The organism is Acinetobacter sp. Brlt_5 (genome assembly GCF_051949055.1).
GTDB lineage: Bacteria > Pseudomonadota > Gammaproteobacteria > Pseudomonadales > Moraxellaceae > Acinetobacter > Acinetobacter indicus.
The window spans coordinates 112,547-227,889 of the sequence record NZ_JAYJLP010000001.1 but is presented as its reverse complement, the minus strand read 5'-3'; the positions used below and the strand labels follow the sequence as shown (position 1 = coordinate 227,889).

The window sequence follows — 115,343 nt, the reverse complement described above, 5'->3', positions numbered from 1 at the left end:
AAAATCCGCATTGTGTGCTGCTACTCGATGAAATTGAAAAAGCGCATCCTGATGTATTTAACCTATTGCTGCAAATTATGGATCATGGTTCATTGACCGATAATAATGGTCGTAAATCAGACTTCCGTAATGTGATTTTGGTTCTGACCACTAATATTGGTGCGGAAAGTATTTCCCGCGTGAGCATTGGTTTCATGGATCAAGACAACAGTAATGACAACCAAGAAGCGATGAAAAAAGCCTTCTCACCTGAGTTCCGTAACCGTTTGGATGGGGTCATTCAATTTAAAGCTTTACCTACTACAGTAATTGAAAATGTAGTGGATAAATTCTTGACTGAATTACAAGCGCAGTTGGATGATAAAAAAGTCATTCTGGAGGTTGATCAAGATGCGCGTGAATGGATGGCTGAACATGGCTATGACCGTTTAATGGGTGCACGTCCAATGCAGCGCTTAATTCAGGAACACCTGAAGAAACCACTGGCAGAGATGATCCTGTTTGGTGAGCTGGCGGAACATGGCGGCAATGTAGCTGTATCGGTCAAGAAAGAAAACGGTAAAGCCACCGGTTTGAAACTCGAAGTATTTGAAGATCAAACCGCTGAACCGGCTTAATCCTGTACTTGAATATAAAAGCCCGTGTACGCACGGGCTTTTGTTTGCTTAAGGCTTACCTTTTTTGCCTTTCTATTGGAAAGCTGCGCGTCACTTGTATTGTGAGTTTTTATGGATTTTTCTATCACTAAAATTCTGACCACGGTTTGCCTGTTCTTGGTGACGGCGGTGGCGGAAATTTTGGGCTGTTACTTTCCTTATTTAATTTTGAATCAGGGGAAATCACATTGGCTCTGGTTGCCTACGGTATTGGCTCTAGCGGTATTTGTCTGGCTGTTAACCTTGCATCCGGCAGCATCAGGGCGAATTTACGCCGCTTATGGTGGAATTTACATTTTTACCGCGCTGATGTGGCTGAAATTTGTCGATCAAGTCAGTTTAAGTCGTTGGGATCTGCTGGGTGGTCTGGTGGTGATGTGCGGCGCGCTGATTATTATTTTGCAGCCACAAGGACTGGTGCGTTAATTTTTCTATTGTTATTGTGGGCTGAAAATGGGAATTTACTGCGGCAGGATTTACTACCGCAGTTAGTGATTAATCGGGTTGGTTTAGAATTGACATTCCGAATTTTTTAGCTGTAACTGATACTGCTGCTGCGCCGAGCTTAACTGCAGCTCAATCCGGTAGGGATTGACGCGTTGGAACTGATGCTCAAAAATCATCTCGCAATTCTGCAGTAAATTCTTTTTCATGATTTTTTTCACTTCGCTATGGCCAACATCCTGAGCAAACTGCTCGAAATCCGGGCTGCTAATCAAACCTTTCACTTCAACTCGGTCTGCAAATAGCTGCATCTGTTCAATAATCGTATTCTGATCGACCTGATACGGCAGGGTGCGTGAATCTTCCACACTAATAATATTCAGAATTTCATTAAGTCCGGTCGTATTCTTGATTTTGTACTCGGCATCAATGATCTGTTTTTGTTGCAGATACTGGTCCAGTTCACTGGCATGGCTGGTGAATGAAAGGGCACTGAGTCCGAGGGCTAAAACTGTCGACAAATAGATTTTATTGTTCATTCGAGTCACACATTATGAGCTGTATTCTAGACATTTATATCAACATGAATAGGGCGGATAAGCAACCATCCGATCTGGCTTTATCTCTATAAATTTAAGAAATATATAATCTATTTATCTATAAATTATTGTGTTTAAAGACTTTTTAACTAAAAAATTGATCAAAAATTACATTTTATTTTTTGTGTGAAGTTTCCATTAAAAGTTATATTGGCAACGTGCTTATGCTGTATCTAAGCAAAAATATCTCCTTATGTGGCAAGAGCTTATCGCCTCTACATGAGAAATTTCAATAAATTAAAAATGAGGAAGATAAACCTTGAGCCAAGCTTAAACCAAACAGGAAAAAGCCAGTCGAATTAAGGGAATTATCGGGGCGGCCTCGGGCAACCTCGTCGAATGGTTCGATTTCTATATCTATGCTGTATTTGCGGTTTACTTTACCCAAGCGCTGACTGCACCGAACATGGATAGTTCTACCTAGGCCATTTATGTCTGGGGGGTATTTGCGGCAAGCTTCTTTATGCGTCCGATTGGCAGCTGGCTGTTTGGACGTATTGCCGATAAACATGGCCGTAAAAAGTCCATGGTGATTTCCATCTGCCTGATGGCCTTCAGTTCCTTTCTGTTCGCTGCATTGCCGACTTATGAGCAAGTCGGGATGGCGGCACCGTTCCTGCTGTTGCTGGTGCGTTTGTTACAAGGCTTGTCGGTTGGCGGGGAATATGGTGCGGTTGCCACCTATATGAGTGAGCTGGGTTTAAAAGGTCAGCGCGGCTTTTTTGCCTCGTTCTAATATGTGACTTTAACCGGCGGACAGTTACTGGCCAGCTTGCTGGGTGTAATTTTCCTGAGTTTTATGACCGAGCAGCAGTTACAGGATGGCGGCTGGCGTATTCCGTTTGTGATTGGTGGTCTGGCTGCCATTGCCTCACTGCTGGCACGAAGCCGTCTGGAAGAAACGTTGTCACATGAAGACAGCGATAAAGAAGAGTCGGGCAGCTTAAAAGAGCTGTTTAAAAATCACTGGAAAACTTTCTTGCTGGTGGTGGGCTATACCTCGGCGGGTTCACTTAGTTTCTATGTGATTACGGTTTATTCCAAAACCTATCTGACCAATATCGGCATTGATTCGCAGACGGTCGGGCTAATCATGACGGGCTGTATTTTTATTCTGATGGTGGCGCAGCCATTCTTCGGGATTTTATCAGACAGGATTGGTCGCAGAAATTCGATGCTGCTGTTTAGTGGTCTGATGGCGATTGCCATTTATCCTGTTATGGCAATCGGGATGCGTGCCTTTAGTGATTCACCCATGATGGTGGCCTTGCTGTTGATTTTCCTGATGATGCTGTTAAGTCTGTATACCTCGATCAGTGGAATTGTAAAAGCGGAAATGTTCCCGCCGCATGTGCGTGCACTCGGTGTTGGTTTCTCTTATGCGGTTGGTAATGCAGTATTTGGCGGCTCAGCCCCTTCATTGGCTTTACAGTTTAAATCAGCCGGTATTGAAAACAGTTTCTTTATCTATGTGATTGTGATGCTGGTGATCTGTTTCTTCTATAGTCTGCAAATTCCTCGTGAAGCGCGCTATTTAAAAGATGATCATTAATCCGGATTTCATGACTTGATCAAAACGAAAAAAGCACCGGGAATGAACGGTGCTTTTTTATCTTGATGCGGTTAGCAATTATTTTAAATGCTCGTTGATCAGGAATTCCATTAGGGCTTTTTGTGCGTGTAGACGGTTTTCCGCTTCATCCCAAACCACAGAATTTTTATGATCCAGCATATTTTCTGAAATTTCTTCACCGCGGTGTGCAGGCAGGCAGTGCATGAACAGACAATCTGGATGCGCTAGATCCATGAGGCGTTCATTAACCTGATAGTTGGCAAATGCCTGTTCACGGATTTTCTGTTCTTCTTCTTGACCCATGCTGGCCCACACGTCGGTCACGATTAAATCGGCATTGACTGCGGCATCTTCAGCAGAATCGACCAGTTCAACACAGTGAGCAAATTCAGACAGGAATTTTTCTTGTGGCTCATAACCTTTAGGTGCGGCCACTTTCAGCTTGAAGCCCCACATGTGTGCCGCTTCAATATACGAGTTACACATGTTGTTGCCATCACCAATCCAGGCCACGGTTTTGCCTTCGATTGGACCGCGATGCTCAAGGAAGGTTTGCATATCGGCCAGTAATTGACATGGATGATGATCGTCAGTTAAGGCATTAATCACCGGCACTTTGGAATAAGAAGCAAAACGCTCCACAATGTCATGTCCAAAGGTGCGAATCATGACAATATCCAGCATGCTTGAAATCACGCGTGCTGAATCTTCAATAGGCTCACCACGACCTAACTGGGTGTCGCGTGGAGATAAGAAAATTGCGCTACCACCAAACTGATTCATACCAGCTTCAAACGATACACGGGTACGGGTACTCGACTTCTCAAAAATCATGCCCAAAACTTTACCAATAAAAGGTTGGAAAACTTCATGCTGATGCTGCTTGCGTTTAAGTTCAATTGCGCGTTGCAAAATCTGGTTAAGTTCTAAAGTCGACAGGTCGCGTAAAGTGAGAAAGTGACGTAGAGCCATTCGTTACTCCACAATAATTGCTGAAATTGAAATCAAAACAACAATTAGTTGTTGGTTGGTTAAATAAAACAGGGAATCGGCTAATATACTATATTGAATCGAAATTGCAAAAAACTAGACGATTTGGTGACCTTGCAGAAAGTGATCGACACAGTAATGAATATAGTCATCTGTGGTTTGCGGGTCATCCTGAACAGGCAAGCCCATTAAAATCCGCCATTCCAGATTACGCAGAATGCCAAAGAACAGCTGCGCTGAATAAAGTGAATTCTCACAGCGAATCAGACCCTGGGCGGCGGCATGATCCAGCGCATGTGCAATGGAAGTTTGCAAATGCTTGGGGCCTTGTTCATAGATATAACGCGCCAGTTCCACATTGTGCTGGGTGCGCTCCAAAATTAACCTTAAAAAGGCAGAATTGGCCGGCACACTTAAATGGCTTTTAAAATTATCTAGTGTATGAATTAAATAAGCCCGTAAATCACCCTCAAAAGATTCAAAGGGTAAGCAAATGTCTTTAAAGAACTTTTCCGCACGATAATCACAAATGGCGGTAAACAGGCCTTCTTTATTGCCAAAATATTTATAGATAAAGGCCTTGGAACCACCGGCATGATGCACGATATCATCCAGCGAGACAGCATCGTAGCCATGTTCCAGAAACAGGTCATTGGCGCTCAATAATAAAGCCAGACAGCGTTCATGCCCACGCTTGGTCGGAGGGACATCTTTGCTAAAGGGTTCTAACTGAGCCAAATCATGCATAATCAGGGAGCAGGCCGCCAATTGGTAAGGAATAAATATAATTGTAGCAAATATATGACCGCTTGGCATGGAATAGCGTAGACGGAAATGTATTGACTTTTTTCTTACAGATTTACTTGAATATTTGACTAAAGTTTTAGGGACTTTATTCTAATTGGTCATGGTTTAGGCAAAGATTCTGAGTATACTCAAGCCTCAATAATTAGAAACTACTGTGGAAAGGACGATGACAGAACAAACATCTGCAGGCTTAAGATTCAGACAGGCGCTGGACACGGAAAAGCCCTTACAAATTATCGGTACAGTCAATGCCTATGCAGCCATGATGGCAAAACAGGTCGGCTATAAAGCCATTTATGTATCGGGTGCAGGTGTCGCCAATTATTCCTACGGTTTGCCGGATTTGGGCATGACCAGCCTCGATAATGTCCTGGAAGATGTACGCCGTATTACAGAACGTGTCGATACACCTGTGCTGGTGGATATTGATACCGGCTGGGGCGGTGCATTTAATATTGGCCGTACCATCAAGCAAATGATTGCAGCAGGTGCTGCTGCGGTGCATATTGAAGATCAGGTGGCGCAAAAACGCTGTGGCCATCGCCCGAACAAGGAAATTGTGACCCAGCAGGAAATGGTGGATCGTATTAAAGCGGCAGTCGATGCCAAAACTGATCCCAACTTTGTGGTGATGGCGCGTACCGATGCCTTGCAAAAAGAAGGTTTACAGGCGGTGATTGACCGGGCCTGTGCCTGTGTCGAGGCAGGTGCAGATGCCATTTTTGCAGAAGCCATGACCGACATTACCATGTACAAAACTGTTTGTGATGCAGTCGGTGTACCGGTACTGGCCAACATTACCGAATTTGGTGATACACCGTATTACACCACTGATGAACTGGCTGAGCAGGGCGTGCGTATGGTGTTATATCCATTGTCGGCAACACGTGCAATGCAAAAAGCAGCACTGGAAGTGATGCAGTCGATTCGTGAGCATGGCACACAAACCCATGTGCTGGATAAAATGCAGCAACGCAAAGAATTATATGAATTTTTAGATTACCACACCTTTGAAAACACATTAGATAAACTGTTCAAGCAGGAGAATTAAAACAATGGCTGAAGGAAAAGTACTGACTGGCGCTGGATTGCGCGGACAAGTCGCAGGGAAAACCGCATTATCGACAGTTGGAAAAAGCGGTGCGGGTCTGACCTATCGTGGTTATGACGTGCAGGATCTGGCAGAAAACTGCCAGTTTGAGGAAGTCGCTTATCTGATCTTCTTTGGTGAATTACCTACCACCGAACAGCTAACCAGCTATAAAGCCAAGCTGAAATCTTTACGTCAGTTACCAGATGCACTAAAAGAAGTACTGGAGCGTATTCCGGCCGATTCACATCCAATGGATGTGATGCGTACTGGCGTGTCGATGCTTGGCAATCTGGAAACCGAACAGTCGTTTGATGTGCAGCAAGATGTTGCCGACCGTATTCTGGCCGCTTTACCGGGCATTATCTGTTACTGGTACCGTTTTAGCCATGACGGCGTACGTGTTGATGAAAACACCGATGATGATTCAATTGGCGCGCAATTCCTGCATCTGTTACGTGGTGAAAAACCCAATGAGCTGCATGAGCAGGTGATGAACGTATCGTTAATTCTGTATGCAGAGCATGAGTTTAACGCATCCACCTTTACTGCACGCGTGTGTGCATCAACCTTGTCTGATATGCACTCATGTATTACCGGCGCGATTGGTTCACTGCGTGGTCCACTGCACGGTGGCGCCAATGAAGCGGCCATGGAAATGATTGAAAACTGGACCTCTCCAGAAGAAGCTGAGCGTGAAATGCTGGGCATGCTAGAGCGTAAAGAAAAGATCATGGGCTTTGGTCATGCTATTTACAAGGACAATGACCCGCGTAATGGCATTATTAAAGTCTGGTCAGAGCGTCTGGCCAAAGATGTAGGTGATACCGTACTTTATCCGGTATCGGTCCGCTGTGAAGAAGTGATGTGGCGCGAGAAAAAACTGTTCTGTAACGCAGACTTCTTCCATGCTTCGGCTTATCACTTTATGGGTATTCCGACCAAGCTGTTCACGCCAATCTTTGTGATGTCGCGTGTGACCGGCTGGGCGGCGCATGTGATGGAACAGCGTGCAGATAACCGTATTATTCGTCCAAGCGCGGATTATACCGGTCCAGAGCTGCGTAAAGTGGTGCCAATTGCAGAGCGTACCTCGGCGGCTTAATCTGCCGTGTCATTGAATAAAGCCTCATTTGAGGCTTTATTTTTTGTTGCTATATTTTTTCCGCTATATTTTTGCTGTTATTGAGAATTGCTGAGCAGAACCGGATCTTCAATCGGATAGCCCATTTCAAACGGAATGCCTAAATATTTCACAGTCACCAGCATTTTGGACTGCTGCGGGATGTTATAGGCCTGGTGAATGTTCAAGCCTTGCTTGTAACTGGTGGATTGCTGGACGGTACTGCGGAAGTTCCCTGCATCAACGCGATAGCAATATTGCCACTGTGGTACCGGTTCCGTACCATTAATCCAGTCGGCACTACGTTTGCTACTGTGCAAAACCTTAATTTGCGCCTGTTGCGTTCTAACCTTGGTCAAGGGTTTTAGGCGGTTTTTAATTTTGGCCAACTCGGCATTAAAACGGGTAGGCGGCTGGTCATAGTCAATCTTTTTGGTCTTGGGATTAATATACAGCGAATTGACCTGAACCAGCTGATTCGGCTGTTTCGATTTAAAGTTGTAATAATACAGCTGCGGTAAACGGCCACGACCATCTTCATAATGGCGCAGCAGATAGACTTTTTGATCTTTCTGGTCATAGCCCAGCACTTCAATCCTTTGCTGGCCGCCGACGGTGGCAAAACTGATGATGGGCAGACAGGCTAAAGCAGAAAATAATAATGGTTGAACCAGTTTCATACTTCGACTCCACATTACAGGATATGGTTTTACTTTAAGCCAAAATCATGGAGAAAAGATGAGAAACAGTGTATCTAGGCGGGTGAAGATAAAATAAGCGCCAATACTTCCTGTGCTACCAATTGGGTCAGCTGATCCAGCCGTTCAATCGGGCTGCCATCCAGCAGATAATGAAAATTATGCAATTGCTGCTGATAGTGAATGGCAATATAAAAAGTGCCTTCAGGTTTCTCTGCGCAGGCGCTGCCACCGGGTTTTAGCAAACCGGTACAGGCCACCACAATATTGGCCTGTTTAAACAGAGCCTGGCCATGCAAGGCCATCTGCGTGGTAATTTCCGCAGATTCCGCCGTGTAATGCGCAATCAGTGCCGGATCAATCTGTAACAGGTTGGCTTTAATGCTCGGGTCATAGCTGACCAGCGCCCCGAGTAAAATATCTGCGCCGCTATTCTTATAAATTGAAAACTGGCTGCATAAATAGCCTGAACTGGCACTTTCAATAAAGGCAATGGTCAGTTGCTGTTGTTCCAGCGCATCACAGCAGCGTTTCAGCATGATGAATCTCCATTTCTTCTTCTTTTCCAAACGATTTTAAGCAAGATCAGTCTCAATCTTGTTGCGGATTCAGGCATTTAGCGCTAAAGATCGCGCGTTCCGATTTCAATTGTATAGCAGTTAGGCGAAACTCGAAATTATCGGTTTATTCTGCTGCAAAAGAATGGTAAAACTAAAAATAAAGTGCTTAGTGAAAGTAGGTTAATACAATGAAAACGATTGTGAAATATATGGTCTTAAAAGACCTCGACTATCAGTTAGGAACCTTACTTTTCCAGGAGGAATTACAGGCCGATGCTTTATATTTTGACCAGATTCCTGCAGTAATTTCTTATCAGAACCATCAGTTTAAAGTGATTAGTAAAGAACTGAAACGCGTCCAGAACGCAGCAGAGCCAGAAAACCTGCAACGTATTATTGTCAAAGTCGTGACTGTAGCATAATACGGAAAGTCGCCTGCGGGCGGCTTTTTTATACGCCTTATTTTTAAAAACTGTTGCAATAACAAAGCCTGAATTAACAATAAAGCTGAAATATTGACCAAAGCCATACAGCGCGGCTGTCTTAAATCATGAACAATAAAAACAGTTCAACACAACAATAAAGACAGGAGTCGATGATGGCTAAACCAGAAAAAACCTCGAATGAAAAGACCCAGCAACAGCAACCTCAACCCAAGACCGATTCACAAGTGATTCCAAATAAAAAGAATCCGCATCCACAACATCCAAGAGATAAACAGGATACCGCCGTACAGCGCTAAGTCTGGGGGATGTTTATCCATCAGCTCCTTTTCTCATAGTTAAATCAAACGTGTTGCAGGGCAGGAAGCATCAGTATAGCGCAGAGCTCGCAGCAGTTTGATCAAGGAGATGCAAGATGAAGATCGGTTTATTATTTGGCATGTTTGCCAGTTGTACGCTGATGGCATGTCAAAGCGTACCTTCTATACCAGCACAACAGGTAGATGTAACCAAGTCCTTAGGTTTAAAGCAGTGTGAGGGGGATGATCCCAAAGTGCGTTTACAGCAGCTGAAAGAGCAACTGCAGCAGGCCGGGATAGAAGTTTATAATGAAGCACTCGGGCATGATGGTCTGGTACATATTACCGTATGTGGTGCCAGTACCGGCCAGACTGCCATCTTTACTATTTCGGCAACACAACTGGGTGCGGCGCAAGGCTTGGGTTATCAGCTAACGCCAGCACCTTAGTCAATAAAATGTGACAAGTAACGTTTTGAAATTACTTTGAAAAATATGACTTATCGTTTAAAAAAAATAAAAAATGGAAGCTTTTGCCAATGCTGGAAATCCAGGAAAATAGGACAATTTTAATCAAGAAATATGCGCTGTAAATTCTTATTTTCTCTTGACTTTTCTCTTTATGAGTTTGAGTCCATACATCCCTCGTATGGACTCTTTTTTTGCCTGGATTTTAATAGAAATGTAATTTATTAAAATATTTTAAACAATGGTAAAAATCGAGCAAAGCTAAATAACTGATATTTTTTATATTATATATCTATATATTATTTTTTCTATATTCTTAAAAATGAAACTTTTGCTACTTATATTTAAAACTAATGAATAAAGGTTAAAGTGAGGTTAAAGCAGATGAACGATGTCAGCTTGGAGTTTTTAAATCAGGCCATTGATAAGTGCCTAAAAGAGGGCAAGAAACCGAAAAAACTACGTTTGGGCTATAAATTGTATGCGCATTTTATGCATGATATGCGTTTTTCCAAGGAAGTCCGAGATTCTGCACTTGATCCGGACAAGCGCCGTTATCGTGGAATCAAGCTAAAAGTGACCCAAGATGAGTATGAATTAAGTTTTGTAGAAAAAGAATAATCTGTATTTTTAAATAGATAAAAAATAAATGTTATTTTTTGCTAATTTTGGTGATAAAAATTTAATATAAATTACCAAGTATTCTAGATTTATATACATGTGGGGGATGTATATTATAAATGGGTGAGCTTTTGTAATATAATGCAATTGGTCATATCACTATTTCTTGGTATAAGAACAGAACAATAATAAGAAAGGAGTATGGATATGAAAGTGAATACACGACGGTCTTTAGATATTACGGTTCTGGTGAGTGCTTCATGTATTATCACCTGTATGATTTACTTATTAGGGCAAACCAGAGTCGTACTCTTTTAAAAATAAAAACCACCTTCGGGTGGTTTTTATTTGCCAGTTGAGATTCGTTAAACCATATTAACCTTCAATCTGACAGGCTTCTGCGCAGGCACGACAGGCGCGGGCACAGTTTTGACAATGTTCATCTTCATGCTGGCCACATTCTTCGGCACACAGTTCACAGGCTTTGGCACACAGGTCCATGGCTAAATGATGTAGCTCCGAGTTGCGAACTTCAAAGGTAACACAGAGTTTGCAGGTTTCAACACAGTCCAGACAGCGCTGGATGCAGGTTCGCATCATCTGCACATGTTCTTCGTGTAAACAGGCATCTGCGCAGCGTTGACAAGCAACAATGCATTCCAGACAGGCCTGTATTGAAAGCGAAGATTGTTGAACGGATGAAAGATGCGGCAGCTGATTCATAAGCAGATCCTCGAATAAAGTCCGGTTGATATCAAAATTTATTGCGGTATTTCAATCCAGGTTTCTTGTACTTCTTGCAGGTTTTTAATCAGGATTATACGCTGCTCACAAATATCACCCACCCATGATAGCGGGATCAGATGTGCTTTGCCTTCGGCATCCTGACTTAGTTGGATTCGATCTAAATCCAGAAACTGTTCAATTTGGCCCAGATGAACGCCGTTAGCGGTAAAGACCTCCGCATGTTGTTGCACATGATGACGAAACTTGGCCATACTGCTGCCTCAAGAACAGGATTTTTTCACTCTAATGCAAGCTATCGTACAAAAGATGAAAAGCAATAAAAGCGATACAAATCAGCGGCAGATATTCACGTCGTATTAAACGGTTACATGCTTTTAAATAGAATAAAGAGAGGCGTGGGTTTTATTTATATACAAAAGTATTTTATTTATGACAGGATTATCCTATTTATATCAGACAGTTTAAGTGGATAAACTGCCTGATTTATTCTAATTTAAAACAGTTATTTATTTATCGCTCGAAATCATACTTTTGAGTACATGATCGTGGTCAATAAAATGATGTTTTAATGCAGCCAGTACATGACCTATCAATAATAGGCCTGCTGCCCAGGATAAATAGATATGTAAGGGTTTGACGATGGCTAACAGCTGCAGATTGGCCTGTACCATTCGTGGAATTTCAAACAGATAAAGTACCGGTGCCGGATGACCGGCGCTCCAGCTAAATAAACAGCCGGTAATCGGCAAGGCCAGTAGCATAAAGTACAGAGCTAAATGACCCAGATGAGCCAGTTTTTGCATAAGTGGCGACATGGTGTCGGGGAGTTTTGGTACCGGATGGGTATAGCGCCAGAAGATTCGGATTACAATTAGAAAGATGAGCGTGGTGGAATATTTTTATGCAGTTTAATGACATCGCCTTTAAAGCTGCCATCTGCTTCATAACTCAAAAAGTTACCGCTATAAAAACCCAATAATCCAGGCCGCTATAAAAATAATTGCCATAAGCCAGTGCAAGACTTGGGCGGTGCGGGTGTAGTAGAGTGATGTGTTATTCATATTCTAGAAGAGGATAAAAAGATCCGTTTTATCCTAATCTGTTCTTGTTTGCTCGGAAACCGGACAAATGCAACGTAGCGTTCTAGATTTGGGGGGATCACACATTCATTCGATTAGGGATGATAAAAAAATGAGAAAATTTGACTTGTATAAACAATCTTAATAGCGCCCATTGGTCAATTCTAGGCTTCGATAAGAAGCTTGTAATAGATTGCGCTACTAGACGATTTATTGAGTTAAATCGCCCAGATGATCAGTGATCACGAAAGATAAGGGGCTTCTGGCTGCATATTAAATGATCTGCATCTGATCTCATCTTAAGGATTTCTTTTTTCAATCTGTTGAGTTGCGTCACAAAGCAAGTGCTAAAATACTGAAATTCGGCAGAGTTTCTCAGCAGTATCCTCAACTGCAAGCAAAGGAAAATACATGCAACCCAATGCACTCATAAAGTTCCATCACAGATTTAACATGCAAGGATTGGGCGGCTAATGCGATCACTTGCAATCAGTACACGGCTCGGCGGTTTCTACTTTTTCTACTACGCCATTGTTGGAACCTTCATGCCGTTTTGGAGCCTGTATCTGGAAGATCAGGGCTTTAATTATCAGGAAATCGGGATTCTGTCTTCCATTGCAATTATCACCCGGTTTTTTGCCCCTTTTATTTGGGGCTGGATTGCCGATAAATCCGGGAAACGCATGTTGCTGGTGCGTATTGCCACCTGGATGGAAGCCTGTATCTGGTTCATGCTGTTTATCATTCCGAATAGTTTCCAGTCAGTGGCATTGTTGATGCTGATTTTCAGCTTTTTCCAGAATGCCATTTTGGCCCAGTTTGAAGGAGTGACCTTATTCTGGCTGGGCGATCAACGTGAACAGCTGTATGGCAAGGTGCGTAAATGGGGATCGGTCGGTTTTATTGTTGCGGTATTTGGTATCGGCGCGTTGCTGGAAATTATTCCAATCTCCATGCTGCCAGTATTGTTGCTATGTATCGCGTTTCTGGCATTTATCTGGTCTTTTAGCATTAAAGAACCCAGCGCTGCACCTAGTTCCCAAAAACAGCTGGAACCTTTGTGGCCGGTGTTAAAACGACCTGTGGTGGCCTGTTTTTTCCTCATTGAGTTTATTCTGCTGTTTTCGCATGCGCCGTTTTACAGTTTTTATAGCAATTATCTGAGTCAGGCTGGTTTTAGTACTTCAATAATTGGTTTGTTGTGGTCAGTAGGCGTGATTGCGGAAATTATCATGTTTGCTTATGCAACCTTTTTCCTGTCGCGCTGGTCATGGCGAACGCTGGTGATGGCCTGTTTGCTGCTGACCGGTTTACGCTGGATTATTGTGGGTATGTTACCTGACAGTTTTATCGCCCAGTTTTTTGCCCAGACCATTCATGCCTTTAGTTTTGGCTTATTCCATGTGATTGCGATGCGGGTGATTTTTCAGAATTTTAGTTTGGGTCAGCAAGGGCGAGGGCAAGCTATCTATAGCACTATGTGGGGTATGGGTGTGGCGTTGGGGAGTATTCTGGCCGGTTATTATTGGGATATTTTTTCAGGGCAAACGGTCTTTATCTGGGCTGGCTTATCTACATTGCTGGGCTTGTTACTGGTCTTTGGTTTGCCGAAACAGCTGCAAAAACAGGCGTAGAAAAAGCCGGTCATATCGACCGGCTGTTGAATCAGGCTATTCAAGTCTTTAAATTTTGATGTGTTGATATTGCGGGAACCACGGCTGAGCCTGTTCCAGTTGTGCAGCCAGTTGTAGTAATACATCTTCACGGGCGAAAGGTGCAGTAAACTGAGAACCTAAAGGCAAGTGCTGTTTATTCCAGTACAGTGGCACAGACATCGCCGGTAAGCCGGTAATATTGGCCAGCTGGGTAAAAGGTACCCATTTCAGGTTTTCCCGTACAATCTGATCGACCAGTTTGCCTTGGGTTAACAGATGCGCCTGTCCGACTTTCAGCAAGGCTTTTAACACCGGTTTTTGCCAGGCTGGGGTTTTAACTTCGCCATTCTGGGGTGCCACAGAGGCTGTGGCTGGGGTCAGATATAAATCATAACGGTCAAAGAACTGGTTCATTTGCGTGGTATAAACGCCCCAGTTATTCAGGTTATGAATATAATCCAGCGCAGAGGTTTTGGCGCCAAATGCGGCCAGCGCCAGTGAATCCAGCTCGAAATCATCATTGCGTGAAGGATACTGCGCGCGAATCTGACTCAGCATATAAGAGAACTGACTAAACCAGGTGGTAATAAAATCTTTGGCTAGTTGCATGCCATCAATAGCCGGCTGATCTTCAATTACTTCATGCCCAAGGCTGGTTAAGAGTTTTACAGTGTGCTCAATCGCCTGAATAGCATCTTTAGATACAGCGGTGCCAATTGGAGAGCGGGTGCTAAACGCAATTTTCAGTTTTTTTGGTGCTTGCTGCATCAGCTGCAGATATTGACCTTCCGGGCGCTGAATCTTAAATAAAGAGCTGTGTTCTTCGCCGTGGGTTGCATCAAGCATGGCAGCGCTATCCCGGACACTGCGCGTCAACACATGCTGAATGGCAGCGCCGTGCATGGCTTCACTCATGGACGGTCCCCATGGGGTACGGCCACGACTCGGCTTTAAACCGAACAAGCCGCAATAAGAGGCAGGAATACGAATCGACCCACCGCCATCGCCGGCACCGGCCAGTGGCACAATACCGGCGGCCACAGCAGCCGCAGAACCACCCGATGAGCCTCCACTATTATGTTTTAAATGCCACGGGTTTTTACAGCTGCCCCAAGCATCCGGTTCGGTAATGCCTTTGATTCCGAATTCAGGAGTGTTGGTACGGCCAAAAGTCACAATTCCGGCCTGTTCCCAACGATTGACAATTTCAGCGTTTGTTTCGGGAATATAGCCCATTCTTTTTAAGCCTTGACAGCCATAAGAAGTTGGGTAGCCCGCATATTCCTGAAACAGGTCTTTGACCAGAAAGGGTACCCCAGCAAATGGACCAGACAATGGTCCTTGTACGCGTTGCTGGGCATGTTCATGCATCGGAATAATTATTGCATTCAGGCTTTTGCTTTGTTCGGCGCGTTGTACGGCCAGTTCCAGCAGTTCCGATGCCTGAATTTCTTTTTTTGCCACTAATTCGGCCAGCCCCAGACCATCATATTTTAAATATTCTTGTAACTTCATTTTCAATCCTGAAAATATAAATTGTCAGAAACTGTTGTAAGAGATTTTACGCAAAGTTGCAAGGCGAGATTAAAATTTAAACAGTAAAAATTAGCGATTTTGGGGCTTAAAAAAATTGTTGAGTTATGTTTATGCACTAAGTTTATTGCAAAAAATATGCTAACGTTAGCGGGTACTTTATATCATTGAATCAATGTATGAAAAAACTTTATCTCACCAGTTTAATGTTAGTATGTTGCACTGCCGTGATGGCCAATGAAACAAAAACGACAACAACAAATAGTGCTGCCGCAACTGCTGCAAAAGCGCCTGTCAATGCCAATACCGTTCGTGTTATTACCCGTCCTGAAATTGTGGGATTGTGGGGCATGGAAATTCCAAATAACCGCAAATGTATTGAATATTATAATTTTCGGGGTGATAACGATGTCATTATCAAAAGCGGTCAGGAATGGTCGTCTGGCATCTATGACTATCAGCCGGCAGAAGATCCGGCCAGCAGTTTACCTGCCTTAATCATGCAAATTAAATATGACAATAATGAGGTCGATTGTTCCGGTTATCAGGAAGATCAGACCGGGGAAATTTCACAATATTTTGTGCAATGGAAAAATCCGCATACCATTCATTTCTGTAGTAATGAAAAAGCCGAACAGTGCTTTGCCACTTTGCGCCGTGTTTTGCCTTAAAGCTGAAATTCAGCCATAAAAAAACCGCTGAAATCAGCGGTTTTTTTATTTTCACAAGGAAACGCTTAGGCTTCCTTGTTGGCACCTTCAAGCTGCTTTAACAAATGCTTTTCCAGGTAGTGAATATCCATTGCCTGTTTGCAGAAGTTTTCATCTTGCAAGATCAGATCTTTATGTAATGGAATATTGGTTTTCACACCGGTCAAAATCATTTCATCCAGCGCCTGACGCATGCGCGCAATACTGGTGCTACGGTCTTTACCATGCGCAATCAGTTTAGCGATCATCGAGTCGTAATAAGGCGGAATGCTATAGCCCGGATAGATATGTGAATCTAAGCGGATACCGGCACCACCAGACGCGTAGAAGTTTTCAATCTTGCCTGGTGATGGCAGGAAGGTTGATGGATCTTCCGCATTGATACGGCATTCAATGGCATGACCTTTCACCTGAACATCTTCCTGCTGAATGTCGAGGCCTAAACCACCGGCAACGCGCAGTTGTTGTTCAATAATATCAATACCTGTGACCATTTCAGTTACCGGGTGTTCTACCTGAACACGGGTGTTCATCTCGATAAAGAAGAACTCGTCATCTTCAAACAGGAACTCGAAAGTACCGGCACCGCGATACTGCATCATCTTACAGGCGTTGACACAGGCTTCTAAAATATCTGCACGTGCTTGCTCTGGCAGGTTTGGTGCTGGTGCTTCTTCCAGAACTTTTTGATGGCGACGCTGTAAAGAGCAGTCACGGTCATACAGATGGATGGCATGGCCGTTACCATCGCCCAGTACTTGCACTTCAACGTGACGAGGCTTTTGCAGGAAACGTTCCATATAGACCGTATCATCACCAAACCACATTTCCGCATCACGCTGCGCCGCTTGTACCGATTCCAGCAGGGTATCGACACGTTCAACAATACGCATACCACGACCACCACCACCGGCAGCTGCTTTAACAATCAGTGGAAAGCCGATTTCTTTGGCTTCAGCCAGGGCATTTTGTGGTGTTACTGCATGGGCAGAACCTGGTACCGTCGGTACGCCGGCTTTACGCATGGCGGTAATGGCAGAAACCTTGTTCCCCATTAAGCGGATGTGTTCTGGACGCGGACCAATAAAGATAAAGCCTGAGCTTTCTACAATTTCGGCAAATTCCGCATTTTCAGACAGGAAACCATAACCCGGGTGAATGGCATCAGCACCGGTAATTTCTGCTGCGGTAATAATCGCAGGAATATTCAGATAACTGTCGCTGCTCGCGCCCGGACCGATACACACGGCTTCATCACAGAAACGTAAATGCATCAGGTCTTTATCGGCATCGGAATAGATACCGACAGTTTTGATTCCTAAAGTTTTGCAGGCCCGGGTGATGCGAAGCGCAATCTCACCACGGTTTGCAATTAAAACTTTTTGCAACATTGTGAGTCCCCGTGGTCTTAAGCGCGGTAGCGGAAGAGTGGTTGACCAAACTGAATCACTTCACCATTTTTAACTAGAATTTCTTCAATCACGCCGCTTTGAGTCGCTTCAATCGGGTTCATGATTTTCATGGCTTCGATAATACCTAAGGTTTCACCTGCAGAAACGGTTTGACCGATTTTCACAAAAGGTGCTTCACCTGGGCTTGGTGCTGCATAGAACACACCAACCATTGGAGAAGTTTCAACTGCGCCACGTGGAGAAGATTTCGGTGCTGATGGCAGATCTGCTGCTGGAGCAGGCATTGCTGGAACTGCTGCCGCTACTACTGGACTGCGACGAGTAAGCGCAATCGCCTGATCGCCTTCTTTAACTTCAATCGCTTGTAAGTCAGATTCAATCATCAGGTCGATGAGTTTCTTGATTTTACGGATATCCATGAGACAGTATTCCTAATTAAGATTGCGAAGTGAGTTGAATTTTTTCGATAACGTAGTCAAGTGCAGCAGCATAGCCTTTTGCACCCAATCCGCAGATCACGCCTACAGCTTTATCGGACAAATATGAATGATGTCTAAATGCTTCACGTGCATGCACGTTAGACAGATGGACTTCAATAAACGGGATGGCAACGCCAAGAAGTGCATCACGTACTGCGACTGAGGTATGGGTCAGGGCTGCAGGATTAATAATGATGAATTGAACGCCTTCTTGACCTGCCTGATGAATTCGGTCGACAATGGCACCTTCCCAGTTACTCTGGAAAGTTTCTAGCGAAAATGATGCATTTTGCGCTTGTGTCATGAGCTGCTGATTTATATCCTCAAGGGTAAGGTGTCCATAAACCTCAGGTTCTCGCTTTCCTAGCAAATTTAAATTCGGTCCATGAATAACCAAAATGGTTGAACTCATCCAGCCTGCTCCAATTAATAAGTTGCAAATAGTCTTTGCAAGATGTCTGCAAAGTTTGCTTATTATGGCATGAAATTCCACATTTTTTTTATAATTTCTTTAAATTTACGTGAAAAGCATGTCGCAAAATATGGCTATATCATGCAAACTTTGCATACAATTCGCAATGTTAAAAGATTCCAAATTTGCACGAAATTACGGTTTTTTACATTGTAATGAGAATTGACCAAAACCATTCACAGGTTTGCCGCAAAATAGTTTGATGAGTTTAAGCCCAAGTAGATGGCCTGCATGTGCATCCGGTTTTATCTCTGGATTTCCCCCGGAATGCTATCCCTGAATTTGGGGAGTTTTTATCCTCCTCCTGATTTCTATATTGAATTGGCCGCGTTTTAAAATTTATACCATTCAATATATCTGCTGAGAGGTTGCCGCTATAGATTCTGTTTTATCTGGCTTTAAACTACCGTGTTGCTATCTTTATTTATTCTTGAATTACAAATATTTATCTTTATTTTGTGCTTGGGATATAGTACTTAGATCAGTCATTAGCGTGCTGTTTAGATCAGTTTAGCATGTGCTTAATAGTTGGGCTGATCTTTCAGATAGAGGGTGTATGGGAATAGGTTAAGACGCTAACAAGAGATGAGCAATCCTGATTATGAACAGTCATTGTGAAGAGAATTAGAGTAGAGTGGATTCAAAAGTGTTGGATTTATTTTCAGGAAGTCATTGACCAATTCTTTCATTGAAAAAGACAGTTTCGTGTCTTTCTGTACGAAAGCCGTTCAGGCAAGGTTGGCAAAATTTGATAGTTCACGTATTGCCTAAACTGATTTGGCGAGTAGGGCCTTGATTTTAGAATTAAAAAATAACAGTATTGCTTTATTAAGGGGAAATCTTCTTAAAAGCGACAAATATCTTAATTTAGCCTAAGTAAGACAGATCTATCTAATTCAGCCTGTGACAACTCTGTATCGGCGAAGTGCTGTATAAATAGACAAATAGCCCTGATGTGCTAAGATAAAGACATATTACACACAGTGTGAACAGGAGTTGTCCAATGACAGCTTATACGATTATGAAAGCAGGCAAGGTGGAGGATGATATGATTCCAAAACTGGCGATTCACGCATTCCGTGATGCTTTTAAGCAGGCATGTGCGTCTTCAACTGTGGTGTATGTGAAAGATCAGCAACTGGTACAGCGCCAGCCGAATGGTCAGGAAAGCGTAATGAAGGATGTATCTGCGGCTTATCGTAGTGCGCAGCATCTTCCAAAAACCTTGACACGTAAAAAGAAATTACAGACCGTTCACTAATTTATGCCACAACCCCGCATCAGGATGTTTGCAGGTCCGAATGGTTCAGGAAAAAGTACCATTAAGGAATATTTGTTGCCCCATCATATTGGGGCATATTTAAATGCAGATGAACTCGAATATCAGCTTAAACACTCTGCAGTTTTGCATTTGGACCATTATCATCGGGCATTGAATGCAGCTGCTTTAATTTCCTTTCTAGAACAAAAACAACGACCGCAGGCAAATACATGGGTGCCTTTATTACGTCAGCCACCGGTACTGATTAGTGCAAGCTGCGTACAGTTTGATCCTGCGGAAATCGACTCCTATTTATGCGCGCGTATTATTGATTATATTCGCCTGGAGTTTTTACGTTTAAAGGTGAGTTTTACCTTTGAAACAGTGATGTCGCATATTTCCAAGGTAGAATTTTTACATGAGGCAAAACGCCACGGATTTAAAACCTATCTGTACTATGTTTCCACGGTTGATCCGCTGATTAATATTGCACGGGTGCAGTATCGCGTAGAGAAGGGCGGGCATGGCGTGCCTGAACAGAAGATTAAACAGCGTTACTACCGCAGTATGGATTTATTGATGCAGGCGGTGGATGCCACAGACCGAACCTACTTTTTTGATAACTCAACGGATGGTCAAGCTGCATCTTTCCTGGCCGAAATTGAAAATGCCGAACTGTTAAAAATAAATCCCGAGGCGCAGGTGTTGCCAGAGTGGTTTGTAGAGAAAGTTTTAAATGCTTTTGAGTAAGTCAGTTCACTTGGATGGGTACTCATCTCTATTTCTGATCAGCAGCTTTAAAACACCAGGAAATTAAAGCCAAACTACATAATATTCTGCCGAAGTACAAAATTCCCCGAGGATATATTCGGGGGATTTGCCCAACTATCAAGATCAGCTAATTAATTCACATGATTTTTCTAGCAAATTGTTTTCCATTTACGACCTGTAAGGCGGTTTATTAAACTAAAATAGTCTTTATCCAAGTCCTATTTTTAGAGATGTGCTGGCCGCGCTAAGCCTCTAGTCAGTGGAAGCTTTTTTATTTTCCTTATTTTTTAAACGCTTCATTCTCATTCCTTTATCCCTAAAATAGCCTAAGCAATACTCTCCTTAATCAGCAAATGACAATGCAAAAGCCAGAATAAAGGAAGGGGGGAGGATGGTTAGCTCTTTGTAAGAAAGGATAGCTATTTATTGATATTTTATATATTATAAAAAAATATAATGTTTTGGGTGTATGGCGATGCATGATTTCCTGATTGCGTTTTTAGGTGGTCTTTTATTAGGGGCCGCCGTGGTCGGCTATTTATATGTGAACGGACGAATCGCAGGGATTAGTGGTTTGCTGGCTCAGGTGATGCAGCCAAGCACCATCTTTAAAACACCGGCGCTGTGGTTTTTATTGGGACTGTTTGTTACGCCGTTTATTTATGGAATCTGGCAGCAGCCACAGATTGAACTTGACGCCAGACCACTCATGATGGTGGTGGCCGGTATTTTGGTTGGTTTTGGGACCCGTTTAGGTTCGGGTTGTACCAGTGGTCATGGTATTTGTGGAATCAGCCGTTTATCCAAACGTTCGATGGTAGCGACCTTGACCTTTATGCTGACGGGCGTATTGACAGTGTATGTCATCCGCCATATCACAGGAGCATTCTAAAATGAAAAATATCTGGGCGTTTCTATTTGGCGGATTATTTTCATTGGGCCTGATGATTTCGGGTATGTCCAATCCGGAAAAAGTACTAGGTTTTCTGGATATTTTTGGGGATTGGGATGCCAGTCTGGCTTTTGTGATGATGGGTGCCATCGCCGTGGCTTTTATTCCGTTTCAAAAGGCAGTACGTCAGGCCGAACCTAAGACGGTGTATCATGAGGCCATTGAGTTACCGCGGCAAAATCAGCTAGATTCTAAACTGATTATCGGCAGCGCTTTGTTTGGGATTGGCTGGGGAATTGCCGGCATTTGTCCTGCACCTAGCTTTACGTTAATTGGTTTGGGCTATTATCAGGCGCTGTACTTTATTGCTGCGATGATGTATGGCATGTATCTCCATCATCGACTTTTAGGGAAAAAATCATGACCGCTACGCCAGTTGTACAACATTTTTTTGACAAAGAGACCAATACATTCAGCTATGTAGTGACCGATCCAGCCACGCAGCAATGTGCAATTATTGATAGCGTCTTGAATTATGATGCGGCTTCAGCATCTACCTCGACTGAAGGTGCAGACGCAATCATTAGCTATATTCAGCAAAATAGCCTAAGCGTTGAGTGGATTTTAGAAACCCATGTGCATGCAGATCATCTGACCGCAGCCCAGTATTTAAAAGAAAAGCTCGGTGGAAAAATTGCCATCAGTAACAAGATTATTGTGGTGCAGGATACGTTTGGCCGTATTTATAATCTGGATTTGAAATATCTGAATGCGCATCAAGCCTTTGATTATCTGTTTGATGATCATGAGCAATTCAGTATTGGTGAATTAACGGCCTACAATATTCCAACACCAGGGCATACACCGGCCTGTTTAAGCTATGTGATTGGTGATGCAGTCTTTGTCGGCGATACCTTGTTTATGCCGGATTATGGTACTGCACGCTGCGATTTCCCGAAGGGTAGTGCAGAGCAACTGTTTGATTCTGTGCAAAAACTGTATAAGTTGCCAGCACAGACACGGGTATTTTTATGTCATGACTATCTGCCTGAAGGGCGTGAGGTCTTTATACACGAAACCAGTATCCAGCAGCAAAAAGCCGAGAATATCCATATTCACGATGGCACGCAAAAAGCTGAGTTTGTAGAAATGCGTAATCGCCGTGATGCCGGTTTGTCGATGCCAAAACTGATTCTGCCTGCCATTCAGATCAATATGGTGGCCGGACATTTCCCTGAACCGGAAGCCAATGGCACGCGCTATCTGAAACTGCCACTCAATTATTTCAACAAATAAACTGGATCGGCCAATGCCTTCATGCAACTGGCCGATATTTTTGGCCTGATACAAAATAGCCTAAGCAAAAATACAATTTTAATAAAACACTTATCCTATAATATCGAGAAAGCCAAAACCGATGCATTCAAGGAATCAAAAATGCTGCTCAATTTCCAGACTTCACAACAACATCTATCAAGCACCGACATTCCGGTTGTTCTTATTCATGGTTTATTTGGCAGCCTGAGTAATTTGGGTATGTTGGCACGTGCGTTACAGGAACGTTATCCGGTCATCCAGATTGATGTGCGTAACCACGGAAAATCAGAACATCGCCAGAGCATGAGCTATACCGAGATGGCGCAAGATGTACTGGAAACCCTGGATGCGATTCAGGTACAAAAATTTATCGTGATTGGCCATTCCATGGGTGGAAAAATTGCCATGCAACTGGCTGAACTTGCACCAGAGCGGGTAGAAAAACTGGTGGTGCTGGACATGACGCCATTTGCCTATCAGGAAAATCATCATGACCAAGTGTTTGAGGCGTTATTTGCCGTCAAAAAAGCACAAGTAGAATCGCGCCAGGATGCCACCCAGATTATGCAGCAGCATTTGCGTGAAGATGCGGTGATTCAGTTTCTGATGAAATCGTTTAGTAAAGGGCAGTGGTTATTTAATGTCGATGCGCTTTATGCATCTTATTCGAAAATTTTATCTTGGCAGCCAGTTCAGGTGGATGTGCCAAGTTTATTTATTCGTGGCGGTGCATCTCCGCATTTATCTAAACCGGAACACTATGCTGCCATTGAACAGCAGTTCAGTCAGGCCAGCATTGAAACTGTTGAAAATGCTGGCCATTGGCTGCATGCAGAGAAAACTGCTGAAGTGGTCGATAAAATCCAGCTGTTTTTATCTGCATAAGCCCGGTATTATTTTTAATCGAGTGCATTGGCCATCAGCTGACCTTCCGAGGTCAGCTTTTCTGCCATTTCCCGGGTTTTCTTTAAGCCTGGCATCCGGTATTCGGTATGGCCGTAATCTTTAATGGATTTCCAGCGGCCACCCCAAGTCAGGCCGACCGACTCCGCCACTTCACCATACAGTTCATAACCGCGCATTGCCCACGGGTCACGCTCGGAAATTACCACTTTGCCATTGCGTTTAAAGGCCACATCGGCGGCTAAACCAAATTGATGATAGCTTTGATAACCACGGGCACGGGTGGTGTTTTTATTTTTGGACAGCGAGTTTTGTCGCTCCGGACTACGATAACCTTCCAATAACACCAGCTCATAGCCATGGCGTTCTTTCATGATTTTAAACACCATCAGCAGGCGCTGTTTATAACGTGGATTCATCTTATGCCACTTCCGGTCAGCGCTCACAATTGATGGATTGACATGAGAATGAGCATGTAAATCTTCCACTGCCGGATCATAACTATGCTGATCTGCCGGCACAGCCGCCCACTGATTTTCCAGTTGCATGGCCTCAACCACGGCGGCTTCAACCAGTGCTTCTTCTACTTCAGGTGGTGGCGACAGCATTTCACCTTCAAGCAGGGCATAAACTTGAGGATCGACTTCTCTTAAATAGTCAGCTTCAATTTTGGTGGCGCTAATCGGGCGGGTAAAGGCAAACAGGATGATGCTGGAAAACAGAAAAAATCCGGCAATCAGAATCCACCATTGCTGAATATGCCAATGGGTTTGAGTCTGTTCTGCTGCAGCCGCATGATTAAACTGTTGAGCCAGACTTTTCACCGAGCTCAACTGTTTTTTACTGTTGGGAATAAGTGCCTGAAAACCGGATAACACCTTGGCGCGTAATTCATAAGACAACAATAGCGCCAGGCTACAGGCAACAAGCACAAAGGCAATAAAAATAACCGCAATCATGGATGAACAGCAGTGTCCTGCACGCTTACAGTTTCAACTTTTTCTACCGGTTTACGGGTGACCGAAATTTGGACACTGGCCTGTGGTGTTTCTTCTGGTTCTACGGCGGCCATTGGTACCACGACCGGTGCAGCCGGTTTAGCAGGAACAGCTTTGGCTGGTGCTGGAGCTGGTTTTGGTGCAGGCGGCTGTTTTGCTGTCGCCGCAGGAGCACTGGCCATGTCTTGCGGAAAGTTCGGAGCTACACGCGCTTGATTTGGCGCAGGCTGGGCAGCAACTTTTGCTGGTTGATGGGCAAAGATTTTACTTAAATCACCATCATTGGGTTGCTGAAACTCAACCGGATGTTCAGCCTGCACATCTTCGAGCTCGTCAAAACTGCCAGAGTGATCGGTCATCTGGTTTTTTAATTCTTCCAGTTCTGCCGGCAGTTCCGATGGAGTAGCCGCTGGCGCGGCCATTGCCTGAGTGGACTCTGCTAGTGTTGTCGATGGCTGGCCTGCATAAAAATAGGCATAACCGGCTAAACCGGTGACCACGACCCCCGCCACAAAACCGCCCAGACTATATAAAAGTGGCGACGGCGATTTTGGCTTGTTACTTTGTAAAATCCGTAATGAAGTTTGTTTTTCGTTTGCCATGTTTTATCTAAATTTTATGGTAAATGAATGGTGATATGCGCCTGTTCCGTGGGTGCAGTAATCACGTTTTGATATTGGCTCATTGCGCTACTGTTCTGGTTGGATAGCATGTAACGCAGGCCAGCAAAGGACAATAAGGCAAAAAGGGCTAAAAACAGCAAAATCCAGAAAAAAGGTAATTCACGGTGAATAATATGTTTGATTTGATCCGGTAAGGCAGCAAAAGGGGAAAACGCGGTTTTCTTGCCTTTCAGATAATCAATTTCATCGCCGACACGCGCCACTATATGGTTTAGTGCTTCCATCGACTCAATACGATATTTGCCCTGAAAGCCCAGCAGCATGCAGTAATGATAAACCTCTAAAGCCGCCAGACGTTCTTTGCCACGACTTCTGAGCTGTTCCAGCATTTCAAAAAAGCGATAGCCGGCCAGCTGCGAACCGAACAGATTGAGTTGTAGGGGATTAATCAGCCAGTGATTCTGCAAATCAAAAAATTGCGGGTCCTGCTGGGTCACAATGGTTTCATCCAGCAAGGCACAATACGCATATTTGGCATCGTGAATATCATCGGCTGAAAACTGCAGTTTTTTTGCCTGGGTTTCAAAGCGGTTCAGCATATCCATGATTTTTTCACGGAATGCTTCAACATTGCCTGGCACATACTGGTTCTTGATCAAGAACACAATATAGAAGCCGTCATGAAGTAAATCGACCAGATTGGCACTATTGCTAATTTTCGGGTTGACCTGTGGTGGGGTCAGACCAGTACCAATCTGACCATCATCAAATAAGGAAGGTGCATGATGTGGAGTATTCATGAAAAAATGTCCTTAACCGTTCATGACAGCAATAAGTTCAATAGAAAGATCCTGGAAGCCGGCCGGCACATAGATACAGATCGATTCCGAGTCGAGCATGCGTTGATACAGGTCATTATTCGGCTCAATTTCAAAATAGCTCACTCCGGAACGTACCGGAATAGCGGTCGGAACCTGCATCAGGTGATGAATTGGAATAGCCGGTAAGGCAGCCATCACGCGCTGTTCAACATCAACCGTATTACCGACTTTAAAACGCAGTGGCACAATCTGGATCAGTTCATGCGCCTGCATCATCGAGCTGGACACGGCAATATACAGACGGGTATCGCGAGTAATCTTGTCGGATTCCAGACTGCCGACCCAATAAGACGGACGGATTTCTTTCAGGGCGATGCTGATATAACGGCTGGAAATAATGGTATCCAGCAATTCTCTCAGAATGACATCCAGCTGTTCAAAACTGTCCTGTAGCTGATGATGCTTATAACGCGGCAACTGATCGACTTCATAGGCCGTCGAGAAGGTCAGCAAAGAACCGGTTAAACGTAATAATTCAAAAAATAGACGTTCCGGATGAATCTGAGGATATTGCAGAACATGACTTAAAGTCGCATGTGCAGTATTTAAGGCATTCACCAGCCAGAACGAAACAATATCGCCAGAACGGAATTCAATCAGTTTTTGTTCATTTTCCCGGTTATTGGTTTGAATGGTTTTGATTTTGGCTTTAATCACATTCAAGGTACGGCGCAGGCCTTGCAGCAAGCTGTCGCTCGATTCAATATGTAAAATTGGTGGAATAAATTTGCGCTCAAACTCGAAATGGCCGGAACTGTGGCGTTTGATTTTGGCCACCGGCAAATAGATAAAGCCATCCATTTCATGATTTGGTTCAAACTGGGCATCCAGCAGTTTAAATTCGGCACGGCGTTTCAGCAGGGTAATATCTGCCGGGGTAGCGTCGGTGAATAAATCATGGGTTTGAGTGAGATGTGAATGGTAACGGCCCGGTTGAGCGCCAGATTCAAACACCACATTATTTTTATTTGGCTGTACAATCGGTAGCGCTAGATAAACCAGCATTTCACCACGCAGATTCAGGTCATCCAGCTGTACCGGTTCAGGTAGTAAATCACGTGCTGGCGCCTGATAGATTTCTCCATCTTGCCACAGCATTTCAATACTTTCTAAAGCCAGCACATGGGTATTTAGCTGAGCTTCATCAAACTTTATAGATTGCACACCATAAGCAAATGGAATGGTGGAACGAACAGTATGGTTCAGGCGCTGTTCATGATAGCTGTCTTGCAACTGAAAATGTTGCGGGCGTAAAAATAAGCCTTCGCCCCAAAGAATTTTATCTGCTTTAAACATGGCACTTACCAATCACTATTTGTTTCATTAGAGCTTTGCACACCCAGTAATTCCTGAATATTTTCAAGCGGGTTGTCATTTTTAATTACCTGAGTCAGCCATTCATGCAGCGGCATCTGACTCCATTTAATGGTTTTTTGCAGCATGTAGCTGACCGGGCTATGGGGTTCATTGGCCTGAAAGTAATCGGCAATTTCCTGTAAAACCTGCATGGCCTGTTCACGGTTGGCCAGATGGTTTTGAGGTTGCGGTTGAAAACCGGTCGGTGCATTCATGATGGGCATCGCTATGGCAGGGGCTGCTGTAGCATTAATGGCATCAGCAGTCACAATGTTATTCTGTTCAGGTGCTTCAACCAGAGTCTGCGCGGCAAAGGCATCTGTTTTATATAATTTTTTAAGCGTGGAATGAATCGAATCAAGCTGTGAGTCAATAGCGGCAAAACTTGGTGCATCCAGGCCCATTAATTGATCCAGTACTTCTTTTAAACTTGACCACTGCTGCAAAATGTCCAGAAAGTGCTGGTAATTCTGGTATTGCAGCGACTTCGAGGTATTCAACAGCGCCTGATCAAACTGCTCCAGCTGTGGCGTGGCTGCTTGATCAGATGAATCTTCACTTTGCTTGCGACGCAAATTGTCCTGATACAGAAAATTGTCATAATCACGCAGGCTCAGGTGCGGTGCAGTCACAATCGGCACGGTTTTAATCAGCACCGGAATCTGGTTGATCAAACCTTGTAATAAACCAATACGCTGATCCAGATCATCATCTTCAATTTCCGGATGCAGCTGCAACCAGTATTCATTCAAGCTGCGATGGCTAAGTTGAATGGCCTGAGCAATACCCTCAAAACCATACAAATTGCTCCATGCTTCCAGCAGCCAGCCATATAAACGGATATCCTTGGTTTTGCTTTCCAGTAATTCAGTCGATTTGCTATGTACAAAACCCCAATCGGCCTGTTTGGGTTCGGAGACCCAATCGCCCTGATCGAGAAGCGGATCATCCTGAGTTTTGGCCTTTTTAATGGCATGAAACTCATTGGAAAAAGAATAGTCTTCTCCACAAGGCTGTTCGGCAGAAATGGGGTGTAACAATACATCGAGGTTGAGGTTCATTGCTGTTCTGAATCCTTGATTACGCTTCAGTCATCTTTGCTTTTTTACTGCTTCGTTTTTTGGCCGTTTTTTGTTCCGGATCGAGCTGATAGATGATTTCATCGTCTTTGACATCAATATGAATCAGTTGCGGAATTTTTTGCTCGGCCAGTGCCATCAGGATTTCTGTCGCCAAGGCCGGAAGCACCGAAGAATTCAGAATATTGTCGACATTACGTGCACCACTATCGACTTCGGTACAGCGACTCAGCAGTAATTCGATTAAATCGTCGGAATAGCTGACTTTGGTCTGGTACTGCTGTTCCAGACGCGCGGTAATTTTACCGAGTTTGTGCTGGATAATTTGCACCAGTAAATCATCATGCAATGGGTAATACGGCACAATCCGCATACGTCCTAAAAAGGCCGGTTTGAACTGCTTGTACAAACTTGGTTTCAGCTTTTCAATCAGCTGTTCTGCGCTTGGCCATTCATCTACCGGCAGCGGCAGGCAACTTTGCATGATGGCGCCGGAACCGGCGTTAGAGGTCAGCAGGATGGTGGTATTTTTAAAGTCAATCAGGCGACCTTCACCATCTTCGAGCATGCCTTTATCAAACACCTGATAGAATAGTTCCTGCACATCACTATGCGCTTTTTCAATTTCATCGAGCAGGACCACGCTATACGGATTACGACGTACGGCTTCCGTCAGCACACCGCCTTGACCATAACCCACATAACCCGGCGGCGCACCTTTTAAAGATGAAACCGTATGCGCTTCCTGATATTCCGACATGTTGATGGTAATCAGATGCGATTCACCACCGTATAACTCATTGGCCAAGGCCAGGGCAGTTTCAGTTTTACCAACCCCACTTGGGCCGACCAGCAGGAACACGCCTTGCGGTTTGTTTGGATCTTCCAACTTGGCTTTTGAGGTTTTAATACCTTGCACCAGTTGATGCAGGGCATAGTCTTGCCCCATAACACGCTCAGAAAGTTTATCTTCTAAGGTCAGAACCTGCTTGATTTCATCATTAATCATTTTTCCGACAGGAATACCGGTCCAGTCCGAGATAATTTCATTAATAATCTGGGCATTGACGCGTTCAAATACCAGCGGATGTTGACCTTGCAGTTGCTGCAACTGGCTGCGTAACTGCTGCATCTGGGTCTGGCTGTTTTCATCGGCTTCGGTCTGCTGTTCTAGCGTCTGAATCTGCTGAACCAGTTCCAGTTCTTGTTGCCATTGCTGTTGTGTATCGGCAATTTCCTGCTCAAGAGCAGTAATTTTCTGATTTAAACCGTCTAAACGTTCATGATGAATCGGGAAGTGTGCATGTTCTTTTTCAACAATTTCGCGTTCAAGTGTTAAATTGTGCAGCTGCGCCTGTAACTGATCGAGTTTCACCGGCTGGGCATTTTGAGTCAGCGCCACACGTGCAGCGGCGGTATCTAATACACTAATCGCTTTATCCGGAAGCTGGCGGCCACTGATATAACGATGTGAGGCATGCACAGCCGTGACAATTGCTTCATCATCAATATTCAGCTTAAAGTGATTGGCCATCACCGGAATCATGGCGCGCAGCATATCAATTGCGACTTCTTCAGTTGGCTCTTCAACTTTGACCACCTGGAAACGGCGGCTGAGCGCGGCATCTTTTTCAAAATACTGTTTATATTCGGCCCAAGTGGTGGCCGCGATAGTACGTAACTCACCACGAGCCAGTGCTGGTTTCAGCAGGTTGGCGGCATCATTTTGACCGGCCTGACCACCAGCACCAATTAAGGTATGCGCTTCATCAATAAACAGGATAATCGGATGAGTCGAAGCCTGAACTTCCTGAATCACCTGTTTTAAGCGGTTTTCAAATTCACCTTTAACACTGGCACCAGCCTGTAACAGGCCCATATCCAGCACATGCAAATGCACGTTTTTCAGCGCATCGGGTACCTGGTTATTGGCAATTTTAAGTGCCAAACCTTCTACCACCGCAGTTTTTCCGACACCCGGTTCACCCGTTAAAATCGGATTGTTCTGACGGCGACGCATTAAAATGTCCAGCATCAGACGGATTTCAAATTCACGGCCAATCACCGGATCAATTGCGCCCGTTCTGGCTTTTTCAGTCAGGTTAATGGTGTATTGATCCAGCGCAGGTGTTTTTTTGCTATTTGGTGCAGGCTCGATAGCTGTGACGCTTTCAGTTTCAGCCGTTCCCGGGACAGTAGCGTTTTCATTTTCGACACTTTTGACACATACATCTAAGAATTTGTGCTTCATGGTGTCAATTGGGAACAGGTCAAACAGGCTCGAAGCACGCACTGCAATCTGATAAAGATCAGGTGCGGTTAGCAAAGTAACCAGTAAGTGACCGCTACGAATTTGCGGATTTTGCTCGGCCGAGGCTAATAACCAGGCTTGCTCTAACAGACGAATGATAGATTTTGCAAAGATAGGTGTACGAGAATTACCCTTTGGCAGGTGACTGACACTTTCTTTTAAATCATGAATGAGATCATGTTTTAAAATTTTATATTTATCGAGAAGGAGACTCAGGTCATTTTTATGGTCTTGGGTTAATAATTCTAGGAAAAAGTGTTCTATTTCAATTTCGTAGTTCTGCTGATTAATACAGGCATTGGCAGACTTTTCTAAGGCTGTTCTGGCATGACTTGATAGTTTATTAATCAAAATTTTTAAATTATTCATAACACGCTCTAGTTATAATTCCAGTCCAAATGGGTTAAAGTAGCGACCATGGGCTGAACATCGTTTTCAGTAAATAAAATAAATTTTACTTACATATCAATAATTTATATTGATATAAATATTAGGGTTGTAGTATTCTACCTAAAATTTTTTCAAAAATGAAAACAAATAAGACAAAAATAATTTTACCGGAAACAAAAATATGACAATTATTGTCGATAGTTGGCAGAATTTGTCTTGACGCCAGAAGTTTATTTTTTGTTAAATTTGCGCGATGTTTTTTTTTGATAAAAATTGTTCGTGTTCAGTTTTCAAATACACCCATTCACTATAAATGAATTTAGAAATTAGAGGCTCGTTTTGAAAAAAAGTATTCTTCTTTTTCCCCTAATGGCGACACTTTGTGCCACCCCAATTGCTTATGCAGATGAGCAGATTGAGCTAAAACGAGGCTGTATCAAGGATTATCCGCTGGTTAAGGGAGAAACTGATCAGGCATTGTTGGGGATTTATCAGCAAGTGTGTGCCAAAGAAAATAAAAAAAATCAAGAGGTGAAACAAGAACTGCAAGTTCAAGCCGCAAAACGTTTTCAGGAACTTGGTAAAAATATGAAGACCCTGCAGCTGGTAGAACAGCTGGAAAACCAGGGCGTACGCCATCCAGACCTGACTGATGCGCACTTTTTAGCAGGCGTTTCGATTGCCAAAAATGCCTTAAACTATATGCGTACCGAGCAAATGCGCTTTTTATCTGACGAAGTGACCTATCCAGCGGCCAAGGAATTATCGGATACTATCCGCGCTTCAGTGCCTGCTCCGGATACCAGTTCTGCCAAGGCCATTACCAATGCATCGCTTGCCAAAAAAGCTGCAGCCCAACGTGCTGCAGCACGTAAAGCAAGCAGTAATGCAAGTCGTGCTAAAACCACACGTACCGCATCGACCAAGGCAGCAACTGCAACAAGAACAACTGCTCCGGCAGCAAAACCAGCGGCTTCAAATAATCCATTTGAATCGCTACGAAAATAATAAAACAGGATCACTGTATTATGGCTAAACGTGAAAGTGTACAAAAGAAACTTCAGCGCATTCGTCCTCCACGTGTTCAACTGACTTACGATGTTGAAGTGGGTGATGGCAAAGAAGTGAAAGAATTGCCTTTTGTGGTGGGGGTGTTGGGGGATTTCTCTGCTGCTTCTGAACTGGAAAAGACCAAATTAAAAGATAAAAAATTCATTAATGTTGACCTGGATAACATTGATGAGGTGATGGAATCTTTGGCGCCACGCGCAGCATTCGATGTGGAAAATACCTTAACTGAAGAGGGCGGTCGCATGTCGGTGGATCTGACCTTCACTTCCATGGAAGATTTCCGTCCGGAAAGCGTGGTGCAACAGGTTGATCCGCTGCGTAAACTGGTCGAAGCACGTGAGCGTTTAACCGATTTGCGTAACAAGATTTCCAATAGCGAACGTCTGGAAGATCTGCTGGATGAAGTATTAAAAAATACCGACCAGATTCGTAAATTAAGCGCGGAGGCCGATCATGACTAATGCTCAGGCCGTTCAGGCGCAAACCCAGACTGCAGAAGAACTGACTTTGCTGGACTCGATTGTCGAGCAAAGCCGGATTGCCCGCAATGAAGAAGAACATGACCGTGCCAAAAGCCTGATTGGTGAACTGGCCAAAGAAGTCATGGCCGGGACAATTACTGTTTCTGAAAACATGACTTTGTCGATTGACAAACGTATCGCTGAAATTGATGCGCTGATTTCTGCCCAGCTCAGCAAAATCATGCATCATGAGCAGTTCCAGAAAATTGAATCGACCTGGCGCGGTTTATATTATTTCTGTCAGGAAACACCGTCGAATCCGCTGATTAAAATCCGCATGCTGAATACGACCAAAAAAGAACTGGTCAAAGATTTCCAGGGCGCGACTGATTTTGATCAGAGTACCTTGTTCAAGAAAATTTATGAAGAAGAGTATGGTTCATTTGGTGGTGCACCGTATGCGACTTTAATTGGTGACTTCGAATTTGACCGTACGCCTTCAGATATGTATCTGCTGGAGCAGATTTCGCACGTGGCTGCGGCATCGCATGCACCATTTATTTCTGCGGCAAGTCCGAGCATTCTGGGGCTGGAATCGTTTACCGATATTGACCGTCCACGTGATGTATCCAAGATTTTCGAAACTGCAGAATATGTACAGTGGCGTTCATTTCGTGACAGCGAAGATTCACGTTATGTCGCATTGACCATGCCGCGTGTATTGGGCCGTTTACCGTTCCATCCGAAAGATGGTGCAGCCACTGAAGGCTTTAACTTTATTGAAGAAGTGTCGGGCCAAAACCATGATGAATATTTATGGATGAATGCGGCGTATGCCTTTGGTACCCGTTTAACCAATGCCTTTGATATGCATGGCTGGTGTGCGGCAATTCGTGGCGTTGAAGGTGGTGGTCTGGTCGAAGGCCTGCCGGTCCATACCTTTAAAACCAGCGATGGCGAAGTGGTCTTCAAGTGTCCAACTGAAATTGCCATTACTGACCGTCGTGAAAAAGAATTAAGCGATTTAGGCTTCATTCCACTGGTACATTGTAAAAATACTGACTACGCGGCGTTCTTTGGTGCGCAATCTGCACAAAAACCGAAGAAATACGACAGCGATAGCGCCAATGCCAACTCGGCCTTATCTAGCCAGATTCAATATATTATGGCGGTTTCGCGTATTGCCCATTATTTAAAAGCCATGATGCGCGACAAGGTCGGCAGCTTTGCCTCTGCTGGCAATGTTGAAGCCTTTTTAAATGACTGGTTATCGCAATACGTCTTGCTTGACGACGGTGCCTCTCAGGAAGCGAAAGCACAATATCCACTTCGTGAAGCATCGGTAAAGGTTGTAGAAAATCCTGCTCAGCCGGGACACTACAAGTCTGTGGTTTTCTTAAGACCACATTTCCAGTTGGACGAGTTGTCGGTTTCTTTGCGACTTGTTACTGAGTTACCTCAGTCCTCAAATTGAGGCAACTTATAATAACTTTTAACTAAAACAGGAAAATTTATAAAATGAAAGATATCTACGTACAGTTTCGAGGGAAGTATAAAGTTGATGGCGAATCGCGTGACGCAGAGCACAAAGATTGGCTAGAAGTAAATTCTTGGGCGCACAATATCCGTCAGCCTAAATCAGCGACTTCTTCAAGTGTAGGTGGTCATACTGCTGAGCGTGTAGAACACTCAGACATGATTTTTGTTAAAGATTTGGATGCAACCAGCCCAAAACTTTGGGAAGCATGTTCTGCGGGTTATACCTTCGATGAAGTACAGATCGATTTCTATCGTGCTAACGGTGACAAGCGTATCAAGTACCTGCAAATCAAACTGAAACATGTACTGGTTTCAAGCGTAACGCCAACTGTGAATGAAGAAGGTGTTCCAACTGAATCATTCGGTTTGAAATATGCCGCAGTCGAGTGGACTTATAACCAGCAAGACATTAACGGTACTCAAAAAGGTGCAGTTACTAAAAAATGGTCACTTTCAAATAACACAGCATCTTACGCTGCTTAATTTGTATGACCACGGGAGGCTGGCGCTATGCCAGCCTCTACCTGATTTTATACTTAATTAGTAATACATGAATTTAGACCAGCTTTATCCGTACGGTTTTAGAACTACATTATTTGACCGGCTTTTAACTACAGAAGATTATCATTTAAAGGGGTTGTCATTACAGGAACTTCGCGAATCTGTTGCTGCAGATCTGGAAGACCTGCTCAATAGCCGCATGGCATCTTTGCATGAACAGATTGATGATTTTCCACTGGTCAAAAAGTCCATTATGCAGTTCGGGATTATTGATTTTGTCGGCTTATCGACCGCTAATCCAAGTGACCGCGATAAAATCTGCCAGTCTATTGCACAATCCATCGCGGCACATGAACCGCGTTTAAGACAGATTAAAGTTGAAATGTTATTAGATGAACAGGATATGGGGGCTTTGTGCTTGAGTATTCAGGCCTATATCAATATTCATCCTTTATATGAACCTGTGATTTTTGATGCTTTATTAAAACCAACAACACAACAATATGTTATTTCGGCACGTGCATAAGTGGGATTCCTGTGATTGAAGACTTGTTACCTTATTACGAAAAACAGCTGCAAGAATTCGGCCAGCAATCTCGTGAATTTTCCCAAAAATATCCTAAAATTGCCCAGCGTCTGTCTTTAAATCAGGAACAGATTGATGACCCGCATATCGAGCGTTTAATTCAGGCATTTTCACTAATAGCCGCACGTATTGATAAAAAACTGGCAGACAGCTACGACATTTTTACCCGTGCCTTGTTTGAGGTCATGTTTCCACAGTACCTAAAGCCTTTTCCGGCCTGTTCTGTGGTCAGCTTTGAAGATCTCAATAAAATTAAACAGCTGACCGAAGCACATACAATTCCCAAAGGCACGGCGTTAAAATCCAGGAGTTTCAAAGGCGTTCAGTGCGAGTTTTCAAGCACACACAGCGTGAATTTATTGCCAATTCAGCTCAACAAGCTGGAATTCAAGAGCAATCCGAGTGCGCATATGCACTTGAACCAGAACGCAACCTTAAGTCTGAGTTTTGAAATTTTTAATCAGGCACACACATTGCTGCAACAACAGCAGTTGCCAATTTATCTTGATGCGATTTCCAATTTTCCACTCCAGGTACTCGATGGTATTTTCAGTCCCAGTACCGGATTTTCGCTAAAAATTGGCCAGCGCCAAATTCAGATTGCTAATCCATTTCAGCTGATGGGTATGCATGAGCAGGAGAGTGTACTGCCGCTAGATGAGCATACCCATCATGCCTACCGGTTATTGCTGGAATATTTCTGCTTTCCGGAAAAGTTTAATTTCCTGAGTCTGAATCTGGATTTTCTGCATTATTTCGAAGATCAGAGCCAGTTTGAATTGCTGATTCATCTGAAACTGAATCTGAATGATCAGATGGTGATTCGCAATTATTCCGAACTGAACGTGGCTAACTTTAAATTATTTGCCACACCGGTGGTGAACCTGTTTGAGAAGCAGGCCGAACCGCAAAAAATTGATCACAAGCAGCTGGAATATCCACTGGTGACCGATGCGCATCATCCTGAGTTTTATCAGATGTATAGCATTCAGGAAATGAACATGATCCGGGAAAAAACCAATCAGGATCAGGTGGTTTTTCCGGTTTATCCATTTTTTGCCATGAGTCATTATCGGCATGAAGATATTCAGTTTTATTACGCCCTAAATGCCAAGCAGCTGCATAACCGTTTTGTGGAAACGGGCTACAGTGTATTGTCAAAGCAATTACAACCGCAGCACACCAAGTCGGATTTTATCAGCGCCAAACTGCTTTGCTCTAACCGTGACTTGCCACATGAGGCTTTAAGCCAAGCCAATAATATTTTAAATCTGAATGACAGCAGTCTGGCACGGCGCGCTCTGGTACTGAAGCGTCCGAATAAGCCGTATTATTTTGAGCAGAATAAAATGGAACAATGGCGGGTGATCTCGCATTTATCCTTAAACACCTTGTCTTTGATGAAAGGCGATGCGATCAGTCATATCAAAGAGCTGCTTGAACTTTATAACCTACCAAAATCTAAAGAAAATCATTTAATTATTGACTCAATTAAAGCGGTCGAGTTTTCGTTAACCCAGAAAATGGTCGAAGCTAAACCCTTTCCTTTATTTGTCCGTGGTCTGAAAGTGCATCTGGATATTGATCCACAGGTATTTCGTGGCCATAGCCTTTATATTTTCAGTACCTTGCTCAGTCATATCTTTAACTTAAAAGTTCAGATGAACAGCTTTGTGGATGTGGTGGTGCGCGATGCCAACAGCTTACAGGAGTTATACCAATGCGTGCAGAACGTTGGTGGCAAGAAACTTCTGTAATTGCAGATCTGGTTGAACAGCCGACGGCGTATGAGTTTATTCAGGCCACGCGGCTGCTGCGTCATGCACCTGAACAGGCCGTACAGACCGACTGGAAAAAGGGCTTTCAGTTTCAGACCTCGCTCAATCTGAATTTTCCGGCGGCAGAAATTGAAACGTTGGCGGTTGAAGATGATCAGATTCAGCTGACCAATTTAATGGTGGGACTCACCGGCATTCAGGGGGCCTTACCGTATACCTATACCCAGCGCATCCGCCAGAGTCCACGTATCCAGCGTGAAGAAACCGTGCAGTTCCTCAGTTTGTTTAATAACAAACTGACCGGACAATATATTGAAGCCAGCTTGGCTTATAACTTGCCGGTACGTTATGAGGTCGAACACGACAATCATTATCTGGATATTCTGCATGCGCTCAATGGTTACATCCGTTCACAACATGAACAGGATGAAATGGACCATTATTTTGCAGAATTTTCAGGCCTGATGCAGGGCCAGAACAACACTGCACATGCCTTAAAAACCGTGCTGAACTGTATTTTTAAAACCGATTTTACTGTGCATGAATTTATTGAAGAAAAATTCAAACTGAATGATGCGCATAAAACCTGTTTAGGTGGCAGCAATCCGGCCTTGCTTGGAGTAAATACCTTTTGTGGGGAAACCATCCGCCAGATTGATGGCAAGATTGAAATTGAAGTTGGGCCTTTAAACCGGCAGCAATATCAGGAATTTTTACCGGGACAGCGAGCCAGCACTAAACTGAAAAAACTCTTACAGACCTGGTGCAGTCCGACCTTAATGGTCGACTTGCGTTTGGTGCTGAGCAAAGAAGACATTCAGCCTTTATGTCTGAACTCCAGTCATCGCGCAGGGCTCGGGCAAGGGGCTTTTTTAATGCCACAGGCATGGGCAGATAATCGTGATAGCTGTTATCCGTTGTTGGGGGATCAAAGATGATCAAGTGGATCATTGGCACTTTTGTCAGTATTTTTATTCTGGTCAGCACCGCCATTATCTTTTACTGGCGCGATATTCAGCATGATCCCGATACGGCAGATATGCTGGCATTTTTTGTATTTTTACCTTTGGCGATTACGCTGCTGCTGACGTCACCTTTCATCATTTATAGCGCAGTCCAGCATTATAAAAAACGACAGGAAGAACAAAAACAGCAGCAGGAGCAGGCAGCACTTGCCCAGCAGCAGACTCCTGAAGAAAAAGCGGAGCCGGTCAGAACGGTGGCGCTGAACCTGTACAGTGGTTATAGCCAGCATGCTTTTGGTGAAAATGAACAGATTGTCGAAGAATTAAAAAATTTCACTAGTCCGGAGCTGGATCATCAGCTGTTAAATGCCTACGGCTTGCCAATTTTGTCTTATCGCATTAAAGACCTGGATGATGAAATCGAGCTGGATGACGATGCAGATGAATATAGCGTCGACAGCCAGCGCAGTTTACGCATACGCCGGCTGGTCCAGCAGCAGCTGGTTCAGCACAGCGATGTACTGATGCAAATTGCCGAACATTTAAAACAGTCGGCACTGTTTTATGACAGCGAGCTGGCCTATCAGTACCGTATGCATCCGGGCTGGATTGATCCCAACCATCAGGAAGATGACAGCCTTGAACCTGAGCCGGTGCAACCTGTTATGCGTTTAAACCGGATTAATATTCATGTGGTGCTGGCAGAAGATTTGCTGCATTTGTGGAATGAAATGGACAGCCAGCAGATGATCATGGAGTTTATCCAGGATTTTCAGGTGATTCCGGAGCAGATTCATATCGAGCATCATTACTGGGGCAGTAAAAATGCCTATCAGGACTGGTTTGAATTGCTGGAACAGACCGCAGCACAAACCGAAGAAGTATCGCTAATAGTGCTGGTCGATTCTGAAATTGATCAGGACGTGATTGATGAAAAAACCTGGCTGACCGACCATTATTTACCGGCCGAATTTGTCTCTAGCTGTATTGTGGCTTCCACCGCGGTGCAGATTAACCAGCTGGAACCATTCAAAATGCTGCAGCTGGTGTTGAATGAAAAAAATATTGCTCATTACCTGCAGCAGCATCAGATGACAGAACTGGCGCAATTCGATCAGGAACAGCCTTTTGTGCTGATGCCAGATGATCCGACCCAGATTAAAGTCGTGAAACAGATTGAACAGAGTTTTGCTGAGTCTCAAATCGAAACTCATCATTTTTTATATACAAAACAAAGTATTGGTCATACCCAGAACTTATCGAAAGTGTTTTCTTTCATGTTGGGCATGCATCTTCCAGAGGGAATTATTTCCATGATTTACAGTACCGAACATCCGGCCACCCACGTACTTTTTATGCCGGTTTCCCATGAAACCTCACAGGGCTGATGTTGCAGTATCGCGCGAATTTTAGAACAACGAGAACAGTATGTTTTATACCATTTTAGGCTATGTCTGGCAGTATGTGACTAATCCGAAAGCGATTATTGCACTGTCTATTTTTGTGGCACTCATAGCATCTTATAACACCATTCCGCGCAATCTATTCTGGGCGCTGATGGCAGTGTATATTCTGGGTGTGGTCGGGTACGGGATTTATGCCTTGATCCAGCGTTATCGTCATGAAAAGCAGGGCGAAGAGCTGGCCGAAGCCATCAGTAAAGACACCGAAGCCGAATACGGCAAGCAGAAAGACAAAGAAGAATTACAGCTGATTCAACAACAAATGAAAGAATCGATTCAGCTGATCCGCAAGTCCAAACTGGGCGATAAAAAGGGTAATGCGGCCTTATATGAATTGCCGTGGTATATGGTGATTGGTAACCCGGCCGCCGGAAAAAGTTCGGCGATTTATAATTCCGGTCTGAAATTTCCCTTTGAAGAAAGCCATCAGAAAATGGTGTCTGCCGGTTTAAGCGGTACCCGTAACTGTGACTGGTTCTTTTCCACCGAAGGGGTATTGCTAGATACAGCCGGGCGTTATTCAGTCTATTCCGAAGATCATTCAGAGTGGCTCGGTTTTTTAGGTTTACTGAAGAAAAACCGTTCTCAGGCACCGATTAATGGCCTGATTGTGATTGTCAGCATTGCCGAGCTGGTCAGTCAGAGTCCGGAAAAATCAATTAAGCTGGCCAAGAATTTACGTGCCCGGATTCAGGATTTAACCGAGCGTCTGGAAATTTATCCTCCGGTGTATCTGGTGTTTTCTAAAATGGACCTGATTGCCGGCTTTACCGAATTCTTTGAATGTTATGAAGTGAATGAGTTTGATCAGGTCTGGGGTGCAACCTTGCCCTATGATGCGGAATCTTCTCAAAATGCGGTCGAGCTGTTTGAAAAGCATTACGGCATTTTATATGACGGTTTAAAAGGCGTAAGTACTACCCATTTAAGCCGCCGCCATTCACAGAATATTTCTCCAAGTGTCATGACTTTCCCGCTGGAGTTCAAGAGCTTAAAGCCAGCGCTGAAAACCTTTATTGGTACCTTGTTTGAAGATAATCCGTACCAGTTTAAACCGGTATTCCGTGGCTTCTATTTCACCAGTGCCTTACAGGAAGGCACCATTGAAAGCCCGATGACCGAGCAGATTGCACAGGACTTTTTACTGACCAAGATTCCCAACAGTGAACATGGTGTGCCGACCCGTTCGGTTTCACAAAACCATGGTTACTTCCTGAAAGGGCTGTTTTCTGATGTGATTCTGAAAGACAAGAATCTGGTCAAACAGCATATTAATCCACTGCGTAAACGCCAGCGTTATGTTGGCTTTATTGCTGCATTATTTGGTGTGTCGATTATTCTGGGACTGTGGGTCTGGTCGTATCGCAATAACCAGCAGTTAATTGCCGAAGTGCAGCAAGACCTGAATAAAGTCGTGCAAATCGAGCAGCGCTCTGGCACCGAACTGGCTGGACAGCTTGAAGCCTTGCTGATTCTGCAAAACCGTATGTCACAGCTGGACAGTTTTGCTGAAGATCGTCCATTAAAATTTGGCTTTGGTTTATACCAGGGCAATGAGCTGCGTGAAAAGCTGAAGACTGAATATTTGCAAGGCGTGCAGCAGATTGTGCTGCAGCCAGCACAGCAAAACATGGCACAGTATCTGCAACGGGTAAAAGCCAATGAAGAAACCCTGAAGGCCAATCATGCCAATGTGGAAATCAAGCAGGTGGCCAATCAGCAGAAATATCTGGAGCCATCGGACAGTAATCCGCAAGATGCGTACAATGCACTGAAAGCCTACTTGATGATGAGCAATCCGGAATATCGTGAAGCCGGTCATTTAAGTGATCAGGTGACGCGTTTCTGGCGTCCGTGGTTAGATGCCAATCGGGGGAATTTGGCGCGCGGCCAAATGCTGAAAGATGCCGAGCAGATTTTATCTTATGCCATGACCCTGGCCAATGATGCCAAATTCCCAAATCTGGAAGCGGATACCTTGGTGGTTGATCAGTCACGTCAGGTGTTATTGTCTGTAGTTCGCGGCATGCCAGCACGTGATCGGGTTTATAACGAAATTAAAATGCGTGCAGCGGTACGTTTCCCGGCTTTAACCGTCAAACAGATGGTCGGTGAGAACAATCAGGCAGTGGTGCTGGGCAGTTATGCTTTACCGGGTGTATTTACCCAAAAAGCCTGGGCAGAATACGTCGAAACCGCCATTGATGAAGTTTCCAACCGGCCAACAGATTCTAAAGACTGGGTGTTAAACAGTACCCAGTCCGATGACCTGACCTTTAGTGGCAGCCCCGATCAGATCCGTAAACAGCTGACCGATCTGTACAAGCAGGAATATATTGCAGAATGGCGTAAATTCCTGGCTGGTGTGCACTATGCCAAAGGCAAGGAATTTAAACAGTCTGCGCAGAATATTGAAAAACTGGGTGAACCGGAAAATTCACCAATCCGTCAGATGATTACCCGGATTGCACAGGAAACCTCGTGGGATAATCCGGTGGTTCAGGCAGAACTAGCCGCACCGCAAAAAGGTTTTATTGCCTGGTTTAAACGTAAAGTGTTGAACCGCGATGAAGCGAAAATGGCGGAACAGGCCGTAGCCAGAGCACAAGGACCAATTTCCAAAGAATTCCAGATGTTCTATCAGCTGGTACGTAAGCGTGATGACCAGCAGAACAAGTCTTTACTGGATGAGTATATGCAAGCGATTGCTCAGGTGCGCAGCAAGTTCAATGACCTGAAAAGTGCGGGCGATATTGGTCCATCGGCCATGACCTTGGTGAAACAGACCATCAATGATCAAAGTTCGGTGTTTAACAGTACCCAGAAACTGGTCGATGAGAAGATGACGGTGGGCTTAAATGAACGTGACCAGCAGCTATTACAAAAACTGTTGATCAGTCCATTAACGCATTCATTTGAAAGCCTGTTAATTCCGGCGCAGGATGAGATCAATAAACTCTGGACCATGCAGGCTTATCAGCCATTTAGCGCCAATTTAAGCAAAAAATATCCATTTAATTCCTCTGCGACCTTACAGGCGACCAGCAATGAAATTAGCCAGATTTTTGGTGAAAATGGCAGTATCGCCCGTTTTGTGAAAGAGTATTTAGATCCGCTGGTGATCCGTCGTGGCTATACCTTAACCTCAAAAACCTGGAAAGATTTAGGTATCAGCCTGAACCCACAATTTGTGATGAATTTCCAGAGCTATGTCGCGCCTAGCAATGGCATGGCGACAGGTGAATTGTCTCAAACCGCGGCGCAAGCACCGGTGAATCAGTCCAACTTCCAGTTCTATCCATTACAGAATCCGCAATTACTGGCCTATACCATTGATATTGATGGACAGCGTATGGTTTATGAAAATGGCATTCAGCAATGGGTGAATTTCGTCTGGCCAAATCCGGGTGCGATTCCGGGTGCGCGTATTACAGCGGTGGATTTAGAAGGTAAAACCCATACCGTCTTTGATGAACCGGGTGAGTACGGCATTAACCGTCTGATTGACACGGCTCAGCGTACCCAGCAAGGCGGCAGCTTTGAAATGGTCTGGAAAAGCAAGCAGGACCCGAATATTGCGGTGAAACTGAACTTCCGACTGATTAGCGGCAACTCGGGTAATATTGGCTCAAGCCGTGGCTATGCGGGTTTACAGCTGGTTGATCAGGTGGTTACCAATAAATCGGTACGTGTCGTGGCTGCGCAAACAGCACCGACACCTGCCACTGCACGCACCAATAGCACATCGCCTTTAAAAGGAATTGAAGGAGTACAGCCATGATCAGCCAGAACAGGCGAGTGGGAGAGCAGGGATGAATGAGCTGAAAACCCTGCCATTTTATTATGGTAAATGTCCGGCCCGAGGCGATTTTTTGAAAACCAAAGGCCAATCTTCACTGATTCAGGTACTGGATCAGTGGATTACTGAGGCGCTGGAAAAAGCGATGCAATCTCCAGAGTTTCAAAGCCGCTATACGCAGTTGCCATCACTGGATTTTTTCATTGCCAATCCGCAGGAATATAAATTTCTGGTGGCCAACTTAATTGCCAGCGAAGACAGTTCGGGACGACAGTTTCCGATGGTACTGAGCCATCTGTTAGATGTAGATGTCCCCCTGGAGCATTTGCTGTACGCACCGTATCGCTATAAACAGACCCTGATTGATCTGTTTCAGAAAAACCGGGTGCTCAAGTCGATTCGTGATCCTGAGATTTTGCTGGACAAGCTGGCCAAACTGAATAACCAGATTCAGGTGTTTGATGTGCATGAAAGTGCAGCATTTTATGAACATCATACGACACATTCTTTTGCCCAGTTGATGAAAATCAGCACCTATGAGCTGGCACAAAGCATGATTGGACTGGGATTATTGCTGCAACCGGTGATCCATCAAGGCACCAGTAAATTAAATAAAGTCCTGATTTTACCGATTAATAATCATGCCTATTGCTATGAAATTGCAGCATTTTGGGTCAGTCTGATTAGCCGTTTTGTCGCCAATCAGAACACAGAATTGCTGGTCGGTTTACTGCATTATGACAAACCCTTGCTGATTTTTGGCTTTCATGGCGCAGATATTCAGGCTTTAAGCGAAATTTTCATCCAAAACCTGGACAGTTCACATTGGGTCTCATTGGTCAATGCCAGCTGGATTGATCCGTATCTGGAGCAAAATGCAGGTTTGGCGGCGTTGGAACAAGCTTTATGTGAACGCCAGCTTAGCTTAAGCCAGGGAATCAAACTCTTTAGACAGACTTTTATAGATGGATAAAATGATTAAAAATCAATTAAATACATATAAAAAACAATGGCTGTCTGTACTCTTGTTCAGTGTTAGTAGCTGGGTATGTGCACAGCCGATTGTAGTTGAAGGCGTGGTCCCGAATGAAGCCAGCAAACAGGCCATCCTGACTAAAATGCACAGTGTGTATGGTGCGGACCAAGTCATTGATAAAATTCAGGTTAAATCGGTTGCTGCACCCAATGGCTGGAGCGAATCGGTCACACGAATGATCACGCCAGACCTAAAAAAAGTGAAGCAGGGTCAATTGTCGGTACGCGGTACGCAAATTGATTTAAATGGAAAAATGTCCAATCAAAATGATATCCAGCCAACCACAAATGCTTTTCAGGGCTTGGTACAGGCGCCATATCGTTTTAATGCACAGTTATCTGTAAATCAGGCCGAACAGAAAATTATTGATGATGCCTTAAAAAACCGGATTATTGAATTTGAATCTGGCAGTGCGGTTTTAGCCGCATCTGGGACAAAAATTCTTGATGAGATGGCGATTGCCTTAAATAAGGTTGGTGGCAAGCAGGTGAAAATTATTGGCCATACTGATAGCTCTGGTGATGCCAATAAAAACCTGATCTTAAGTAAAGAGCGTGCACAGGCGGTAAAAGATTATTTGATTGGCAAAAATATTCCTGCAGATAGTTTGAGTGTGGAAGGTTTAGGCGCCAACAAACCTGTGGCAGACAACTCAACAGCTGAGGGTCGTAAAAAGAACCGTCGTATTGAGTTTGAAGTGATTTAAGTGGTCATTAAAGGAATAAGAGCCATCTATAGGATGGCTTTTATTTAATATATTTTATTTCGTATAATGTATATTATGTTAAATAGCATGTCGGGGATTGTGCCCTATACAAACTGTATGTTGGCACAACTTCACTGGAGAGATCCACCGATACTTTTTGAGATAGCCTGATCCTTGATTCCTGTAGCATGCTGATGAGCCCTCACATGGCTAGCATCAATAAATACCCACTCTAGATCAGCATCAGATGAAATTAACTTAAATATTTTTAATAACTTATTATCTTTCGACCACCGGGAAAATTTCTTGAATATGGAGTTTGGCTTTCCGAAGGCAGCAGGTAAATCCCGCCACGGGCAGCCTGTACGGATTCTATAAAGAATAGCTTCAATAAAATTTCGAAGATTTTGTTTGAGATAAATACGAAAATTACGGAAAATGTTTTCTAACTTAGACCAGTGTTGATCAGTCAACATTGTACGAGGCATAGCGAGGAGTAGATTTGGTTTGGCGATTAAATTCTACTTTCTCGCTATTTTTTTTGCACAGTAAATGTCAACAGACCCTAATATTTATTGTTCTATTTTTTAATTGAGGTAACCGACTTCTTCTAAGTAAATCAAGTAATCCAAATTGAATAGGAAGCTCCTTCTAAAGATAATTATTTAGATCATGAATCTGCTAAGAAGCATACGCTCTATAATCAAACCACTATTATGAGCGTATTCGTTATCTTCCAATTGCCTTCAGCTTAACCCAAACCCTTAACCAGAAAGAAACAGCCCACAATCACCAATAACACGGCGAAACATTTTTTCAGGATTTGTGGCGATAATGCATGTGCTGTTTTCGCCCCAAGTTTGGCAGTAAAGAAACTCATAATGCTAATACCAAGAAAAGCATAAATATGAACAAAGCCAATAGTATTGGGCACATTCACCTGCGCCTGCATCCCAAAAATTATAAATCCCAAAGCACCGGCAACTGCAATGGGGAAACCACAGGCTGCAGATGTGCCTACTGCCTGTTGCATGACCACGCCATAACGGTTGAGATACGGTACGGTCAAGCTGCCACCGCCAATCCCAAAGATGGCTGAAGCAAAACCAATTCCCGAACCTGCAGCGATTTGTTGACCGGTTGAGGGCAAGGTTCGCCCCTGCTCTGCCGGCTTTTTGCTACCTGTAAACATGGTATACGCCACCCAGATCAGAAAGATTCCTACCACAATCTGCAAATGTAAGCCCGAAATTAAACCGGCAATCCCTGCACCGAAAAAGCATCCAATGGCCATAGGCGGAGCTAGATGTCTAAAGACTGGCCACAGCACTGCCTCGTTCTTATGGTGCGCCATCAATGAACTGATAGAGGTGACCACAATAGTTGCTAGCGATGTACCTAAAGCCAAATGCATAATCACATCCGGACTATAACCCATCTGCATAAACACGATATATAACAGTGGCACAATGATTGTTCCGCCACCGACTCCAAACAGCCCAGCGGCAAAGCCTGCGCATGCCCCGATGATTAAAAAAATCATAATTTCCACAAAATACTGACTGAATAATTTGAAATTAAAAACAAGGTGCCTTAAGCAAGTTCCAGCTCACCAACCTGATGATAGGCACGATTAAAATACACCAGACCATGTTCTTGCTGACTGTGCTGAATGGCCACCACACGGCACATAAAAATGCTATGCGTACCCACCTGCTGAATCTGCTCAATCTCGCAATCAAAGCTGGTCAAGGCATCTGTTAACACCGGCGCGCCGGTTTCCAGCTCAGTCCAGGTTCCATATTGAAAGCGCTCTTCAGACTTCATTTTGGAGGCAAAGACATTGGAGATTTGTTGATGCTGCGCGCCTAGCACATTCACGCTCAAGATTTTATTTTCAATAAAATGGGCGTGTGAGCGTGAAGCCTGATTCATGCAAACCAATAAGGTCGGTGGTGTATCGGTTACACTACACACGGCAGATGCGGTAAATCCATGCACACCAGACGCCCCTGCCGTGGTCACCACATTGACCGCGCTGCTGAGCAAAGACATGGCATTTCTAAAGTCTGCTGCTTCAATCATCACCGGATTCCTTCATTTTCTTGGGTTATGCTTGAAATGGTTGTTAAGCGGATGGGCCAGATGTTTTCCATCCATTCCCATCAGCTCTGCCACATGATGTGCCTGCGCGTTAAGCACTCAATTCTTGACGCACAATATCGGCGCCAGCGCTTAAAGCACGAAGTTTACCTTGTGCCACCTGACGCGATAACGGCGTCATACCACAGTTGGTCGATGGATAAAGCTTGTCGGCATCAACAAACTGCAAAGCTTTACGCAAGGTATTGGCCACTTCTTCTGCGGTTTCAATCTGGTTGGTGGCCACATCAATAGCGCCAACCATAACTTTTTTGCCGCGGATCAGCTCAATCAGGTCCATCGGTACGCGTGAGTTCTGACATTCCAGCGAAACAATATCAATTTTGGATTGTTGCAGTTTCGGGAACACGGCTTCATATTGACGCCATTCAGAGCCTAAGGTTTTTTTCCAGTCAGTATTGGCTTTAATGCCATAGCCATAGCAGATATGCACGGCGGTTTCGCATTTCAGACCTTCCAGTGCGCGTTCCAGCGTGGCCACACCCCAGTCATTGACTTCATCAAAGAACACGTTAAAAGCAGGTTCATCAAACTGAATAATATCAACCCCAGCGGCTTCGAGTTCCCTTGCCTCCTGATTCAGGATTTTGGCAAATTCCCAGGCCAGTTTTTCACGGCTTTTGTAATGACCATCGTACAGGGTATCAATCATGGTCATTGGACCCGGCAAAGCCCATTTAATTGGCTGAGTGGTCTGGCTGCGTAAAAACTTGGCATCTTCCACAAACACCGGCTGTTTCCGGGCCACCTCACCGATCACCGAAGGTACGCTGGCATCATAACGGTTACGAATACGCACCGTTTCCCGTTTTTCAAAATCCACACCTTCGAGATGTTCAATAAAGGTGGTGACAAAATGCTGACGGGTCTGCTCACCATCGCTGACAATATCAATTCCGGCCAGTAACTGTTCATGCAGTGACAGGCTCAAGGCATCCTGTTTGGCTTCACGCAGTGCATCGCCTTCAAGTTTCCACGGCGACCAGAGTTGTTCCGGTTCTGCCAGCCAGGACGGTTTCGGTAAGCTGCCTGCGGTTGAGGTTGGGAGTAAAATGCTCATCTCTAATCTTCTATCTCTATACGTTGAATTAAGCAGCGTTGGTTTCTACGGTGTAGCTGGCAGCCCACTGTTCCAGAATGTGCTGATACGGTTTGATAAAGTGTTCTTCTGTCCATTTGCCCTGTTTTACGGCCAACTGGCTACGCTCGACACGGTCATAGACAATTTGTGTCAATGAATAATCCGGGTACTCTAGGCTAGGTTGATAGACCTGACCTGCAGTTGAGTTGGCATTGTAAATTTCAGGACGATAAATCTTCTGGAAGCTTTCCATGGTGCTAATCGCGCTGATTAATTCAAGATCGGTATAATCTGCCAATAAATCACCGCTAAAATAGAATGCCAAAGGTGCAGCACTATTTTCTGGTTTAAAATAGCGAACGGTTAAACCCATTTTAGCGAAATAATGATCTGTTCTTGAGTATTCATTTTGCTGATATTCAACCCCTAACACCGGATGAATATTGGCGGTACGATAATAGGTTTTGGTGGTCGATACGCTCAGGCAGATCACCGGCTGTTTATTAAACTGTGACTGAAATGCCTCGGAATTCACCACGTACTGATACAGCTTGCCGTGCAAATCACCAAAGTTGTCTGGTATTTCCCCTGCTTTATAGCCTTGGGACAATAAAAGCACGCTAAAATCATAATCACGTACATACGATGAAAAACTGTTTCCGATCATGCCTTCAATACGCTGATTGGTACGATGATCAACAATCGTCGATTTCAGCATTTCAATGGCTGGAAAGGCGTTACCATTGCCTTCGACATCAATATCTGCAGATACAATATCAATTTCCAGTGAATAACGGTCACCCTTCGGATTATCCCAATGTGCCAAGGCATTAAAACGGTTATTGATCATGCGCAGCGTATTACGCAGGTTCTGTTCACGGCTTTCGCCACGCGCCAGATTGGCAAAGTTGGTTGTTAAACGGGTACTGTCCGCTGGTTGATAGTTTTCATCAAAACGAATACGTTGAATTGAACATGCAAACTGTTGACTCATCTGTTCCACCGCTTTAAATATCTAAAAATAAAAATCTGAATGTCTTTCTGGTTTTAGTTATACGTGAACCCTAAGATGAATAAAAATGATTTAATCTAAGTTAATAGTGAATTAAATTCATGTTTTGATTTGAATAGCGTTATTTAAGGCGAAAATATAGAAAAATAGACTGCCCTATGAGTCATCAATCGAGTCCAATTTTTCTTGCTGGAAAAAGGCCAAAAAGCTAGATTTAGAATCAAAATAGATTTTTTTAATTTTAATAAAAACAATTATTTATAATTTTTATTGTAGCTAAATATCTTCACATTTTGTTGAAGAAAATGAGCTTCTTGATGGAATAAAAAATTGGCTCGCCTAAATATTTGGATCTGGTCTGTTTAGGTCAAACGGCGCTTATATAAAAATGTCTATAAAAGCATCAACATGAATTTGGCTCAGTTGAAGATGAGGAAAAATCAAGGGGTTTAGCTTGTAAATGATCAGTGATTTACCTTCCTATTAAACGAATAGATGCAGTGTTCTTCTGTAGCCCAATTTCCTTGAGAAACGACTTTGCGACTTTCAGCTTCTATAAGAAATGAAAATTTAAACCGGCTCAGCTATACTATTTAAAATATAAGCAGAATATTGAGATCAGTAAAATAAGGAAATATCTGATGACTTTTCAAAAAACAATTTTGGGGCTAAGTTTAAGTTGTGTACTGGCACTTATGTATGGCTGTACCAAACCGGCTTCTGATCAGGCTGAAACTGAAGTCAGTACTTCTGAAATCACATCGGATTCAAATGAAACTGCCAAAGCCAGCTCAGATTTTGATCTGAATAACATCCCCATTTCGACCGCAGTGCTTGGCGAGTTTCCTTATATTGAGTTACCACAGGGTTATCGCTATCAGAATGATGAAAATCGAAAGTTTGAACGTGTGCCGTTTTGGACAGGACATGACTTTCACTGGGTTGAAGGAAAACTGTTTAGTTCGGGTATTACCGCTAAATCAGATTATAAAGAAGGCAGTTATTTAGAAATACAGCGTAATCTTGATGCGGTAATTAAACAGCTTGGCGGTGTAGAAGTTGCCAATAGTCAAATCCCCAAAGAGCTTGCCAACAGTCTGCCTGATGCCATTCGGGTGCAACATGGTTCAGGTTTGGCTGATATTTATAATTACCCTGCGCAAACGTATGTGATTCGACAAGCGGATAAAAATATTTGGTTCCATTTGGCGCAATCTGGTCACTATATGGGTTTAATGGTAGCGGAAAGTCAGCCCTTAAATATCACTGCCAAAGCACTGACGTCGAGTGCACTGAAACAAAGTCTGGATCAGGACAGTAAAGTGAGTGTGCAAATTAACTTTGCCACAGATCAAGCCGATATTTTGCCAGACTCACAAGAACAAATAGATCAGATTATTGCTTTACTGAAAGATAACGATGATTTAAAACTTGGCATTTACGGACATACTGATAATACAGGCGATGCGGCGCATAATTTAAAATTGTCTGAGCAACGTGCGCAAGCTGTGGTGACTGCTCTAACCAAAGCAGGCATTGATACAAATCGTCTGACAGCCAAAGGTTTTGGGGATACTCAGCCTGTTGCAGATAATGCGACTGAAGATGGTAAGGCGAAAAACCGTCGGGTGGAGTTGGTGAAATTATAAAAGTCTAAATACTAAAAAGACCGCAATATAGCGGTCTTTTTTACATCTTTTTATAAATGGTGTCACGGCGGTCAACGTCTAAGACAAGCACCACAATTTTGGCGTCAATGACTTGATAGACTAAGCGATACGCGGTTTTTGTGAACTCGAACTCTTAAGTCATCTAAAGTTATCCTGATAGTTTCTTCACTTTTCGCTTTTTCTGCTAGTTGTAATAAATAAACCTCATCCATAACACAATCTTTTAAGATTATTTTTGTATTTTCCAAAATGCGATTTTGACGATCAGGGCTACGACCTTCTAAAAATTCTGGTATTTTTTTTACCATATTTCATAAGCTCCAAATAGGATGTTCTTCCCAATTATCAGGAAAACCCATTGCAACACGCCAATTTTCATCTTTCACAATAGGTTTTAAGAGTTTATTCAATTGATTGCACCACTCTGAATCAAATCCTGTCGGTCTTAGCAAGGTTTTTAAGATTAAGAGTACATAGAAGATACGTTTATTCGTCGGTGTAATCGGTGATTGCCAATTTGGATCTTTGTCAGCTTTAGATTTAATTGCTAATTCTTTATTCCATAACCGTCCATGATGGGCACAAATATTTCTTACATAGGTCAATATATGCAACCATTCAGCTAATTTTTCATGATGCAAAGAAAAATACTGTGCGATTGCTTTCTTATCTTCTTTATTATTTGCCTTATTATTTATTAAACCACTATATAAAAATGACAATGAACCAAAACTTAAAACTTCTGTCAGCATCCAAATTGGGATTTGAGGAAAACCATCATAATTTTGTTGAAAATGCTGAATGAACGTATCTTTAGAGCGTCCAACTTCTTTGTTGCATGTTTCTAAAAATTTTCTATGGTTAAATTTGGGATAAAAATTTTGTGCATTGTAGATACCAAATGCACCATATTGATGACCGAGATAATACGTTAATTTCGTTCGTAAAAACGTTTCTATAATTTCGATAGCACCGAATATTTGTAATCGTAATTCAGTATCAAATTCATATAATTGCACAATTTTTTCAAACGAAGTGCCCGGCTTAAATCGATCTAAGACATTATTTCCTGACCTTATTCGGTAAGGATACCAATATGCACTTAAGCGATAATAACCATATTTTGCCAATATTCCTTCAGCCCAAGCAACATTATGAATACTCAATCCTTTAGACTGTAGATGATGCACTTGCTCAGCATATGATAAAGGCTTTTTATTATAAGGTTTTAACATAATTCACTAAAATCGAGGCATAAAAAACCGCCAAGGTTGCGCGGACTTCAAAAGAAGAACTAAGCGTGGCGGCTGTATTAAGTACATAATAGCGACAATTGTCATTATTAGCAAGTTATGATCAAAAACCGCCCTTAGCGACAGTCTTTTTTATATCTAATCTCCCCTAACCCCTCTTTATTAAAGAGGTGAGGAACAGCATTCCACAAGGGGAAGATTTTTTACACCCCAAGCGCTAACCTAAACAACATCTGCCATTGTTCATGAACCTTTTACTTCTCAAAAATCTCTCTTAAATCCTCCGTCATCCCTTGGGCGGACTTAAACTCGCCTTGCTGGTTTTTCCACACCATCGACGGAGTGGCAAAGAAACCATATTTAGCCATCAGTTCCTGATTGGCATCTATTTTTGCAGCAATATCAGCAGGGATATTCTTGGTAATTTTTAACTTGTTTTGCCCTTTGTTGGCATTGTAACTGGTAAACACCTGCTGTGGATTTTTAGCCATCAGCATGGTTGCCACTTGCCCGCGGCTCTCATCACGAATGACTGCCACCTGAATATGTCTAAGCTGTACCTTCCCCGCCTTCACCCACGGACGTGCCTTTTGCCAGAAGGTATGGCAATACGGACAATTCGGGTCTGAAAATACATATACAATCCGCGGCGCATCTTTTTGTCCGTCCTGAATCCAGGTGGAGTTTTCCAGACTTTTCCAGACATCATCCAGCACGGCGTCTTTGACATGGGTTTCAAGCGCTTTGATGGTCAGGTTCTCACCCTTGGCATTGTGCAAATCGCCAATAATGTAATATTTCTGGTCATTGGAAATAAACACGGTTGCCGGACTTTGCTGCATATGCCCGGCCCATCCGGTCATTTTCTCTGGCGCTTCAATCTGCTTGATAAATTTAAAGCCTTCCTGCTCAATCTGTTTTTTCAGATCAGTCTGAGCAAATGCTGTCGTATTTAACAGCAGCAGGAACAACGCAGCGGGATAAATCATTTTCATGAGAATTTCCTGTTATTTTGAAGATGGAGCAGAAAGATCATTGATATAGCGACGCAGCATCGGCTGGGTCAGTTCTCCCATATGCCGATGCACGAGCTGTCCTTGTGCATTAAAGAACAAGGTGCTTGGCAAGCCATACATATTCATCTGGGTGGCCATGTCACCTTGAGGATCAAACAGGACATACTGGAAATTAAAACGATGCTGACGCAGATAATCCTGTACCGTGTCAGTCGTTTCGCCCTGATTCAGCATTACAAAATGAATGTCCGGATAATCCTGCTGGGCCTGATGTAAAACCGGCATTTCCCGGTGACACGGCGGACACCAGCTGGCCCACAGGTTGATGACGGTCGGTTTGCCAACCCAGTGCTGTAGCGGCACCTGTTGCTGCTGTAAATTTTGAAATTGCAGGTCAGGATACTGATTCTGCTGTGGCAAGACTGATTGAATACCCCAGTTCAGACAAAGCTGGATCGCAACAAATAGCGCGATCAATATCGCTTTAGGCAGATTGGCCAATGACCGGTTTTTCCATAAAAACCACCCAATGCCGGCAATCAATCCGCCATAAAAATGAAAGCCTTTGTCCTGAATTTTGATTATATCCAGTGGTGTCGCCAGATAAAGATCGGCATGCATCAGCACAAAAAACAGTCGTGCGGCAATTAACCCCACCCAGAATGACGTCCACAAGCTGTCACTAAAGATGCGCCAGCTAGGTTCAGGCCATTGCTGTTTGTGTCTGAAATATCGCCCTATCCCATACACTAGTACTAATCCGGTGAGCAGCAGCACCATCTGCCACGGCAACATCAGTGGGCCTATATGCAGCGCCGTTGCAGAAACCATCATGGTGTTTTCGCCTGCTGAAGTTGCTGCAAGCGCTGAATAAGTTGGGTCGCGCTAAAGGTGCCAGTTAAACGTAAGGTGCGCTGTTCCTGCTGCTGGTTGTCCAGGAAAATCATGGTCGGTGGGCCAAGAATCTGCCAGTCACGCAGTAATTCATCTTGAGATGGATGATACTCGGTTAAATCCAGTTTAATTCGTACCACATCCTGCAAGGCTGCCTGTACATCGGTACGTGGCAGGACTTCATTTTCTACCGGTTGACAGGCCACACACCAGTCGGCATAGACATCAATCACGATACTGCGTCCACTGTTTTGCTGTAGCAGCTGTGCCAGTTCCTGCTGGGTATGCACCTTTTGCCAGCTGAGTGTTTGCTGGGCATGGACCGCACCCATCTGCTGAAGGCCATGTTGAATATGCCAAATACCAATAGCGGTCATGGCCAGCGCCAGCACAATAACGCCAACACGCGAAATTTTCCCTTGCAGATGTCTGCGGATTAAATCGAAGCAGTAAATCGCCAGTGCCAGGAAAATAATGCCCATCAACAGGAAATAGGCCACAGTCGGCAGCAATGGGCGGGCGAAATAAACCGCCAGCGCCAGCATTAAAAAGCCGAAACTGAATTTCAACCGGTCCATCCACAAACCCGGTTTCGGTAAATATTTGGCGCCAAATACAGCGGCAATAAATAAAGGAATCCCGAGGCCCAGACCCAGTACAAACAGATAGGTCGCGCCAAGTACTGGCTGATCCAACTGCGATACGAACAGCAAAGCACCGGCCAAAGGTGCGCTCATACACGGACCTACAATCAGCGCGGAAATCATCCCCATTAACGAAGCACCCACCAGCGTACCGCCCTGCTGTTTTTGCTGCCATCGGTCCAGTCGTTGTAATAAACCTTGTGGTAAGGACAGCTGATACACCCCAAACAGGTTCAAGGCAAACAAGATAAATAGCACCGCAAAGATGCCAATAAAGATCGGGCTTTGGAACCAGCGCTGGAAACTATAGCCCAGTTGTGCAACCGCCAGTCCCATCACCGCATACACTGCGGCCATACCCAGTACGAAAGCCAGCGCAATCAACGCAGCACGATAACCACGATGACGCTGTACCAGAATGCCAGACAAAATTGGAATCAGTGGCAAAGAACAAGGTAAAAAGGCCAGTAAAATACCAAAACCTAAAAAAATCAGCAGATTAAAAAATAAATGATGTTCCGAGAGTAAATTGAAAAAATACTGGTCGTTGTTCCATTCAGATTGTAATGACGCGGCGGCTGCCGTTTGTGTCTCGCCTGCGATTTCACTGGCCGGCACCGGATTAGACGCTACGACTGAAATTTCTGAAGCCGCGACAGCATCAGTGAGTTTTGTCGGCTCTGTATTCTCTACTGCGGCAATCGACTCATTTTCAATGACTGCTTCTTCGGCGGCAGCAGATGTAGTTGTCAGTACTGTTTTTTCAGGTTTACTTGGTGCCGCTTCAATTTTAGCCGGTGCATCCAGCGCGACCGGTTTGGCGGCACTTAATAAACGCCGTTCGCTTGAAGGCGCATCTGACTGGGGCAACAAGCCTTGCGCATCGGTCTGAATGGTGGCGCGTTGCACCGGATAACATAAACCGCTTTCGGCACAGCCCTGCCACTGAATTTTAAATTGCTGGTTTGGCGCGACCGTAATCGTGGTCTTGACCTGATGATAATGCACCTTGGTCTGGCCAAAGGTCGGATCGTTCTTATCTTCCGGCACCGGCAGCTGTAATTTTAGCGCACCAGCATCGCTACGCACCTGTAGCTGATCATGATATAAATAATAATCTTCGGCGATGGTCCAGCGCAGTTCCGCCTGATCATCGCTAATAGAACGCGCCTGAAACTGAAACGCCTGATCGGATGGCAAGAACTCCTGCGCCTGTGACCAGACTGGCCAGAATGCACAAAGAACCACAAGCAAAGCACTTACACGCGTAATCATGACGTCCATTTTTCTGTAGAAAACTCGATTCATTATTAAAAAGATTAAATTAAGAGAACATTAACATAGCTCATTATTTATAAAATAGGATTTCAGGTGGAGAGTAACTATGTTTGTGGTTCTGGTCGAAGATGATCCTTATATTGCCCAAAGTATCTGTTCAGCGCTGGACTATTTAAATATTTCAGTCGAGCATGTGGCCACTGCACGCGCTGCTGATTATTTTATCCGGCAAAGTGCGGTCGACCTGTGCCTGCTGGATTTGGGCCTGCCTGATCAGGACGGTCTGGAACTGCTGCAGCAGTGGCGCCAGGATGAAATTCATCTGCCGGTACTGGTTTTAACCGCCCGGCATCAAACCCGGCAATGTGTAGAAGCCTTAAATCTGGGGGCCGATGACTACCTGACCAAACCCTTTGAACTGGACGAGCTGATTGCCCGTATTCATGCGCTGGCACGGCGTAATCGAGGTTTTTCTTCCAACTTGTTGCAACTGGGTGATTTACAGCTGAACCGCGATACCCAGGAAGTCACGTTCCAGCAGCAGCCGGTGACTCTGTCACGGCGTGAATACAGCCTGCTGGAAACCCTGATGAGCCATCCCAACCAGATTTTGAAAAATGAACAGCTGCTCGATAAACTGTATGGCTATCAGGACAGTATCGAGAGCAACGCGCTGAATGTGCATATTTATCATTTACGTCAGAAACTAGAGCCGCAGCTGATTCAGACCATTCGTGGTGTGGGCTATATGTTTAAAGTACCGGAAACCGAGAGCTGAATATGCAGAACTACAGTTTAAAATGGCGGCTGGTCAGCATGTTTATGGTGGTGTTTCTTAGCCTGTGGAGTCTGGTGTTTTGCTGGCTGTATTATGATTTGCAGCAGCGGCTGCAAGATACGCTGGATCAGCGCCTGTTTGCCTCTGCACAAATGGTGGCGCGGCTGATTCAGCATTTGCCGCTCCAGGAAATTAATCCCGATTCCTTAAAACAGGTGGCCGAACAGTATCATGCGCAAAATCTGATTGCCTGTGAGGTGTCGGTGTTTAGCTCGGATATTACCTTGGGGCCGTATGTGGTGGCTCGCACCCGCGGTGCGCCGGCGCAGCTAACCGGACAGCAACCGGGCTTTAGTACCTGGCAGGAAAATGGTGTGGAATGGCGCAGTTATGTGCTGCGTAAAGGTGATATTCAGGTGGTGGCCGCAGAACGGCTGGTGCTTAGAGCCTCTTTATTGCAACAGATTCTGCAATCGGTGCTGATTCCGCTGGTGTTATCGCTATTGATCTGTATGGCGCTGGTGATTCATATTTTGCGTAAAGAATTCCGCCCTTTAGATGATATGGCCCAGCAACTGGCAGATAAGCAGCATTCGCTGTCAGATGCCGCGCATTATCTGCAATATCTGGATGCGCGCAAAATTCCAAAAGAAGTCCAGCCTTTTGTCGATAATTCCAATCAGCTGATTCAGAACCTGCACCATAGTCTGGAAAATGAAAAACTGTTTACCGCCTATGCCGCGCATGAACTGCGTAGTCCTTTAACTGCAATTAAAACCCATGTACAACTCAGCCGGATGATGGTCGAGCAAAATCCGGCGCAGGCCAGCAAGCTGATTGAAAACCTGAAACAGGCCGAAAACAGTATCTGGCGCTATCAGCAGTTGCTGGAACAATTGTTATTACTGAGCCAGACCGATCATGACGCTGCGCAAGCTGCCCCAGATTCAGATACCACCGAAGTCGCGCCGGTTTTAAGACAAGTGATAGAAGAATTAAGTCCGGTTTATCCGCATTTAAATAGCGTATTGCAGGTCGATTGGGAAAATCTGCAAACCCTGCAACTACCACCGCTGAGCTTGCAGACGATTCTGAAAAATCTGCTGGAAAATGCCCTGTTACATGCCCAAGGCTTAAGCCGAATTGCAATTACCATGCATAATCAGCAACTGCTGGTACAAGATGATGGTCAGGGGCTGACTGGCGCTGAACTGACCCAGATGACCCGGCGCTTCTGGCGTAAATCTGCCCAGCAACAGGGGCATGGTTTAGGGCTGGCTTTGGTGAAAGCGCTGCTCCAACATCATCACTACCAGATGGATTTAAGCCTGAACCTTCCTCAGGGTTTAAGCATCTGCATTCGGCCGGAGCAGCCCTCTTCCACGCCCAATTAAAGGGTTGATGCTTGGGGACTAGATTAGAAGCTATATCTTAAGCCCCAAACCGCCTGATTTTTCTGTTTGATTTTACTGCGGTCATAGCCACCAAGAATGAAATCGGAAAAGACATTCACATTCGGCGCAACTGCATAATCCAGCCCGACCGAGGCAAAACGAAAAGCGGTATCGGTCTGGGTATCTAAAAATTCCTGACCTTCATATTTGCCGGAGTCATTAAAATAGGAACCGGCAACGGCCAGATTTCCAGTTAATTTGTCGCTGAGCTGATGGGCATAGTTCAGGCTGACATAGGTATCGCCCTGATTCATATACACCACATCATATAAATAGGTCGACACGCCGAAGGTTAGTGTAGCTTGCTCATTCAGGTTTTTACTGACACGCAGGCCCAGTTCATTGGAGGTGGTACTGTCCCCACCCGGATAATAATAGGTCGCGTTCCACAGATCCCAAGTGAGGCCTTTAAAATCTGACACATGCCCGACAATAAAATCATGTTCCATTTTATCGGTGCTGTATTGCCGGCCTTGCTGTAAATCGCGGTATGAATAACCCAGTGTACTGCCCCAATAAGCAGCGTAAAAATTTCCATAGCCCAGGGTTAAAGAGGCCTGCAAAGCCAGGTCTTCATTTTCTGGTGCATTGGTCAGACCGCGCGACACATATTTGGATACTGCGGTCAGCTGACCAGACACATCAATAGAGGAAGAGGATGCATCATTGGCCCAGCTGGACATGCTGATACATGACAGACATCCGGCGGCGACCACTGTTCTTGTAAATGGAATCATTGTTTTAAAATTTAACCTGATTGAATGTAAAAAATTCCAGCCAACCATCCGACCGTGAGCTGTGCGGATGGTTGGGTATGTGGTTTTAACTAAGAAAAAAAGGATGTGTATAAAAATGCACATCAAAACGATGTCAAGATCAAAGCGTTCTGTTGCGGCTAGATTGACCGGACTGGCGTATTGGCCCGGTAAAATGGCGCCGTAGATTTGGCCAGCGCCGGTTTGGCGCGAATATGATCGGCCAGTTTTTCGGCCATCATAATGGTGGTGGCATTCAGGTTGCCGGTAATAATCAGCGGCATGATGGAAGCATCAATCACTCGCAGGTTTTGCAGCCCATGTACCCGCCCGTAGCCATCGACCACGGCCATATCATCTTCACCCATTTTGCAGCTGCAAGATGGATGGAACGCAGTTTCAGCGTGGTTACGGATAAATTCGTCCAGCTCGGCATCGCTTTGTACCTGTTTGCCCGGGCTGATTTCTTCGCCGCGATAGGCATCTAAAGCCGGTTGATGCATGATGTCCCGGGTAATGCGGATGGCATCACGGAACTCGCGCCAGTCCTGTTCGGTACTCATATAATTGAACAGGATACTTGGATGCTGAAACGGATCTTTGGAGCGCAGTTTGACCCGGCCACGGGATGGAGAGCGCATGGAACCAACATGCGCCTGAAAACCATGCTGCTGAATGGCATTACTGCCATTGTAGTTAATGGCGACCGGTAAAAAGTGATACTGGATATTCGGCCAGGCAAACTCATCGGAAGTGCGGATAAAGCCACCCGCTTCAAACTGGTTACTGGCACCCACACCCTGACCTAAAAACAGCCATTCTGCACCAATTTTTGGCTGGTTATACCATTTTAAGGCGGGATATAAGCTGACCGGTTTTTTGCATTGATACTGTAAATACATTTCCAGATGATCTTGTAGGTTTTCACCTACGCCCGGTAAATCATGAACCACCGGAATATCCAGGCTTTTTAGATGCTGGGCATTGCCAACCCCCGAACGCTGCAGAATTTGCGGAGAAGCAATGGCACCCCCACAGAGCAGCACTTCTTTTTCAGCAAAGACTTGTAGCGGCTGCGCGGTACTTTGTCCCTGAAAATATTCGACTCCCACAGCCTGTTTGCCATTAAATAGAATTTTATTGGTCATGGCATGGGTGCGAATGGTCAGATTCGGGCGCTGTCTGGCCATATCCAGATAACCACGCGCTGTGCTGGAACGGCGTCCCTGCCGGGTTACGGTACGGTCCATCGGACCAAATCCTTCCTGCTGATAGCCATTTAAATCATCGGTACGTGGATAACCGGCCTGCACCGCAGCATCGACCATGGCATGAAACAGCTCGTTATTTCCGGCTTTCGGGGTGGCGACCTGTACCGGACCGCTGTCACCATGATAGTCATTGCCGCCAATATCCCGGGTTTCGGCTTTTTTATAATAAGGCAGACAGTCGGCATAGCTCCAATGTTCCAGTCCTTTCAAACTCGCCCATTGTTCCAGATCCATCGCATTACCACGGATATAACACATGCCGTTAATCAGGGAGGACCCGCCCAAGCCTTTACCGCGACCACATTCCATACGGCGGTTATTCATATACGGTTCCGGATCGGTCAGATAGGCCCAGTTATAACGCCGGCCCTGTAAGGGATAAGCCAGCGCGGCAGGCATCTGGGTACGAAAATCCAGCCGGTAGTCCGGCCCACCTGCTTCTAGGAGCAACACCGTCGTTTCTGGATCTTCGGTTAATCGAGCCGCCAGCACATTCCCGGCAGAACCTGCGCCAATAATAATATAGTCATAATTCATGCAGCATGATCCTCCCTTAAGCTGAAAATACAGATTGGAAAGGACTCAGTTCCACCTGAACCGATTTGGTCTGGGTATAGTGCTGTAAGGTCACCAGACCATTTTCACGGCCAACGCCTGACTGTTTATAGCCACCAACCGGCATTTCTGCCGGAGATTCGCCCCAGGTATTCAGCCAGCAAATCCCAGCTTCAATCTGATGAATAATGCGATGGGCACGGCTTAAATCCGGACTGACCACACCAGCAGCCAGACCATAGGTGGTGGCATTGGCTCTGCGGATTACTTCATCTTCACTGTCATAGCTTAAGATGCTCATAACCGGGCCAAAAATTTCTTCCTGGACAATGCGCATTTCATCATGACAGTCGGTAAATACCGTGGGTTCAACAAAAGCCCCGTGCGCAAATTCAGCTGCCGCTGCGCGCTGTCCACCTGTTAACAGACGGGCGCCCTGTTGCTTGCCCAGCTCAATGTAATGCAATACTTTTTCCATATGGGCAAAGCTGGACAGTGGCCCGAAATTAGTGTTCGGGTCTAAAGGCTGACCCATGCGCACATAGGGAATGCGCTGCAGAATCTTTTCTTCAAAAGCAGTTTTTAAAGCAGCAGGAATAAACACCCGGGTTCCATTGGTACACACCTGTCCAGAGCTGTAGAAATTGGCCATCATGGCAATATCGGCAGCCAGATCCAGATTGGCATCTTCACAGATAATTAACGGTGATTTTCCACCAAGTTCCATGGTGACTTCTTTTAAGCTGGACGCCGCCGCCTGTGCCATTACTTTTTTACCGGTACTCACACCGCCGGTAAAGGATACTTTGGCAATCTCTGGATGCTCAGTGAGGTAGCTACCCACATCGCCACCACCGGTCACCACATTAAAGACGCCGTCTGGTACTCCGGCTTCACTATAAATTTCGGCCAGTTTTAACGCGGTAAGTGGGGTAATTTCACTGGCTTTAAACACCATGGCATTGCCTGCGGCCAAGGCCGGTGCAGATTTCCATAACGCAATCTGGATTGGATAATTCCAGGCGCCAATACCGGCCACCACACCCAGCGGTTCACGGCGGGTATAAATAAAAGAACTTTCTCTTAATGGAATTTGCTGGCCTTCGAGCGCTGGTAAAATGCTGGCATAATATTCCAGCACATCTGCCCCGGTCACAATATCGACGCTCCGGGTTTCACTTAAAGGCTTGCCACTGTCCAGGCTTTCAATTTCTGCCAGCTCATCATTGCGTGCCCGTAAAATGGCTACGGCCTGATTTAAAATGCGTGAACGCTGCATGGTGGTCATGGCTGCCCAGACTTTTTGTCCCTGTTTGGCAGACTGTACTGCCCGATCAACATCGGCCTGGTTACATGCTTGAATGGTGGCCAACACCTCAGCATTGGCCGGATTAATACTTTGGAATGTTTCAGAGGATGAAGCATCGACAAACTGACCGTGAATATAAGGTCGTTGTGTATTGAATTGCATCAATCGGTTCTCCTCGTAATTTAGTGAATATTGAGTTGCTGACGGATATAGTCGGCACAAATCTGAATAGGTAAATCGGCATCCAGGTCAGTGGTCATTAAGGAACCGCGTAACCAGAAACCGTCAATCAGTGCGGCCAGACCCTGCGCGGCGCGTTCAGCCTGCTCGCGGTCCAGCTGTTTGGCAAACTCATGCTTGATATTGGAATGCAGGCGGTAATGGTTAACCTGCTGCAAACGGTGCAAGTCAGGTTGATGCATACTGTTGGCCCAGAATGCCAACCAGGTTTTCATGGCGGCCTTATCGGTCTGTTCAGCCGAGAAATTGGCACGCACAATCGCAATCAGGCGCTGCTCCGGGGTATTTTCTGCGGCGTTTAAACTGGCCGAAATGGCATCGCCCAGCTGTTGTAGCAAATAACGCATGGTCGCTTCAATCAAGCCATGCTTGCCCTGAAAATAATGACTGATGATGCCTGTAGACACACCTGCCCGCTGGGCAATCTGGCTGATAGATGCTTCAGCAAAACCCAGTTCATTAATGGCAGATAAGGTGGCATCAATTAGCTGTTGACGACGAATCGGTTGCATACCAACTTTAGGCATAAGATCGACCTAACTAATAAAAATCATGCACAAGGCAAGGTAACATATAAAAACGTTATTTTAATTGAACGTTCAATTAAAATAAATTATAGTCCCGTCTGCTTCCTGATGTACAGCTCAGTTTGTTTTTCATTTGCAAATGTTTGTAATGAGAACCATGCCTATAGAGTCTGGTTAAGCCAAAACACACTGCGCTGTAGATCCGAATTAAAAAAATATGGTCACAGATTTATGCAAAAGAAAACTGAACAGACGACCGATAGTCTGAACAAAGTTGTCTTTTTTCTTTCGGCAACACTCATCCTGCTGTTTTCGCTGGTTACGATTTTATTTAATGACCAGGCGAATCAGCTCATTACCCAAATCTTGAACTGGGTCAGTCGGACCTTTAGCTGGTATTACCTGCTGGCGGCCACCTTATATCTGGTCTTTGTACTGTTTATTGCCCTGTCCCGTTATGGCGATATCAAATTAGGTCCCAAACATTCCAAGCCGGAATTTAGCCTGCTGAGCTGGTCGGCAATGCTGTTCTCGGCCGGAATCGGGATTGACCTGATGTTCTTCTCGGTGGCCGAACCGCTGTCTCACTATATGAATCCGCCTGTCGGCGAAGGCCAGACTTTTGAGGCTGCGCGCCAGTCGATGGTCTGGACCCTGTTCCACTATGGATTAACTGGCTGGAGCATGTATGCCTTGGTTGGCGTGGCTTTGGGTTATTTCAGTTATCGTTATAACCTGCCGCTAACCATCCGCTCGGCGCTTTATCCGATTTTTGGCAAGCGTGTTAATGGCTGGATTGGACATAGTGTTGATACCGCGGCCGTTTTGGGCACCATTTTTGGTATTGCCACCACCTGCGGGATTGGTGTGGTTCAGCTCAACTACGGCCTGCATGTACTGTTTGATGTGCCAGAAAACCTGCTGATCCAGTCGGCGCTGATTGCCGTTGCAGTCATTATTACTGCAATTTCAGTGGCTTCTGGGGTAAATAAAGGCCTCCGGATTCTGTCTGAAGTCAATATTTATGTGTCAATTGGTCTGCTGCTATTTATTCTGGTGATGGGCAATACCGAGTTTTTACTGGCAGCGTTAATCCAGAACTTTGGTGACTATATTAGCCAGTTCCCGCAACTGTCCTTAACCAGTTTTCCGTTTCAGCAACCGAAAGAATGGATGAACAGCTGGACCCTGTTTTTCTGGGCCTGGTGGATTGCCTGGTCGCCGTTTGTCGGCCTGTTTCTGGCGCGAATTTCCCGTGGCCGGACCATCCGTGAATTTGTGGCCGGTACCTTAATTATTCCCCTGCTGTTTACCCTGACCTGGCTGTCGATTTTTGGAAATAGCGCCCTGCACAGCGTGATTTTTGATGGCAATACCCAGCTGGCCACCACCGTATTGGCCAATCCGGCACATGGTTTCTATGACCTGCTTGCCCAATATCCATGGTTCCCGTTTCTGGCCGGCGTCGCCACCATTACCGGTTTGCTGTTTTATGTGACTTCTGCCGATTCAGGGGCACTGGTGCTGGGGAATTTCACCACCAAATTTAGCAATATTGAACATGATTCGCCGCGCTGGTTAAGTGTCTTCTGGGCGCTGGCGATTGGTTTACTGACCTTGGCGATGCTGATGGCCAATGGTGTGACCGCGCTGCAAAACACCACCATTATTATGGGACTGCCTTTTAGCTTTGTAATTTTCTTTGTGATGGCGGGTTTGTACAAGTCATTAAGACTGGAAGATTTTCGTCAGGCCAGTACCAGCATGAATGCGGCACCTGTAGTCGGTAATGTCGACATCTTTAACTGGAAAAAACGCCTCAGCCGGGTAATGCTGCATGCCAATTTATCGCAAACCCAGCAAATGCTGGAAGAGGTCTGTAAACCGGCAATGCAGGCGGTGGCCACAGAATTCATCAACAAAGGCATTCAGGTCGATCTGGCGGAAAAAGCCCTGGATGATGAACCGGAGCTGTCACATCTGGATTTAACCATTCAGCTGGATGAAGAAGAAAACTTTGTTTACCAGATCTGGCCAATCCGTTATGACACGCCCAACTTCAGTTCACGCGGCAAACGTACCAAGAAATACTATTACCGTCTGGAAACCTATCTGTTTGAAGGCTCGCAAGGCAATGATCTGGTGGGTTATAGCAAGGAACAGGTCATTAACGACATTCTGGATAAATACGAGCGCCATTTGATGTTCTTGCACATCAACCGGATTAGTCCAGGCAAGCGCCCGCTCTTTCCAGACCCGGATCAATAAGGAATCTGTAGGATGTCTGAATCGCTTCACGCCTTTGCACTGTTTTTCTCATTATTAAACCCGTTTTTAATGAGTATTTATATGCTCGGCATTATCCGTAATTCCGAGGCCCGAGTGTTTAATCGCGCCCTGATTCAGGGCAGTTTAATCAGCTTTGTGGTGTTTATTATTTTCGCCAAAACCGGTGAAGCCTTTTTTCATGATGTCCTGCATGTCCGTTTTGAATCTTTCCAGATTTTTGGCGGGATTATTTTTCTGGTGATTGGTTATCGCTATGTGTTTGAAGGCGCCGATACCATTGGGGTGATGCGTGGTGCGCCACATCATTTGGCCGGCACCATTGCCATGCCGTTTATGATTGGCCCGGGAACCATCAGCGCCGCGGTCATTACCGGAATTCAGCTAAGCCTGTGGCAACTGGTGCTGGTGATTTTTGTGACACTGTTTCTGACCTGTAGCCTGCTTATTTTAATGAAATATGCGCATGATCATTTGCAGCATAAACATTCCAATTATATTGATTTGTATGTCGATATTGTCGGGCGTCTGGCCGCCTTGCTGATTGGGACCATTGCCATTGATATGATTGTGACCGGTGTCAGCGGGATTATGCAGAGCTAAAATAACCTGAGTTCGATGAAATCCACTTAGCCTTTTAGCATATTTTGGAAAGTTGGCTTATTGGGGTTCAAACAATAAAGCAGATTTCCAGAATGGAACGATCATTTAGCAATAAAAATATTTGAAGAATCTAAAACCGGATTGATGAAATAAAATGACAATGGTCATTGCTTCAGACAAGCTTAAAGCTGACTTTTTCAACCTGGTTTTTTGGTGGTGTTTCAAAAAGTATGCTGAAAAAACAGGTTGGCTTTTGATCAGATAGTGAGATGCAAATAACACTAGAAATCAAATGTCCAACCTGTCTAAGTGACAGTATAAAGAAAAATGGCCTCAAACTATATGGCAAGCAAAACTATCAATGTGAATAGCCACCAAAATTCTAGACACACATAATCATCTTTTGATGGGCCTTTTCATAATCTAATGGAGAACGCTGACCATTGGAACCATATCTGCGTTTTGAATTGTAGAACATCTCAATATATTCAAAGATATCCGACCTTGCTTCAGTCCTGGTCGCATAGATTTTCTTTTTAATTCGTTCCTGCTTTAATAGCTGGAAGAAGCTTTCTGCAACAGCATTGTCATGGCATGAGCAGTGTACTGCGCAAGTCGACGACTCATACTACTTTCAAGATTATGATGCTTGAGAAATGTCTGCCATTCATGACTGGTGTATTGGCTGCCTTGGTCAGAATGGATTAGGACTTTGTTCTTTGGGTTTCTTCGCCACAAAGCCATCAATAACGCATCTAAAACCAGATCTGCCGTGATTCTGGATTTCATAGACCAGCCAACAACAAGACGTGAAAACAGGTCAATCACAACTGCGAGATATAGCCACCCTTCATAAGTGCGGATATAAGGGTGAGATTCCTTTGGTCTACTCACCCCTATATTCAAACAAATTCAGGCTGGGTCTATACCGCCTTTATTATTGATGTGTTCTCACGAGCAATTGTTGGATGGAAAGTATCTACACGGATGAATACAGATATGGTACTCGATGCACTTGAGCAAGCATTGCACGATCGAGGCATGCCAAAGAATGTGATTCATCATTCCGATAGAGGTGTTCAATATCTTTCTATTCGCTATACCAATCGTTTAGAAGCTGCAAATTTACGAGCATCAGTCGGTACAACTGGTGATTCATACGATAATGCTTTGGCTGAAACGGTGAATGGCTTATACAAAACAGAGGTGATTGAATATTTAAAAGCAGATTGGCAAGGTTTAGCAGATGTACAACTTGCGACACTCAACTGGGTAGATTGGTTCAATAAAAAGCGTGTACACAGTGCACTGGGTTATGTATCGCCTTTTGAGTTTGAAGCAATGTACTATGATAAGATTAACCCGTTAGGTCAGGTGGCCTAACTTAAATAAAAAAGTCTCCGACAAACCCGGTACGGTTCAGATAGGCTTGTGCAACAAAGCCATACAGATGTAAAAGAAACAATACTATAACTTTACACTAGTTCTATCTGCGAACCTTTGATTTATACTAGCCGGATAACATCACCGGCTTTAAATCAGTTTAGCGACTTTATGAACTTAAAGAAAAATAAAAGACAGCTTGTCTGGGGTTTAAATCTGCTTGCATCGATGATGTATGGCAGCTTTGCTCATGCGCAGAGCATCAGCTTTCAGGACGCTGAACGTCAGTTGTTGCAAAATTCTTATAGCAGCCAAGCCTATCAAAGTCTGGAACAGGCTTCAAAACTTGAAGCTGAAGCAGTAAAAGGCGTAGGTCTGCCGCGTGTCGATCTGAATGTTCGTGCGTATGCCTTTCATAATGAACTCGATCTGCCTTTAGGTGCATTAAAAAATAATTTAGAGCAATCTTTAACGGATGGTGTCAATAATAGAATTGATGAACTGAACTTAGGTGATCTGGCTGACCCGCTAAAAAATAGTTTAAGACAACCTATTCAAAATGGGGTGGGCTTAATTCCTGATAGTGCGAATATCGTGCTGGATGATCAGGTGATTCGCCCGACGGTTTCAGTCATGATGCCGCTTTATACCGGTGGGCTGACAAGTAGCGCTAAAGAAATCGCCAATATTCAAGTAGGTCGTAGTCAGCTCAGCAACAAACAGCAGCAAGACACGCAGCGTTTTGAACTGATTCAAAGTTATTTTAATGTACAGCTCCAAAAGCAACTGCATGCAGCTGCGCTGTTTAATCTGAATGCCATGCAGCAGCATTATCGCAATGCCTTAAAGATGGAACAGCAAGGTTTTATCAGTAAAGGCCACCGCATGCAGTTTGAAGTGGCACGCAATAATGCCGAGCGCAGCCAGCAAAATACGCAGGCCAATTTGAATGCTGCCCTGTTCCAGCTGAATAATCTGCTTCAGGAAAGTAGCATCACCGAACTTTCGACGCCTTTATTTGTCAATAAAACCGAGCCACAGGCCTTAAATCATCTGCTGAAAACCTTTAGTCAGAACTCTGCGCTGATTCAAAAAATGCAGCTGGATACTCAATTAGCTCAAGCCAATGTCAAAGCCCAGCAAGCAGCGAAAAAACCGAATGTTTTTGCTTTTGGCGAATATAGTCTGGATCAAAATGAAAACTGGATTGTCGGGATTGCCGCACGCTATAACCTGTTTTCTGGGATCGATAAAAACAAAAATATTCAGGCTGCCGAACTCAAACGCTCTGCCACAGAACTGCTTACTGCACGCACCCAGCAGGAAATTGAAAATCTGATTTATAAATCTTATAGCGAAGCACTCAGTGCACAGCAAAGTGATGCGCTTCTGGCACAAAACTTGAAAGCCGCACAGGAAAATTTACGCATCCAAGAATTGTCTTTTAAAGAAGATACGGGCACCGCCACACAGGTCATCGATGCACAAAATATGCTGAGCGGACTACGAGCTGAAACTGCCTTGAATGCTTACAAATATGTGATGTCACTGGCCACACTATTACAAAGCCATGGCTCGATTGCAGAATTTCCAACCTACATTCAACATGCCAACACCCACTATATTCGCTAATGGAGCCGAACATGAACGAAGATCAAAAACCCAATGATCCTGTGAATGAAGTGGCTTCATCCAGCGATACAGAAAAATCGCCTGCGCAACAGGTAGAAACAAAAACTGAAATAGAAAACAACGCGACGACTTCGACCGAGCAACAACAAGCTCCTGAAATCGCTAAAAAGAAAAAATATTTATTGCTCGCCCTGATTCCAGTTCTGCTGGCAGTCATCGCATTTGGATTATGGAAAAGCTACCAACCGGCTCCGCTTGAATTGCAGGGTCGTGTAGAAGCTGAAACAGTTCAGGTGGCGACCAAAGTGCCAAGCCGTATTGAAGAAATTTATGTAGAAGAAGGTCAGCGAGTCAAAAAAGGCGATGTGCTGGTGCGCTTAAACAGCCCGGAAATTCAGGCCAAAAAACAGCAAGCCGCAGCGGCTTTACAATCTGCGCTGGCCTTACAATCGACTGCTGAACGTGGCTCGCAAGAAGAAAATATCGCGAGCCTGTATGCCAACTGGCAATCGTTGAAAGCACAGCAAAATTTAGCCAAAGTTTCTTATGAGCGTGGTGCAAATTTATTTAAGGAAGGTGTGATTTCACGCCAGCGCCGTGATGAATTGTATGCAGCCAGTCAATCAGCGGCACAAATGACAGAAGCAGCGTATCAGCAATACGCACGTGCCAAACGTGGCAGCACCTCGCAGCAAAAGAGTTCTGCCGATGCACAAGTAGATATTGCCCAGGCTGCGCTGGATGAAGCCAATGCATTAGAGGCAGAAACCCAATTAGTAGCACCTGTAAACGGAACGGTGTCTAAAACCTATGGCAAAGTCTCGGAGCTGGTAGCCACCGCAGTCCCTGTGGTCAGCCTGATTGAAGATCAAATGTGGGTGAGCCTGAATATTCGTGAAGACCAATATGCCCCATTTCAGAAAATGAGCAGTATTGAAGGTTATATTCCCGCCCTAGATAAAACCGCCACTTTTCAAATTAGACAGATCAGTGCTGAAGGTGAATTTGCCACCATTAAGACCACACGTCAAACCGGCGGTTATGATGTGCGCAGTTTTAAGCTGCATCTTGTACCCACACCAGCGATTTCTGAACTGAAAGTTGGGATGAGCGTGTTATTTAAACTGAAAGAGACCCGATAATGTGGACGGGTATATGGCGCGAACTGCGCTATCTGCTCCGCGAAAAATGGGATCTGTGTCTGGTCACGCTCGCACCTGCACTGGTGATTATTTTATTCAGCAGCATGTTTGCTCAAGGGAAACCGGATCATTTACCGATTGCGATTATTGATCAAGATCAGAGTGCGCTGAGTCAAAGCATTTATCAGCATGTGGCCCTGAATCATACTCTTAAAATTGCTACAGTGTCGGAGCAAACAGCTGAAATTGAGCGCCTGTTAAATCAAAATAAAATTTGGGGTTATATCCATATTCCAAGCGGTGCCGAGCAACGTCTGGTTCGTGCTCAGGATGCTGACATCAGTATTGCCTTTAACCAGAGTTATTTCAGTATCGGAAATACCATTTCGTCTGCCATGCTGGTTAGTACCCTGCAAGCACTGGCTGAATTTAGCGGACAGCAATATCTGGGCAACCGACTCCCCTCTCTCGAAGCACCGTCACCGCATATTAAAATATCTCCGCTGTATAATCCGCAGCTGAATTATGAATTCTATCTGGAACCCTATGTCATTCCGGCAATTCTGCATTTACTGCTGTGTTGTTGTGTGGCATTTTCCGTCGGTCAGGAACTGAAGCGGCAGACCTTAACAAGCTGGATTAGCAACTCATCCATCTGGATGGCATTGCTGTCTAAGAACCTGATCTATGTGGCTATTTTTAGTCTATGGACCTGGATCTGGATGTTCTGGCTGATTGAAATTCGCGGCTGGTTTGTTGCCGGCTCGCTCGCTCTGATTCTATCGGCACAATTTCTGCTATATAGCGCTTATGCATTTTTAAGCAGTGCAGTGGTTCTGGCAACCAAAGATTTAAGTAAATCTTTTGGCATCATTGCGGTCTATGGTGGTTCATCTTTAAGTTTTGCCGGTGTGACTTTACCTTTAAATAATGCGCCCCTATTCACCCAGTTCTGGTCCAATATTATTCCGTTTACGCCCTATGCCAAATTACAAACTGAACAATGGGTGATTGGTAGTCCATTGCATATTTCACTGCAAGCTGGATTCATGCTGCTGATCTATGCCCTAGTTTACGCTCTGCTGGCTTATCTGTTTCTTAAAAAAATAGTTAAAGGAGCAGTCCAATGAAATCCCTCTGGTTTTACTATCTGCAAAGCTTTAAGGATATTGTCAGTCACGGCACGATCTTTACCACGCTTATTCTATCCGTCTTGTTTTACAGCTTTTTTTATCCAACCGCTTATCAGGCACAGCAGGCTGAAGCCTTACCGATTATTATTGTCGATGAAGAACAAAGTAACTTAAGCACCCGTATTATTGGTCAAGTGGCACAAAGCCCCAATGTGGAGATTGAGGCGATTACCGGCAATTTTTCCGAGGCCAAACAATGGGTGGAATCACAAAAAGCCGATGGTATTTTACTTCTGCCGGACAATTTATCGCAAAGCTTAAGGCATGGTGAAACAGGTGGCATTGGCCTGTATTTAAGTACAGCCAACTTTTTAGTAACCAAACAAATTGGTCTGGGCTTAGCCACATCAGTTGAGCAAACTTTGGCAGATTATACTGAACGCTTTGGCAAGGTCTCGGATTTTTCACCTGCCCTTTCTGTGCATCAAATTCCTTTATTTAATCCGCTGTCCGGCTATGGCAGCTATGTCTTTCCTGCGGTTGCACCTTTAATTATCCACCAAACCATTCTTTTGGGTTTGAGTATGCTGATTTTGGTATATCGGGAAAGAAAAATAGAATTAAACACAAATGCATTGATTGGGATGTGTTTAGCGGTCTTCACCATTGGTTGTCTGGGATGTTTCTATTTATTCGGCTTTAGCTTCTGGCTATTTGATTATCCGCGCGGTGGCAACCTGCTCGGGATGCTGCTGGCTGTTGCGGTTTTTATCTACACGATAATTGGCATGACCTGCTTATTTGCTAGTTTTCTGGATCTGCCGGAACGTGCGGGGCATGTCATTGTATTCACTTCTATTCCACTGTTCTTTTTATCTGGTGCGGCCTGGCCACATGCTGCCATGCCCACCTGGATGCAAGTCGTTGGCGAAATCCTGCCCTCTACCCAAATTGTGCAGATGTTTATTCAACTCAATCAGATGGGTGTGCCTACAACACTGATCTTGCCTAAATTGCTCTATCTTGGAATGATCGGTAGCTTGTGCTTTTTTTTGGCTTATCGACGTTTAATTTCAAACTGTGGAACTTTCTAGCTTGTATATTATTGAACCTGTAAATAATTTTATGTAATTGCTTTTGATAAATTTAAAGGTGATTGCTTCACTGGTCACCGAATTCAATAATAAATCGGCTCATGGCTAAACGCCAGTCACGAATATAGGAATAGAATCTGGCTATCTATTTGCGTGATACTGGTCTGATTCTTTTTAGTAAGATGTGGCTCAAATGTACCGTCACGATCTCATGGTGCGGTGGTTCTTAATCTCCCCCATGACCGCTATATTAACCAAGGAGGTCAGTTTTACACTGCCGCTAACACGAATTACCCGAATATGTAAGGTAATTCCGATGAGTCAGAACGAAGCTTCTGGCTCATTTACCCAATCCTGAAGACGTTATGAACAACTCTTCACTTTAATTTTGTAGGTAATCCCAGTTCCTTCGGGAGCTGGGATTAATACATTTTAAGCGCGGATTTCATCATCAAAATGGGGCTGTATTGAAACGACAATCGCTGAGCCAAGTGGCTCTGATTTTATAATCAGTCCAGCATTTAAAAATCACTGATTTAATTTAAACACTAAACATCAACGCCAAAGACAACAGCAAGCATAAAAATAACATAGCTGAAACCGCCTGCCAGAATCTAACAGGATTTTTATCCAGCAAGGAAGAATGAACCGGCTTTAAAAAATACCGGTTAGGATGCTTAAGATCATACAGAAATTCCGACAATACCTCATAGCGTTCATTTGGCATCAGGGCTAAGGCCTTATGCAAGGCTCCATCAATCCACATCGGAATATCTGGCCGATATTCTAAAATTGAATGATAACGCACCGTTTTTAGCTGTTTAAGCGTCTGACAACGCGCCAGTTCGGTGCCATAGGGTAACTGTTTGCTGAGTACATAATACAGTACCACTGCCAGTGAAAACTGGTCTGAACGGGTGGAAACCGGCCGCGAGCAAAAATATTCCGGCGCCATAAAGGCCAAGGTGCCCAAAGCCGCGGCATGTTGCGGCTGGAACTCGGAAATCCCCTTGACCAGGGTTGCACCAAAATCAATCAGTTTTAGCTCTAACTGTGCATTCAGCATGATATTTTCAGGGCGAATATCCTGATGCAGCATGTCCAGCCGGTGAAAAGCCTGCAAACCTTTAATGATCTGTTCCGTAATCTGGATGGCGGTTTCAAGCGCAATCGGCTGGCGCTGCTGATGCAGCCAGGTATTTAAGGTCTGGCCAGATAAATATTCATAGGTTTGAAAATAATAAGATTTACTGCGCTGATGCGGATAGGCCGCTAAAACTTGTGGATGCTGAATCCGTTTCGCCACCCACTCTTCCAGCAAAAAACGCTCCAGTGCCTGCGCATCCTGGGTTAAATCCAGTGACGGAATTTTAATGACCAGTTGCTGCTGCCGCGTCTCATCCCAGGCCAGATATAAACGGCTACGATGGTTCTGGTGCAGTACATTTTGAATCCGGTAGCCTTCAAAATGCTGACCTATGCTTAAATCCGGGGCCAGACTTAGCTGGTTGTGACTTGGCTGAAATTGTGACTGGGCCTGCTGTGGCAGCTGCTGTACCTGCACAATTTGCAGGGTTAAATTATCAGGACTGCCCTGCGCATCGGCCAGATGGACCAGCGTTTCTGCTACCTGGTCAAGATCTAAAGTTTCGGGACTGTGAAGTGCCTCGATAATTTGGCTGTCCGACAGATATTCATATACACCATCGGTCATCAACAGGAAAATATCATCCTGTGCCAACGGCAGACTTAAATAATCCATCTCTACTTTCTGCGCCACGCCCAAAGCCCGGCTTAAATAGCTTTCCCGGGAAGATAACCAGACCCGATGGTCAACACTGAGCTGTTCCAGCTGTTGCTCACGCAAGCGGTAAATACGCGCATCACCAATATGAAACAGATGTACAGTTTCATGTTTGAATACCAGCGCGCTAAAAGTGCAGACATAGCCGCGGTCTTTATCGACACGGCCCTGACTTTGCTGGGTCTGAGCATAGAGCCAGGAATTGGTGGCACGAATCACCCGGTCGACCGAAGTTTTAACACTCCAGGAATCGGGCGTCGAAAAGTAATCGGCCAGAAAACTGGACACTGCGGTTTCACTGGCGATATGACTGACATTGCTACTGCTGATACCATCGGCAATGGCGCAGGCAATGCCCTTTTGCTGTGCCAGATAGCCCTCCGGAACGGCCGCGCCATGAAAATCCTGATTGCTCTCTTTGCGGCCGGCAGCACTATATTGCCCAAGCCGAATTTGAAGTGAAGTCTGGTGTGAAGATGGCAAAGTGGACATGCGCTGATCTCAACTGGCTGGAATCTTCCCTGATTCCTGAATTCATCCTGTGTGCTTAAAACTTAGAACTCACGTTTTGGTGCAGTGCGAACATACGTGGTATAAAGCGCAAGACCAGTTAAAGCCAAACCACCTACCAGGTTCCCCAGCGCTACCGGTAACTCATTCCAGATAAAGTAGTCCATCACCGAGAAATCGCCGCCCATCATCATCGCAAACGGGAACAGGAACATATTCACCACCGAATGTTCAAAGCCCATGGCAAAGAACAGCATGATCGGCATCCACATCGCAATAAACTTGCCGCTAACGGTGGTCGACATCATCGCACCAATCACGCCAAGCGACACCATCCAGTTACAGAGCATGCCGCGAATAAAAATCGTGATCCAGCCAGCTACGCCATATTCTTTGTAGCCTAGCGTCCGGTCTTCACCAATATGTGCAATCGCCAGACCGACCTTGTTCGGTTCGGTCGAAAAGCCGTAGGTATAGACCGCGGCCATCATCACCGCCACAATCAGGGCGCCAGTGAAGTTACCGACAAAGACCACGCCCCAGTTTTTCAGGATTCTGGCCCAGGTCACGCCCGGACGTTTATCCAGCCAGGCCAATGGTGTCAGGACAAATACCCCGGTCAGCAGGTCATAGCCCAGCAGATACAGCATACAAAAGCCCACTGGGAATAATAATGCACCAATTAAAGGCACGCCGGTTTGCACTGCAATGGTGACCGCAAAAACTGCTGCCAGCGCCAGAATAGCCCCGGCCATGGTGGCGCGGATCAGCACATCACGGTTTGCCATATGTAATTTCGATTCACCGGCATCCACAACTTTGGTTGCAAATTCGGAAGGTGCAAGATAAGCCATTGCGAGTACCCCTCAACGATTAAAATTTAGCAGTGAGATGATTTGCAAATAAAAAGCGCCCAAGACGACTTTCACGTCTTAGGCGCCTTTGCCTGAATCATCCAACATGTTTTAAAAAATTTATGGCGTCGTTGCCATCAGTTCAGTGGAGATACAGCAAGGAACGTACCAACTTTGGGTGAAAGATGAATTTACGCCATAGGCAGATTCAAGATCTGAGCTGATTTTAAGCTGGCATACATTGTGCTTTTCCCTTGTCAGTGTTTTAGCCATAAGCAGTTGAGGAAATAGATATGATTAGCCACCGCCAACAAGTGACAGACATGATTTTATCTGCCAAGGTGCTGAACAATATTCAGTGGTCCAGCGTGGCGCAGGAAATTGGGTTATCCAAAGAATGGGTAACGGCAGCCTGTTTGGGGCAAATGGCATTGAACAAGGAACAGGCCGAAAAAATTGGTCAGATATTTAACCTGAGTGATGAAGCCGTGGCCTGGCTGCAAATTGTGCCGTATAAAGGCTCCCTGCCGACCAGCGTTCCGACCGATCCTTTAATTTACCGCTGGTATGAAGTGGTGAATGTCTATGGTTCTACCATTAAAGAGCTGATTCATGAAGAATTTGGCGACGGGATTATGAGCGCGATTGATTTTAGTATGGATATTCAACGTGAAAGCCATGAAAATGGCGACCGGGTAAATGTGATGCTATCCGGGAAATTTTTGCCCTATAAATCCTATTAAGATGAGTTTGTGTTGAGCTTAAAACTCTAAGCAATCACAAAAAATCTGCGCTTACCTTATTCATAAAGATGATCAAGTAAAGATCAAAACCACATTCATTCACCCATAAAAATAGGCCTAATCTTCCCGGACAAAAACGATTGCTGTTTTATCCGGTCAGATTAAGCCTATGTTTTTAGCAAGCTGTACTATTCCGAGGTAAAGCGTCCATAGCGGTCGCGTTTACGCGTGCCCGAAGATGAGCTACGACCACGGCGATCGTCATCATCATCGTCGTCATCGCGGTTGCGACCACGGCGATTGTCATCGTTTATATGACTTCTGGCGCCGGCACGGCGTGCTTCTTCTGACGTAAACTCATGCGCATTGCCGCTGGCATGGGCTGCGCGCCCACCACCACCACTGGCAATTTCTCTTTGTTCATCTGGATTCATACTCGCAAATCCACGATTTGAAGTACCCTCATTACGTGTATTGGCCATGATTCACCCTTCCTGTTATTTATTTTGATTGTCTATGTTGCGACTCTTTTAAGATAAGAGTGAAAATTAAAATAAACAGCTAGGCTTTGTTTCAGATCATTGGAATGTAGCAGGTCTTTTTTATTTTAAAAAATTAACAGGCTGTATTTAAAATAGTAAAATTTTATTCCTTTAAATATCTTTTTAAATTTTTTACTATTTTTATATTTCAGCTGTTTTTATTTACAAAATGAAATAATAGACGCGTTAAGATGAGGTGGTTTATTTTCTTAATAATAAAAAATATTTAAATAGAGTCCATAATTTTTAAATATATTCTTTAGTCCCGTGATTTCACTTTCATTGTCTTATGAATTGCGGCTTAAATATAAAAAAAGCCAGTCAGTGAGCGCTGACTGGCGAAAAGGAAGACACAGATAAGTAGCTGAATGTCCGATTTAGTCGACCTGGGTAAAGCGATTTAAAACAGCAATCGACAGCAGCAATAAAGCCACCAGCGCAAAGACGGTGCTCAGGCCAATGGCTTCACTTAGGAAACCGACCAGCGCCGGGCCACTTAATGAACCGCTATAGGCAATGGTCGATACCAGCGATAAAGCAGCTGCTTTAGGCATAATATTCTGACGTCCGACACGGGAGAACATCACTGGTACAATATTGGAACAGCCAAAACCGAGTAAGGCATAACCCAGCAGGACCACCGCCCAGTGCGGCGCCATCACAATAATGCCTAGACCCAAGGCCGCACACAGCGCGCTATAGGTGATGATGTTTTTCTCGCCCCACATTCTCAGTAAGCGACGTCCCGAAAAACGGCCGATGGTCATGGTAATCGCAAAGAAGGTATAGGCCAGACCGGCAAAAGAAGCCTCCATCCCAAAGTTGCTGACCAGATAAATCCCACTCCAGTCCATTGCTGAGCCTTCCGATAAAAAGGCAATAAAACAGACCAGACCAATTAACAGGATCATCGGGCTTGGGCGAAATTTCTGCTTCGCTGGTGGTGCATCTTCTTCTGTAGTTGGGTCCGATTTCTTCTCAACTTCAGACATGCTGTTGGGAACGGCCAGAATGGCAATAAAGGCCAGCACCGCGCTCATGATTAAAGCGCTCATTAGCGGTGAAACACCCAATGACAGCAGCACAGTCACAGTCAGCACACCAAGTAAACCACCCAGACTGCACATACCATGGAAGCTGGACATCATATTTTTCAGGCTGTTCTTTTCAACAATCACCGCCTGTAAATTAATGGCCACACCAAATGCACCCACCGCAGTACCAAAGATAAATAGCACAATTGCCATGCTTAAGGCAGTACCAAATACCGTCAGTAATGGCAGAATGATCATCGCTGCTACCAGCGCGATTCCGATTAAAATACGGCAGCCAATACGCTGGATTAACAGACCGGCCGCCGGCATGGCCAGCATCGATCCAATCCCCATACAGAGTAGCAACAGACCAAAGTCTGCATGGTTTAAAGAAAGACGTTGTTGTGCAAATGGAATGAGCGGTGCCCAAGATGCCGTACTTAAACCCAGGCCAAAAAAGCTGAGTTTCGTTGCCAGACCTTGTGCATTGAGCTGGGCAGATGCATCGACGACTGTGGTTTTGGAAAACAACATGTATGTGCCACCTTCTAAAAACAGGGCATCCCATTCCAAAAAATTGTCCATAGAAAAACCCCTGCACACTTATAGGAAAATCCATAAACTTGCAGGGGCTTTTGTTGGCGGAATTATACATAATTCACAGCACTGTACAGCCCTTTTTTGTCTATTTTACAAACAATTTTGTAATGACAAAAAGTGCTTCATTTTTCTCGCTTTTTTGAAAAATCTCAGCTGCAATATTTTCATATAATCATTTAAAAACAAATATTTAATTCACTTATTGTTTTATTCAATCAATTTGATGAGTTTTAGTGATTGCTTAATAATCGGCTTACATACAGATACACAGCGCTGCCCCTTTCTGTTTTGATTATTCCGACCACTCAACCATCTAGCTGATGCAGGATTAAGCGTTTAAACCAATAAGTAACTAGAGCTCCTTTGTAGTTTATAGTTTTTATTTAAAAATAATAAAATGAGATTTATAAATATATTAGTTTTGATTATCTCAACTCATCTATTTCAATATAAAAATAGCTTTAATTAATTAAATTTAGCCTCAATAGTCTAGATATTTCATAATGTGTAATATATATCTTCATGTAGTAAATTGTTATACTCTATGGCGGAGTTGTTTCGATTTTAAATAAAGCTATTTTTATCTCTTTAAGGCGTTTAAATTAAATAAAGATATTTATTTCATCTAAATTGGAGTAATAAAAATGGCTGATATTAATTTAAATGACATTCAGAAACATAGCGAAGTTATTGCCTCCTGTGGCACCCATATTGGTACGGTCGATCATCTGGAAGGCAGCGACAAAATCAAACTAACCAAGCAGGATTCTGGCGATGGGATGCACCATTACATTCCGACCTCTTGGGTGGAAGAAATTCGTGGCAACCAGATTATCCTGAACAAGAATTCTGAAGAAGTCACCCGTCAGTGGGAAGCGGTATAACTTCTAAAAAGCACGATCTGCCCAGACTCGTGCTTTTTTATCGCTAACGATTTCATCTGATTGAGCAAAACAATAAATCGACCCTAAAATTTGGAGAACTCCATGAATCATTATCCTGACAGCCCATCTCCGCAAGAGAAACAGGAGCATCAGCCCGGTGTGCAATATAAAATGACGCCCGAACCTGAAATTATTAAAAGCAATTATCAGGGCAGTCAAAAACTCAAAGACAAGGTGGCCTTAATTACCGGCGGTGACAGCGGCATCGGCCGATCTGTGGCGGTGCTGTTTGCCCGCGAAGGTGCCAATATTATTATTCCCTATTTAGAAGAAGATCAGGATGCGCAAGACACCAAGCGTCTGGTCGAGCAGGAAGGCTGTCAATGTCTGCTGATTCAATGTGACCTGCGCCAGCATGCGGCAGTACAGCAGATGGTCGATCTGGCTTTGCAGCAATTTCCGCATATTAATATTCTGGTCAATAATGCCGCCGTACAATATCCACAAAAAACCATTGAGGATATTAATCCCGAACAGCTGCATAAAACCTTTGAAACCAACCTCTACCCGCTGTTTTATGTGACCCAGTTACTCATTCCTCAAATGCAGCCCGGTGACAGTATTATCAATACCACCAGTATCACCAGCTATCAGGGCCATAATGAGCTCATTGATTATGCCAGTACCAAAGGGGCTATTACTGCCTTTACCCGTAGCCTGTCGACCAACCTGCTAAAAAATAAAACCGGGATTCGGGTGAATGGTGTCGCACCCGGCCCAATCTGGACGCCGTTAATTCCAAGCAGTTTTGATGAAGAACAGCTAAAAGGTTTTGGTGAAGATACCCCCATGGGCCGTATGGGTCAGCCAAGTGAAGTTGCGCCAGCTTATCTGTTTTTAGCCTCCGATGAAGCCAGCTATATTTCCGGTCAGGTGATTCACGTCAATGGTGGCACCATTGTCAATGGTTAAACCGGCATTTAAAGGCGTACGAACAATGTAGATAAAATTTTGAGTTTTATTGAAACATGCAGATCTATACAGGAGTGAAACTGATGTCTAGAGGTGATAAGTCGGCCTATACCGACAAGCAGAAACGTCAGGCCCGCCATATTATTGAATCGGAAAAAGAGCGAGGCCATTCCGAAGAAGAAGCAGAACGCATTGGCTGGTCTACCGTCAACAAACAGGATGGCGGCGGTAAAAAGAAATCCCACTAAATGCCCTTCTGTTCTGCTAGAACCCTTTTAAACTTTCATAAAAATGCCAATCCTTAGGATTGGCATTTTTGCTAGGTGATGAAAAATGAAGCATCAGATTTTATTGAATCTGCTGCAGCGCCTGCGGGAATAAAAACTGGGTCAGTTGACGCGTGGCCCATAAACCGGTGGGATTATGATGCTGATGCGGCGCCAAGTAAGGCAACAGCAGATTGATTTTTTCTTCCGCGCTACGCGCCAGTTTTAATTGCTGCTGCAAGGCCTGCTGTTCGCTGGAGTTGAAATAATCGACAATATAATCATCGGCCTGCTGCACTGGCGTTACGGCTTTAAACGGCGCACGGCGTTCGGTGTAGGCCTGGGCAATCCAGTCATAAATAATCTGTTGTTCAGCGACTGAAAATACACCGAACATTTTACCTTCTTCATTGTGAATCAGCTGCCAGAAGCGGCTTTCACTCGGATGTTGGCCGCGTTTAATCCACTGTTTATCCTGTAACACCTGAAGGAACTCAACCACTTTCTGGTCATTGCTGAGCCATTCATTCACCGATGCCTGAGCAAAGCGGCAACGGTTATTATGAATCAGCTTGCCGACCACAGCTTTTTTCTTGAAAATCTTTTCAATCAGCGGGTTTAAATCACTGTTTTTAATAATTTCAGTCGAGCCTAGACCCACATCATTCAGAGCATAGCCACGTTTCAGTTTGTCAATAAACTCTGTTTTATTGGCGGCCTGACTATAGGCATATTCCAGCGCGGCGACTGAACGATGCGCGTGACCATTGTCTAGGTTATCAATGGTAATGTGTACATTAAAATACTGATGATTCAGCCCCAGCTCAGCCAGTTCATAATTACTGATCAGCAAATGCAGCGGCAACTGTTCATAGCCTAAATTAAAACCAATCACTTCCGGCAGATATTGCTGCGGCGCATAGGCCAATGCTAATTGCACCACAGGTTGATAATAGTATTCATCTTCAAGTCCTTCGACCAGATCTTGCAGATTCAGACTGCTCAGCAATTGCTGATACATTGACACGTGATTGGCTTTGACTGAACCGAGGCCCAGCTCTTCCAGATAAATCATGATCAGATGCTGAAAATTCGGATCAGGCCAATGTTTTAAGGTGCTATACAGCCAGGAACCATCAACATATTTTACTGGTGCGACTTTCACCAGAAAGTCATAGGCTGCTGCTACATGCTGAAAGTATTCACGCTGACCACCAGCCTGACGCCGGCTTAAATACTGTTGGTAGCGTTCACAATTCTGCATATTCTGCTGAAAAAGCCAGTCTTTGATCTGGACTGGCTCATCGGGTAAAGGAATAGATGGAGAATCTATCTGGTGAAGCTCGCGCTGTAAAAGCTGGGCCGAGAGCTTTTCTTTTTCTGGTGCTGGCGTGCTTTCATCCAGAAAGAAATGAAACAGCTCCCGATAGCTTTTTTGTCGTTCGAGTTTTAAGGTGCGATAACTATTCTGAGAGACAACTGACATCTTGTTATTTTCCATTATTTTTCACTCAAACCAGCTTAGGAGATTCGCCAAAATCACCATAGTTCAGTTTTGTTAAACCACGTTAACTTGCCGGCTGTTCAAAAATAAAGCGCAGAGATATCAGAAATTTATAAAGATAATTCAGTTACATAATCGGCAAGTCCGGGCGTTTTTTCTGGCAGCAGTTATGCAAAATAAAAAAGACCAGAAGGCATCTTATCTTCTGGTCTTATAAAAGCTGGCTAAAGTCTGCTGTTACTGGAATTTGGCTTTCAGCTGGGCCAGACCGGTACGAATCAGGTTGCAGCCCTGCCCGATTTTGTCCTGCCAGTGATTTGGCACCGAACACCTGGCCAGACGCACCCAGACACTGGAAAACTGCTTGATAAAATTGGCTTCATTATAATGAATACCATATTCTGCACACAGCGCTTTAATTTTTGGCGCTACTTCGGCATAACGGTTGGCCGGCATATCCGGAAATAAATGGTGCTCAATCTGATGGCTTAAATTGCCACTTAAAATATGCAGCCACTGGGTACCACTAAAATTACTCGAACCGCGAATCTGGCGGATATACCATTCAGCCCGGCTTTCATTTTCGGTATTATCGGCTTCAAAATTTTCCGCATCTTCAGTGAAATGACCGTTAAAGATGACTGCGGATGCCCACAGGCTGCGAATCACGTTAGCGACAGCATTACCGGCAAAAACCGGAATGGCATTTGGCCCGGCAAGCAGCGGAAAAAAGATATAATCTTTGACCACCTGCCTGCGCATTTTCTTTCTTAAACCGGCCGCTTCATCCCAGACCTGTTTCCAGGTTTTGGTTTTATAAACCAGTACATCTTCTAAATGCAGACGTTGCAGCCCCACATACCATTCAAAAAATACCATCAGCTGAATGGCCAGCGGAATATTCATCAGAAAACGCGGTTCCCATTTTTGAGCTTCGCTGACCCGTAGCAAGCCATAGCCGACATCGTGATCTTTATCGACAATGTTGGTATAGGTGTGATGAATATAGTTATGGGTATATTTCCAGTCGTCTCCGGTGGCAATGGTGTCCCAGTCATAACTGGCACCATTTAGAGTTGGATCATTCATCCAGTCAAACTGGCCATGCATGACGTTATGACCCAGCTCCATATTTTCAACAATTTTGGATAATCCCAGTAAACCAGTCCCCAATAACCATACTGGCGGAATCCAGCCGCCAAACATCAGCATCCCACGTGAGGTAATTTCACTATAGCGGACAAAATTACGGATTTTATAAATATACTGGGCATCTTTCTCGCCCAGATCGTCCATGACTTCACGGCGGATGGCTTCCACTCTGGCACCAAATTCCTGAATCTGGGCCTCGGTTAAATATTTTGACTTGCTGTTTGGATGTAACGCGGCAGGCATATTCATGTGATGCTCCCTCCAGATTATAAGTTAATCACGACAGGACTGATTGCCTGCGTCACGCAAAGTTTGATTTGGGTATTATGGTTATGATCAATTTCACCGGTCAGCAGATTACGCACGCTGCCGCTGACTTTGGTACAGGAGCAGGTATTACAAATACCCATACGACAGCCATGGGCCGGTCTTAGCCCGGCGGCTTCGGCACTGTCCAGCAAATTGCTGCTGGCCTGAAAATCCTGCTGCGAGCGCAAGAACTGCACCGGCTGTGCCTCCAGAGTTTCATCTGCGGTCATTTGAAAATACTCGGAATGAAATTGCTCGCTTAAATCCAGCTGCTGACAAATCTGCTGGGCAGCCTGCATCATTGAGGCTGAGCCACAGGCATAAATATGCCGTTCATTCAGTTGCTCGACCGTGTTTTGCAGTAAGCTCAAAGACAAATGCTGACGCTGTTCTACGGTATTAAAATGATGATATTTAAAATGCGGATACATCAGCGCCAGGGTTTTAATTTCGGCATGGAAGGCATCATCCCGGGTGAAATACAGCAGGTCTATCGGCTGGGTCGAGCTGACCACGGCTTTTTGTAATAAGGAATAAATCGCGGTAATCCCACTGCCCGATGCAATAAAACATAAAGATGGAACTTGTGCCGGCAGTACAAAATTACCCTGCGGCTGAGACAGCTCCACCACAGCCCCTGCCGGTAACCGGGTCAAGGCATTGGACATTTTGCCTTGCCGTTTGATGGCCAGAATCACATCGCCGTTATCGAGCAAAGTGACAATGGAATAGCTGCGCTGCTGGCGGACCCCATTCATCGCCAGCGTGACCAGAATACTTTGTCCGGCCTGAAAACGCTGTGCCTGAAAATTCTGGTTGGGACGTAAATGAATTTTATAAAAGTCTGGACTTAATGCCTGAATTTCAACAACGCAGGCTTTGACTTTTTTCAATGCCCAGACTGGATTTATTTTTTCTGCAATAAAATCAATAAAATCTTCTCGAATCCACTCGGGTTTATACTCTACAGAAGTGCTCATAGCGGCCTCATGATTTTTTCAGTGAACGGATGTTCTTTTTTTAATGTTCATGCCCACTATATAGATTCATGATCTCGATTCCATGTGAATGCAGGACAAAACTTATCTTTCCCTTAGGTTTTAGCTGGTTTTGTCTGACAAGATTCTGCACTTTTTCGGTCCCAACTTCGATGGGAGAAGTTTTATTGTTCTGATTTGCTTTTGTGCAGGCGCAGGATTTTTCATGAAAATGTCGTATGCTTTTGTCAGACTCGGTGAAAATGCCTGATATTTTTGCTGTAATTGCCCCCACATTAGACTTAAGTCCAAAAAAAGTCTAAAACCAAAAAAGCCAGAAGTGTCCTTCTGGCTTTTTTAATCTATAGCGTGTAATTAGAAGTTATAGATGGCCACCATATTAATACGGTTATCTTCACCTTTATTACTGCCATTCGTTGCTGCTTCTAAAGCTGTACGTTCACCATAGACATATTCCAGACCTAAGCTAACCGGCTTGATCGGACTATAAAACACGTTGGCCCATGCCTGCCATAAGTCTTTGTTGGCTCTAGTTGCATTAGACTGTGTCTCTGTTGCCGGTGTTGAAGCAATCAAGGCATTTTTATAGTTCTGATCATTATCAAAGCTCATATAGCCATAACCCACTGTGCCGCGCAGTTTTTCATTAAACTTCTGGGTCAGACCGACAGTAATCGAATCAAACTCGCTTTGCTCCAGACCGTTTGCACCCTGGATGGTGCCGGTATTGGCAAAAGACACAAAGCTGCTATCACCCTTCACATGGTAGTAGTCCGCTTTTAAAGTCGTGCTTGGGGTCACATCATATTTAGCGCCCAAGCCCACACCCCACGCCATTTCTTCATCAGAATTGATGCGTTTTTCATGGCCCATGGCACGTGCGCTCACGCTCATGTTATCGGCGAACTGATGATTTAAGCGCGCAGTTAAAGCCGGTAAACGCTGGGTGATGCTGTTATCTTTTGGATCTTCAGCAGCCACCACCAGATTGGTTTGCGGGCTGAATTTTGCGGTATAACGCACTTGCGGGGTACGTTTAACTGCGCCACCGGCATAGGCCAAAGCATCGACTGTTTCCGGCATATAATCCGGTACCGCAAAGTTAGACCAGGTTTGACCAATTAACCAGTCGGCATAGGTTAAATACGCATGGCGAATACGCAGGCTGTCTAAATTACCGCCCAAGAAGTCAACTTCCAGCTTACCTTTGACATCTTCTGCACCCACCTGGGTTTTAAAGTCTAAACCTAAGCGGGTTGCTGCCAGCGTTGATCTGAAGCGGTCGCTATTCTCTGCATTGCCTTCCAGCGCGACCCCATTAATCTGATTGTAAGGCATGTCTTTGGCGCCGCCTTCAATCTGATAAGAACCATCCATACGGACGTTTCCATACAGGTTAAATTCAGCATTACCCAGCGTCATACCCAAGCCGCGCTTTTCAGCGCTGGCCTTTTGTGCAACAGGTGGTTGTACCGCAGTATTGGCAAGTTGGTTTAAATTCGCTTGAACCGTTTGATTTTGTTGAGCATATTGATGAACAAGTGCTTTCAGTTGTTGCACTTCCTGACGAAGCTGCTCAACTTCCTGGCTGCTTTGCGCATTGGCCATTACACTCATTGTTAAACCGACAGCAATTACTAAAGGTTTGATCATCATTGTTTTCATGGGCACACTTATCCTGTGACTATCCGTTTTTGTCGTTCCTGACAAAGTTTCATTGTTTTAAAGTTTGGCTAGCCTGAAGAACTCAAGCTAGCGGTTTGCTCAGAGATTAATGTGCAGAGCTTTTGACTGCTTTGACATTGCTGTTGGCGAAGCTTTCCTGCTTGGCTTTGGCACCATCTACCGAGACTTTCAGATTTACCATAAAGATCGCTACGGCTGCAATTAGACCAGGGATGGCAATCATCATGAAATTCATCTGGTGTGGCAGGTTTAAAGTCAGCAGTGCACCAGTCAGCACAGGCCCGACAATCGCGCCGATCCGGCCAATTCCAGAGGCCCAACCCATACCGGTTGAACGTACTGTAGTCGGGTAAAACTGTGCGACGAAAGTATATAGTAAAATTTGTGATCCAATGGTGGCTGCACCGGCAATGGCAATTAAGGTATACAGCACTGGCTGTGGACTGTTAAAGCCAAGCAGGATTAGCGCAATTGCCCCCACGGTGAACATAATGGTCAATACCGGTTTCAGATGGAAACGATCTGACAAGGCACCGCCACCAATTGCACCGACCATACCGCCAATATTCAGCGCGAACAGGAACAGCATACTTGCACCGAGTGAATAACCGGCCTGAATCATCAGTTTTGGTAACCAGCTGCCCAATGCATAGACCATTAACAAGCACATGAAGAATGCGATCCAGAACATGAACGTACTGAACATACGGCCTTGCTGGAACAATGCTTTTACAGGTGCTTCATCGCCTTTAGTCACTTCATTCAGTACAAACTCAGTGTCACCATTTAATTGTTGGCTTGGTGAAATTTTTTGCACAATACTACGGGTTTGCTCAATTTCTTTCTTGTTGGTCAAATACATAAGTGACTCAGGCAAGAATTTCCATAGCAGCGGTAACAGCAATAATGGTGTACCGGCTAGGTAGAACATGATTTTCCAGCCATAATCCGCCACCAGCCATGCACCTAACAAGGCAGAGGTCATCCCGCCGATGGCATAGCCACTGAACATCACGGCAACCAGAGTACTCCGAATCCGTTTTGGCGCGTATTCGGTCATCAGTGCCACCACGTTTGGCATCACACCGCCAATGCCCAGACCGGCAAGGAAACGTAAAATACCAAACTCAATCGGGTTACTGGCAAAAGCGCCGAGGAAGGTAAAGCCACTGAAAATAGCCACACAGATCATGATGGTCTTTTTACGACCTAACTTGTCCGATAAGGTACCGAAGGTCATGGCACCAAACATCATGCCAAACAATGCCGTACTGGCCAGTAAACCTGCTTGTACTGCACTGAGCGCCCACTCTTGCATCAGTAGTGGTAATGCAACCCCATAAATGACCAAGTCGTAACCGTCAAAAATAATGATCATCAAACACCAAAACAATACGCCCCAATGGAATGGCGTGAACTTGGCCTCGTCAATCAAGGTATTAATATTAATTTTATTGCTTTGCATCTTGCTTCACCTCCTAATTGTGAAGTCCGTTACTCCAACTCAGATGCACACAATGAATAATAAGTTAAAATTTGTCCAAAACTGAATAGGCATAGATACATACCTAAAAAGTCTATAGTTTTGTAAGATATTGATTTTAAAATAGATAAAAATAACAAGGCGAAAAAAATACTGTAATGTGATGCTTAAAAAAGTTTTTTCAGGCAATTCACATAACAGTATTTTGTTAAAAATATCTGTGCTTTTATATAAAAAATATAGTTATAAATATTTGTTTTATATGGCTTTACTAGAATACATTGCGATCATAAGTAAATGCTTCCAAATCATAAACTTGATAAATGCAGTCAAACAAAGATCGAATGTCTTCACTTTCATCCATATTACGAATTGCCATAAACACAGGACTTACAGCCGAGTCATCTAATAAAGGTATAAAGTGCAAATGTGCCAAATGAATATTTTGTGCGCTTTCTGGCACGATACACAAGCCCTCACCTGCAGCAACAAAACCCAACGCCAATTGTAATTCACGCACTTCACGAATTTTGCGAGGTTCTAAACCATACTCAGAAAACACGCCACGAATTTGGGTAGAGAAGTTTGGCTTGTTGTGATTTGGATATAAAAATAGTTGTTGATCAACAACATCCGCCAAATATACACCTTCTTTTTGTGCCGCAAATGGGTGGCTCGAATGTACTGCAACCATCAAGCGTTCTTCACGTAATAAGATACGTTTAACTGCAGGATCAGAAATTCTTAAGCGTCCAAATCCAACATCTATGCGCCCTTCTTTAAGTGCCTGAATTTGGTCATTGGTGGTCATTTCCACCATTTCTATTTTTAAATGCGGATGCTGCTGCTTAAACAAATACACAATTCTTGACAATAATCCGAACAATAAAGAACCAACGAAGCCAATAGTCACAGTACGACCAGCAATACCGACACGTTTTGTCATCGACTTGATTTCTTCCGCATTAGACAAAAGTTTAACGGCATGTTGGTAAAAGAATTGGCCTGCTTCGGTGGTCTTAAGCGGTCTACTTCCACGCTCAAATAGTTGAATTCCAAGCTCTTGTTCTAAATTTTGGATCTGTCTGCTCAAAGGTGGTTGAGCAATAAAGAGTTTTTCTGCTGCCTTGGTGAAACTTTGCTCTTCTACAACAGCAACAAAATAACGTAAATGTCTGAGTTCCATAGCTCAAAATACCTTTTAAGTATAAAAAAATGCATATTTGATCTTCGACCAATGCAATTTATTCTTTTAAGGTATATCACATAACTGTAATAAAGCAATGATATGAAGGGCAAACCATGTATAAGTCAGTAGAAACTTTGCTGGTGGAAATACCAACCATCCGTCCACACAAAATGGCGGTGGCGACAATGCAGACGCAAACCCTGGTATTGGTAAAGATCTCCACAGACGATGGTTTTGTGGGCTGGGGCGAAGCAACCACAATTGGTGGATTAGGCTACGGTGAAGAAAGCCCAGAAAGCGTAAAAACCAATATTGATACTTACTTTGCACCTTTACTAAAAACATTGGCAGGTTTGAACTTTGCACAAACCATGCGTGCCCTGAAAAAAAATATTAACGGCAACCGTTTTGCCAAATGTGCCATCCAGACTGCTTTACTGGACATTCAGGCACAGCGCCTCGGTTTACCACTGAGTGAAATTCTTGGTGGCCGTTTACGTGACAGCGTTCCTGTTCTTTGGGTATTGGCTTCAGGCAATACTGAAAAAGACATCGCTGAAGCGCAGAAGATGATTGAAATCAAACGTCACAATGTGTTCAAGCTGAAAATCGGCTCTCGTCCGGTTGAAGAAGATGTTGAACACGTGCTGGCAATCAAAAAAGCATTAGGCAAAGACGTTTCTATTCGTGTTGACGTCAACCGTGCCTGGTCAGAGCTTGAAGCCATTAAAGGTATTCAGCTGCTGCAAGATGGCGGTGTTGACCTGATTGAACAGCCATGCGGAATTGAAAACCTCGATGCGATGCGTCGCCTCACCCGCCGTTTCGATATTGCCATTATGGCAGACGAATCGTTAATGGGTCCAAACAGCGCTTACCAGATTGCCCGTAACAATGGCGCATCAGTTTTTGCAGTTAAAGTGGCGCAGTCCGGCGGCCTGATTGAAGGATGTGAGGTTGGCAAAATTGCCAAGCTAGCCAATATCGACCTATACGGCGGCACCATGCTGGAAGGCTCGGTAGGAACCATTGCTTCAGCGCATGTGTTCTCGACTTTTGAAAGCCTGGCTTACGGCACCGAACTGTTTGGTCCATTGCTACTGACGGAAGAAATTTTAAAAACACCATTGCAATATCAAAACTTTGAATTGGTGTTACCAACCACTGCCGGTTTAGGTATTGAACTGGATGAAGACAAGCTTGACCGCTTACGTCGTCAATAAAGGAGCTAGACATGCTTTTCCACGTACGCATGGATGTCAATATTCCACTCGATATGCCAGCTGAACGCGCTAATGAAATTAAAGCCGTTGAAAAGGCATATTCGCAGGAATTACAGCGCCAAGGTAAATGGCGTCATATTTGGCGCATTACAGGCCAGTATTCAAACATCAGTATTTTTGATGTTGAAAGCAACGACGAACTGCACAACCTGCTGCAAGGTCTGCCGTTGTATCCATACATGAATATTGAAGTGATGGCGCTTAACCGCCACCCATCTTCTGTCCGTGATGATGACACCTGATTCACAGTTCATATCGGTATTTCAAGAATTTAAAGCCGCTATCGGGGTAGCGACTTTAGAAATCCAAAGGGTAAATAAACAAGGATTGTGGCCAGCCAAATTTAGCCAGCCAATAAAGCTAAAGATGCGCCACTAAAATATGCAAGACATACTTTTAGGAGCAATAGTATGAACCGCCAAGAAATTGATGCGTTAGTTAAGAAAATGAACGTCGATACTGCGACTGGTCCTGTAGATGAGCGTGTACAACAGATTGTTGTGCGCTTGTTAGGTGACCTGTTCCAGGCGATTGAAGATCTTGATATTTCTCAAACTGAGCTTTGGAAAGGTCTGGAATACTTTACTGATGCGGGCCAAGCAAATGAGCTAGGTCTATTAGCTGCAGGCTTGGGTCTAGAGCACTTCCTGGACTTGCGTGCAGATGAAGCTGATGCTAAAGCAGGCATCACCGGTGGTACACCACGTACCATTGAAGGCCCACTTTATGTAGCAGGCGCACCTGAATCAGTTGGCTTTGCACGTATGGATGATGGTTCTGAAGAAGGCAAAATCCCGACTCTAATCATCGAAGGTACTGTAACTGATACCGAAGGCAATATTATTGAAGGCGCTAAAGTTGAAGTTTGGCACGCCAACAGCTTGGGTAACTACTCATTCTTTGATAAGTCACAGTCTGACTTCAACCTGCGTCGCTCTATTTTCACTGACCAGGATGGTAAGTATGTGGCACTAACTACAATGCCAGTTGGTTATGGCTGCCCACCAGAAGGTACAACCCAGTTCGTACTGGACAAATTAGGCCGTCATGGTAACCGCCCATCTCATGTGCACTATTTCGTATCTGCACCGGGTTACCGCAAACTGACTACTCAATTCAACATTGAAGGTGACCAATACCTGTGGGATGACTTTGCATTCGCTACTCGTGAAGGCCTGATTGCAACCGCTGTTGACGTAACTGATGAAGCTGAAATTGCACGCCGTGGCCTGAAGGGTTCTTTCAAACACATCCAGTTCGATATTGAACTTGTGAAAGAGAAAGAAAACGCGCCTATCACTGAAGTTGACCGTCGTCGCGCAAGCGCTTAATTCCCAAAAGGAAAGCGGGATGTGTCTTGAATCTGAATCAGGCACCTCCCGATTGACTGCCCCTCCTTGGACAGCCGGAGAAAGGACATGCCTCGTATTCCTGTAATTAACACCAGCCATTTAGACCGTATCGACGAATTACTTGTTGATGATTTTGAATCTGGTGAATTTAAACTACACCGCTCAGTATTCACAGACCAAGCCCTGTTTGACCTAGAAATGAAATACATCTTTGAAGGCAACTGGGTTTATTTGGCACACGAAAGCCAAATTCCAAACAACAATGACTACTACACCACTTATATTGGACGTCAACCAATCATCATTGCGCGTAACCGCAATGGAGAATTGAATGCCATGATCAATGCCTGTTCACACCGTGGTGCACAGTTATGTCGTTACAAGCGTGGTAACAAAGCAACTTATACTTGCCCATTCCACGGTTGGACTTTCAACAACTCTGGTAAATTGTTAAAAGTAAAAGACCCAGCAGATGCAGGTTATTCAGATTGCTTTAACAAAGACGGTTCACACGACTTGAAAAAAGTTGCCCGCTTTGAAAGCTACAAAGGTTTCTTGTTTGGTAGCTTGAACCCGGATGTCCCTTCTCTGGAAGAGTACCTGGGCGAAGCAACCAAGATTATTGACATGATCGTAGGTCAGTCAGAACATGGTCTGGAAGTTTTACGTGGTTCTTCGACTTACACTTATGAAGGTAACTGGAAGTTAACTGCTGAAAATGGTGCAGATGGTTATCATGTATCTGCCGTACACTGGAACTACGCTGCAACAACTCAGCAACGTAAAGAAAAAGAAGCAGGCGATAACATCCGTGCAATGAGCGCAGGTTCATGGGGCAAACAAGGCGGTGGTTCTTACGGCTTTGAAAATGGTCACATGCTCCTTTGGACGCAATGGGCAAACCCAGAAGACCGTCCTAACTTTGCCAAAAAAGACGAATACACCGAGAAATACGGCGAAGCGATGGCAAAATGGATGATCGAGCGTTCACGTAACCTGTGTATCTATCCAAACGTTTATTTCATGGATCAGTTCGGTTCACAAATCCGTGTCCTTCGCCCAATCTCTGTCGATAAGACTGAAGTGACGATTTACTGTATCGGTCCTGTCGGTGAAGAGCCGGAAGCACGCACTCGCCGTATCCGTCAGTATGAAGATTTCTTTAATGCTTCTGGTATGGCTACCCCAGACGATCTGGAAGAATTCCGTGCCTGTCAGGCTGGTTATGCCGGTATCGCGCTGGAATGGAACGACATGTGCCGTGGTTCTAAACACTGGATCCAAGGCCCGGACGATGCTGCCAATGAAATCGGTTTAAAACCAAAACTGTCTGGTATTAAAACTGAAGATGAAGGTCTATACCTGGCTCAGCACCAGTACTGGTTAGAATTGATCAAAAAAGGCATTGCGACTGAAAAAGAAATTGCTGCATCTACTGAAGGAGAAAACGCATGAGCGCGATTACTTTAGAAAATATTGCTCAATTCCTTTATCAAGAAGCTCGCTTCTTAGATGATGAGCAATGGGATGAGTGGTTACAGTGCTACGCTCCTACTGCTTCTTTCTGGATGCCAGCCTGGGATGACGACGACAAACTGACTACAGATCCACAGTCTGAAATCTCCCTGATTTATTATCCAGACCGTCAAGGTTTAGAAGACCGCGTGTTCCGGATCAAGACTGAACGCTCATCTGCCACCATGCCGGATACACGTACCAGCCACAACATCAGCAATATTGAAGTTGTTGAACGTGATGGCGACAAGGTCACTGTACGTTTTAACTGGAACACCTTGAGTTTCCGTTATAAAAACAGCTACAGCTACTTCGGTATGTCACGTTATGAAATCGATTTTTCAGGCGATAAACCACAAATTTTAAGCAAATACGTGGTGCTGAAAAACGATTACATCAACCAAGTAATCGACATTTATCACCTCTAAGACTGTATTGATTTACAGCTAGGTAAAAACCTTTCAGCCAGATGGAATTTTGGCTGAAAGGTCAAGTTTTAAAGATTTCTATAGGATATTCAGCCATGTCAAACCACAATATTGCACTTCAATTTGAAGATGGCGTTACACGTTTTATTTCTGTTACAGATGGTGAAACACTGTCAGACGCAGCTTACCGTCAAAAGATCAATATTCCTTTGGACTGCCGTGACGGTGCATGTGGAACGTGCCGTGCGTTTTGTGAATCAGGTTCGTATGACATGCCTGAAGAAACCTATATTGAAGATGCACTAACACCTGAAGAAGCCGCTGAAGGTTATATTCTGGCTTGTCAATGTAAGCCAACTTCAGATGCGGTGTTCCAGATTCAGGCATCTTCAGATGTATGTAAAACTGAAATTCACGCGTTCGAAGGTACTTTATCTCGCGTTGAGAACCTGTCTGACTCAACCATTACCTTTGATATCCAGCTTGACGAAGGTCAACCTGATATCCACTTCCTGGCCGGTCAATATGTCAATGTCGGTATTCCAGGAACAGCTGAAACCCGTTCTTATTCATTCAGTTCTAAACCGGGCAACCGTTTAACCGGTTTCGTAGTACGTAACGTACCAAACGGAAAAATGAGTGAATTCTTAAGCAAAAATGCCAAAGCTGGCGACAAAATGACCTTTACCGGTCCATTTGGTAGCTTCTACTTACGTAACGTGGTGCGCCCGGTACTGATGCTTGCGGGTGGTACAGGTATTGCTCCGTTCATGTCAATGCTGCAAGTACTGGAAGAAAAAGGTTCAGATCAGCCAGTGCGTCTGGTATTTGGTGTAACCAATGACTTTGACCTGGTTGCGCTGGAAAAACTGAACGAACTGCAAGCCAAATTCCCATGGTTCGAATACCGCACTGTTGTAGCGAATCCGGAATCTGCACATGAGCGTAAAGGCTATGTGACTGGTCATATTGACAACGAATGGCTCAACGGTGGTGATGTAGACATCTACCTATGTGGTCCAGTGCCAATGGTAGAAGCGGTACGCGGCTGGTTAGATGGTGAAGGTGTAAAACCGGCCAACTTCCTGTTCGAAAAATTCTCTGCTAACTAAAAATCGAGTAATCCCGCAATGTCTGATCGTCAAAGATTTTTAAATAAAGTGGTGATTGTGACTGGTGCTGCCCAAGGCATCGGTCGCGGGGTTGCCCTGCAAGTGGCAGCCGAAGGCGCCCAGGTGGTCATGGCCGACCGTTCTGAATATGTCGCAGAAGTGCTGGCAGAGATTCAGGCCGCCGGTGGTGATGCGGTCACCATTAATGCTGACCTGGAAACCTATGCTGGCGCGCAGTCAGTGGTTGCCAAAGCCATCGACACTTACGGCCGCGTTGATATCTTAATCAACAACGTCGGCGGTGCCATCTGGATGAAACCTTTCCAGGAATTTTCTGAAGAAGAAATTATCAAGGAAGTGAACCGTTCACTGTTCCCAACCATGTGGTGCTGCCGCGCAGTATTGCCGGAAATGCTGAAAAATCAGAAAGGCACCATTGTAAACGTTTCATCTATTGCCACCTGTGGTATTAACCGTATTCCTTACTCTGCCTCTAAAGGCGGCGTCAATGCCCTGACCAAATCGCTGGCTTTTGCACATGCGAAAGATGGTATTCGTGTTAATGCCGTGGCAACTGGTGGAACTGAAGCACCACCACGTAAAGTGCCACGTAACACTGCCCCATTGTCTGAACAAGAACAGGCATGGATGCAGGAAGTGGTTGATCAGACCATTGATCGTACCTTCCTTGGCCGTTACGGCACCATTCAAGAACAAGTCAATGCCATTTTATTCCTGGCATCTGACGATGCGTCATATGTGACAGGCACAGTTGTGCCTGTCGGCGGTGGTGATCAGGGTTAACCTGATCATCTTTTTTTGTACAGGATCATTGCCAGACTTGCACGGAGGCAAACAATGAGTCACCTGTTAGATACCTTAAGAAAAGACTGGTCCCTATCAGCCACAGTTGCAGGATTTTTAGCTGTACTAATTTCCTATGCCGGTCCTTTAATCATCTTCTTCCAGGCAGCGCAACAGGCTCAAGTGTCCAATGCCATGATGATTTCATGGATTTGGGGCATTTCTATTGGCGCAGCCGTTGCCGGTATCTTCCTTTCAATTAAATTCAAAGTTCCGGTGGTCACCGCCTGGTCGGCACCCGGAACGGCACTATTGGTCACGCTGTTTCCCGATATTTCGCTCAATGAAGCGGTTGCGGCCTATATCACCTCTGCTGTGGTGATTTTTCTCATTGGGATTACCGGTTATTTCGACAAATTGCTGTCCTGGATTCCCCAGGAAGTCGCTGCCGGAATGATGGCCGGAATTTTACTGCAGTTTGGTTTAGGACTGTTCACCGCGACCGATACCATGCCCTATATCGTCTTTGGCATGCTGGCGGTGTTTTTGCTGGCCAAGCGTTTTAGTCCACGTTATGCCATGGTCTGGGTGCTGGTTGCCGGTGTGATTTTAAGCATGCTGCTGGGCAAGATTAATCCGGTCACGGCAGATTTCAGTCTGGCAATTCCGCAATTTATTGCACCGGAATGGACTTGGAGTTCCACCCTGAATCTGGCCCTCCCGCTTATTCTGGTCAGTCTGTCGGGCCAGTTCTTACCAGGAATGGCCATTTTAAAGCTCAGTGGCTACGACACGCCGGCTAAACCCATTATTACCACCACCAGTATCGCTTCGCTGGCGGTGGCGTGTGTTGGCGGGATCACTATTGTCCTGGCCTCAATTACCGCCGCGCTGTGCATGGGCAAAGACGCGCATGAACTGAAAGAAAAGCGCTATATCGCCGGGATTGCCAACGGCCTGTTCTACATTTTAGGCGGTTTATTTGCCGGCAGCATTGTGATGCTGTTTAGCCTGCTCCCGAAAGAATTGGTGGCAGCATTGGCCGGTCTGGCACTTCTAGGAGCCATTGGCATCAATTTAAATGCCGCCATGCATCAGGAAAACCAGCGTGACGCAGCACTTATTACCTTCCTGGCAACTGCATCGGGTATGCAGTTTTTAGGTCTCAGCTCAGTTTTTTGGGGAATTTGTCTGGGTATTCTGGCTCATGTCATTTTAAGCAGAACCGGTTTATCAGCACTGACCTCACCTTCAAGCCCAAGCAAAAGCACGGGTCAATGAAGTTTGTTTGACTAGGAAACAACTATGATTGATAAAAGCTCAGCATCTTTAAAAGATGTGCTCTCTCAAATTAAAGATGGTTCAACCATCATGATTGGTGGTTTCGGTACAGCAGGTCAGCCTGCTGAACTGATTGATGGCCTGATTGAACTGGGCATCAAGGATTTGGTCATCGTCAATAACAATGCCGGTAATGGCGACTACGGTTTGGCCAAATTACTTAAAGCAGGCGCTGTACGTAAAATCATCTGCTCGTTCCCTCGTCAGTCTGACTCTTATATTTTTGATGAACTGTATCGTGCTGGCAAAATCGAGCTGGAACTGGTGCCGCAAGGTAACCTGGCTTGCCGTATTCAGGCTGCAGGTATGGGTTTAGGCCCAATCTACACCCCAACTGGCTTTGGTACTTTACTGGCTGAAGGTAAACCGACCTTAAATTACGAAGGCAAAGACTTCGTTCTGGAAAACCCGATTAAAGCCGATTTCGCTTTAATTAAAGCCTACAAAGGCGACCGTTGGGGCAACCTCGTTTACCGTAAATCGGCACGTAACTTTGGCCCGATTATGGCCATGGCGGCAGATGTTACCATTGCACAGGTCGCAGAAGTGGTTGAACTGGGTGAGCTTGATCCTGAGCACATCATCACTCCGGGTATTTTTGTACAACATGTGGTGTCAGTTGCTGCCAAACAGCCTGAATAATCAGCATAAATACGTGAAGGAGAACACGATGAGCTATACCAAATTAACACGTGACCAGATTGCTGAACGCGTTGCCCAAGACATTCCAGATGGTGCCTATGTCAACCTCGGGATTGGCCTGCCAACCAAAATTTCAAACTACCTGCCTGCAGATAAAGATGTATTCCTGCATTCTGAAAACGGTTTATTGGCCTTTGGTCCAAAACCTGCGCCAGGTGAAGAAGATCCGGAACTGATCAATGCCGGTAAAGAATATGTAACTATGCTGACCGGTGGCTGTTTCTTCCATCATGGGGATTCTTTCGCGATGATGCGTGGCGGTCACTTGGACATCGCTGTATTGGGTGCCTTCCAGATTGCAGAAAATGGTGACCTGGCCAACTGGCATACTGGTGCCCCAGATGCAATTCCTGCAGTAGGTGGTGCAATGGACCTTGCAGTTGGTGCCAAGAAAGTCTTTATCACTACCGATCACGTGACTAAAAAAGGCGAGCCGAAAATTGTAGCGGAGCTGAGCTATCCAGCAACTGGCCTGAAATGTGTAGATCGTATTTATACCGACCTGTGCGTGATTGATGTGACTGCTGAAGGCATGAAAGTGATTGAGAAAGTTGACGGTCTGTCATTTGAAGAGCTGCAATCCCTGACCGGTGCGAAGCTGATTGATGCGACACAGGGTTAAGTAATCCCTCCCAACCTCCCTGAGCGAGTTTTAAAGCACGGCTTTAAAAACTCAGCGCAAGCAAGGGAAGAAAAGTCCCCCTTTTTTAAAGGGGGATTTAGGGGGATTAAAAAAGAATTTAGGAAACAGAAAAAATGAAAAACGCATATATCATCGATGCTATTCGCACCCCATTCGGTCGCTATGCAGGCGGACTTGCCCCTGTACGTGCAGATGACCTGGGTGCCATTCCCATTCAGGCGCTGATGGAGCGTAACCCAAGTGTTAACTGGGAAAAAGTAGATGATGTGATTTACGGCTGTGCCAACCAGGCCGGTGAAGATAACCGTAATGTCGGCCGTATGTCTGCGCTATTGGCGGGTGTGCCGCATCAGGTACCTGCCACAACACTAAACCGTTTATGCGGTTCATCACTGGATGCGGTTGCCATGGCAGCGCGTACCATTAAAGCCGGTGAAGCACATCTGATTGTGGCGGGTGGCGTAGAAAGCATGTCACGTGCGCCATTTGTGATGGGTAAATCTGAATCTGCCTATGGCCGTAGCCAGAAAATTGAAGACACCACCATGGGCTGGCGCTTCATTAACCCGAAACTCAAAGAAATGTATGGTGTTGAAACCATGCCTCAAACTGCTGAAAACGTGGCAGAACAGTTCAACATTAACCGTGAAGATCAGGACAAGTTTGCGTTTGAAAGCCAGCAACGTACTGCTGCTGCCCAAGCCAAAGGTTTCTTTAAAAATGAAATCGTACCTGTAGTGATTCCTCAGCGTAAAGGCGAACCGGTTGTGGTCGATACCGATGAGCATCCACGTGCATCAACCACGTTAGAAGGTTTGGCCAAGCTAAAACCTGTGGTCAAAGCCGATGGTACCGTGACTGCTGGTAATGCCTCAGGTATTAACGATGGTGCAGCAGCATTATTAATTGCCTCTGATGAAGCGGTAGCGGAATACGGTTTAAAACCACGTGCCAAAATTATTGGTGCAACAGTAGTCGGTGTAGAACCACGCATTATGGGCTTTGGTCCAGCGCCAGCCATTAAAAAACTGTTGGCCCAAACCGGTCTGACGTTAGAGCAGATGGATGTCATTGAGCTAAACGAAGCTTTTGCTGCTCAAGCACTGGCGTGTACCCGTGACCTTGGTCTGGAAGATGGTGCCGCGAAAGTAAACCCGAATGGCGGTGCCATTTCACTGGGTCATCCACTCGGTGCATCAGGTGCGCGTCTGGTCACCACGGCCCTGAACCAGCTGGAAGCCACTGGCGGCAAATATGGCCTGTGCTCAATGTGTATTGGTGTCGGTCAAGGCATCGCTTTGATTATTGAACGCGTTTAAAGATACGATAACAAATTAAATTTCCCCTCCCTTTTTTAAAGGGAGGTCGGGAGGGATTCAATGCCAACATTTACATCTCAAGATGCTGAAATTAATTACCAAACCTTTGGTGATGCGACAAAACCTGCGCTGGTATTTTCTAACTCGCTAGGTACCAACTTTAAAATGTGGCAACCGCAAATTGACCACTTCCAGCAGGACTTTTTTGTCATTTGCTATGACACCCGTGGTCACGGCGCATCTTCTGCTCCACAAGGTCCATATACGCTTGACCAGCTCGGCCAAGACGTGGTGAATCTGCTCGATCATTTAAATATTGAAAAAGCAGCCTTCTGTGGTATTTCGATGGGTGGTTTGACCGGTCAGTGGCTGGCAATTAACAAGCCTGAACGTTTTAGCCATGTTGTGGTCTGTAATACGGCCGCTAAAATTGGTCAGGAACAGGCCTGGAATGAGCGTGCCACACTGGTCCGTGAACAAGGTTTGGCCCCTATTGCATCAACGGCGGCCGGTCGTTGGTTTACCGAACCCTTTATCCAAAGTAACGCAGCAACTGTAGTGACTCTTTCAAACGACCTGGGAGCTGGCAGCCCTGAGGGTTATGCAAGCTGCTGCGAAGCTTTGGCTAAAGCGGATGTACGTGAACAGTTAAAAGACATTCAGGTACCGGTATTCATTGTTGCTGGTCAGCAAGACCCGGTAACAACTGTAGCCGATGGTGAATTTATGCAACAACGCATTGCCAATGCTGAACTGTTTGAAATTAATGCTTCGCATATTTCCAATATTGAACAGCCAGAAGCCTTTAATCAGGCGGTGCAGGCGTTTATTCAACGCTAAACCCAGCTCGGTTGAAAGCATTTAAAAAAAGATAATCTCCGGATTATCTTTTTTTGTTTTTAGGCAATTTTTAAAAAGATTGATGATTCTACTGAGATGCCCTGCCCATCTACTTCAACTTTAAGCCCAGATCACCAGCATCGCGGCAATCACCACCAGTACCAAGCCCAGATGATCGGTTCGGGCCAGTTTTTCCTTAAAGAAAAAGGCAGAAATCAGCAAGCTAAATAGAATTTCAATCTGTCCCAAAGTTTTGACCAAGGCCACAGTTTGCATACTCATGGCGCTAAACCAGCCAAGGGAGGCCAGAAAACTGCAGATACTCACCTTAAAGGTCAGTCCCAGCCGCTGCCACATGGCCTGTAAGGTATGCCGGCTAAACAGCCCCAAATACAACAACATGCTGATACATTGCAGCCCAATCACAAAACATAATACCCAGCCGGCACGATGTAAAAAGGGTAAATTCTCCAGTTCCAGACTGGCTTCACGCACCAGCAGTGAGGTAATGGCAAAACTAAGACCACTGCCCACCCCAATCGCCAACGTGCTGACAGACAGCTTGGTATTGGCCGGCCCTTTACTGAATAAAAAGACCGCCACGCCGCCTAATACGACGCCAACCCAGCCCAGCAGACTTAAATATTCGCCCAGTAATGCCACGCCAATTAAGCCCGCCAGAATCGCCTCGCTTTTGGCCAGTCCAACACCAATGGCATAGTTTTTCTGCTTAAACAGCTGCACCATGAGAATGGTGGCCAGAATCTGGCAAAAAGCCGCCACGGCAATATACAGCCAGAATTTCCCGCTAAAGCTAACTGGCGTTGCGACCGGCTGCTGCAGATATAAAAAACTCAAATAACCGACCGCAAACGGTAAGGCAAAAATAAAGCGTGCCAGGGTGACACCGTAAACATCAACCGTCATGCTGAGCTGTTTTTGAAAGGCATTACGCCAGGCCTGCATAAATGCAGCCATCAGGGTAAAAAGAATCCAGGTACTGGCCATGCGAGTATGAAAAATATGATCGGGAATAAGGTTTAATCTACTCCTTTCACGGCGCAGATTCGACCACTTTTCATCCATTTACCGTGGCTTTGCTGAATAAATCTCCAATCCTTTCTATCTGCTCAGTTCTGATCTTCCCTTTAACCTGGAATGCGATGACTGCAAGGCGCATGCTTGCCGTTTGCATCCACATGGTTTTTTGACTCAAAATGAGGCTAAGCGACTGATCGCATCAAGCAACTTTGTAAATCTGCTACAATTTTATAGCGGGTTTCAAATACCCTCCTGACTCAATCTATGTTTAGATAAATGGACGTATCCTGCAGGCTGAGGATCAAGAATGAAGTATTTTGAATGTGCGGTATGCCATCAGCAGATTTTTTTTGGTGCCTCATTTTGTGAATATTGCAAGGCGCCCATTGGCTTTGTCGCCTCCGAAAAAGATATGGGCACCTTTCGTAAGGATAGCGAAAATGAATGGGTCAGCCTGAATGAAAGCTATCATAATCAGAAATTTAAGCCCTGTTTTAATTATAGTCACTATCAGGTCTGCAACTGGATGATTCCCGTCGATGATGAAAATATCTATTGCGAATCCTGCCAGCTTACCCACACCATCCCCAATTTAGATGAACCGGAAAATATCCAGTACTGGCGTTATCTGGAACAGGCTAAACGGCGGTTTTTATATCTGGCGCAGCGCATGAATATTATGCCGCGGCCAAAACGTTCTGAAGATGACCGCTATGGCCTGCGCTATGAATTTTTAATGCCCATGGAAGGCCAACCGGTGCTGACCGGCCACGCCAATGGTCTGATTACCCTCAATGCCATTGAAGCCGATGTGGTGTACCGGGAAACCACGCGCGTAACCATGGGAGAAAACTACCGCACCCTGCTTGGCCATTTTCGCCATGAAAGCGGCCATTATTATTTTGATGTGATGCAAAACCGCCATCCGGAACTGGTCGATGAATTCCGCTACTATTTTGGTGATGAACGTCAAGATTATGGCATGGCACTCAAACGCCATTATGAACAAGGCCCGCCCTCCGACTGGCAAGACAGCTATATCAGCACCTATGCCACTACCCATCCCTGGGAAGACTGGGCTGAAACCTGGGCGCATTATCTGCACATGATGGATACTTTGGAAACCGCCTATTTTGCCGGAATCCGGGTGCAAGGTAACGGCCGCACCCTGGCCAATCTGTACTTTACCGAATGTCCGATTGGCGGCAAGGATATTGAACATATTCTAGAAAACTGGATTGCCCTGACCTTTAATCTGAATGCGCTGAATCGCAGTATCGGGCTGGATGATGCCTATCCGTTTAAACTGACCGAGCCAGTAAAAGACAAGCTGCGTTTTATTCACCGGCATGTGCTGGATAAAGCCTTTAAATCCAATCAGGCCAGTCATCCTGCCTAAACTCGCCTTCAATTCCTCGCTTTCAACTCAATGAAATTTGCTACACGATATAGCGTTTACTTAGACCCCATTCGGCCAGAATCCGGCGGTATAAGGCCGAGGAGCGATCTGCCTCAAAATGGGCTTCCATGCTTAAATCCAGCGGCAGCTCTTCCGGTTTCTGGCTTTCTACCATGTCCTGATCTTCGGCAAAAATCTGCGCATTAAAATCGTAAACCGCTTGCAGGTCACCGGTGGTATCAAAATTCCGGGTTAAAGGCACAAATAGCCGGGTCTGATTGGCCGATACCGGACAGCAGGCATTTAAGATTTTCAAGATGCCATCATTCGGAAAATAAATGGTCAAGGTCGCTGCAAAGGGTGGATAAACCTCAAACTCACGCGTCCATAAAAAGCCTTCGGGTGCTAAATGCTGCATGCCATGCGGATAATTACTGACATTGGAAATATAGATACTTTTCAGGCCATAGTCAGTACGTTCAGTATGATATTTCGGCACCACCGGATTGTCCCGATCGGCAAAGGCCTGATGATGTACCCAGGCAAAATGTGCAACATCAATAAAGCCTTCTAACTGACGGCCGCTGGAACCGGCAATATCCACACTGGGTGGTAAAATGGATTGATGCTCAGCATCTTCCCAAGTATCCAGCACCGGAAAATTGGCTGCCTGTTCATCGCGCCCGAACAGGCTGGTCCAGACCAGACCATATTTCAGCACCACCGGAAACGTGGTCAGGCTAAAACGCTCCGAAATCTGGGTCAGGTCGGGCTGGGCCGGAATTTTGGTGCATTTACCGGCACGGTTATAGTGCAGCCCATGGTAAGGACAGACAATTTCCTCGCCCTCTACCCAGCCTTTGCTTAAAGGCACACCGCGATGCGGGCAAATATCCCGTACCAGCTGGATGTCACCGCTTTCCGTCCGGTACAGCGCCATTTTCACATCCAGTAAAGTCACCTGTTGCGGCTGGCTGCTGACATCCTGAATTCGTGCCACCGGATACCAATGCTGCGCCAGAATATGCCAGTCACTGGCATCAAAGCGGCTGTCATGGGGTTGGGCAAACAGGTGGATTACAGGAATCGCATTCATAGGCTGGCTCACTTTTAAGCTATACAGGGTCAAGAACAAACGGAAATCCGCGGTTTTCTCATGTCGTTTATTGTTAATTTCCTGTTTTAAATTAAGAGCTTCTGCTTTTTCTGTCTATTAGAATGTTTTTGATGATCTGTTCTAAATATTCGAACACTTTAGTCAAAATTGGCCTGAACTGGCGCAGATCTTGCTCTTTTAAAACCTGTCGATATCACGCTGGCCAGGTCTTAAATGGTGAATACCCCATTTTCGCGTTTTTCAGAATATTTTATTGCGGTGGCGCAAACCGGCAGCTTGCGTAAGGCAGCCGAACAGCTGTTTATTTCGGTATCTGCCGTGCATCGACAAATTGTACTGGCCGAGCAGGAACTTAGGATTGCACTATTTGAACGTCTGAATCATGGGCTACGGCTGACTTTGGCCGGAGAGTTACTGTATGCCGATCTGTTAAAATGGCAAAAGGAATTTCAGCAGACCCGCATCCGTTTTGATGAAATTCAGGGCCTGCATCGTGGCAGCATTGAATTTGGCTTAATTTCAGCGCTCAGCGAAAGTTTTGTGCTGCAGTCGATGCAACACATGAGCCAGCATTATCCCTGGATTGATTTTCACGTGCATGTGCTGGACAGTGAAAAAGTCGCGCAGATGATTCAGGCCGCGGAGCTGGATTTTGGTCTGCTGCTGAATCCGCAAGCGCATCCGCATTTAGAAGTGGTGGCTTTTGTGGAAATTCCGCTGGGTTTTGTGATTCCCGTTGAGCATCCTCTGGCAGAACAAACACCGCTGTATTTTTCCGATACCTTGCCTTATGCCCATTTAATGCCAGCACCACCGCTGATTATTCATGAATATGTCAGCGCGCTGTATAAGCACCATCAGTTTAGTCCGCGTAGCCGCATCGAATGTAATGACATTCGCATGTTAATGTCATTGTTAAAGCAGAATTTGGGGCTGGGGCTAATGAGTTATTTAGATGCTCTGCCGCTCCTGGAGCATCAAACAGCCATCTTTAAACCGGTTCAGGACAAAGGTTTATATCCACTGACGCTGGCCCTGTGTGTGGCACCGAAACGGCAACTTTCCCGGATTGCGCAAATCATGATGAAACAGTTAACCGAGCAGATGGAGCAGCTACAACAGCAGATTGCCCAGCTTTAAAAAACGGGCTGAATCAAAGGTACTACATTGTCCCGTTGCAAACGGCTGATACCCTGCACTTTTTGCACCTGATATACCGTGGCCTGAAGTTCCCTCAATTCTTCCGGATGATGGGTCACATAAATCATGCCCAGCTGCAGTTCGCACTGAATACGTTTTAAAAATGGCAGTATCTGCTGTTTTAACTGCTGATCCAGTCCGCTTAAAGGTTCATCCAGCAGCAATAACTGCGGTGCAGACAATAAAGCCCGGCCAATCGAAACGCGCTGTGCTTCCCCGCCGGATAATTGATGCGCTTTGCGTCGAATCAGCCTGGACAGTTCTAACAGCTCGACAATCTGCTCAAATTCAAATTTACGCTGTGTCAACGGCTGTAAACCTTCTGCATATCTTAAATTCTGCTCAACATTCAAATGCGGAAATAACAGGGCCTTTTGGAAAATCAGGGCAATTTTACGTTGATGCACGGGCACAAATATCTGCTGCTGGGTATCGAGCAATAAACGGTGATTCAGCACAATCCGGCCCTGTTGCGGCCGTAACAGCCCGGCCAGCAAATGCAAAAAGCTGGTTTTCCCGGAACCGGAGGGCCCCAGAATTCCGACAATCTGCTCTGCACAGGTCAGCTGCAGCTGTAATTTGAACTGCGCATTCTGATAATCAATCTGACAATCCAGCATCAGCTTTGCCCCAATTTACGTTGATATCTGTGCAAAATAAAATAATTGGCCAGCAAGGCGGCAAAAGCCAAGCCGGTAGATAACAGCACCAGACGCATAGCAGCGGCTTCACCATCGGGCTGTTGAATGAGCGTATAAATAGCGATGGGAATGGTGCGGGTTTCATCCGGAATATTGCCAACAAAGGTAATGGTGGCACCAAATTCACCCAGACTGCGGCTAAAGCCCAGAATACTGCCCATAAGAATCCCGGGCAGCACCAGCGGTAAGCTAATACTGAAAAAGACTTTCAGCGGCGCAGCCCCGAGTGAGGCCGCCACCTGTTCCAGTTGTGGATTCAACATTTGAAAAGACAAACGAATCGGTTGAACCAGCAAGGGAAATGCAACCAGCATGGCGGCCACTACTGCACCTTTCCAGTTAAATGCCAGCTCAATACCCCAGTGGGCCAAAACCTGCCCAATCCAACCTTGCGGACTAAACAGCACCAGTAATGCATAGCCCAACACTACCGGCGGCAAAACCATCGGCAGTTGTAACATGGCTTCGATCAAAAACTTGCTGCGAAATTCATAGCGTGCCAGCATCCAGCCCAGACAAATTGCAAATGGCAGGCAAAACAAGGTCGCGACACTGGCCACTTTAGCAGACAGATATAAACCACTTAGTTCTTCGGGACTGAGCATCAAAGCAGCAACCTAGGGACGAAAACCATGTTGAACAAAAATCTTGTGAGCCGCGGCGCTACCCAGATAGCGCCGGAACTTGACCGCCTGACGATTCTTTTCACCCTGTTTGGTTAAAGCCGCGGTATAGACAATGTCCGGATGGGTCTGTACCGGAAACGCACCCAGCACTTTTACTTTATCGCTACTGACGGCATCGCTGCGATAAACAATGCCGACCTGACAGGCACCGCGCTCGACAAAGGCCAAAGCAGCCCGGGCATCCGACGCGCCAATAATGCGTTTTTCCAGCCGTTTATACCAGCCCAGCTTGGTCAGACTATGTTTGGCATATTTTCCAACCGCCACCGAATCGACCTGTCCGGTACACAGCCGGCCCGTAAAGGCCTGAGGAAAATTAAAGGTAGGATGCGCCCGAAACGGAATCCGCGCATCTTTCAGGGCAATTGCCACCAGCTGGTTATAAATAATTGGTTTGACCTGACTGGCTTTGACCTTGTTGCGTTTCACCAGATAGGTCATCCAGTCCTGATCGGCCGGAAAATAAAGATCGACTTTTGCACCGCGGACAATATGTTTGGCCAAGGTCGATGAAGTGCCAAAAACCGGTACAATCTTGGCTTCTGGATGTTGCAGCTGATAATGCCGAATCACATCCGTCAATGCCGGGCCCAGACTTGCAGCTGCATACACCTGAACGGAATTGGCTCGACTGAATGTGCTTAAGCACAAGGCGACACAGATTAAACCCAGTTGGATGGTCTTCAAAACGCACTCCCTCAATGCTGTATGAATATTCCCTTTAAGCATTGGCCTTTTTGAATCGGCTGATGGGCCGGCACACGCACCAGACAGTTGGCATACATCAGATTACTGAGCATATGCGACTGCTGCTTGGCTAAACTGTGCAGTTTCAACACCCCATCGTCAAAACAGGCGGCCATTCTTAAAATCCTTTCTCTCGCATCGGGCTTTAAGTCATGTTGTATTTGCCCTGTCCACCACGCGGGCGGCTGACTTTGCCCTTGTAATACTTCTAATAAAGTTTGCGTATAGATCGAGATTCCAACATATACCGCCGCAGGATTGCCCGGCAATGCCAATAAGTGACAAAATTTGTTAGCCGATTTTCGGTATCTGGCGAAAAAAACCGGTTTCCCCGGCTTCTGTTTCACTTTCCAGAACACCTGCTCAAAGCCTACATTTAAAGCCACCGGACGGATAAAATCATAATCACCAACCGAAATTCCGCCAGTGCTGATGATGACATCATACTCCTCCTGAAGTTGCTGAAAGTATCGGATTAAGGCAATTTCATTATCTTCCACATGCACAATATGCACAGGTTGATGCCGTGCCTGACACCAAGATGCAATTAAAGGCGCATTGGCATCAAAAATTTTTCCTGCTTGCAGATCTGCAGCCGACTGCGCGACTTCATCGCCGGTAATCAGCACGGCAATTTTAGGCTGCTGATAGACCTGAACTTGATCAATACCGGCCATGCTTAAAGCCGCAATTGCGCCGATATTTAAATATTGTCCGGCTGATGCCAGTAACTGACCTTGGGTAATTTCTTCGCCCACATCCCGGATATCGGCATGCAGCTTGAGCGCAGCCTCTAGCTGAATCAGATGGCTAGACATCCGCTGCACAATTTCCTGACGTGCCACCGTGGTGGTACCGGCAGGAATAGGCGCGCCAGTAAAAATACGCATCGCCTGTCCACGCTGCAGCGTCACATCGGCCGATTGACCGGCCCGGATTTCACCGACCAGCTGGAACTGCTCGCCTGGCGCTATCTCTCCATCGCTACACAGGGCATAACCATCAACCGCGCTTTGGGAAAATAAAGGCAGATCAATCCCCGCATAAATATCTTCAGCTAAATAGCGATGCAGGCCCTGTTGTAGTTGCAGGGTTTCCACCTCCAGACAGGGCGTTGCCGCAATCATCTTATCTAGTGCTTGATCCAGACTGATCAGCCCACTTTCTGCACCACAACCTGACATTATTGATAGCCTCCCGCATGTGGAATGTTTTTCTGCACATCAAAGACATGCACCAAGGCCGGTAATACCGCCAGCAAGGACTCTTGGGCACCCTGACGGCTGCCCGGTAAAGTCATCACCAGACTATTTTCGATATAGCCGGCCACCCCACGGCTTAAAGCCGCATACGGCGTGCGTTTCTGGCCAAAACTGCGCGAGGCTTCCATCAGCCCCGGAATTTCCCGTTCTAATAGCGGAGCCAGGGTTTCTACAGTCAAATCTTTAGGGCCAAGACCGGTGCCACCAACGGTTAAAATCAGCGGATAATGATTTTTCTGCTGTTCAATTAAGGCCAGCAGCTGTTCCGGGCTATCCGGAATCACCTGATACTGAACCTGCTGGAAATTGGCCTCTGCCAATATTTCCAGGACATTCTGGCCGGCGGTATCCGGTTTTTTACCCGCGGCGACGGTATCGGACAGCACAATCACCGAGGCTGGCATCGGCTGCGCCAAGACCCGGCTAAAATGGGATTTACCGCCTTTTTTCTGCTGTAATTTGCATTGATCCAGACACAAATCTTCCGGTTCACAATGCGGTTTCAGCATGTCGTATAAGGTCAGTCCGGCCAGACTGGCTGCGGTTAAGGCTTCCATCTCGACACCGGTCGGACCAATAGTTTCTACCGTGGCAATAATCTCGACATGCTGTTCATGCAGTTCATAATCCACATCGGCCCGGTAAATGGGTAAAGGATGGCACAGCGGAATCAGCTCATCGGTACGTTTGGCTGCCAGAATACCGGCAATACGCGCAGTTTTCAGCGCATCGCCTTTTTCGGTATTGCCCTGACGCAGCAGCTCGATACAGTGCGGCGGCGCATATAAAATGGCACTGGCCACCGCAGTACGATAGGTTTCGGCTTTCATGCCTACATTTTTCATGATGGTATTCCGGAATTATTGATTTAAAAAATTAGGCTTAACATCAAATTTAAAGCGGCCATTGATAGGCGTTTTCGCCTGCATGGGAGTGATTGCAGCAATCGGTATGCGTATTCGCTTCCACTGGCGGATGATCTTTACGAATACAGCAGCCTTCGACATACTGGCTGCTGCCATCGCAATAAAATTCTTCTTTCCAGACCGGGACTTCATGTTTGACCCGCTCCACCGCCACCTCACAGGCCTGAAAGGCTTCACGGCGATGCGGCGCATACGCCATGGCAATAATTGCGGTTTCACCAATGGCTAAATCCCCAATCCGGTGGATGACCCGCACATAAGACACGCCATATTGCTGCTGAATTTCCTGCTCAATCTGCCGGATCATTTTTTCTGCCACCGGTGCATAGGCGGTATATTTCAGCGACTGCACTGCCTTACCTTCATGATGATTGCGGACTGTGCCGACAAAAATGCCAATACCGCCACATTCGGGAAAGTGCTGAATCTCATCGAAGCTGGACTGGCTCAGTGCGGTATCCTGAATCCGGGCAAACTGTTTTAGATGTTGCATCGTTTAACCTCCTGCCACCGGTGACAACAGCACCAGCGTGGTACTGTGCTGCAAAGTCTGCTGGCGCGGCACAATATCTTCACCAATCGCGCAGGCACACCGCTCGACCAGAGCTGCCGCCGCCGGATAACTGTGGTTTAACTGCAGCAACAAGTCCGCAATGGCCGTACCGGGCAGGCACTGCATCTGAATAGTTTCTGGCAGCGCCTGTTTTACAGCGCCAAAGGCTTCAATCTGAATCAGGATATCGTGCATACTTAACCTCCAATCATATACATGCTGATTTTCCGGGTGCTCCCGGCAGTGGTTGTGGCTTGAGAATGAATGGCATGAAAGCCGGCTTTTTTCTGCCAGATATAGCTTTGTAATTGCTGCAGTAACTGCTCACGTGCCACGGGCGCCGTGTGAGTCTGTAGCTGTTCAATCAATACTCTTAAGGGCACAGGCTGTTCGGCAAACAGACAGTTATACAGTTCACCCTGGGCACTTAAACGCAACCGGTCACACTGGCTACAAAAGGCATGACTGATGGTGGAAATAATCCCTACCGGGTGGCCATCGACCCGATATTCCCGTGCCGGATTCGCGCCTTGGCTGTGGATGGCTTCGACCGGAAAATGCAGGCTTAGGCGTTGCAAAATCTCCTGTTCCGTCACTACATGCGCGGCGCTCCAGCGACCATCACCATCCAGCGGCATAAATTCAATAAAACGCAGCGCAATCTGCCGTGCTTTGCTCCACTGCAAAAGTGGCACCATCTGGTCGTCATTAATGCCTTTAATGAGCACGCTATTCAGTTTGATGGGCAAATGCGCCTGCTGCGCGGCCTGAATCCCGTCAAGTACCGGCTGTAACTGTTTTTGGGTTAGCGTAAAAAACTGCTGCGGATCTAAACTGTCCAGGCTGATATTTAAATCATCCAGACCGGCCTGTTTTAATTCCTGCGCATAGCGGCTCAGATAATGGCCATTTGTGGTCATGGAAATTCTCGCCAAACCCAATTGGCGTAGCGGCTGTAAATCCCGGATAAAATGCACCACACCCTGACGCATCAACGGTTCGCCGCCAGTAATGCGGATATGCTGAATACCCTGCTCAACCATCAACTGACAAAACTGCAGCAAAGCCTCAAAACTTAGCAGCTGATGTTTCTTCATCCATTCAGGATGTTCAGGCATGCAGTAGACACATTTAAAATTGCAACGATCGGTCACAGAAATCCGCAGTTTGCGTTTGCTCCGGCCAAACTGATCCTGAAAATATGCGGGTCTCACGGGAATCTGGGGATTGATCACGCCTGTTATCCTCTGGGCAATTGCTTCATGGCTGTGCAATGGGCAATAGGTTTGCACGGATCACATGCCGCGCTTTAGGCTTGAATTTGCAATTAATGTTCCAACTTTGGGCTTTTAATAAAGAGAGTGTTTAAATTCTGCCCAGCACACGCTAGAAGCGAAGAAATGAGATGATTTTTAAAGAAATTTCAGCTGACGATACTGTTGCAGTTCATCCAGCGAGTTAATACTGTGAAAAAATAGCGCACGATTTTTAAATTTTGCCACCTGAGCATGCATTTCTGCGAAACAGTGCTTTAAACTGCGCTGATGTTGTGCAAGATGCGCGCGAAGTGTGGGCAAACTGCTGCGTTTCATCAGACAAAATGGATACAGCGCCTGCCCGTTCATCATCACATAAGCCACGTCGGCCTGCGGCTGTCTGGCCAGACGCTGATGCAACCGTGGCAGCACATCGGGCGGAATATAGGTCACATCACAGGGAATAAACAGCACATAGTCGGCCTGTACATGGCCCCAGGCGCTTTTCATGCCCATCAACGGGCCTAGAAAACCGCCTTCATCATCATGATAACAATGCAGATGCGGCAGCAATCTGGCATAAATGGAACGATCACGATGGCTATTGATCCACAATTGCTGAATTTCCGTTTTAAAGCGCCGCTGGATTTTGAGCAGCTGGATATCATCATCAAACTTTTGTAGCAGCTTGTTCATGCCATTCATGCGGCGGGCTTGTCCGCCCGCCAGAATGACCAGATCCGTGGCAGGATAATCCATCTGAATGGTGGCATAGTTGCGATTCATGGCATTTCCTCCATCTGACAGGCTTTAATCAGGCCACGAATTTCCGGTAAACATGAACCGCAATTGCCGCCAGCTTTTAAACAGGCCGTGACCTGTTTTTCATGGCTTAACTGCTGCTCCCGAATGGTCTGGATGATGCGGTTTTTGCCGACTTTAAAGCAGCTACATACCAGCGGTCCTTCATTGTTCTGTACCGACATCGCCTGTCCGGCCAGCAAGGCTTTACGATGCGTGGCACTTAAACGCTCACGTTTAAACAGGCTGGCGACCCAGTCCCGATCGGGCAATAAAGCGTTGGGCGCAATATACAGACTGGCGATTAAAATCCCGTCCTGTAACACCACACTATGGCTGATGAATGCCGATGGATCTTCCAGCTGCAGCCATTCAAAGCAGCTATCTTCCAGTTGTAGCAGCTGTTTAATCTGTGCGGCGGTATGTTTAAATTTTTTCCGGTCGGCCAGTTCATAACGAACCGCTTTGGCGGTCTGAATCTTGCTCCACCACGCTACCTGCGCCAAAGTAATCTGAACTGCCGCTTCATGCCCATGGCGAATATACAGCACGCCCTGCCAGTCGGTATAAAATGGCTGGATGCTGACCGGGGTATGTTTAAATTCCGGTTCGCCAGAAATGACATCCACCACCGGATTGACCACTTTTCCAATTCGCGCATCGGAAGCGACCTGATCATTCCAGTGAATAGGCGCAAACAGCTGACCACGACGAATACCAGTCGAGACTTCAACCCGCAATACACAGCTGCCCCAGCGGGATTTCAGCTCCACCAGTTCCCCATCTTTCAGGCCATATTTCAGTGCATCATTGGGGTGAATTTCACAATAGGGCTCGGCTTTGTGAGTGCTTAAATTGGCCGATAAACCGGTACGGCTCATGGTGTGCCACTGGTCACGAATCCGGCCAGTATTCAGAATGAGAGGATAATCTTCACAAGCGCCATGTACCGGGTCGATGGCCTGAGTGGCAATAAAACGGGCTTTGCCATTTGGAAAGCTAAACTGTCCCTGGGTAAACAGCTGTTCCACCGGTGGATTCTGCTGAGGCGTTAATACTGGCCATTGCAACGGCTGCAGCTGTTCATACTGTTGCAGGCTTAGCTGGCTCAGACCGCTTAAATTAAAGTAGCGAAATAGCGGATAGTCCTGACGCTGTGTCACCGGACCATTTTCACAGGCCGATAAAGCCGCATGTTCCAGAAAAATCTCATGCACATGCTGATAATCGAAACCGCGAAAGCCCATGGCCTTGGCCACCTGACTGATCGCCCACCAGTCGGCCTTGGCCTGACCCGGTGCGGGCAAAAAGGCACGCTGTCTGGAAATGCGCCGTTCGGAATTGGTAACACTGCCTTCTTTTTCGCCCCAACCCAAAGCCGGTAATAAAACATCGGCATAGGCAGTGCTATCGGTATCCTGACAGATATCCGACACCACCACAAAATCACACTGCGCCAAGGCGCGTTTGACCTGATCGGCATTGGGTAAACTCACCACCGGATTGGTGGCCATAATCCACAGTGCCTTGATTTTCCCGGCTTCTACCGCTTCAAACAGATCGACCGCTTTTAACCCCGCTTGGGTGGCAATTTTCGGGCTATCCCAGAACTGCTGCACCAGCTGCTGATGGGCCCGCTGATCCAGATCCAGATGCGCCGCCAGCATATTGGCCAGTCCACCCACTTCACGCCCGCCCATGGCATTCGGTTGTCCGGTCATGGAAAACGGTGCTGCGCCCGGCTTGCCAATTTTGCCGGTCAACAGATGACAATTGATAATACTGTTGGCTTTATTGACCCCTTGTGAAGACTGGTTCACCCCCATCGAAAATAGGGTCATGACTTTGTCAGTCTGGGCAAATTTTTCAAAAAATAGCTGTAATTTCTCGGCAGAAATCCCGGTACGCGCTGCCACATTTTCCAGCTGCTGCTCCGCGGCGCTGGCTTCTAACGCCTGCTGCAAGCCTTCGCTATAGGCAGCGGTAAAATTGTGGTCCTGATGACCATTTTGCTGTAAGTACTGCAGCAAGCCGTTAAACAGCGCCACATCTTGCCCGAGCATAATCGGCAAATGTAAATCGGCCGCTTCACAGGTCGCGGTAAAGCGTGGGTCGACCACCACCACAAACAGATTGCGCTGTTCTTTGGCCTGCATAATACGCTGATACAGAACCGGATGGCACCAGGCAGTATTGGAACCGACCAGCACCACCATCTCGGTCTGTTCAAAATCTGCATAGCTAGCAGGCACCAGATCTTCACCAAAGGCCCGTTTATGCGCCGCCACCGCAGAGGACATACACAGCCGCGAGTTGGTATCAATATTGGCCGTGCCCAGATAGCCTTTGACGAATTTATTGACCACATAATAGTCTTCGGTCAGCAATTGCCCCGAAACATAAAAAGCAATACTTTCCGGGCCATACTGCTCGATACAGTGCTGGAATTTTTGCGCAATTTTGGTGGTGGCAGTGTGCCAGTCGGTTGGCTGACGGTTGTCCTTGCGGCCCAGCATTGGGGTTAATACCCGTGTCTCTAGCCCCAAGGTATCGGCCAGATTGCTGCCTTTAATACACAGTTTGCCAAAGTTGGCCGGATGCTGTACATCACCTTCGACTTTCACCTGCACGCCCTGTGGTGAATGGCTGACATGGGCCTTAACCCCACAACCAACCCCACAATAAGGACAGGTGGTTTGCGTAGTCATCGTTTTTAATTCTGTGGAGCTATGCAGTTCCACCACTGGGATACTATTCATTGCTGCTGTGCTCCTTAATCATCTAAATTCACGTAATTCCGATTTTTATCTTGGCTTTATTTGAAATACGAAATTTGTGTAAGCATTCACTATCGTGAGGTGGCATGGATGCCACCGATTCCCATCATTACAGGACGTAATGTATGGGAATCTAAGATTTTTGTTACTTTTGATCTTTCAAAAGTAAGGGAGTGCCTACACGTAAACAGTTGTTTTAGCACTCCATTTGAGGCTATGACATCCTTCTTATGAAGTACTAATTACAGAGATCTAATTACCCTGCTTTCTTTAATGCAAAATCTTTACCAAACAGCAGTTTGTTGCGGATTTGATGAATTGGGGTCTGATCTGCAATCAGCTCGGCATACCAGGCGCCATCTTCGGTATCGCCAAACAGTACTGCACCAATGACTTTGTCTTTCTGGATGATGATACGTTTATAAATCTGACGTTTTTCATCATTCAGGACAATGTCTTCAAAATCATCTTCCGGTTCAAAATTACCGGCCGAGAACACATCACAACCACTGACTTTGAGCTGGGTCGGAATAGTAGGTGCTTTAAAAGTCAGGCTGCCGTGTTCTGCCAAATGCGAGGCGCAGATGAAGGCCTGTCCCCACAGCGGCTCTACCAGACCAAAAGTTTGGCCACGGTGTTCGATACACTCACCGACTGCGTAAATACTCGGGTCATAACTTTGCATGGTGTC

General features: G+C 45.3%; 106 protein-coding genes and 8 pseudogenes (2 of these 114 running past the window's edge). 57 read left to right on the top strand and 57 right to left on the bottom strand.

All coding sequences use genetic code 11. The features are described from left to right. A protein-coding gene (gene clpA, locus VF685_RS01150) for an ATP-dependent Clp protease ATP-binding subunit ClpA (protein ID WP_440203517.1) crosses the window boundary here: on the top strand, positions 1–617 show its 3' end. It extends 1,660 nt beyond the left edge of the window; only the last 617 of its 2,277 coding nucleotides appear in the window; its start codon lies beyond the left edge, outside the window; it ends in the stop codon at positions 615–617. A gap of 111 nt (positions 618–728) precedes the next feature. Next, positions 729–1,082, top strand: a complete 354-nt coding sequence (locus tag VF685_RS01145) for a YnfA family protein (RefSeq protein WP_005177718.1) — start codon at positions 729–731, stop codon at positions 1,080–1,082. Positions 1,083–1,165: 83 nt separating this feature from the next. Here VF685_RS01145 and VF685_RS01140 read toward each other — a convergent pair whose 3' ends face one another. Continuing rightward, a complete protein-coding gene (locus tag VF685_RS01140; RefSeq protein WP_016658171.1) occupies positions 1,166–1,639 on the bottom strand; it encodes a hypothetical protein in 474 nt (157 codons plus the stop codon). A 358-nt stretch (positions 1,640–1,997) separates the two neighbouring features. Between VF685_RS01140 and VF685_RS01135 the strand changes: the two are divergent. Beyond that, positions 1,998–3,251: pseudogene (locus VF685_RS01135) on the top strand (MFS transporter). A 78-nt stretch (positions 3,252–3,329) separates the two neighbouring features. Here the strand turns inward: VF685_RS01135 and argF are convergent. Further along, complete coding sequence (gene argF / locus VF685_RS01130) at positions 3,330–4,244, bottom strand: ornithine carbamoyltransferase (RefSeq protein WP_005177730.1); 915 nt, start codon at positions 4,242–4,244, stop codon at positions 3,330–3,332. 114 nt (positions 4,245–4,358) lie between these two features. Then, on the bottom strand, positions 4,359–5,009 hold the full coding sequence (locus VF685_RS01125; RefSeq protein ID WP_075167741.1) for a TetR/AcrR family transcriptional regulator: 651 nt from the start codon (positions 5,007–5,009) through the stop codon (positions 4,359–4,361). A gap of 226 nt (positions 5,010–5,235) precedes the next feature. On the opposite strand from VF685_RS01125, the gene prpB reads away from it, so the two are divergent. Together prpB and prpC are read left to right on the top strand one after the other, a co-directional pair. Continuing rightward, positions 5,236–6,120, top strand: a complete 885-nt coding sequence (prpB, locus tag VF685_RS01120; protein WP_016658168.1) for a methylisocitrate lyase — start codon at positions 5,236–5,238, stop codon at positions 6,118–6,120. Positions 6,121–6,124: 4 nt separating this feature from the next. Next, complete coding sequence (gene prpC / locus VF685_RS01115) at positions 6,125–7,264, top strand: bifunctional 2-methylcitrate synthase/citrate synthase (RefSeq protein WP_045795691.1); 1,140 nt, start codon at positions 6,125–6,127, stop codon at positions 7,262–7,264. A gap of 77 nt (positions 7,265–7,341) precedes the next feature. Here prpC and VF685_RS01110 read toward each other — a convergent pair whose 3' ends face one another. Together VF685_RS01110 and VF685_RS01105 are read right to left on the bottom strand one after the other, a co-directional pair. Further along, complete coding sequence (locus VF685_RS01110; protein WP_127799537.1) at positions 7,342–7,962, bottom strand: aminotransferase; 621 nt, start codon at positions 7,960–7,962, stop codon at positions 7,342–7,344. A 74-nt stretch (positions 7,963–8,036) separates the two neighbouring features. Continuing rightward, entirely contained in the window at positions 8,037–8,519 is a 483-nt protein-coding gene (locus VF685_RS01105) for a CinA family protein (RefSeq protein ID WP_127799539.1), read from the bottom strand. Positions 8,520–8,728: 209 nt separating this feature from the next. Between VF685_RS01105 and VF685_RS01100 the strand changes: the two genes are divergently transcribed. The 4 genes from VF685_RS01100 (at position 8,729) to VF685_RS01085 (ending at position 10,370) form a co-directional block, all read left to right on the top strand. Further along, positions 8,729–8,962: a hypothetical protein gene (locus VF685_RS01100; protein WP_127799541.1), complete on the top strand. Its 234-nt coding sequence runs from the start codon at positions 8,729–8,731 to the stop codon at positions 8,960–8,962. Between the two features lie 176 nt (positions 8,963–9,138). Further along, positions 9,139–9,282, top strand: coding sequence for a hypothetical protein (locus tag VF685_RS01095; protein ID WP_005177747.1), 144 nt, complete (start codon positions 9,139–9,141; stop codon positions 9,280–9,282). A 116-nt stretch (positions 9,283–9,398) separates the two neighbouring features. After that, entirely contained in the window at positions 9,399–9,731 is a 333-nt protein-coding gene (locus tag VF685_RS01090) for a hypothetical protein (RefSeq protein WP_127799543.1), read from the top strand. A gap of 402 nt (positions 9,732–10,133) precedes the next feature. Continuing rightward, positions 10,134–10,370 (top strand): hypothetical protein, encoded by a 237-nt coding sequence (locus VF685_RS01085; protein ID WP_005177751.1) that lies wholly within the window; start codon positions 10,134–10,136, stop codon positions 10,368–10,370. Between the two features lie 375 nt (positions 10,371–10,745). On the opposite strand, the gene VF685_RS01080 is transcribed toward VF685_RS01085, so the two are convergent. The 3 genes and pseudogenes from VF685_RS01080 to VF685_RS01070 form a co-directional block, all read right to left on the bottom strand. Beyond that, entirely contained in the window at positions 10,746–11,093 is a 348-nt protein-coding gene (locus VF685_RS01080; RefSeq protein WP_104471465.1) for a four-helix bundle copper-binding protein, read from the bottom strand. A gap of 38 nt (positions 11,094–11,131) precedes the next feature. Then, positions 11,132–11,368, bottom strand: coding sequence for a DUF2171 domain-containing protein (locus VF685_RS01075; RefSeq protein ID WP_075174873.1), 237 nt, complete (start codon positions 11,366–11,368; stop codon positions 11,132–11,134). A gap of 255 nt (positions 11,369–11,623) precedes the next feature. Further along, positions 11,624–12,178 (bottom strand): annotated as a pseudogene (locus VF685_RS01070) (cytochrome b). Positions 12,179–12,669: 491 nt separating this feature from the next. Between VF685_RS01070 and VF685_RS01065 the strand changes: the two are divergent. Beyond that, the gene (locus tag VF685_RS01065; RefSeq protein ID WP_104470140.1) at positions 12,670–13,830 is read left to right on the top strand and encodes an MFS transporter; all 1,161 of its coding nucleotides are present in this window, start codon (positions 12,670–12,672) and stop codon (positions 13,828–13,830) included. A 48-nt stretch (positions 13,831–13,878) separates the two neighbouring features. Here the strand turns inward: VF685_RS01065 and VF685_RS01060 are convergent, their stop codons facing one another. Beyond that, entirely contained in the window at positions 13,879–15,366 is a 1,488-nt protein-coding gene (locus VF685_RS01060) for an amidase (protein ID WP_440203516.1), read from the bottom strand. Positions 15,367–15,563: 197 nt separating this feature from the next. On the opposite strand from VF685_RS01060, the gene VF685_RS01055 reads away from it, so the two are divergent. Further along, a complete protein-coding gene (locus tag VF685_RS01055) occupies positions 15,564–16,055 on the top strand; it encodes a hypothetical protein (protein ID WP_034597534.1) in 492 nt (163 codons plus the stop codon). A gap of 65 nt (positions 16,056–16,120) precedes the next feature. Here the strand turns inward: VF685_RS01055 and accC are convergent, their stop codons facing one another. Genes accC through aroQ form a run of 3 tightly spaced genes read right to left on the bottom strand, consistent with a single transcriptional unit; the run spans position 16,121 to position 18,397 of the window. Further along, positions 16,121–17,485, bottom strand: a complete 1,365-nt coding sequence (gene accC, locus VF685_RS01050) for an acetyl-CoA carboxylase biotin carboxylase subunit (RefSeq protein WP_286384810.1) — start codon at positions 17,483–17,485, stop codon at positions 16,121–16,123. Between the two features lie 17 nt (positions 17,486–17,502). Beyond that, entirely contained in the window at positions 17,503–17,925 is a 423-nt protein-coding gene (accB, locus tag VF685_RS01045) for an acetyl-CoA carboxylase biotin carboxyl carrier protein (protein ID WP_005177770.1), read from the bottom strand. 16 nt (positions 17,926–17,941) lie between these two features. Continuing rightward, positions 17,942–18,397: a type II 3-dehydroquinate dehydratase gene (aroQ, locus tag VF685_RS01040; protein WP_005177772.1), complete on the bottom strand. Its 456-nt coding sequence runs from the start codon at positions 18,395–18,397 to the stop codon at positions 17,942–17,944. 1,063 nt (positions 18,398–19,460) lie between these two features. Between aroQ and VF685_RS01035 the strand changes: the two genes are divergently transcribed. The 6 genes from VF685_RS01035 (at position 19,461) to VF685_RS01010 (ending at position 23,583) form a co-directional block, all read left to right on the top strand. Further along, the gene (locus VF685_RS01035) at positions 19,461–19,718 is read left to right on the top strand and encodes a hypothetical protein (RefSeq protein ID WP_005177774.1); all 258 of its coding nucleotides are present in this window, start codon (positions 19,461–19,463) and stop codon (positions 19,716–19,718) included. A 3-nt stretch (positions 19,719–19,721) separates the two neighbouring features. Further along, positions 19,722–20,468 carry a hypothetical protein gene (locus tag VF685_RS01030; RefSeq protein WP_016658159.1) on the top strand — a complete coding sequence of 249 codons (747 nt, stop codon included), beginning with the start codon at positions 19,722–19,724 and terminating at the stop codon, positions 20,466–20,468. A gap of 496 nt (positions 20,469–20,964) precedes the next feature. Beyond that, entirely contained in the window at positions 20,965–21,381 is a 417-nt protein-coding gene (locus tag VF685_RS01025) for a YeeE/YedE family protein (protein WP_016658158.1), read from the top strand. Position 21,382: 1 nt separating this feature from the next. After that, complete coding sequence (locus VF685_RS01020) at positions 21,383–21,805, top strand: DUF6691 family protein (RefSeq protein ID WP_005177782.1); 423 nt, start codon at positions 21,383–21,385, stop codon at positions 21,803–21,805. After that, entirely contained in the window at positions 21,802–22,677 is an 876-nt protein-coding gene (locus VF685_RS01015; protein ID WP_005177784.1) for an MBL fold metallo-hydrolase, read from the top strand. Before VF685_RS01020 ends, VF685_RS01015 begins: the two co-directional genes overlap by 4 nt. A 141-nt stretch (positions 22,678–22,818) precedes the next feature. Continuing rightward, the gene (locus tag VF685_RS01010; protein ID WP_286384811.1) at positions 22,819–23,583 is read left to right on the top strand and encodes an alpha/beta fold hydrolase; all 765 of its coding nucleotides are present in this window, start codon (positions 22,819–22,821) and stop codon (positions 23,581–23,583) included. Between the two features lie 14 nt (positions 23,584–23,597). Here the strand turns inward: VF685_RS01010 and VF685_RS01005 are convergent, their stop codons facing one another. The 6 genes from VF685_RS01005 to tssH are packed head-to-tail and all read right to left on the bottom strand — an operon-like array spanning position 23,598 to position 31,218. After that, a complete protein-coding gene (locus VF685_RS01005) occupies positions 23,598–24,560 on the bottom strand; it encodes a M15 family metallopeptidase (RefSeq protein WP_075167752.1) in 963 nt (320 codons plus the stop codon). Beyond that, positions 24,557–25,201, bottom strand: coding sequence for a hypothetical protein (locus VF685_RS01000; protein WP_104484622.1), 645 nt, complete (start codon positions 25,199–25,201; stop codon positions 24,557–24,559). The genes VF685_RS01005 and VF685_RS01000 overlap by 4 nt, the downstream gene beginning before the upstream one ends. Before the next feature lie 14 nt (positions 25,202–25,215). Continuing rightward, positions 25,216–26,022 carry a type IVB secretion system protein IcmH/DotU gene (gene icmH, locus VF685_RS00995; protein ID WP_075175230.1) on the bottom strand — a complete coding sequence of 269 codons (807 nt, stop codon included), beginning with the start codon at positions 26,020–26,022 and terminating at the stop codon, positions 25,216–25,218. A gap of 12 nt (positions 26,023–26,034) precedes the next feature. Continuing rightward, the gene (tssK, locus tag VF685_RS00990) at positions 26,035–27,399 is read right to left on the bottom strand and encodes a type VI secretion system baseplate subunit TssK (RefSeq protein WP_005177795.1); all 1,365 of its coding nucleotides are present in this window, start codon (positions 27,397–27,399) and stop codon (positions 26,035–26,037) included. Positions 27,400–27,404: 5 nt separating this feature from the next. After that, positions 27,405–28,520, bottom strand: coding sequence for a type VI secretion system protein TssA (gene tssA / locus VF685_RS00985; RefSeq protein WP_152342367.1), 1,116 nt, complete (start codon positions 28,518–28,520; stop codon positions 27,405–27,407). A gap of 19 nt (positions 28,521–28,539) precedes the next feature. After that, the gene (gene tssH / locus VF685_RS00980; RefSeq protein ID WP_286384816.1) at positions 28,540–31,218 is read right to left on the bottom strand and encodes a type VI secretion system ATPase TssH; all 2,679 of its coding nucleotides are present in this window, start codon (positions 31,216–31,218) and stop codon (positions 28,540–28,542) included. A 390-nt stretch (positions 31,219–31,608) separates the two neighbouring features. Between tssH and VF685_RS00975 the strand changes: the two genes are divergently transcribed. From VF685_RS00975 to VF685_RS00925, 11 genes are all read left to right on the top strand, one after another. Continuing rightward, on the top strand, positions 31,609–32,247 hold the full coding sequence (locus VF685_RS00975) for a hypothetical protein (RefSeq protein ID WP_104483770.1): 639 nt from the start codon (positions 31,609–31,611) through the stop codon (positions 32,245–32,247). A gap of 20 nt (positions 32,248–32,267) precedes the next feature. After that, the gene (tssB, locus tag VF685_RS00970) at positions 32,268–32,771 is read left to right on the top strand and encodes a type VI secretion system contractile sheath small subunit (protein WP_045795670.1); all 504 of its coding nucleotides are present in this window, start codon (positions 32,268–32,270) and stop codon (positions 32,769–32,771) included. After that, complete coding sequence (tssC, locus tag VF685_RS00965; RefSeq protein ID WP_005177804.1) at positions 32,764–34,245, top strand: type VI secretion system contractile sheath large subunit; 1,482 nt, start codon at positions 32,764–32,766, stop codon at positions 34,243–34,245. The genes tssB and tssC overlap by 8 nt, the downstream gene beginning before the upstream one ends. 44 nt (positions 34,246–34,289) lie before the next feature. Next, positions 34,290–34,793: an Hcp family type VI secretion system effector gene (locus VF685_RS00960; protein WP_286384817.1), complete on the top strand. Its 504-nt coding sequence runs from the start codon at positions 34,290–34,292 to the stop codon at positions 34,791–34,793. A gap of 67 nt (positions 34,794–34,860) precedes the next feature. Further along, positions 34,861–35,337: a type VI secretion system baseplate subunit TssE gene (gene tssE / locus VF685_RS00955; protein WP_045795669.1), complete on the top strand. Its 477-nt coding sequence runs from the start codon at positions 34,861–34,863 to the stop codon at positions 35,335–35,337. An 11-nt stretch (positions 35,338–35,348) separates the two neighbouring features. After that, positions 35,349–37,154, top strand: coding sequence for a type VI secretion system baseplate subunit TssF (gene tssF / locus VF685_RS00950; protein WP_075175233.1), 1,806 nt, complete (start codon positions 35,349–35,351; stop codon positions 37,152–37,154). Continuing rightward, positions 37,118–38,113: a type VI secretion system baseplate subunit TssG gene (gene tssG / locus VF685_RS00945; protein ID WP_286384818.1), complete on the top strand. Its 996-nt coding sequence runs from the start codon at positions 37,118–37,120 to the stop codon at positions 38,111–38,113. The genes tssF and tssG overlap by 37 nt, the downstream gene beginning before the upstream one ends. Beyond that, positions 38,110–39,528, top strand: coding sequence for a hypothetical protein (locus VF685_RS00940; RefSeq protein WP_286384819.1), 1,419 nt, complete (start codon positions 38,110–38,112; stop codon positions 39,526–39,528). The genes tssG and VF685_RS00940 overlap by 4 nt, the downstream gene beginning before the upstream one ends. Positions 39,529–39,568: 40 nt before the next feature. Continuing rightward, complete coding sequence (gene tssM / locus VF685_RS00935; protein ID WP_104484629.1) at positions 39,569–43,384, top strand: type VI secretion system membrane subunit TssM; 3,816 nt, start codon at positions 39,569–39,571, stop codon at positions 43,382–43,384. Positions 43,385–43,415: 31 nt separating this feature from the next. Beyond that, positions 43,416–44,375, top strand: a complete 960-nt coding sequence (gene tagF, locus VF685_RS00930; RefSeq protein WP_180172770.1) for a type VI secretion system-associated protein TagF — start codon at positions 43,416–43,418, stop codon at positions 44,373–44,375. Between the two features lies 1 nt (position 44,376). Then, entirely contained in the window at positions 44,377–45,144 is a 768-nt protein-coding gene (locus VF685_RS00925) for an OmpA family protein (RefSeq protein WP_075175237.1), read from the top strand. A gap of 140 nt (positions 45,145–45,284) precedes the next feature. On the opposite strand, the pseudogene VF685_RS00920 reads toward VF685_RS00925, so the two are convergent. From VF685_RS00920 to VF685_RS00900, 5 genes and pseudogenes are all read right to left on the bottom strand, one after another. Next, positions 45,285–45,632 (bottom strand): annotated as a pseudogene (locus VF685_RS00920) (transposase); the annotation flags it as partial. 263 nt (positions 45,633–45,895) lie between these two features. Further along, positions 45,896–46,696, bottom strand: a complete 801-nt coding sequence (locus tag VF685_RS00915) for a sulfite exporter TauE/SafE family protein (protein WP_286384820.1) — start codon at positions 46,694–46,696, stop codon at positions 45,896–45,898. Positions 46,697–46,737: 41 nt separating this feature from the next. Continuing rightward, complete coding sequence (locus tag VF685_RS00910) at positions 46,738–47,229, bottom strand: flavin reductase (protein ID WP_075168282.1); 492 nt, start codon at positions 47,227–47,229, stop codon at positions 46,738–46,740. 109 nt (positions 47,230–47,338) lie between these two features. Then, the gene (locus VF685_RS00905; RefSeq protein ID WP_104490711.1) at positions 47,339–48,367 is read right to left on the bottom strand and encodes a methionine synthase; all 1,029 of its coding nucleotides are present in this window, start codon (positions 48,365–48,367) and stop codon (positions 47,339–47,341) included. 28 nt (positions 48,368–48,395) lie between these two features. Then, positions 48,396–49,382: a DUF1852 domain-containing protein gene (locus tag VF685_RS00900; protein ID WP_163170089.1), complete on the bottom strand. Its 987-nt coding sequence runs from the start codon at positions 49,380–49,382 to the stop codon at positions 48,396–48,398. A 659-nt stretch (positions 49,383–50,041) separates the two neighbouring features. On the opposite strand from VF685_RS00900, the gene VF685_RS00895 reads away from it, so the two are divergent. Next, positions 50,042–51,049, top strand: a complete 1,008-nt coding sequence (locus VF685_RS00895) for an OmpA family protein (protein ID WP_180036336.1) — start codon at positions 50,042–50,044, stop codon at positions 51,047–51,049. A 104-nt stretch (positions 51,050–51,153) separates the two neighbouring features. Here the strand turns inward: VF685_RS00895 and VF685_RS00890 are convergent, their stop codons facing one another. From VF685_RS00890 to dsbD, 5 genes are all read right to left on the bottom strand, one after another. Next, positions 51,154–51,378 (bottom strand): hypothetical protein, encoded by a 225-nt coding sequence (locus tag VF685_RS00890; protein WP_152342383.1) that lies wholly within the window; start codon positions 51,376–51,378, stop codon positions 51,154–51,156. A 3-nt stretch (positions 51,379–51,381) separates the two neighbouring features. Beyond that, entirely contained in the window at positions 51,382–52,305 is a 924-nt protein-coding gene (locus VF685_RS00885; RefSeq protein WP_104499653.1) for an Abi family protein, read from the bottom strand. A 272-nt stretch (positions 52,306–52,577) separates the two neighbouring features. Then, positions 52,578–53,318: a thiol:disulfide interchange protein DsbG gene (gene dsbG / locus VF685_RS00880; RefSeq protein ID WP_075175219.1), complete on the bottom strand. Its 741-nt coding sequence runs from the start codon at positions 53,316–53,318 to the stop codon at positions 52,578–52,580. Positions 53,319–53,330: 12 nt separating this feature from the next. Beyond that, positions 53,331–54,173, bottom strand: coding sequence for a TlpA disulfide reductase family protein (locus VF685_RS00875; RefSeq protein ID WP_286384821.1), 843 nt, complete (start codon positions 54,171–54,173; stop codon positions 53,331–53,333). After that, entirely contained in the window at positions 54,170–56,152 is a 1,983-nt protein-coding gene (gene dsbD / locus VF685_RS00870; RefSeq protein WP_286384822.1) for a protein-disulfide reductase DsbD, read from the bottom strand. Before dsbD ends, VF685_RS00875 begins: the two co-directional genes overlap by 4 nt. Before the next feature lie 109 nt (positions 56,153–56,261). On the opposite strand from dsbD, the gene VF685_RS00865 reads away from it, so the two are divergent. Together VF685_RS00865 and VF685_RS00860 are read left to right on the top strand one after the other, a co-directional pair. Beyond that, entirely contained in the window at positions 56,262–56,933 is a 672-nt protein-coding gene (locus VF685_RS00865) for a response regulator transcription factor (RefSeq protein ID WP_016658141.1), read from the top strand. Between the two features lie 2 nt (positions 56,934–56,935). Continuing rightward, positions 56,936–58,327: an ATP-binding protein gene (locus tag VF685_RS00860; protein ID WP_286384823.1), complete on the top strand. Its 1,392-nt coding sequence runs from the start codon at positions 56,936–56,938 to the stop codon at positions 58,325–58,327. A 23-nt stretch (positions 58,328–58,350) separates the two neighbouring features. On the opposite strand, the gene VF685_RS00855 is transcribed toward VF685_RS00860, so the two are convergent. The 4 genes from VF685_RS00855 to betI form a co-directional block, all read right to left on the bottom strand. Further along, positions 58,351–59,124, bottom strand: a complete 774-nt coding sequence (locus tag VF685_RS00855; protein WP_152342388.1) for a hypothetical protein — start codon at positions 59,122–59,124, stop codon at positions 58,351–58,353. A gap of 158 nt (positions 59,125–59,282) precedes the next feature. After that, on the bottom strand, positions 59,283–60,950 hold the full coding sequence (betA, locus tag VF685_RS00850) for a choline dehydrogenase (RefSeq protein WP_163170097.1): 1,668 nt from the start codon (positions 60,948–60,950) through the stop codon (positions 59,283–59,285). A gap of 16 nt (positions 60,951–60,966) precedes the next feature. Continuing rightward, positions 60,967–62,442, bottom strand: a complete 1,476-nt coding sequence (gene betB, locus VF685_RS00845) for a betaine-aldehyde dehydrogenase (RefSeq protein WP_171065061.1) — start codon at positions 62,440–62,442, stop codon at positions 60,967–60,969. 17 nt (positions 62,443–62,459) lie between these two features. Beyond that, on the bottom strand, positions 62,460–63,044 hold the full coding sequence (gene betI, locus VF685_RS00840) for a transcriptional regulator BetI (protein WP_163170098.1): 585 nt from the start codon (positions 63,042–63,044) through the stop codon (positions 62,460–62,462). 231 nt (positions 63,045–63,275) lie between these two features. Between betI and VF685_RS00835 the strand changes: the two genes are divergently transcribed. After that, complete coding sequence (locus tag VF685_RS00835) at positions 63,276–65,312, top strand: choline transporter (protein WP_005177908.1); 2,037 nt, start codon at positions 63,276–63,278, stop codon at positions 65,310–65,312. A gap of 12 nt (positions 65,313–65,324) precedes the next feature. Continuing rightward, entirely contained in the window at positions 65,325–65,933 is a 609-nt protein-coding gene (locus VF685_RS00830; protein ID WP_005177911.1) for a MarC family protein, read from the top strand. A gap of 108 nt (positions 65,934–66,041) precedes the next feature. Here VF685_RS00830 and VF685_RS00825 read toward each other — a convergent pair. Then, positions 66,042–66,149 (bottom strand): annotated as a pseudogene (locus VF685_RS00825) (IS982 family transposase); the annotation flags it as partial. A 53-nt stretch (positions 66,150–66,202) separates the two neighbouring features. Here VF685_RS00825 and VF685_RS00820 point away from each other — a divergent pair. Next, a pseudogene (locus VF685_RS00820) lies at positions 66,203–66,301 on the top strand (transposase-like zinc-binding domain-containing protein); the annotation flags it as partial. A gap of 14 nt (positions 66,302–66,315) precedes the next feature. Here the strand turns inward: VF685_RS00820 and VF685_RS00815 are convergent. Then, positions 66,316–66,800 (bottom strand): annotated as a pseudogene (locus VF685_RS00815) (IS3 family transposase); the annotation flags it as partial. 27 nt (positions 66,801–66,827) lie between these two features. Between VF685_RS00815 and VF685_RS00810 the strand changes: the two are divergent. From VF685_RS00810 to VF685_RS00790, 5 genes and pseudogenes are all read left to right on the top strand, one after another. Beyond that, positions 66,828–67,316, top strand: a pseudogene (locus VF685_RS00810) (IS3 family transposase); the annotation flags it as partial. 171 nt (positions 67,317–67,487) lie between these two features. Beyond that, on the top strand, positions 67,488–68,948 hold the full coding sequence (locus VF685_RS00805; protein WP_168383090.1) for a TolC family protein: 1,461 nt from the start codon (positions 67,488–67,490) through the stop codon (positions 68,946–68,948). 11 nt (positions 68,949–68,959) lie between these two features. Next, on the top strand, positions 68,960–70,090 hold the full coding sequence (locus VF685_RS00800; protein ID WP_179990111.1) for an HlyD family secretion protein: 1,131 nt from the start codon (positions 68,960–68,962) through the stop codon (positions 70,088–70,090). Next, a complete protein-coding gene (locus VF685_RS00795) occupies positions 70,090–71,220 on the top strand; it encodes an ABC transporter permease (RefSeq protein ID WP_163170104.1) in 1,131 nt (376 codons plus the stop codon). Before VF685_RS00800 ends, VF685_RS00795 begins: the two co-directional genes overlap by 1 nt. Continuing rightward, positions 71,217–72,317, top strand: a complete 1,101-nt coding sequence (locus tag VF685_RS00790) for an ABC transporter permease (protein WP_163170105.1) — start codon at positions 71,217–71,219, stop codon at positions 72,315–72,317. Before VF685_RS00795 ends, VF685_RS00790 begins: the two co-directional genes overlap by 4 nt. A gap of 541 nt (positions 72,318–72,858) precedes the next feature. On the opposite strand, the gene VF685_RS00785 is transcribed toward VF685_RS00790, so the two are convergent. Both VF685_RS00785 and VF685_RS00780 read right to left on the bottom strand, forming a co-directional pair. Beyond that, on the bottom strand, positions 72,859–74,613 hold the full coding sequence (locus VF685_RS00785) for a bifunctional protein-serine/threonine kinase/phosphatase (RefSeq protein WP_163170106.1): 1,755 nt from the start codon (positions 74,611–74,613) through the stop codon (positions 72,859–72,861). A 62-nt stretch (positions 74,614–74,675) separates the two neighbouring features. Further along, positions 74,676–75,485: a formate/nitrite transporter family protein gene (locus tag VF685_RS00780; RefSeq protein WP_163170107.1), complete on the bottom strand. Its 810-nt coding sequence runs from the start codon at positions 75,483–75,485 to the stop codon at positions 74,676–74,678. A 293-nt stretch (positions 75,486–75,778) separates the two neighbouring features. Here VF685_RS00780 and cynS point away from each other — a divergent pair, with 293 nt between their 5' ends. After that, entirely contained in the window at positions 75,779–76,228 is a 450-nt protein-coding gene (gene cynS, locus VF685_RS00775) for a cyanase (protein WP_127801684.1), read from the top strand. 209 nt (positions 76,229–76,437) lie between these two features. Here cynS and VF685_RS00770 read toward each other — a convergent pair. Both VF685_RS00770 and VF685_RS00765 read right to left on the bottom strand, forming a co-directional pair. Continuing rightward, positions 76,438–76,710: pseudogene (locus VF685_RS00770) on the bottom strand (KGG domain-containing protein); the annotation flags it as partial. A gap of 437 nt (positions 76,711–77,147) precedes the next feature. Further along, positions 77,148–78,389 (bottom strand): MFS transporter, encoded by a 1,242-nt coding sequence (locus VF685_RS00765; RefSeq protein WP_127799977.1) that lies wholly within the window; start codon positions 78,387–78,389, stop codon positions 77,148–77,150. 659 nt (positions 78,390–79,048) lie between these two features. Here VF685_RS00765 and VF685_RS00760 point away from each other — a divergent pair. The 3 genes from VF685_RS00760 (at position 79,049) to VF685_RS00750 (ending at position 80,508) form a co-directional block, all read left to right on the top strand. Next, a complete protein-coding gene (locus tag VF685_RS00760; RefSeq protein ID WP_177155652.1) occupies positions 79,049–79,288 on the top strand; it encodes a DUF2171 domain-containing protein in 240 nt (79 codons plus the stop codon). A gap of 90 nt (positions 79,289–79,378) precedes the next feature. Next, positions 79,379–80,260: an SDR family oxidoreductase gene (locus VF685_RS00755; protein WP_228288726.1), complete on the top strand. Its 882-nt coding sequence runs from the start codon at positions 79,379–79,381 to the stop codon at positions 80,258–80,260. A gap of 83 nt (positions 80,261–80,343) precedes the next feature. Continuing rightward, complete coding sequence (locus VF685_RS00750) at positions 80,344–80,508, top strand: hypothetical protein (protein ID WP_016658124.1); 165 nt, start codon at positions 80,344–80,346, stop codon at positions 80,506–80,508. A gap of 100 nt (positions 80,509–80,608) precedes the next feature. Here the strand turns inward: VF685_RS00750 and VF685_RS00745 are convergent, their stop codons facing one another. The 6 genes from VF685_RS00745 to VF685_RS00720 form a co-directional block, all read right to left on the bottom strand. After that, a complete protein-coding gene (locus VF685_RS00745) occupies positions 80,609–82,012 on the bottom strand; it encodes an iron-containing redox enzyme family protein (RefSeq protein ID WP_286384865.1) in 1,404 nt (467 codons plus the stop codon). Between the two features lie 255 nt (positions 82,013–82,267). Further along, positions 82,268–83,431 (bottom strand): fatty acid desaturase family protein, encoded by a 1,164-nt coding sequence (locus VF685_RS00740; RefSeq protein WP_407061113.1) that lies wholly within the window; start codon positions 83,429–83,431, stop codon positions 82,268–82,270. 17 nt (positions 83,432–83,448) lie between these two features. Beyond that, positions 83,449–84,471 (bottom strand): ferredoxin reductase, encoded by a 1,023-nt coding sequence (locus VF685_RS00735; RefSeq protein WP_286384866.1) that lies wholly within the window; start codon positions 84,469–84,471, stop codon positions 83,449–83,451. Positions 84,472–84,843: 372 nt separating this feature from the next. Beyond that, on the bottom strand, positions 84,844–86,154 hold the full coding sequence (locus VF685_RS00730) for a DcaP family trimeric outer membrane transporter (protein ID WP_286384867.1): 1,311 nt from the start codon (positions 86,152–86,154) through the stop codon (positions 84,844–84,846). Positions 86,155–86,260: 106 nt separating this feature from the next. Continuing rightward, complete coding sequence (locus VF685_RS00725) at positions 86,261–87,640, bottom strand: aromatic acid/H+ symport family MFS transporter (protein WP_127799963.1); 1,380 nt, start codon at positions 87,638–87,640, stop codon at positions 86,261–86,263. 289 nt (positions 87,641–87,929) lie between these two features. Beyond that, a complete protein-coding gene (locus VF685_RS00720) occupies positions 87,930–88,844 on the bottom strand; it encodes a LysR family transcriptional regulator (protein WP_096901617.1) in 915 nt (304 codons plus the stop codon). 116 nt (positions 88,845–88,960) lie between these two features. Between VF685_RS00720 and VF685_RS00715 the strand changes: the two genes are divergently transcribed. From VF685_RS00715 to pcaD, 12 genes are all read left to right on the top strand, one after another. After that, positions 88,961–90,070: a muconate/chloromuconate family cycloisomerase gene (locus VF685_RS00715; RefSeq protein WP_286384868.1), complete on the top strand. Its 1,110-nt coding sequence runs from the start codon at positions 88,961–88,963 to the stop codon at positions 90,068–90,070. Between the two features lie 11 nt (positions 90,071–90,081). Beyond that, positions 90,082–90,372: a muconolactone Delta-isomerase gene (catC, locus tag VF685_RS00710; RefSeq protein ID WP_127799959.1), complete on the top strand. Its 291-nt coding sequence runs from the start codon at positions 90,082–90,084 to the stop codon at positions 90,370–90,372. 168 nt (positions 90,373–90,540) lie between these two features. Then, positions 90,541–91,461 (top strand): catechol 1,2-dioxygenase, encoded by a 921-nt coding sequence (gene catA, locus VF685_RS00705; RefSeq protein ID WP_127799957.1) that lies wholly within the window; start codon positions 90,541–90,543, stop codon positions 91,459–91,461. 87 nt (positions 91,462–91,548) lie between these two features. Continuing rightward, positions 91,549–92,937 carry a benzoate 1,2-dioxygenase large subunit gene (gene benA, locus VF685_RS00700; protein WP_127799955.1) on the top strand — a complete coding sequence of 463 codons (1,389 nt, stop codon included), beginning with the start codon at positions 91,549–91,551 and terminating at the stop codon, positions 92,935–92,937. Next, positions 92,934–93,425, top strand: a complete 492-nt coding sequence (gene benB / locus VF685_RS00695; protein WP_127799953.1) for a benzoate 1,2-dioxygenase small subunit — start codon at positions 92,934–92,936, stop codon at positions 93,423–93,425. Before benA ends, benB begins: the two co-directional genes overlap by 4 nt. Positions 93,426–93,520: 95 nt before the next feature. Further along, positions 93,521–94,537 (top strand): benzoate 1,2-dioxygenase electron transfer component BenC, encoded by a 1,017-nt coding sequence (gene benC / locus VF685_RS00690; protein ID WP_163145793.1) that lies wholly within the window; start codon positions 93,521–93,523, stop codon positions 94,535–94,537. Between the two features lie 18 nt (positions 94,538–94,555). After that, a complete protein-coding gene (benD, locus tag VF685_RS00685) occupies positions 94,556–95,341 on the top strand; it encodes a benzoate diol dehydrogenase BenD (protein ID WP_005178084.1) in 786 nt (261 codons plus the stop codon). Positions 95,342–95,395: 54 nt separating this feature from the next. Beyond that, positions 95,396–96,622: a benzoate/H(+) symporter BenE gene (gene benE, locus VF685_RS00680; RefSeq protein ID WP_127799947.1), complete on the top strand. Its 1,227-nt coding sequence runs from the start codon at positions 95,396–95,398 to the stop codon at positions 96,620–96,622. A gap of 24 nt (positions 96,623–96,646) precedes the next feature. Then, positions 96,647–97,324: a 3-oxoacid CoA-transferase subunit A gene (locus tag VF685_RS00675; protein ID WP_127799945.1), complete on the top strand. Its 678-nt coding sequence runs from the start codon at positions 96,647–96,649 to the stop codon at positions 97,322–97,324. 28 nt (positions 97,325–97,352) lie between these two features. After that, positions 97,353–98,006 (top strand): 3-oxoacid CoA-transferase subunit B, encoded by a 654-nt coding sequence (locus tag VF685_RS00670; protein ID WP_016658115.1) that lies wholly within the window; start codon positions 97,353–97,355, stop codon positions 98,004–98,006. A gap of 134 nt (positions 98,007–98,140) precedes the next feature. After that, a complete protein-coding gene (pcaF, locus tag VF685_RS00665; RefSeq protein WP_016658114.1) occupies positions 98,141–99,346 on the top strand; it encodes a 3-oxoadipyl-CoA thiolase in 1,206 nt (401 codons plus the stop codon). A gap of 60 nt (positions 99,347–99,406) precedes the next feature. Beyond that, positions 99,407–100,186 carry a 3-oxoadipate enol-lactonase gene (gene pcaD / locus VF685_RS00660; RefSeq protein ID WP_163145791.1) on the top strand — a complete coding sequence of 260 codons (780 nt, stop codon included), beginning with the start codon at positions 99,407–99,409 and terminating at the stop codon, positions 100,184–100,186. A 120-nt stretch (positions 100,187–100,306) separates the two neighbouring features. Here the strand turns inward: pcaD and VF685_RS00655 are convergent, their stop codons facing one another. After that, positions 100,307–101,194, bottom strand: coding sequence for a DMT family transporter (locus VF685_RS00655; RefSeq protein ID WP_104471356.1), 888 nt, complete (start codon positions 101,192–101,194; stop codon positions 100,307–100,309). Positions 101,195–101,534: 340 nt separating this feature from the next. Here VF685_RS00655 and VF685_RS00650 point away from each other — a divergent pair, with 340 nt between their 5' ends. After that, positions 101,535–102,626 carry a zinc-binding metallopeptidase family protein gene (locus VF685_RS00650; RefSeq protein WP_163170112.1) on the top strand — a complete coding sequence of 364 codons (1,092 nt, stop codon included), beginning with the start codon at positions 101,535–101,537 and terminating at the stop codon, positions 102,624–102,626. A gap of 40 nt (positions 102,627–102,666) precedes the next feature. On the opposite strand, the gene VF685_RS00645 is transcribed toward VF685_RS00650, so the two are convergent. After that, positions 102,667–103,722, bottom strand: coding sequence for an aromatic ring-hydroxylating oxygenase subunit alpha (locus VF685_RS00645; RefSeq protein ID WP_163170113.1), 1,056 nt, complete (start codon positions 103,720–103,722; stop codon positions 102,667–102,669). A 237-nt stretch (positions 103,723–103,959) separates the two neighbouring features. Here VF685_RS00645 and VF685_RS00640 point away from each other — a divergent pair, with 237 nt between their 5' ends. Further along, entirely contained in the window at positions 103,960–104,883 is a 924-nt protein-coding gene (locus tag VF685_RS00640) for a LysR family transcriptional regulator (protein WP_180192052.1), read from the top strand. Here VF685_RS00640 and VF685_RS00635 read toward each other — a convergent pair. The 11 genes from VF685_RS00635 to nirD form a co-directional block, all read right to left on the bottom strand. Beyond that, positions 104,880–105,563, bottom strand: a complete 684-nt coding sequence (locus VF685_RS00635; protein WP_127799935.1) for an ATP-binding cassette domain-containing protein — start codon at positions 105,561–105,563, stop codon at positions 104,880–104,882. The genes VF685_RS00640 and VF685_RS00635 overlap by 4 nt on opposite strands. Then, complete coding sequence (gene modB / locus VF685_RS00630) at positions 105,563–106,249, bottom strand: molybdate ABC transporter permease subunit (RefSeq protein WP_286384869.1); 687 nt, start codon at positions 106,247–106,249, stop codon at positions 105,563–105,565. The genes VF685_RS00635 and modB overlap by 1 nt, the downstream gene beginning before the upstream one ends. A 12-nt stretch (positions 106,250–106,261) precedes the next feature. Then, positions 106,262–107,017 (bottom strand): molybdate ABC transporter substrate-binding protein, encoded by a 756-nt coding sequence (gene modA, locus VF685_RS00625; protein ID WP_180061692.1) that lies wholly within the window; start codon positions 107,015–107,017, stop codon positions 106,262–106,264. Between the two features lie 11 nt (positions 107,018–107,028). Further along, positions 107,029–108,261, bottom strand: a complete 1,233-nt coding sequence (locus VF685_RS00620) for a molybdopterin molybdotransferase MoeA (RefSeq protein ID WP_286384870.1) — start codon at positions 108,259–108,261, stop codon at positions 107,029–107,031. Beyond that, the gene (moaCB, locus tag VF685_RS00615) at positions 108,261–109,184 is read right to left on the bottom strand and encodes a bifunctional molybdenum cofactor biosynthesis protein MoaC/MoaB (RefSeq protein WP_440203515.1); all 924 of its coding nucleotides are present in this window, start codon (positions 109,182–109,184) and stop codon (positions 108,261–108,263) included. Before moaCB ends, VF685_RS00620 begins: the two co-directional genes overlap by 1 nt. A 49-nt stretch (positions 109,185–109,233) precedes the next feature. Further along, positions 109,234–109,758 carry a molybdenum cofactor biosynthesis protein MoaE gene (locus VF685_RS00610; protein WP_286384872.1) on the bottom strand — a complete coding sequence of 175 codons (525 nt, stop codon included), beginning with the start codon at positions 109,756–109,758 and terminating at the stop codon, positions 109,234–109,236. Between the two features lie 3 nt (positions 109,759–109,761). Continuing rightward, on the bottom strand, positions 109,762–110,013 hold the full coding sequence (locus VF685_RS00605; protein ID WP_075166591.1) for a MoaD/ThiS family protein: 252 nt from the start codon (positions 110,011–110,013) through the stop codon (positions 109,762–109,764). Positions 110,014–110,015: 2 nt separating this feature from the next. Then, positions 110,016–111,050 (bottom strand): GTP 3',8-cyclase MoaA, encoded by a 1,035-nt coding sequence (gene moaA / locus VF685_RS00600; protein ID WP_440203537.1) that lies wholly within the window; start codon positions 111,048–111,050, stop codon positions 110,016–110,018. 180 nt (positions 111,051–111,230) lie between these two features. Next, positions 111,231–111,860 (bottom strand): molybdenum cofactor guanylyltransferase, encoded by a 630-nt coding sequence (mobA, locus tag VF685_RS00595; RefSeq protein ID WP_127799927.1) that lies wholly within the window; start codon positions 111,858–111,860, stop codon positions 111,231–111,233. Further along, positions 111,857–114,634: a nitrate reductase gene (locus VF685_RS00590; protein ID WP_286384875.1), complete on the bottom strand. Its 2,778-nt coding sequence runs from the start codon at positions 114,632–114,634 to the stop codon at positions 111,857–111,859. Before VF685_RS00590 ends, mobA begins: the two co-directional genes overlap by 4 nt. A 274-nt stretch (positions 114,635–114,908) precedes the next feature. Next, positions 114,909–115,343: the end of a nitrite reductase small subunit NirD gene (gene nirD / locus VF685_RS00585; RefSeq protein WP_034597559.1), read on the bottom strand. The gene runs 1,176 nt beyond the window's last position; only the last 435 of its 1,611 coding nucleotides appear in the window; its start codon lies beyond the right edge, outside the window; it ends in the stop codon at positions 114,909–114,911.

What these genes read in the sequence shown, in the direction of transcription:
- pcaF (WP_016658114.1), top strand. Translation starts at nt 98,141, where the DNA reads ATGAAAAACGCATATATCATCGATGCTATTCGCACCCCATTCGGTCGC.
- VF685_RS00645 (WP_163170113.1), bottom strand. Translation starts at nt 103,722, where the DNA reads ATGAATGCGATTCCTGTAATCCACCTGTTTGCCCAACCCCATGACAGC.
- VF685_RS00670 (WP_016658115.1), top strand. Translation starts at nt 97,353, where the DNA reads ATGAGCTATACCAAATTAACACGTGACCAGATTGCTGAACGCGTTGCC.
- prpC (WP_045795691.1), top strand. Translation starts at nt 6,125, where the DNA reads ATGGCTGAAGGAAAAGTACTGACTGGCGCTGGATTGCGCGGACAAGTC.
- VF685_RS00760 (WP_177155652.1), top strand. Translation starts at nt 79,049, where the DNA reads ATGGCTGATATTAATTTAAATGACATTCAGAAACATAGCGAAGTTATT.
- VF685_RS00905 (WP_104490711.1), bottom strand. Translation starts at nt 48,367, where the DNA reads ATGAGCATTTTACTCCCAACCTCAACCGCAGGCAGCTTACCGAAACCG.
- VF685_RS00650 (WP_163170112.1), top strand. Translation starts at nt 101,535, where the DNA reads ATGAAGTATTTTGAATGTGCGGTATGCCATCAGCAGATTTTTTTTGGT.
- VF685_RS00655 (WP_104471356.1), bottom strand. Translation starts at nt 101,194, where the DNA reads ATGGCCAGTACCTGGATTCTTTTTACCCTGATGGCTGCATTTATGCAG.
- VF685_RS00740 (WP_407061113.1), bottom strand. Translation starts at nt 83,431, where the DNA reads ATGAATATGCCTGCCGCGTTACATCCAAACAGCAAGTCAAAATATTTA.
- VF685_RS00865 (WP_016658141.1), top strand. Translation starts at nt 56,262, where the DNA reads ATGTTTGTGGTTCTGGTCGAAGATGATCCTTATATTGCCCAAAGTATC.
- catA (WP_127799957.1), top strand. Translation starts at nt 90,541, where the DNA reads ATGAACCGCCAAGAAATTGATGCGTTAGTTAAGAAAATGAACGTCGAT.
- VF685_RS00620 (WP_286384870.1), bottom strand. Translation starts at nt 108,261, where the DNA reads ATGTCAGGTTGTGGTGCAGAAAGTGGGCTGATCAGTCTGGATCAAGCA.
- VF685_RS00795 (WP_163170104.1), top strand. Translation starts at nt 70,090, where the DNA reads ATGTGGACGGGTATATGGCGCGAACTGCGCTATCTGCTCCGCGAAAAA.
- cynS (WP_127801684.1), top strand. Translation starts at nt 75,779, where the DNA reads ATGATTAGCCACCGCCAACAAGTGACAGACATGATTTTATCTGCCAAG.
- VF685_RS00895 (WP_180036336.1), top strand. Translation starts at nt 50,042, where the DNA reads ATGACTTTTCAAAAAACAATTTTGGGGCTAAGTTTAAGTTGTGTACTG.
- dsbG (WP_075175219.1), bottom strand. Translation starts at nt 53,318, where the DNA reads ATGAAAATGATTTATCCCGCTGCGTTGTTCCTGCTGCTGTTAAATACG.
- VF685_RS00875 (WP_286384821.1), bottom strand. Translation starts at nt 54,173, where the DNA reads ATGATGGTTTCTGCAACGGCGCTGCATATAGGCCCACTGATGTTGCCG.
- VF685_RS00675 (WP_127799945.1), top strand. Translation starts at nt 96,647, where the DNA reads ATGATTGATAAAAGCTCAGCATCTTTAAAAGATGTGCTCTCTCAAATT.
- accB (WP_005177770.1), bottom strand. Translation starts at nt 17,925, where the DNA reads ATGGATATCCGTAAAATCAAGAAACTCATCGACCTGATGATTGAATCT.
- VF685_RS00855 (WP_152342388.1), bottom strand. Translation starts at nt 59,124, where the DNA reads ATGATTCCATTTACAAGAACAGTGGTCGCCGCCGGATGTCTGTCATGT.
- prpB (WP_016658168.1), top strand. Translation starts at nt 5,236, where the DNA reads ATGACAGAACAAACATCTGCAGGCTTAAGATTCAGACAGGCGCTGGAC.
- VF685_RS00730 (WP_286384867.1), bottom strand. Translation starts at nt 86,154, where the DNA reads ATGAAAACAATGATGATCAAACCTTTAGTAATTGCTGTCGGTTTAACA.
- VF685_RS01030 (WP_016658159.1), top strand. Translation starts at nt 19,722, where the DNA reads ATGCCACAACCCCGCATCAGGATGTTTGCAGGTCCGAATGGTTCAGGA.
- VF685_RS01140 (WP_016658171.1), bottom strand. Translation starts at nt 1,639, where the DNA reads ATGAACAATAAAATCTATTTGTCGACAGTTTTAGCCCTCGGACTCAGT.
- benD (WP_005178084.1), top strand. Translation starts at nt 94,556, where the DNA reads ATGTCTGATCGTCAAAGATTTTTAAATAAAGTGGTGATTGTGACTGGT.
- VF685_RS01125 (WP_075167741.1), bottom strand. Translation starts at nt 5,009, where the DNA reads ATGCATGATTTGGCTCAGTTAGAACCCTTTAGCAAAGATGTCCCTCCG.
- tssB (WP_045795670.1), top strand. Translation starts at nt 32,268, where the DNA reads ATGGCTAAACGTGAAAGTGTACAAAAGAAACTTCAGCGCATTCGTCCT.
- VF685_RS01025 (WP_016658158.1), top strand. Translation starts at nt 20,965, where the DNA reads ATGCATGATTTCCTGATTGCGTTTTTAGGTGGTCTTTTATTAGGGGCC.
- betA (WP_163170097.1), bottom strand. Translation starts at nt 60,950, where the DNA reads ATGAATTATGACTATATTATTATTGGCGCAGGTTCTGCCGGGAATGTG.
- accC (WP_286384810.1), bottom strand. Translation starts at nt 17,485, where the DNA reads ATGTTGCAAAAAGTTTTAATTGCAAACCGTGGTGAGATTGCGCTTCGC.
- VF685_RS01110 (WP_127799537.1), bottom strand. Translation starts at nt 7,962, where the DNA reads ATGAAACTGGTTCAACCATTATTATTTTCTGCTTTAGCCTGTCTGCCC.
- VF685_RS00720 (WP_096901617.1), bottom strand. Translation starts at nt 88,844, where the DNA reads ATGGAACTCAGACATTTACGTTATTTTGTTGCTGTTGTAGAAGAGCAA.
- VF685_RS00900 (WP_163170089.1), bottom strand. Translation starts at nt 49,382, where the DNA reads ATGAGTCAACAGTTTGCATGTTCAATTCAACGTATTCGTTTTGATGAA.
- VF685_RS01015 (WP_005177784.1), top strand. Translation starts at nt 21,802, where the DNA reads ATGACCGCTACGCCAGTTGTACAACATTTTTTTGACAAAGAGACCAAT.
- VF685_RS00750 (WP_016658124.1), top strand. Translation starts at nt 80,344, where the DNA reads ATGTCTAGAGGTGATAAGTCGGCCTATACCGACAAGCAGAAACGTCAG.
- VF685_RS00960 (WP_286384817.1), top strand. Translation starts at nt 34,290, where the DNA reads ATGAAAGATATCTACGTACAGTTTCGAGGGAAGTATAAAGTTGATGGC.
- dsbD (WP_286384822.1), bottom strand. Translation starts at nt 56,152, where the DNA reads ATGATTACGCGTGTAAGTGCTTTGCTTGTGGTTCTTTGTGCATTCTGG.
- tssC (WP_005177804.1), top strand. Translation starts at nt 32,764, where the DNA reads ATGACTAATGCTCAGGCCGTTCAGGCGCAAACCCAGACTGCAGAAGAA.
- benE (WP_127799947.1), top strand. Translation starts at nt 95,396, where the DNA reads ATGAGTCACCTGTTAGATACCTTAAGAAAAGACTGGTCCCTATCAGCC.
- VF685_RS00780 (WP_163170107.1), bottom strand. Translation starts at nt 75,485, where the DNA reads ATGGCTTATCTTGCACCTTCCGAATTTGCAACCAAAGTTGTGGATGCC.
- VF685_RS00940 (WP_286384819.1), top strand. Translation starts at nt 38,110, where the DNA reads ATGATCAAGTGGATCATTGGCACTTTTGTCAGTATTTTTATTCTGGTC.
- VF685_RS00790 (WP_163170105.1), top strand. Translation starts at nt 71,217, where the DNA reads ATGAAATCCCTCTGGTTTTACTATCTGCAAAGCTTTAAGGATATTGTC.
- VF685_RS01085 (WP_005177751.1), top strand. Translation starts at nt 10,134, where the DNA reads ATGAACGATGTCAGCTTGGAGTTTTTAAATCAGGCCATTGATAAGTGC.
- VF685_RS00725 (WP_127799963.1), bottom strand. Translation starts at nt 87,640, where the DNA reads ATGCAAAGCAATAAAATTAATATTAATACCTTGATTGACGAGGCCAAG.
- VF685_RS00745 (WP_286384865.1), bottom strand. Translation starts at nt 82,012, where the DNA reads ATGTCAGTTGTCTCTCAGAATAGTTATCGCACCTTAAAACTCGAACGA.
- VF685_RS00785 (WP_163170106.1), bottom strand. Translation starts at nt 74,613, where the DNA reads ATGTCCACTTTGCCATCTTCACACCAGACTTCACTTCAAATTCGGCTT.
- VF685_RS00715 (WP_286384868.1), top strand. Translation starts at nt 88,961, where the DNA reads ATGTATAAGTCAGTAGAAACTTTGCTGGTGGAAATACCAACCATCCGT.
- modB (WP_286384869.1), bottom strand. Translation starts at nt 106,249, where the DNA reads ATGCTCAGTCCCGAAGAACTAAGTGGTTTATATCTGTCTGCTAAAGTG.
- catC (WP_127799959.1), top strand. Translation starts at nt 90,082, where the DNA reads ATGCTTTTCCACGTACGCATGGATGTCAATATTCCACTCGATATGCCA.
- VF685_RS00860 (WP_286384823.1), top strand. Translation starts at nt 56,936, where the DNA reads ATGCAGAACTACAGTTTAAAATGGCGGCTGGTCAGCATGTTTATGGTG.
- moaCB (WP_440203515.1), bottom strand. Translation starts at nt 109,184, where the DNA reads ATGAAAAATGTAGGCATGAAAGCCGAAACCTATCGTACTGCGGTGGCC.
- VF685_RS00800 (WP_179990111.1), top strand. Translation starts at nt 68,960, where the DNA reads ATGAACGAAGATCAAAAACCCAATGATCCTGTGAATGAAGTGGCTTCA.
- VF685_RS01035 (WP_005177774.1), top strand. Translation starts at nt 19,461, where the DNA reads ATGACAGCTTATACGATTATGAAAGCAGGCAAGGTGGAGGATGATATG.
- VF685_RS01020 (WP_005177782.1), top strand. Translation starts at nt 21,383, where the DNA reads ATGAAAAATATCTGGGCGTTTCTATTTGGCGGATTATTTTCATTGGGC.
- VF685_RS01060 (WP_440203516.1), bottom strand. Translation starts at nt 15,366, where the DNA reads ATGAAGTTACAAGAATATTTAAAATATGATGGTCTGGGGCTGGCCGAA.
- VF685_RS00885 (WP_104499653.1), bottom strand. Translation starts at nt 52,305, where the DNA reads ATGTTAAAACCTTATAATAAAAAGCCTTTATCATATGCTGAGCAAGTG.
- icmH (WP_075175230.1), bottom strand. Translation starts at nt 26,022, where the DNA reads ATGAATACTCCACATCATGCACCTTCCTTATTTGATGATGGTCAGATT.
- VF685_RS00765 (WP_127799977.1), bottom strand. Translation starts at nt 78,389, where the DNA reads ATGGACAATTTTTTGGAATGGGATGCCCTGTTTTTAGAAGGTGGCACA.
- tssK (WP_005177795.1), bottom strand. Translation starts at nt 27,399, where the DNA reads ATGTTTAAAGCAGATAAAATTCTTTGGGGCGAAGGCTTATTTTTACGC.
- VF685_RS00635 (WP_127799935.1), bottom strand. Translation starts at nt 105,563, where the DNA reads ATGCTGGATTGTCAGATTGATTATCAGAATGCGCAGTTCAAATTACAG.
- mobA (WP_127799927.1), bottom strand. Translation starts at nt 111,860, where the DNA reads ATGAATCGCAACTATGCCACCATTCAGATGGATTATCCTGCCACGGAT.
- pcaD (WP_163145791.1), top strand. Translation starts at nt 99,407, where the DNA reads ATGCCAACATTTACATCTCAAGATGCTGAAATTAATTACCAAACCTTT.
- VF685_RS01080 (WP_104471465.1), bottom strand. Translation starts at nt 11,093, where the DNA reads ATGAATCAGCTGCCGCATCTTTCATCCGTTCAACAATCTTCGCTTTCA.
- benA (WP_127799955.1), top strand. Translation starts at nt 91,549, where the DNA reads ATGCCTCGTATTCCTGTAATTAACACCAGCCATTTAGACCGTATCGAC.
- tssH (WP_286384816.1), bottom strand. Translation starts at nt 31,218, where the DNA reads ATGAATAATTTAAAAATTTTGATTAATAAACTATCAAGTCATGCCAGA.
- tssG (WP_286384818.1), top strand. Translation starts at nt 37,118, where the DNA reads ATGCGTGCAGAACGTTGGTGGCAAGAAACTTCTGTAATTGCAGATCTG.
- VF685_RS00890 (WP_152342383.1), bottom strand. Translation starts at nt 51,378, where the DNA reads ATGGTAAAAAAAATACCAGAATTTTTAGAAGGTCGTAGCCCTGATCGT.
- VF685_RS01095 (WP_005177747.1), top strand. Translation starts at nt 9,139, where the DNA reads ATGGCTAAACCAGAAAAAACCTCGAATGAAAAGACCCAGCAACAGCAA.
- VF685_RS00835 (WP_005177908.1), top strand. Translation starts at nt 63,276, where the DNA reads ATGCAAAAGAAAACTGAACAGACGACCGATAGTCTGAACAAAGTTGTC.
- VF685_RS00925 (WP_075175237.1), top strand. Translation starts at nt 44,377, where the DNA reads ATGATTAAAAATCAATTAAATACATATAAAAAACAATGGCTGTCTGTA.
- betI (WP_163170098.1), bottom strand. Translation starts at nt 63,044, where the DNA reads ATGCCTAAAGTTGGTATGCAACCGATTCGTCGTCAACAGCTAATTGAT.
- aroQ (WP_005177772.1), bottom strand. Translation starts at nt 18,397, where the DNA reads ATGAGTTCAACCATTTTGGTTATTCATGGACCGAATTTAAATTTGCTA.
- VF685_RS00605 (WP_075166591.1), bottom strand. Translation starts at nt 110,013, where the DNA reads ATGCACGATATCCTGATTCAGATTGAAGCCTTTGGCGCTGTAAAACAG.
- VF685_RS01145 (WP_005177718.1), top strand. Translation starts at nt 729, where the DNA reads ATGGATTTTTCTATCACTAAAATTCTGACCACGGTTTGCCTGTTCTTG.
- VF685_RS00830 (WP_005177911.1), top strand. Translation starts at nt 65,325, where the DNA reads ATGTCTGAATCGCTTCACGCCTTTGCACTGTTTTTCTCATTATTAAAC.
- VF685_RS01000 (WP_104484622.1), bottom strand. Translation starts at nt 25,201, where the DNA reads ATGGCAAACGAAAAACAAACTTCATTACGGATTTTACAAAGTAACAAG.
- VF685_RS01010 (WP_286384811.1), top strand. Translation starts at nt 22,819, where the DNA reads ATGCTGCTCAATTTCCAGACTTCACAACAACATCTATCAAGCACCGAC.
- VF685_RS01090 (WP_127799543.1), top strand. Translation starts at nt 9,399, where the DNA reads ATGAAGATCGGTTTATTATTTGGCATGTTTGCCAGTTGTACGCTGATG.
- VF685_RS01005 (WP_075167752.1), bottom strand. Translation starts at nt 24,560, where the DNA reads ATGATTGCGGTTATTTTTATTGCCTTTGTGCTTGTTGCCTGTAGCCTG.
- VF685_RS01100 (WP_127799541.1), top strand. Translation starts at nt 8,729, where the DNA reads ATGAAAACGATTGTGAAATATATGGTCTTAAAAGACCTCGACTATCAG.
- VF685_RS01105 (WP_127799539.1), bottom strand. Translation starts at nt 8,519, where the DNA reads ATGCTGAAACGCTGCTGTGATGCGCTGGAACAACAGCAACTGACCATT.
- benC (WP_163145793.1), top strand. Translation starts at nt 93,521, where the DNA reads ATGTCAAACCACAATATTGCACTTCAATTTGAAGATGGCGTTACACGT.
- tssM (WP_104484629.1), top strand. Translation starts at nt 39,569, where the DNA reads ATGTTTTATACCATTTTAGGCTATGTCTGGCAGTATGTGACTAATCCG.
- tssE (WP_045795669.1), top strand. Translation starts at nt 34,861, where the DNA reads ATGAATTTAGACCAGCTTTATCCGTACGGTTTTAGAACTACATTATTT.
- VF685_RS00805 (WP_168383090.1), top strand. Translation starts at nt 67,488, where the DNA reads ATGAACTTAAAGAAAAATAAAAGACAGCTTGTCTGGGGTTTAAATCTG.
- VF685_RS01075 (WP_075174873.1), bottom strand. Translation starts at nt 11,368, where the DNA reads ATGGCCAAGTTTCGTCATCATGTGCAACAACATGCGGAGGTCTTTACC.
- VF685_RS01065 (WP_104470140.1), top strand. Translation starts at nt 12,670, where the DNA reads ATGCGATCACTTGCAATCAGTACACGGCTCGGCGGTTTCTACTTTTTC.
- tssA (WP_152342367.1), bottom strand. Translation starts at nt 28,520, where the DNA reads ATGAACCTCAACCTCGATGTATTGTTACACCCCATTTCTGCCGAACAG.
- VF685_RS01055 (WP_034597534.1), top strand. Translation starts at nt 15,564, where the DNA reads ATGAAAAAACTTTATCTCACCAGTTTAATGTTAGTATGTTGCACTGCC.
- VF685_RS00735 (WP_286384866.1), bottom strand. Translation starts at nt 84,471, where the DNA reads ATGAGCACTTCTGTAGAGTATAAACCCGAGTGGATTCGAGAAGATTTT.
- tagF (WP_180172770.1), top strand. Translation starts at nt 43,416, where the DNA reads ATGAATGAGCTGAAAACCCTGCCATTTTATTATGGTAAATGTCCGGCC.
- VF685_RS00910 (WP_075168282.1), bottom strand. Translation starts at nt 47,229, where the DNA reads ATGATTGAAGCAGCAGACTTTAGAAATGCCATGTCTTTGCTCAGCAGC.
- VF685_RS00610 (WP_286384872.1), bottom strand. Translation starts at nt 109,758, where the DNA reads ATGCAACATCTAAAACAGTTTGCCCGGATTCAGGATACCGCACTGAGC.
- VF685_RS00590 (WP_286384875.1), bottom strand. Translation starts at nt 114,634, where the DNA reads ATGAATAGTATCCCAGTGGTGGAACTGCATAGCTCCACAGAATTAAAA.
- VF685_RS00975 (WP_104483770.1), top strand. Translation starts at nt 31,609, where the DNA reads ATGGCGACACTTTGTGCCACCCCAATTGCTTATGCAGATGAGCAGATT.
- argF (WP_005177730.1), bottom strand. Translation starts at nt 4,244, where the DNA reads ATGGCTCTACGTCACTTTCTCACTTTACGCGACCTGTCGACTTTAGAA.
- benB (WP_127799953.1), top strand. Translation starts at nt 92,934, where the DNA reads ATGAGCGCGATTACTTTAGAAAATATTGCTCAATTCCTTTATCAAGAA.